Origin of the sequence: Chitinophaga jiangningensis (assembly GCF_900142605.1) — a bacterium.
Lineage (GTDB): Bacteria > Bacteroidota > Bacteroidia > Chitinophagales > Chitinophagaceae > Chitinophaga > Chitinophaga jiangningensis.
Genome location: NZ_FRBL01000006.1, coordinates 517,934 through 625,654, shown reverse-complemented (window position 1 = coordinate 625,654; position 107,721 = coordinate 517,934). Strand labels below are relative to the sequence as shown.

At 47.2% G+C, this 107,721-nt stretch carries 85 protein-coding genes (1 of these 85 running past the window's edge); 20 read left to right on the top strand and 65 right to left on the bottom strand.

Translation table 11 applies throughout. From position 1 onward, the window contains the following. Positions 1-172 precede the first annotated feature (172 nt). Positions 173-1,816 (bottom strand): ABC-F family ATP-binding cassette domain-containing protein, encoded by a 1,644-nt coding sequence (locus BUB18_RS18160; RefSeq protein ID WP_073083804.1) that lies wholly within the window; start codon positions 1,814-1,816, stop codon positions 173-175. 157 nt (positions 1,817-1,973) lie between these two features. On the opposite strand from BUB18_RS18160, the gene BUB18_RS18155 reads away from it, so the two are divergent. The 3 genes from BUB18_RS18155 to murI all read left to right on the top strand — a co-directional run bounded on the left by BUB18_RS18155 (position 1,974) and on the right by murI (position 4,403). Then, on the top strand, positions 1,974-2,396 hold the full coding sequence (locus tag BUB18_RS18155; protein ID WP_143159989.1) for a hypothetical protein: 423 nt from the start codon (positions 1,974-1,976) through the stop codon (positions 2,394-2,396). Between the two features lie 502 nt (positions 2,397-2,898). Continuing rightward, entirely contained in the window at positions 2,899-3,555 is a 657-nt protein-coding gene (locus BUB18_RS18150; RefSeq protein WP_073083800.1) for a carbonic anhydrase, read from the top strand. Between the two features lie 20 nt (positions 3,556-3,575). Beyond that, positions 3,576-4,403: a glutamate racemase gene (murI, locus tag BUB18_RS18145; RefSeq protein ID WP_073083798.1), complete on the top strand. Its 828-nt coding sequence runs from the start codon at positions 3,576-3,578 to the stop codon at positions 4,401-4,403. A 538-nt stretch (positions 4,404-4,941) separates the two neighbouring features. Here murI and BUB18_RS18140 read toward each other — a convergent pair. From BUB18_RS18140 to BUB18_RS18105, 8 genes are all read right to left on the bottom strand, one after another. Then, positions 4,942-6,999: a S9 family peptidase gene (locus tag BUB18_RS18140; RefSeq protein ID WP_073083796.1), complete on the bottom strand. Its 2,058-nt coding sequence runs from the start codon at positions 6,997-6,999 to the stop codon at positions 4,942-4,944. A gap of 41 nt (positions 7,000-7,040) precedes the next feature. Continuing rightward, on the bottom strand, positions 7,041-8,423 hold the full coding sequence (locus BUB18_RS18135) for a Gfo/Idh/MocA family protein (protein WP_073083795.1): 1,383 nt from the start codon (positions 8,421-8,423) through the stop codon (positions 7,041-7,043). 213 nt (positions 8,424-8,636) lie between these two features. Further along, a complete protein-coding gene (locus BUB18_RS18130) occupies positions 8,637-9,401 on the bottom strand; it encodes a succinate dehydrogenase/fumarate reductase iron-sulfur subunit (RefSeq protein WP_073083793.1) in 765 nt (254 codons plus the stop codon). Between the two features lie 50 nt (positions 9,402-9,451). After that, positions 9,452-11,425, bottom strand: a complete 1,974-nt coding sequence (locus tag BUB18_RS18125; protein ID WP_073083791.1) for a fumarate reductase/succinate dehydrogenase flavoprotein subunit — start codon at positions 11,423-11,425, stop codon at positions 9,452-9,454. Between the two features lie 19 nt (positions 11,426-11,444). Next, entirely contained in the window at positions 11,445-12,131 is a 687-nt protein-coding gene (locus tag BUB18_RS18120; RefSeq protein ID WP_073083789.1) for a succinate dehydrogenase cytochrome b subunit, read from the bottom strand. Positions 12,132-12,234: 103 nt separating this feature from the next. After that, entirely contained in the window at positions 12,235-12,798 is a 564-nt protein-coding gene (locus tag BUB18_RS18115; protein ID WP_073083787.1) for a hypothetical protein, read from the bottom strand. A gap of 30 nt (positions 12,799-12,828) precedes the next feature. After that, positions 12,829-13,647 carry an N-acetylmuramic acid 6-phosphate etherase gene (murQ, locus tag BUB18_RS18110; RefSeq protein ID WP_073083786.1) on the bottom strand — a complete coding sequence of 273 codons (819 nt, stop codon included), beginning with the start codon at positions 13,645-13,647 and terminating at the stop codon, positions 12,829-12,831. A 20-nt stretch (positions 13,648-13,667) separates the two neighbouring features. Continuing rightward, positions 13,668-14,516 carry an N-acetylglucosamine kinase gene (locus BUB18_RS18105; protein WP_073083784.1) on the bottom strand — a complete coding sequence of 283 codons (849 nt, stop codon included), beginning with the start codon at positions 14,514-14,516 and terminating at the stop codon, positions 13,668-13,670. 158 nt (positions 14,517-14,674) lie between these two features. On the opposite strand from BUB18_RS18105, the gene BUB18_RS18100 reads away from it, so the two are divergent. Continuing rightward, the gene (locus BUB18_RS18100; protein WP_073083782.1) at positions 14,675-16,279 is read left to right on the top strand and encodes a S41 family peptidase; all 1,605 of its coding nucleotides are present in this window, start codon (positions 14,675-14,677) and stop codon (positions 16,277-16,279) included. Positions 16,280-16,613: 334 nt separating this feature from the next. Here the strand turns inward: BUB18_RS18100 and BUB18_RS18090 are convergent, their stop codons facing one another. Further along, complete coding sequence (locus tag BUB18_RS18090) at positions 16,614-18,731, bottom strand: carboxy terminal-processing peptidase (RefSeq protein ID WP_073083778.1); 2,118 nt, start codon at positions 18,729-18,731, stop codon at positions 16,614-16,616. Positions 18,732-18,903: 172 nt separating this feature from the next. Beyond that, positions 18,904-20,124, bottom strand: a complete 1,221-nt coding sequence (locus BUB18_RS18085; RefSeq protein WP_073083776.1) for a PQQ-dependent sugar dehydrogenase — start codon at positions 20,122-20,124, stop codon at positions 18,904-18,906. 121 nt (positions 20,125-20,245) lie between these two features. Between BUB18_RS18085 and BUB18_RS18080 the strand changes: the two genes are divergently transcribed. Beyond that, the gene (locus tag BUB18_RS18080) at positions 20,246-21,499 is read left to right on the top strand and encodes an MFS transporter (RefSeq protein ID WP_073083775.1); all 1,254 of its coding nucleotides are present in this window, start codon (positions 20,246-20,248) and stop codon (positions 21,497-21,499) included. Positions 21,500-21,614: 115 nt separating this feature from the next. Here BUB18_RS18080 and BUB18_RS18075 read toward each other — a convergent pair whose 3' ends face one another. Then, positions 21,615-22,109, bottom strand: a complete 495-nt coding sequence (locus BUB18_RS18075) for a YkgJ family cysteine cluster protein (protein WP_073083773.1) — start codon at positions 22,107-22,109, stop codon at positions 21,615-21,617. 131 nt (positions 22,110-22,240) lie between these two features. Here BUB18_RS18075 and gcvP point away from each other — a divergent pair, with 131 nt between their 5' ends. Beyond that, on the top strand, positions 22,241-25,135 hold the full coding sequence (gene gcvP / locus BUB18_RS18070; protein WP_245805694.1) for an aminomethyl-transferring glycine dehydrogenase: 2,895 nt from the start codon (positions 22,241-22,243) through the stop codon (positions 25,133-25,135). A gap of 70 nt (positions 25,136-25,205) precedes the next feature. Here the strand turns inward: gcvP and BUB18_RS18065 are convergent, their stop codons facing one another. After that, complete coding sequence (locus BUB18_RS18065; protein WP_073083772.1) at positions 25,206-26,435, bottom strand: MFS transporter; 1,230 nt, start codon at positions 26,433-26,435, stop codon at positions 25,206-25,208. A 92-nt stretch (positions 26,436-26,527) separates the two neighbouring features. Between BUB18_RS18065 and BUB18_RS18060 the strand changes: the two genes are divergently transcribed. Next, on the top strand, positions 26,528-27,373 hold the full coding sequence (locus BUB18_RS18060) for an AraC family transcriptional regulator (protein ID WP_073083770.1): 846 nt from the start codon (positions 26,528-26,530) through the stop codon (positions 27,371-27,373). Positions 27,374-27,506: 133 nt separating this feature from the next. Here BUB18_RS18060 and BUB18_RS18055 read toward each other — a convergent pair whose 3' ends face one another. Both BUB18_RS18055 and BUB18_RS18050 read right to left on the bottom strand, forming a co-directional pair. Beyond that, positions 27,507-30,215 carry a hypothetical protein gene (locus BUB18_RS18055; RefSeq protein ID WP_073083768.1) on the bottom strand — a complete coding sequence of 903 codons (2,709 nt, stop codon included), beginning with the start codon at positions 30,213-30,215 and terminating at the stop codon, positions 27,507-27,509. 159 nt (positions 30,216-30,374) lie between these two features. Continuing rightward, a complete protein-coding gene (locus BUB18_RS18050; RefSeq protein ID WP_073083766.1) occupies positions 30,375-31,628 on the bottom strand; it encodes an alkaline phosphatase family protein in 1,254 nt (417 codons plus the stop codon). Between the two features lie 195 nt (positions 31,629-31,823). Between BUB18_RS18050 and BUB18_RS18045 the strand changes: the two genes are divergently transcribed. The 4 genes from BUB18_RS18045 (at position 31,824) to BUB18_RS18030 (ending at position 35,672) form a co-directional block, all read left to right on the top strand. After that, entirely contained in the window at positions 31,824-32,336 is a 513-nt protein-coding gene (locus BUB18_RS18045; protein WP_073083764.1) for a hypothetical protein, read from the top strand. 54 nt (positions 32,337-32,390) lie between these two features. Further along, entirely contained in the window at positions 32,391-33,281 is an 891-nt protein-coding gene (locus tag BUB18_RS18040; RefSeq protein ID WP_073083762.1) for a hypothetical protein, read from the top strand. A gap of 69 nt (positions 33,282-33,350) precedes the next feature. Beyond that, the gene (locus tag BUB18_RS18035; RefSeq protein WP_073083760.1) at positions 33,351-33,698 is read left to right on the top strand and encodes an MmcQ/YjbR family DNA-binding protein; all 348 of its coding nucleotides are present in this window, start codon (positions 33,351-33,353) and stop codon (positions 33,696-33,698) included. A gap of 87 nt (positions 33,699-33,785) precedes the next feature. Continuing rightward, on the top strand, positions 33,786-35,672 hold the full coding sequence (locus BUB18_RS18030; RefSeq protein WP_143159987.1) for a CocE/NonD family hydrolase: 1,887 nt from the start codon (positions 33,786-33,788) through the stop codon (positions 35,670-35,672). A 105-nt stretch (positions 35,673-35,777) separates the two neighbouring features. On the opposite strand, the gene BUB18_RS18025 is transcribed toward BUB18_RS18030, so the two are convergent. Continuing rightward, positions 35,778-36,974: an acyloxyacyl hydrolase gene (locus BUB18_RS18025; protein ID WP_073083757.1), complete on the bottom strand. Its 1,197-nt coding sequence runs from the start codon at positions 36,972-36,974 to the stop codon at positions 35,778-35,780. 104 nt (positions 36,975-37,078) lie between these two features. Here BUB18_RS18025 and BUB18_RS18020 point away from each other — a divergent pair, with 104 nt between their 5' ends. Further along, positions 37,079-37,801, top strand: a complete 723-nt coding sequence (locus BUB18_RS18020; RefSeq protein ID WP_073083755.1) for a BamJ family beta-barrel-assembly machinery protein — start codon at positions 37,079-37,081, stop codon at positions 37,799-37,801. 195 nt (positions 37,802-37,996) lie between these two features. Here the strand turns inward: BUB18_RS18020 and hmpA are convergent, their stop codons facing one another. The 12 genes from hmpA to BUB18_RS17955 form a co-directional block, all read right to left on the bottom strand. Next, entirely contained in the window at positions 37,997-39,196 is a 1,200-nt protein-coding gene (gene hmpA / locus BUB18_RS18015) for an NO-inducible flavohemoprotein (RefSeq protein ID WP_073083753.1), read from the bottom strand. A gap of 62 nt (positions 39,197-39,258) precedes the next feature. Further along, complete coding sequence (locus tag BUB18_RS18010; protein WP_073083871.1) at positions 39,259-39,696, bottom strand: RrF2 family transcriptional regulator; 438 nt, start codon at positions 39,694-39,696, stop codon at positions 39,259-39,261. Positions 39,697-40,833: 1,137 nt separating this feature from the next. Further along, a complete protein-coding gene (locus tag BUB18_RS18005; protein ID WP_073083752.1) occupies positions 40,834-41,541 on the bottom strand; it encodes a hypothetical protein in 708 nt (235 codons plus the stop codon). A gap of 591 nt (positions 41,542-42,132) precedes the next feature. Further along, on the bottom strand, positions 42,133-43,560 hold the full coding sequence (locus BUB18_RS17995; RefSeq protein WP_073083748.1) for a Gfo/Idh/MocA family protein: 1,428 nt from the start codon (positions 43,558-43,560) through the stop codon (positions 42,133-42,135). A 650-nt stretch (positions 43,561-44,210) separates the two neighbouring features. Further along, the gene (locus tag BUB18_RS17990) at positions 44,211-45,212 is read right to left on the bottom strand and encodes a chorismate synthase (protein ID WP_073083746.1); all 1,002 of its coding nucleotides are present in this window, start codon (positions 45,210-45,212) and stop codon (positions 44,211-44,213) included. A 37-nt stretch (positions 45,213-45,249) separates the two neighbouring features. After that, positions 45,250-46,518 (bottom strand): 3-phosphoshikimate 1-carboxyvinyltransferase, encoded by a 1,269-nt coding sequence (gene aroA, locus BUB18_RS17985; protein WP_073083744.1) that lies wholly within the window; start codon positions 46,516-46,518, stop codon positions 45,250-45,252. Between the two features lie 36 nt (positions 46,519-46,554). Further along, entirely contained in the window at positions 46,555-47,580 is a 1,026-nt protein-coding gene (gene aroB / locus BUB18_RS17980) for a 3-dehydroquinate synthase (protein WP_073083743.1), read from the bottom strand. 6 nt (positions 47,581-47,586) lie between these two features. Continuing rightward, on the bottom strand, positions 47,587-48,696 hold the full coding sequence (locus BUB18_RS17975; RefSeq protein WP_245805692.1) for a chorismate mutase: 1,110 nt from the start codon (positions 48,694-48,696) through the stop codon (positions 47,587-47,589). 34 nt (positions 48,697-48,730) lie between these two features. Continuing rightward, a complete protein-coding gene (locus BUB18_RS17970) occupies positions 48,731-49,573 on the bottom strand; it encodes a prephenate dehydrogenase (RefSeq protein ID WP_073083741.1) in 843 nt (280 codons plus the stop codon). 4 nt (positions 49,574-49,577) lie between these two features. Next, the gene (locus tag BUB18_RS17965; RefSeq protein WP_073083740.1) at positions 49,578-50,744 is read right to left on the bottom strand and encodes a pyridoxal phosphate-dependent aminotransferase; all 1,167 of its coding nucleotides are present in this window, start codon (positions 50,742-50,744) and stop codon (positions 49,578-49,580) included. A gap of 9 nt (positions 50,745-50,753) precedes the next feature. Further along, complete coding sequence (locus BUB18_RS17960; RefSeq protein WP_073083738.1) at positions 50,754-51,578, bottom strand: prephenate dehydratase; 825 nt, start codon at positions 51,576-51,578, stop codon at positions 50,754-50,756. Positions 51,579-52,572: 994 nt separating this feature from the next. Beyond that, a complete protein-coding gene (locus tag BUB18_RS17955) occupies positions 52,573-52,806 on the bottom strand; it encodes a hypothetical protein (RefSeq protein WP_073083736.1) in 234 nt (77 codons plus the stop codon). A 132-nt stretch (positions 52,807-52,938) separates the two neighbouring features. Between BUB18_RS17955 and BUB18_RS17950 the strand changes: the two genes are divergently transcribed. Next, a complete protein-coding gene (locus BUB18_RS17950; protein WP_073083735.1) occupies positions 52,939-53,514 on the top strand; it encodes an RNA polymerase sigma factor in 576 nt (191 codons plus the stop codon). A 9-nt stretch (positions 53,515-53,523) separates the two neighbouring features. Next, positions 53,524-54,618: a S1C family serine protease gene (locus tag BUB18_RS17945; protein WP_073083733.1), complete on the top strand. Its 1,095-nt coding sequence runs from the start codon at positions 53,524-53,526 to the stop codon at positions 54,616-54,618. 308 nt (positions 54,619-54,926) lie between these two features. On the opposite strand, the gene BUB18_RS17940 is transcribed toward BUB18_RS17945, so the two are convergent. The 23 genes from BUB18_RS17940 to BUB18_RS17830 all read right to left on the bottom strand — a co-directional run bounded on the left by BUB18_RS17940 (position 54,927) and on the right by BUB18_RS17830 (position 84,869). Then, positions 54,927-55,469, bottom strand: coding sequence for a hypothetical protein (locus BUB18_RS17940; RefSeq protein ID WP_143159986.1), 543 nt, complete (start codon positions 55,467-55,469; stop codon positions 54,927-54,929). 24 nt (positions 55,470-55,493) lie between these two features. Then, positions 55,494-56,006 carry a hypothetical protein gene (locus tag BUB18_RS17935; protein ID WP_073083730.1) on the bottom strand — a complete coding sequence of 171 codons (513 nt, stop codon included), beginning with the start codon at positions 56,004-56,006 and terminating at the stop codon, positions 55,494-55,496. Between the two features lie 77 nt (positions 56,007-56,083). Beyond that, positions 56,084-58,729, bottom strand: a complete 2,646-nt coding sequence (locus BUB18_RS17930; RefSeq protein ID WP_073083729.1) for a CHAT domain-containing protein — start codon at positions 58,727-58,729, stop codon at positions 56,084-56,086. Between the two features lie 125 nt (positions 58,730-58,854). Continuing rightward, a complete protein-coding gene (locus BUB18_RS17925; protein ID WP_073083727.1) occupies positions 58,855-60,270 on the bottom strand; it encodes a S8 family serine peptidase in 1,416 nt (471 codons plus the stop codon). A gap of 2 nt (positions 60,271-60,272) precedes the next feature. Then, positions 60,273-60,989 carry a hypothetical protein gene (locus tag BUB18_RS17920; protein WP_073083725.1) on the bottom strand — a complete coding sequence of 239 codons (717 nt, stop codon included), beginning with the start codon at positions 60,987-60,989 and terminating at the stop codon, positions 60,273-60,275. Then, positions 60,982-61,575 (bottom strand): RNA polymerase sigma factor, encoded by a 594-nt coding sequence (locus tag BUB18_RS17915; protein ID WP_073083723.1) that lies wholly within the window; start codon positions 61,573-61,575, stop codon positions 60,982-60,984. Before BUB18_RS17915 ends, BUB18_RS17920 begins: the two co-directional genes overlap by 8 nt. A 206-nt stretch (positions 61,576-61,781) precedes the next feature. Further along, positions 61,782-62,498: a carboxypeptidase-like regulatory domain-containing protein gene (locus BUB18_RS17910; protein WP_073083721.1), complete on the bottom strand. Its 717-nt coding sequence runs from the start codon at positions 62,496-62,498 to the stop codon at positions 61,782-61,784. Between the two features lie 517 nt (positions 62,499-63,015). Beyond that, positions 63,016-63,969, bottom strand: coding sequence for an aldose 1-epimerase (locus BUB18_RS17905; protein WP_083550213.1), 954 nt, complete (start codon positions 63,967-63,969; stop codon positions 63,016-63,018). Positions 63,970-64,007: 38 nt separating this feature from the next. After that, entirely contained in the window at positions 64,008-65,336 is a 1,329-nt protein-coding gene (gene xylA / locus BUB18_RS17900) for a xylose isomerase (protein ID WP_073083718.1), read from the bottom strand. Between the two features lie 20 nt (positions 65,337-65,356). Then, positions 65,357-66,859 carry a xylulokinase gene (locus BUB18_RS17895; RefSeq protein ID WP_073083716.1) on the bottom strand — a complete coding sequence of 501 codons (1,503 nt, stop codon included), beginning with the start codon at positions 66,857-66,859 and terminating at the stop codon, positions 65,357-65,359. A gap of 145 nt (positions 66,860-67,004) precedes the next feature. Next, positions 67,005-68,681, bottom strand: coding sequence for a sodium/sugar symporter (locus BUB18_RS17890; protein ID WP_073083714.1), 1,677 nt, complete (start codon positions 68,679-68,681; stop codon positions 67,005-67,007). Between the two features lie 198 nt (positions 68,682-68,879). Then, positions 68,880-71,258, bottom strand: coding sequence for a glycoside hydrolase family 95 protein (locus tag BUB18_RS17885; protein ID WP_073083712.1), 2,379 nt, complete (start codon positions 71,256-71,258; stop codon positions 68,880-68,882). Between the two features lie 130 nt (positions 71,259-71,388). Then, positions 71,389-72,093, bottom strand: coding sequence for a hypothetical protein (locus BUB18_RS17880; RefSeq protein WP_143159985.1), 705 nt, complete (start codon positions 72,091-72,093; stop codon positions 71,389-71,391). 69 nt (positions 72,094-72,162) lie between these two features. Continuing rightward, complete coding sequence (locus BUB18_RS17875; protein ID WP_073083708.1) at positions 72,163-73,302, bottom strand: NAD(P)/FAD-dependent oxidoreductase; 1,140 nt, start codon at positions 73,300-73,302, stop codon at positions 72,163-72,165. 10 nt (positions 73,303-73,312) lie between these two features. Next, positions 73,313-74,113 (bottom strand): SDR family NAD(P)-dependent oxidoreductase, encoded by an 801-nt coding sequence (locus BUB18_RS17870; RefSeq protein WP_073083707.1) that lies wholly within the window; start codon positions 74,111-74,113, stop codon positions 73,313-73,315. A 529-nt stretch (positions 74,114-74,642) separates the two neighbouring features. After that, entirely contained in the window at positions 74,643-75,902 is a 1,260-nt protein-coding gene (ilvA, locus tag BUB18_RS17865) for a threonine ammonia-lyase IlvA (protein WP_073083705.1), read from the bottom strand. A 57-nt stretch (positions 75,903-75,959) separates the two neighbouring features. Next, complete coding sequence (gene ilvC / locus BUB18_RS17860) at positions 75,960-77,006, bottom strand: ketol-acid reductoisomerase (protein ID WP_073083703.1); 1,047 nt, start codon at positions 77,004-77,006, stop codon at positions 75,960-75,962. Positions 77,007-77,087: 81 nt separating this feature from the next. Further along, entirely contained in the window at positions 77,088-77,624 is a 537-nt protein-coding gene (gene ilvN / locus BUB18_RS17855; protein ID WP_073083701.1) for an acetolactate synthase small subunit, read from the bottom strand. Between the two features lie 48 nt (positions 77,625-77,672). After that, positions 77,673-79,424 carry a biosynthetic-type acetolactate synthase large subunit gene (ilvB, locus tag BUB18_RS17850; RefSeq protein ID WP_083550210.1) on the bottom strand — a complete coding sequence of 584 codons (1,752 nt, stop codon included), beginning with the start codon at positions 79,422-79,424 and terminating at the stop codon, positions 77,673-77,675. Next, positions 79,390-81,069 (bottom strand): dihydroxy-acid dehydratase, encoded by a 1,680-nt coding sequence (ilvD, locus tag BUB18_RS17845; RefSeq protein WP_073083699.1) that lies wholly within the window; start codon positions 81,067-81,069, stop codon positions 79,390-79,392. Before ilvD ends, ilvB begins: the two co-directional genes overlap by 35 nt. A gap of 313 nt (positions 81,070-81,382) precedes the next feature. After that, positions 81,383-82,285, bottom strand: a complete 903-nt coding sequence (locus tag BUB18_RS17840) for a branched-chain amino acid transaminase (protein WP_073083697.1) — start codon at positions 82,283-82,285, stop codon at positions 81,383-81,385. Positions 82,286-82,884: 599 nt separating this feature from the next. After that, positions 82,885-83,967: a phosphotransferase enzyme family protein gene (locus BUB18_RS17835; protein ID WP_073083695.1), complete on the bottom strand. Its 1,083-nt coding sequence runs from the start codon at positions 83,965-83,967 to the stop codon at positions 82,885-82,887. Then, positions 83,967-84,869 carry a nucleotidyltransferase family protein gene (locus BUB18_RS17830; RefSeq protein ID WP_073083693.1) on the bottom strand — a complete coding sequence of 301 codons (903 nt, stop codon included), beginning with the start codon at positions 84,867-84,869 and terminating at the stop codon, positions 83,967-83,969. Before BUB18_RS17830 ends, BUB18_RS17835 begins: the two co-directional genes overlap by 1 nt. 133 nt (positions 84,870-85,002) lie before the next feature. On the opposite strand from BUB18_RS17830, the gene BUB18_RS17825 reads away from it, so the two are divergent. From BUB18_RS17825 to BUB18_RS17815, 3 genes are all read left to right on the top strand, one after another. After that, positions 85,003-86,343: an alpha-L-fucosidase gene (locus BUB18_RS17825; protein WP_073083692.1), complete on the top strand. Its 1,341-nt coding sequence runs from the start codon at positions 85,003-85,005 to the stop codon at positions 86,341-86,343. Positions 86,344-86,486: 143 nt separating this feature from the next. Next, entirely contained in the window at positions 86,487-87,386 is a 900-nt protein-coding gene (locus BUB18_RS17820) for a 1-aminocyclopropane-1-carboxylate deaminase/D-cysteine desulfhydrase (RefSeq protein WP_073083690.1), read from the top strand. 111 nt (positions 87,387-87,497) lie between these two features. Continuing rightward, the gene (locus BUB18_RS17815) at positions 87,498-88,181 is read left to right on the top strand and encodes a hypothetical protein (RefSeq protein WP_143159984.1); all 684 of its coding nucleotides are present in this window, start codon (positions 87,498-87,500) and stop codon (positions 88,179-88,181) included. A 61-nt stretch (positions 88,182-88,242) separates the two neighbouring features. Here the strand turns inward: BUB18_RS17815 and BUB18_RS17810 are convergent, their stop codons facing one another. The 3 genes from BUB18_RS17810 to lipB form a co-directional block, all read right to left on the bottom strand. After that, positions 88,243-88,812, bottom strand: coding sequence for a DUF6169 family protein (locus BUB18_RS17810; RefSeq protein ID WP_073083686.1), 570 nt, complete (start codon positions 88,810-88,812; stop codon positions 88,243-88,245). Next, positions 88,772-88,999 (bottom strand): hypothetical protein, encoded by a 228-nt coding sequence (locus BUB18_RS29415; RefSeq protein ID WP_143159983.1) that lies wholly within the window; start codon positions 88,997-88,999, stop codon positions 88,772-88,774. The genes BUB18_RS17810 and BUB18_RS29415 overlap by 41 nt, the downstream gene beginning before the upstream one ends. 845 nt (positions 89,000-89,844) lie before the next feature. Next, positions 89,845-90,543: a lipoyl(octanoyl) transferase LipB gene (lipB, locus tag BUB18_RS17800; RefSeq protein WP_073083683.1), complete on the bottom strand. Its 699-nt coding sequence runs from the start codon at positions 90,541-90,543 to the stop codon at positions 89,845-89,847. 66 nt (positions 90,544-90,609) lie between these two features. Between lipB and BUB18_RS17795 the strand changes: the two genes are divergently transcribed. Together BUB18_RS17795 and BUB18_RS17790 are read left to right on the top strand one after the other, a co-directional pair. After that, positions 90,610-91,704: an RluA family pseudouridine synthase gene (locus BUB18_RS17795; RefSeq protein WP_073083681.1), complete on the top strand. Its 1,095-nt coding sequence runs from the start codon at positions 90,610-90,612 to the stop codon at positions 91,702-91,704. A 152-nt stretch (positions 91,705-91,856) separates the two neighbouring features. After that, a complete protein-coding gene (locus BUB18_RS17790; protein WP_073083680.1) occupies positions 91,857-93,527 on the top strand; it encodes a T9SS type B sorting domain-containing protein in 1,671 nt (556 codons plus the stop codon). Here BUB18_RS17790 and BUB18_RS17785 read toward each other — a convergent pair. From BUB18_RS17785 to BUB18_RS17745, 9 genes are all read right to left on the bottom strand, one after another. Beyond that, positions 93,524-94,471: a hypothetical protein gene (locus BUB18_RS17785; RefSeq protein ID WP_073083678.1), complete on the bottom strand. Its 948-nt coding sequence runs from the start codon at positions 94,469-94,471 to the stop codon at positions 93,524-93,526. The genes BUB18_RS17790 and BUB18_RS17785 overlap by 4 nt on opposite strands. Positions 94,472-94,590: 119 nt before the next feature. Next, positions 94,591-95,454, bottom strand: a complete 864-nt coding sequence (locus BUB18_RS17780) for an anti-sigma factor (RefSeq protein ID WP_073083676.1) — start codon at positions 95,452-95,454, stop codon at positions 94,591-94,593. A 17-nt stretch (positions 95,455-95,471) separates the two neighbouring features. After that, the gene (locus tag BUB18_RS17775) at positions 95,472-96,029 is read right to left on the bottom strand and encodes an RNA polymerase sigma factor (RefSeq protein WP_073083674.1); all 558 of its coding nucleotides are present in this window, start codon (positions 96,027-96,029) and stop codon (positions 95,472-95,474) included. A 173-nt stretch (positions 96,030-96,202) separates the two neighbouring features. Next, on the bottom strand, positions 96,203-97,093 hold the full coding sequence (locus BUB18_RS17770) for an anti-sigma factor (RefSeq protein WP_073083673.1): 891 nt from the start codon (positions 97,091-97,093) through the stop codon (positions 96,203-96,205). A 5-nt stretch (positions 97,094-97,098) separates the two neighbouring features. Then, on the bottom strand, positions 97,099-97,653 hold the full coding sequence (locus BUB18_RS17765; protein WP_073083671.1) for an RNA polymerase sigma factor: 555 nt from the start codon (positions 97,651-97,653) through the stop codon (positions 97,099-97,101). Between the two features lie 81 nt (positions 97,654-97,734). Further along, complete coding sequence (def, locus tag BUB18_RS17760; protein ID WP_073083669.1) at positions 97,735-98,313, bottom strand: peptide deformylase; 579 nt, start codon at positions 98,311-98,313, stop codon at positions 97,735-97,737. A gap of 312 nt (positions 98,314-98,625) precedes the next feature. Then, a complete protein-coding gene (ruvX, locus tag BUB18_RS17755) occupies positions 98,626-99,036 on the bottom strand; it encodes a Holliday junction resolvase RuvX (RefSeq protein ID WP_073083667.1) in 411 nt (136 codons plus the stop codon). 17 nt (positions 99,037-99,053) lie between these two features. Then, positions 99,054-99,920 (bottom strand): UbiA-like polyprenyltransferase, encoded by an 867-nt coding sequence (locus BUB18_RS17750; RefSeq protein ID WP_073083665.1) that lies wholly within the window; start codon positions 99,918-99,920, stop codon positions 99,054-99,056. 16 nt (positions 99,921-99,936) lie between these two features. Beyond that, the gene (locus BUB18_RS17745) at positions 99,937-100,473 is read right to left on the bottom strand and encodes an RNA methyltransferase (protein ID WP_073083866.1); all 537 of its coding nucleotides are present in this window, start codon (positions 100,471-100,473) and stop codon (positions 99,937-99,939) included. A gap of 46 nt (positions 100,474-100,519) precedes the next feature. Between BUB18_RS17745 and mutS the strand changes: the two genes are divergently transcribed. Then, complete coding sequence (gene mutS, locus BUB18_RS17740; RefSeq protein WP_073083664.1) at positions 100,520-103,126, top strand: DNA mismatch repair protein MutS; 2,607 nt, start codon at positions 100,520-100,522, stop codon at positions 103,124-103,126. A gap of 168 nt (positions 103,127-103,294) precedes the next feature. On the opposite strand, the gene BUB18_RS17735 is transcribed toward mutS, so the two are convergent. Together BUB18_RS17735 and BUB18_RS17730 are read right to left on the bottom strand one after the other, a co-directional pair. Further along, positions 103,295-105,019: a SusD/RagB family nutrient-binding outer membrane lipoprotein gene (locus tag BUB18_RS17735; RefSeq protein ID WP_178372152.1), complete on the bottom strand. Its 1,725-nt coding sequence runs from the start codon at positions 105,017-105,019 to the stop codon at positions 103,295-103,297. A gap of 29 nt (positions 105,020-105,048) precedes the next feature. Beyond that, on the bottom strand, positions 105,049-107,721 hold the 3' portion of the coding sequence (locus BUB18_RS17730; protein ID WP_073083661.1) for a SusC/RagA family TonB-linked outer membrane protein. The gene runs 588 nt beyond the window's last position; the window shows 2,673 of its 3,261 coding nt (coding positions 589-3,261); its start codon lies off the right edge, out of view; the stop codon is at positions 105,049-105,051.

Sequence of the window (107,721 nt, the reverse complement as noted above, 5' to 3'; positions counted from 1 at the left end):
TCCAATAAATCAAAATGAGAGAAAAACTCTCATAATGTGAGATATATACTTAAAAAGGAAAGAGGGCGTCTCAGGTATTTTTGAGACGCCCTCTTCTCTTTTTTTAGCTTTTTGCTGCAAAACCCCGGGTTTTGCATATGTTGGGCCATATGCACTGCATATGGCGGCATTATTATGCTAATACAGGCATATCGTACATTTCAGCACGGAGTGCTTTCACGCGATCATCTGCCAGGTATTCGTCGAATGACATCATTCTGTCGATAATACCTTTAGGCGTCAGTTCAATGATTCGGTTAGCTACGGACTGCATGAAGGCATGGTCATGCGTGGTAAACAGCACAATGCCTTTATAGTTCATCATGCTTTCGTTGAATGACTGGATAGATTCCAGGTCCAGGTGGTTGGTAGGCTCATCGAGAATTACAACGTTAGGGTCCTGGAGCATCATACGGCTGATCATGCAACGTACTTTTTCACCACCGGAGAGTACGGAGGTTTTCTTCATAATTTCATCACCGCCAAACAGCATTTTACCAAGAAATCCGCGCAGGAAAGGCTCATCTACATCTGTTACATGCGCAGGCACGTATTGACGCAGCCAATCCATCAGATTCACTTCTTTATTGGTAAAGTATTCAGCATTATCGTTTGGCAGGTAAGCAGTGGTAACGGTAGTACCCCATTCAAATTTACCGCCATCGGCTGGCAGTTCGTTGTTAATCACCTGGAAGAAGGTGGTGAGCGCCGTATGGTCCTTAGACATGAAGGCGATTTTATCTCCTTTATTAACAGAGAAAGTAACATCAGTAAACAGTTTACGGCCATCTACGGACTTATCGAGTTTCTCTACATTAAGGATCTGGTTACCAACTTCGCGCTGTTGTTTGAAGATGATACCTGGATATTTACGGTTCGAAGGCTGGATATCTTCAATCACCAGTTTTTCGAGTGCTTTCTTACGTGAAGTAGCCTGTTTGGACTTTGAAGCGTTCGCAGAGAATCGGGCGATGAAGTCCATGAGGTCTTTACGCTTATCTTCCATCTTCTTGTTCTTATCTGCAATCTGGCGGGCCATCAGCTGGGATGATTCGTACCAGAAGGAGTAGTTACCGGAGAAGATCTGGATTTTCGCGCGGTCTACGTCGGCTACGTGGGTACAAACGGCATCGAGGAAGTGACGGTCGTGGGATACTACGATCACGATGTTTTCGTAGTCGGCCAGGAAGTTTTCCAGCCATCCGATTGTTTCCACGTCGAGGTCATTCGTAGGCTCATCGAGCAGGAGAATGTCCGGATTACCGAACAGTGCCTGTGCGATGAGGACACGTACTTTGATATTACCGGCCACATCCTTCATGAGGACGTTGTGAAGGTCTTCTTTCACGCCGAGGTCGCCCAGCAGTACGCCGGCATCGCTCTCTGCGGTATAGCCGCCCATTTCACCATATTCACCTTCGAGTTCACCTGCACGGATACCATCCTCTTCGGTGAAGTCTTCTTTGGCATATATTTCATCACGCTCTTTGGCAATTTCCCAGAGCTTCTTGTTGCCCATTAATACTGCATTCAGTACCGTAACTTCATCGAATTCAAAGTGGTTCTGCTTCAGTACGCTCATGCGCTCGCCGGGAGTAATCTCCACGGTGCCTTTGTTCGGCTCGATCTCTCCGGACAGGATTTTCAGGAAAGTAGACTTTCCTGCTCCGTTAGCCCCAATAACACCATAGCAGTTCCCTTTCGTGAAATTGAGGTTTACTTCGTCAAACAATACTCTCTTACCGAAAGAGAGCGTTACGTTTTTAACACTGATCATGCTAGCTTAGTAAATTTTGAAGCCGCAAAGTTACGAATATATACCGGGGATTCCAAGTTAACGGTGTATTAGTAATATAGGTGCCCGGCAAGCATATACCTATATGTTAATTAATTTTTTATATATTAGAATAAATAAAATAAAGCCTATTTACCCTATGAATTATTTATCATTTGTACAGGATATCAGTTTATTGCTTTCAAAGGGAGAAACTCCCGAGAGCATAATTGAAAAGAAGCTTGTTCCTGGAATATCCCCGGAAATCATCAGATTCATTGCTGAAGATGTTAAGTCCATTGAAAAACCTGGATTTTTCCATTTTTACACAACAGAGATTATTATATTTTTACTGATGTGTCTGCTGATTACTTTTTTTTATGTGTTTGATTTAACGACTTGGCTGTCGGTTAAGACAGGTATTGGAATAATATGCAGTTATACCGTATGGAGAATCTTTTTAGGCAGCGGAAATAGAAAGAAGATAAAACAAGCATACATACAGGCACAAGCAGAGGAAATGAAGCTTATTGCAGCCAAGGCAGTACTGCTTGCGAGGAAGATGGAAAGAAATCAATTGTAAACACTGATAAGACCTTTCTATGCCATACAGCACGACATCACTTAATTACTTTACTGAAGATCATGGCATCAACTAGCAGTTAGCAGCCGGACAACCACAGGTAACAATCATTCAGCAATCTGCACTGTCCGCGGATGATGCGGCAATAGTAATCCAAAGGATTATTTCATACAACGCGTCCCATCCGAATGAAGTCCATACAACCACCCCTGTTAAACACCAGCGTATCCGTTATTATGCCCAGCTCTTACAAAGCATCATAATCATGGGGGCTATTCTTGCATGGCATCACATAGCTTATTTACTGTGTTGTTTGATGGGGTATGGCATAATTGAGCTGGCCATTAAATATATTTATGGAGATGAACAGGTACTTAGTCCCAAGAGCCTGTTCCTGGATCAATTGGCCGAAGAAATAGAATTAAAGAACTGTTAGTTAAAGGAATTTTTGCTCACTGAAAGCCATTCCTGCTGTATCTTTAGCGCATAAAATACTAGCGCTATGACTGATTACAATCAGGTTTTTGAGAACAACAGAAAATGGGTAGCTTCTAAAACTGCTACTGAAAGCGATTTCTTCGAAAAAATGGCTGACTCCCAATCTCCGAAGTACCTCTATATTGGTTGTAGCGACAGCCGTGTACCTACCAATGAGATTATGGGTCTGGAAGCAGGTGAAGTATTTGTACATCGCAACATTGCTAACCTGGTACCCAATACCGACCTCAACGTTATGGCTGTTATTAACTACGCCGTAGTACACCTGGAAGTGAAGCATATTGTGGTGTGCGGCCATTACAACTGCGGAGGTGTGAAAGCTGCCATGCAGCCTAAAGACCTGGGTATCCTTAATCCATGGTTGCGCAATATCAGGGACGTATACCGCCTGCATATGGATGAACTCAACGCCATCCCAGATGAACATGATCGCTACAACCGCCTCGTAGAACTCAATGTACAGGAGCAATGTATTAACATCATCAAGACTGCCGCCGTACAGAAAATGTATACTGCCAAAGGTTATCCAACCGTACATGGCTGGGTATATGATTTAAAAAATGGTATGCTGAAAGATCTGCAAATCGACTTTGAAGGAGTACTTCACGAAATTCAGAAAATTTATGATCTGACCGGATCAGGCCTGATGCAAAAAGACTAATAGCAAAAAAATTACTCATTATGGGGCCTATCGGAGTTTTTGATTCCGGCTATGGCGGACTCACCGTACTTAAAGAAATTGTAACGGAGCTGCCGCAGTACGATTATATCTATCTTGGTGATAATGCGCGCGCACCTTATGGCAACCGCGGCTTTGATACCATTCACACCTACACGCTGCAATGTGTACAGCGATTGTTCGACATGGGATGTCCGCTGGTGGTACTGGCCTGCAATACAGCTTCTGCAAAGGCATTACGTACCATTCAACAAAAGGATCTTCCCCGCATTGCACCTGACAACAGGGTGTTGGGTGTTATACGGCCTACAACGGAAATGGTTGGTTCCATTACCCAGTCGGGAGAAGTAGGTATATTAGCCACTAACGGTACCGTATCATCGCAGTCGTACCCAATAGAAATAGCGAAGTTTTTTCCGGCCGTAAAAGTATTTCAGCAGGCTTGCCCGATGTGGGTGCCGCTGATAGAAAACAATGAGCACGAAGCTGACGGGGCGGACTATTTTGTAAAAGAATACCTCGACAAAATCCTCTCGCAATCCACCAATATTGATACGCTGGTATTAGCCTGTACCCACTACCCTTTGCTGCTGCGTAAGATCAGGCAACATGTGCCGTCTGGCATTACGGTGCTTGGCCAGGGCAAGCTGGTGGCACGTAGTCTTAAAGACTACTTACACCGGCATCCGGAGATGGAACAGCGCCTGAGTAAAAACGGGCAACAAACGTTTTATACAACTGATGATCCAGGCATATTTGATCAGATGGCGGAGATTTTTTTCGGGAAGACGGTAACGTCAGCAAAGATTGATGCGGAGAAACTGAAGTAGCGAATGCTGAAGTATATCATCAATGGACGTGCCTGAATCAAGTCTTTTGAAAATGATTCCCAGGAACGGTTGCATCTTAATGGTGCAACCGTTTTTATACCCAGCAGGAGGCATTCCAAAAAGTAATTTTTATCCAATCATATTTGGAGCACTGATGGGAAGAACTTACACCGCGAATCTTTCGATAGGGCGTAAATACCCAGCCATTGATACAATTGAATTTGCAGACTTTCATATAAAAAGATAAATTTAAACACTACCAATTAATCACCCTGGTAGTTGTGGGTGATTTTACCTGAGGGTAAAATGAAGTCTTAGAGTGGAGAGAAAAATAACCTGGATGTTAAGCCGCATCCAGGTTGGAATTTTAGCACTTAGAAAAATGCAGTTTTAATCTTTTTATATGATACAGCTAAGTTAGGTTACCTAATTTTGTTTACCAAAAAATTTAGCCGAAATATTTTAAAACAAAACCCTTAACAGTACTGGATCACACAGCATTGATAAGGGATTTATCAAAATGAAAATACTAATAAAGTTAGCCCAGCTTTTCCTTCCCACTTATCTTCAGTAAAAACGCATATTCCATCGCTTTTTCCTTTAATGCTTCAAACCTTCCACTAGCACCCCCATGCCCTGTTTCCATATCGGTATGCAGCAGCAACAGATTGTTATCCGTTTTTAGCTCGCGTAACTTAGCCACCCACTTGGCCGGCTCCCAATATTGCACTTGTGAGTCATGCAAACCCGTTGTTACCAGCAGGTTGGGATAACCCTTTGCCTCCACATTATCATATGGTGAATAGGATAACATATAGTCATACGATTCCTTGTTCTTAGGATTACCCCACTCATCAAATTCGCCGGTAGTTAACGGTATCGTTTCATCCAACATGGTAGTCACCACATCTACAAACGGCACCTGCGCCACCACCCCGTTCCAGAGGTCAGGTCGCATATTGATAATAGCCCCCATTAACAGGCCGCCAGCGCTGCCTCCCATGGCATATAGTTGCTTAGCGGAAGTATATCTCTCCCTAACCAAATACTCCCCGCAATCAATAAAATCGGTGAAAGTATTTTTCTTCTTAAACATCTTGCCATCTTCATACCACTGCCGTCCCATGTCCTCTCCGCCGCGGATATGTGCAATGGCATAAGCAAAGCCACGATTCAGCAACGTTAACATGGTAGAGCTGAAATGCACGTCCATGCTATGTCCATATGAGCCATATGCGTACAGCAACAATGGTTGTGTACCATCTTTCACAAAATCTTTACGATATACCAGCGATACAGGCACCAGTGTACCGTCTGTAACCGGCACCATTAGTCGCTCCGACGTATACTCATCAGCGTTATATCCACCCAGCACTTCCTGCTGACGCATTAACTGCTGCTCACCGGTAAGCATATCATAATCATATACAGACGAAGGTGTAACCATGGATACATATCCGTAACGCAATACATGACTATCCATTTCCGGATTAGCGCCGGTATAAACGGTATAGGCAGGCTCCGTAAACTGCAGGTACTCATCCTTTCCACCTGCGCGGTGAATAACACGGATGCGGTTAAGTCCGTTGGAACGCTCATTTAAAACCATGAAGTCGTTGAACAGCTCCAACTCTTCCAGCAATACATCTGCGCGGTGTGGTATCAGCTCCTCCCACTCTTCCCTGGATGAGCTTTCCAGACTGGCAGTCATAAGCCGGAAATTGAGTGCCTTCCAGTTAGTGATGATATAAAATTTATCATCGCGGTGATCAATACTATACAGCATATCTCTGGTGCGGGGATGAAAAACCCGGAAGGTGCCATTAGGATCATCGGCAGCTAAAATCCTGCATTCGCCGGTTTGTGTGCTGTCACTATCTATGACGATGTATTTGCCCGATTTCGTTTTACTTACGCCTACGTTGAAGGTTTCATCTCCCTCATAAAAAACCATTACATCCTCCGCAACGCCCAGGGTATGACGCATTACTTTATCGGAACGCAATGTTTCGGGATCCTTTCTTGTATAGAATAACGTTAGATTGTCCGCAGCCCAGGTATATGAGGCATCAGTATCTTTGATTTCATCCGGTAGCAATTCGCCGGTAGAGAGGTCCTTGATTCGCAGGGTATACTTTCTCCGACTAACCGTATCAATGCCGTAGGCCAGCAGTCGCGCATCCGGACTGATAGCCAGGCCGCTCACCTGGCAATAGTTATGTCCTGCTGCGAGGATGTTCACATCCAGTACTATCTCTTCCGGATTGTCCAGACTGCCCTTTTTACGACAGTAGATCGGGTATTCCTTGCCTTGTTCGAACCGGGAATAATAGTAGTAGCCGTTTTTACGATAGGGCACCCCCATATCGGTTTCTTTGATACGGCCTTTCATTTCAGCAAAAAGCTGTTCCCGCAACTCCTTTTCAGGTGCGAGAACAGCTTCGAGATAGTTATTTTCCGCTTTGAGGTAATCAATTACTTTTTGATCCTCGCGGTTATTGAGCCAGTAATAATGATCTGTACGGGTATGGCCGTGGATAGAGAGTTCTTTGGCAATTTTCTCTACCGACGGTGGGGTAAGTATTTCCTGTGACATGCTGCTAATTTTTCGATGCAGCTAAAATTAAGGAAATACTCCTATACAATTTTCATTGCTACCGGATCCCAGTGAATAAGTTTTTTACCGAAATAGCTTTCGTTGGAAAGCAAGGCTGGGCCTGCGGCACGGAGGCCAAAGGAAGCATCTTCCACCACCGGTTTACCGGTACGCACACTGTCAAAGAAGTTAATGAAGTGATCCAGTCTTTCATCATAGCCCGCCGGAGCAGCGTAGGAAGTTGCACTTCTTTGTGCCTGCGCAGCGGCAGTGCCGTATTTTTTCTGGTATTCCTGTACATAAGCTTTCTGGGTGACTTCTGAGAAGGTATTAAAAGTATCCCAACCACCATAGCCTGGTGCTTCCGGTAATTTGTGTTTCTTGATTTTAAAGGAGTTTCCTTCCAGCTCCATCACTCCGTCGGTACCAATCAGGCGGGTGTATTCACTTCCGCCGCCACCATCCGCGAAGTTGACACGGAGCGTCATCTGGAACGCAGCTGTGGTAGCGGTAGCCGGATAATCAAAAATAGCCACTACTACGTCTGGCACATCTCTGCCATCTTTCCACTGCACCAGGTTACCGGTAGCGTATACACGCTCAGGACCGAGAGAGCCGGTAATAAAGTGCATACCTGAAATCAGGTGTACGAATAAATCGCCTGGAATACCGGTACCATAAGCCTGATAATTGCGCCAGCGCCAGAATCTGTTGGCGTCATACGGCATCTTAGCGGTATCTTTTAAATAGCGGTCGAAGTCAACCGTTTTAGGGGACGCATCCGGCGGAATGGAATACTGCCAGGCGCCGAGTGCGCTATGGCGGTCCATTACAGCTTCAACGATATTCAACTGGCCTATTTCGCCTGCTTCGTAGCGTTTTTTAGCCTCTTTCAGCGCGATACTGCTTACACGCTGGCTTCCCACCTGGAATACCGCATTTGTGCGTTTTTGGGCAGCTATTACCTGATGGCCTTCATCGATGTGTTGTACCATTGGTTTTTCGCAATACACGGCTTTTCCTGCCTGCATAGCATCGATCGAAATGGTGTCGTGCCAGAAGTCGGGCGTAGCTACAATCACCGCATCCACATCTTTGCGCTGCAGGATTTCGCGGTAATCGCGTGTGGTGAACACCTGGTTTCCGAACACTTCTTTTACCCGGGTAAGGTGGCCATCATAGAGATCGGCGGCAGCTACGAACTCCACGCCGGGCGCTTTAAGGGCGCACTTAACATCTCCAAAACCCATGATTCCCATACCAATGCAAGCCACGCGGATTTTATCATTGGCGGATATACGTTTTTCCGGCTCTAATAAAGTTACTTTTTCCTGTTCACTGGCGAGGGCTGCCAATGGTGCTACACCCAGCAGTGCCGCGGTACTCCCCAGGTGTTTGATAAATTTTCTGCGAGATTCAGACATAAGGTTTCATTTCATTTCGTGGAACACATGATAGTAAATTTTTGGGGGATAATTGGTATTTGCTGTATGAGTGGTAGTAGGGATGACACCTTCGGTGTCATCCGGGGAGGAGCCGCGCTGCGCGCGGCGGGTGCTTATGTAAGTCTGTCGGCTATAAAAAAAGTCCTCCCCACGAAAGTGGAGAGGACATATATTGCATCAGTCAAGTTAATATTACTTCTCAGTAGTAAAGCCGGCGTTGATGAACTCGCGGTTCAGGCGGGCGATGTTAGTGAGAGAGATTTCTTTAGGACATTCAGCTTCGCAGGCACCAGTGTTGGTACAGCTACCGAAACCTTCTTTATCCATCTGCGCCACCATGTTGAGTGCACGGGTTCTTTTTTCAGGCTGGCCTTGTGGTAACAGTGCGAGCTGAGAAACTTTTGCAGATACAAACAGCATTGCAGAAGAGTTTTTGCAGGCAGCTACGCAGGCACCGCAACCAATACAGGCAGCAGCAGCGAAAGCCAGGTCTGCTTTATGCTTTTCAACCGGAATGTTGTTGGCGTCCTGGGCGTTACCGGTGTTTACGGAAACATATCCACCTGCTTCGATGATACGATCGAAAGCGCTACGGTCGACAGTCAGGTCTTTCAGTACAGGGAATGCACCGGCTCTCCATGGTTCAACAGTGATGGTATCACCGTCTTTGAAGGCGCGCATGTGCAGCTGGCAGGTAGTAGTACCATCCCAGGGACCGTGAGCGCGACCATTGATATGCATAGAGCACATACCGCAGATACCTTCGCGGCAGTCGTGATCGAAAGCGATTGGTTCTTTTCCTTCGTTGATCAGTTCTTCATTCACTACGTCGAACATTTCCAGGAAAGACATTTCAGAAGAAATGTTTTTAGCCTGCAGTGTTTCAAATCTACCCTGATCGTTTTTGTTTTTCTGCCTCCACACTTTAAGTGTGAGGTTCATGTTATAATGTTCCATATGCTTGGACAATTATTTGATTATTAAACCTGGCCTTGCGGCCAATACCCTTATTTGTAGCTACGTTGAGTCGGTTTCACTTCTTCGAACACCAGTTCTTCTTTATGCAATACGTAATCGCTTGGGCCTTTGTATTCCCACGCTGCTACGTAGCTGAAGTTTTCGTCGTCACGTTTAGCTTCCCCTTCCTCTGTTTGTGATTCTTCACGGAAGTGGCCACCACATGATTCGCGACGGTTCAGTGCATCGATACACATGAGTTCACCCAGTTCGAGGAAGTCGGCCACGCGGCCAGCTTTTTCCAGTTCAGGGTTGAATTCATTTTCATCACCAGGGATACGAACGTCTTTATAGAATTCAGCGCGTAAAGCTTTGATTTCTTCGATGGCTTCTTTCAGACCTTGTTCGTTACGGGCCATACCGCATTTATCCCACATGATTTTACCGAGCTTTTTGTGGAAGAAGTCAACAGACTTAGTTCCTTTAATGCTCATCAGTTTGGCGATTCTGTCGCGCACTTTGCTTTCTGCTTCTGCGAAGGCAGGGTGATCGGTAGGGATTGCCTTTACGCGGATTTCGTCTGCCAGGTAGTTACCGATGGTATAAGGGAGTACGAAGTAACCATCTGCGAGGCCCTGCATGAGTGCGGAGGCGCCGAGGCGGTTAGCACCGTGGTCGGAGAAGTTGGCTTCACCGAGGGAGTACAGACCAGGAACGGTAGTTTGCAGTTCATAGTCTACCCAGAGGCCACCCATGGTATAGTGAACAGCAGGGTAGATACGCATTGGCGTTTCGTAAGGATTTTCGCCGGTGATTTTTGCGTACATATCGAAGAGGTTACCATATTTTTCGGCAACTACTTCTTTACCCAGTTTAATGATTTCTTCTTTGGATACACCGTGCATCTGGCGTTTGTTGGCTTCGATGCTGCCGTAACGTTCGATGGCTGCGGCGAAATCGAGGTATACTGCCTGTTTGGAAGTACCCACACCGTAACCGGCGTCGCATCTTTCCTTAGCAGCGCGGGAGGCCACGTCGCGTGGTACGAGGTTACCGAATGCAGGGTAACGGCGTTCCAGGTAGTAATCTCTTTCCTCTTCAGGGATATCGCTTGCTTTGCGGTTATCGTCTTTTTTCTTTGGTACCCAGATACGACCGTCGTTACGCAGTGATTCTGACATGAGGGTCAGTTTTGACTGGTGATCGCCGGAAACCGGGATACAGGTAGGGTGAATTTGTGTGAAGCAAGGGTTAGCGAAGTAAGCGCCGTTCTGGGTTGCTTTCCAGGCAGCGGTTACGTTGGAACCCATCGCGTTGGTAGAGAGGAAGAATACGTTACCGTAACCACCGGAGCAGATCAGTACTGCATGTCCGAAGTGGCGTTCCAGCTGGCCTGTAATGAGGTTACGGGCGATGATACCACGTGCTTTGCCGTCGATTTTAACGATGTCGAGCATTTCGTGGCGGGAGTACATGGTAACGTTACCCAGCGCTACCTGGCGCTCCAGTGCAGAGTAAGCACCGAGGAGCAGCTGCTGACCGGTTTGACCCGCAGCATAGAAAGTACGTTGTACCTGCGTACCACCGAAAGAACGGTTGGAGAGCAGACCACCGTATTCGCGGGCGAAAGGAACACCTTGTGCCACGCATTGGTCGATGATGTTACCACTCACTTCTGCCAGACGGTGTACGTTGGCTTCGCGGGCACGGTAGTCACCACCCTTTACAGTATCATAAAACAGACGGTAAACGGAGTCACCATCATTTTGGTAGTTTTTAGCAGCATTGATACCACCCTGCGCAGCAATACTGTGTGCACGGCGTGGGCTATCCTGAAAGCAGAATGCTTTAACCTTGTATCCCAATTCACCTAATGAAGCCGCTGCTGAAGCACCAGCCAAACCAGTTCCAATAACTATAATTTCAAGATTACGTTTATTGGCAGGGTTTACCAGCTTACAATGTCCTTTATAATCTTCCCATTTTGTATTTAATGGGCCTGCAGGAATTTTTGCGTTCAACATATATCCTAACTTTTCAGAATTATTTGTTTAAATAAATTACAACGGGAATAGCAGCGAATGCTACCGGGATGGCGATACCGAAGAGCCACAGACCAATGAAATTGATCAATCCGTTGTATTTGGAATGGTTTAAGCCGAAAGTCTGGAAGGCACTTTTAAAACCATGGATCAGGTGGAAGGACAATGCAGCCATACCAACTACGTAAAGTACTACCCACAGCGGATTTTGAAAGAGTGCGTAAGTTACGCTGTACAGATCTTTAATCGGCTCGGAAACGCCTTCATAGGATTGAGTAGGCATGTCGGAATAGTGGAATGGAGCCCACAACTGTGCGAGGTGCACAACGATGAAGATTAAGAGGATGCTTCCCATGATCGCCATCTGGCGGCTGAACCAGGAGGAAGTCTGGTTACCAGGATTAACCTGATATTTAACCGGGCGGGCAGCGCGGTTGCTGATAGTGAGCTGCAGTGCAACAAATGCATGCAATACGATCACAATTTTCAAGCCCCATGCGAGGAACTGAATCAGGCTGTTGTGACCCATAAACTGAGCGTAAGTGTTAAAAGCCTTACCTCCGTCTTTGTACAACAGCTGCAGGTTTCCGGCTAAGTGCACGAGTACGAAACTGCAAAGAAAAAAGCCGGTAGCGCCTACCAATAACTTTTTACCGATAGAGGTATTAAAGAACTGTGACCACTTCATAAGTAAAAAAATCTAAGCTTCCTAGTATTAAAATAAGTTGTTGAAATGTCGGGCAAATTTAACGCAGGAAAAATTAAAACCAAATGATATTTATCAGTAAACGTTATTCCAGCCGTTTCAGCATGACGTTATCGATCATATTAAACAAGTGAACTGGTTGGTATGTTCGCCACTTTTCATCCTCCAATAAATGCACATAATTGTAAAGGCGTGCTTTCTCGAATTCCTGCCTGGTCTGCACCGGCATATTGAGGGCTACAATCCAACCTCCGTCGTCTTTTATGTCGTCCCACCACTCTTCGTAATAGCAGTCATCGGAGGAATGAAAGTTCATTACATTTTCGGCGATCAGTATAAATTTCCGGATTCCTTCGGCAATCATGAGATCGATTACCTCCCGCTTAAGGGTCATAATATCATTATCCAGGGTATCATTCCACTCTCCCAGCAACTCTATGATGGCAAAGCCGAACTGATAGTCGGCATACAATACCTTCATATAGAGGTTCCGGGACCCAAACTCGTCCCATTGCGGATGTACGTAATAGTTATATACGGTATTAGAATACTCGAACTCGCTGTATTCCCGGCCATAGAAGGGAGAGAGTTCATCCTCTTCCGCCGCATACAGGTGGCGCCAGTTATAGTAAGGTTCGATGTCGTGCATAGCAGGTTATTGAAACAAATCTCAGAATAATCAGGCCTTTTCGTAGGCTTCCACGGCTTTTTTGACGCTGCCGGCCTTCAGCAGTAACCGTTGAGCCTCATCATAATCGGTGAGTGACAGCTGCTGCATGAGCATTTTCACGCCACGGTCCACCAGCTTTTCATTGCTGAGCTGCATATTCACCATTTTATTATCTTCTACCCTTCCGAGCTGTATCATCACGGAAGTGGAGATCATATTGAGTACCAGTTTTTGTGCGGTACCGCTTTTCATGCGGGTGCTGCCGGTCACAAACTCGGGCCCTACCACTACTTCCACGGGGAAGTCGGCCGCAGCGGAGATCGGTGTTTCCGGATTGCAGCTGATGCTGCCCGTAGTAATACCATGTTTGCGGCATTGTTCCAGGGCCCCGATTACGTATGGCGTGGTACCGCTGGCGGCGATGCCAATGACTACATCTTTATCTGTTACCCCAAATTCCTGGAGGTCTTTCCAGCCCTGTTCCTTATTATCTTCGGCAAACTCCACTGCCTTACGGATGGCGGCATCGCCCCCGGCGATAATGCCGATTACCAGCCCATGTGGTACTCCGAAGGTGGGCGGACATTCAGAAGCGTCGACGATGCCGAGGCGGCCGCTGGTGCCGGCACCCATATAAAACAGGCGGCCACCGGCCAGCATTCTGTCTGCAATCACGGCTACCAGCTTCTCGATTTGCGGAATGGCCTTTGCCACTGCCAGGGGAACTGTCTGATCCTCTTTATTAATATTAATCAGCAACTCCTGTATGCTCATTTTTTCCAGGTGATGGTAGTGAGATTCCTGTTCAGTAACTTTTTCGAATGCCATATATGTTGTTTGAGATATAATTAATGATGAAATTCAATCAACCCTTCCATAGGGGTGCGCATGACCCTGCCCATGGGCAGCTCATACAGTTCGCATAATTCCTTGAGTATGTCCCGGAAGTTCCAGGCTACCCCACCAACAAAGTGCAGGGAGGTGGTCCAGCTCTCGCGGTACTTATATATATGATTAAAGAAGAAGTCGTTGAGCCCATCCTCCAGGATATTTTCTACCATGTAATGCTGGCGGTTTTCCGACAGGAAGGACGCAAACCCTGCCAGGTATCGGTTAGCCAGGGGCTTACGGTATACATTCTCCAGGATTTCATCCTTATTGGTATTGTATTTCTCGTCGAAACGCATGCGCAGCTCTTCATCAAAGGTGTTATACAGGTAGTACTGCAGCACCTTTCTGCCAAGATAAGCACCACTCCCTTCATCTCCAAGTACATATCCGAGGCCCGGATTGTTCTTTACAATCCCATTTCCATCATAATAACAGCTGTTGGAGCCGGTACCGAGGATACTGGCAATGCCTGATCCACGGCCACATAAGGCCCTGGCAGCGCCCATCAGGTCATGATCTACCTCTATATGACTATCGGGCCAAACGATACGGAGGGCTTCTGTTACCCCCGCGATATTTTTAGGCTGTGATAACCCTGTACCATAGAAATAAATTTCATCTATATGTATACCGGCAGGTAATTGCGGGATGAGTTCCTGTCGGAAGATCTGTACAATTTGTTCAACTGTTTGAAAGTAAGGACTAATGCCCTGTGTTTTATAAGGTCCCGGGGCAGCTGCACCCAGGAGACCCCATTCAGCCTTTGTAGATCCGCTGTCAGCTATCAGCTTTATTTTTCCAGGCATGTCCGTTTATTTATCAATTTAAAGAATCGTAAAAGTTTGCACCCGAATTATGCTATTTTTGTCACAATTTAAACAAAAGCGTTCCATAAAAACAAATAGGGCGCTGGAAGTTTAGGTTGTAAGATTGGTCATAAATTTAGCGGGATAATTATCAAAATATGTCTAACAGGAAGCTGAATGTTTTTTTACCCATTATGATGGCAGTGGTGCTGGCGCTGGGAATGTTTCTGGGCCACAAAATGCCAGGTTCCAACACGGGTAGTAATACGATTTTCTTTGCCAAAGCCAACAGAGGTCCTCTCCAGGAAGTACTGGATCTCATTAAAATGAAATATGTAGACACCATTAATACCGATGATCTTCAGCAGGAAGCTATTGAAGGCATGCTGCTGCACCTGGATCCACACTCCGTTTACATTCCGCCATCGCAGCTGCAGCAGGTAAACGAAGACCTGGAAGGCAACTTTGAAGGTATTGGGGTGGAGTTTAACATCACGGCAGATACGGTTAATGTGGTAGCCGTAATTAGTGGCGGGCCTTCCGAAACAGCTGGTTTACAAACGGGAGATAAAATCCTGAAGGTGGGCGATAGCACCGTTGCCGGCAACGGTATCACTACAGAAAAAATCCGCAAACTGCTCCGCGGGCCGAAAGATTCGGAAGTTACCACCACCCTGCTGCGTAACGGCAAACAAATCACTGCCAAAATTAAACGCGGTATCATTCCAATATATAGTGTAGATGCCAGCTACATGATAGCTCCGGCAATAGGTTATATCAAAATCAGCAAATTTTCTGCTACCACCTACGATGAGTTTATGGCTGCCATGCGGAAATTACAGCGTGCCGGCATGCAAAAACTCATCATCGACGTACGCCAGAACCCAGGCGGATTCATGGACGCAGCCACCCGCATCCTGGATGAGCTGCTGGATGAACCTAAACTGCTGGTGTATACGAAAGGAAAAGATTTCCCGAAAGCGGAATTCAAGACCAAACGCCCGGGCATGTTTGAAAAAGGTGCTCTCGCCATCCTTACGGATGAAGGCTCCGCTTCTGCCAGTGAGATCGTTGCAGGTGCCATCCAGGACTGGGACCGCGGTACCATTATCGGTCGCCGTACGTTTGGTAAAGGCCTGGTACAGGAACAATATGACCTCGATAACGGCGGTGCCTTACGCCTCACCGTAGCTCGGTATTACATTCCATCTAACCGCAGTATCCAGAAACCATACGGTAACGGCCACGCCGCTTACGACGATGACATCAGCGAACGCTTTACCCACGGCGAACTGGTGAATAAAGACAGTATTCGTATAACCGACACCGTGCCTTACAAAACTGCCAGTGGCCGTCGTGTATACGGTGGCGGTGGTATTACGCCGGACATCTTTGTGCCATTTGACACCTCCCGCTTCTCTACCACCCTGATGGCGATCTATACCCGGAATACCTTCAGCAACTTTGCTTACCAGTATTTCACCAGCCACAAGGAAGAGTTTAAGCAATACAAGGACGCACAGGACTTCACGAATAAATTCCAGACTACACCGGCTATTTATAATGACTTCAAAACGTTTGCTAAAACGGATAGCATTCCTGGGCTGGATAGGATCAGTGCCAAGGATGAAGCGGAGATCAAGTCGAGGATTAAAGCCTTGATGGCGCGACAGCTGTACAGAACGGAAGGGTTCTATGAAACTATTAATACTACGGATCCGGTGGTGAAGAAAGCGCTGGAAACGTTGGAGAAGGAGAAATAACCAGGTACACTATATTTTTTAAACCCCGGGACTTGTTGTTCCGGGGTTTTGTTTTTTGCGGAGATGTTTTTGCGGAGATATTAGCGGAGTTTTTAACCGGGACCTTCGGTCCCGGTTGGGCGGAGGGCCTGCGGCCCTGGACCCGCTGTTGTTTACTTGGTGGTCGTGCTGTGGGAACACTTCTACCTTCAGCCCGGCGGCCTCACAACTGATCCCCATAAGCCACAGGCTGCGCGCAGCGCAGCCCTACCCACATGACACCGAAGGTGCCATGCAAAAAAGAGAGGATGCCGAAGGCATCCTCTCAACAAAAAATATAATCAGTTAAAAGCTTTTACTGTTGCTTACGCTGCATTTTAGGTAACGTCTGCGCAATCAGGTCGTTCATGACATTTACCGCTTCATCCAGGTAGATATCTTTAGTTCTGGCTTTCAGCCAGTCTTTGTTACGAGCGATTTTGGTAGTATCGGAACCGATTTTATCCAGGTCCACTTTCATGGAGGTAATGTTCAGTTCTTTCACCTTATCGTTTACCGCATCGTATCTCTTCAGGGCGGCAGTATTCACTTTCTGCTCGGCCTTATAGGTAGCCAGGTTGAGCGAGTAGCTTTCCTGTTTTTCCAGTTTTTTCAGGGTAGCGAGGTTTTCATTCAGCAGTTTGAATGCCGCGCTGTTAGCCATTCTCTTTTCGCTGTTCTTTTTCAGGTTGTCAGTATTAACCGGGTTAGACCAGATTTCGTAGTTGGATTTAGGAATCTCATCCCAGGCCAGTGCATCGCTGTCTTTACGTTCAGAAACTTCGTAGTAAGGATCAGGCAGCACGATATCGGAGGAAACGCCTTTCAGCTGGGTAGAACCACCGTTAGCACGGTAGAATTTCTGCTGGGTGAGTTTCAGGGCGCCGAGGCTCTGACCATCTTTCACCGGATAGAAGTCATCCAGTGAGAAGAGGCGCTGCACGGTACCTTTACCAAATGTTTGCTGGCTACCGATGATTACTGCACGTTTGTAGTCCTGCATAGCAGCGGCCAGGATTTCGGAAGCTGAGGCACTGTATTCATTCACCATGATGGCGAGTGGTCCGTCGTACTGAACGCTTTTATCGCGGTCGCGCAGCACGATGGCATCACCACCTCTGGAACGAACCTGTACTACCGGGCCTTCCGGAATAAAGAGGCCAGCCATTTCCACTACTTCCGGGAGCGAACCACCACCGTTGAAGCGGAGGTCGAGGATGATACCTTCTACTTTTTCTGCTTTCAGCTTGGCTACTTCTTTCGCTACGTCGGCGGCGCAACGGGCACCATTACGGTCGTTGAAGTCGGAGTAAAACTCCGGCAGGTAGATGTAACCAATTTTATGAGTACCGTTGATAACGGCTGATTTAGCAAATGTTTCTTCCTGAATAATTTCGTCACGTACGATAGAAATCACTTTCACGGTACCGTCTACACTTTTTACAGTCAGCTTAACGGTAGTTCCTTTATTACCGCGGATCAGCTTCACCGCATCTTCAACAGGATAACCGGTGATGTCTACGGCTTCCTTATCGCCCTGTGCTACTTTCTGGATTACATCATTGACTTTGAGGTGGCCTTCTTTCCAGCTTGGGCTACCGGTGATGATGCTAAGGACTTTTATTTTACCATCTTCTTCTTTGAGTCCTGCACCGATACCAAAGAATTTACCTGCCATCTGCTCTTCAAACTGACGTTTTTCATCAGGTGGGAAGTAGTCGGTATGCGGATCCATGGTGGTGGTGATTGCGTTTACGTACAGGCTGAAACGATCGTTGTCATCCTGGCGGTTTTTGATTCTTTCGAAGTAGCGATCGTACACCTTTTTCACTTTATCACGTGCTTCGGCTTCCAGCTGCTGATCGGTTTTATTCTTAACGCTGTCTTCCCTGGATTTGTCGCGAGTTTCCTGGAGGTCAGTCAACTTCTCCAGGGTGCGGTATTTCAGCATTTTTCTCCATGCTTCATATCTGGCTACGGAGTCGGCCGGAAATTCCACTTTATCCACATCCAGCACTACACTTTCTTCTTTTGTAAAATCAAAAGGCTGTGAGAGGATGGCCGGATAGATGGCGGAGGCTTCTGCCACTCTTTGCTTGATGATGGTGTTGATATTGCGGAAGCAATCCAGTTGTGCGCCTTTCAGCTCATCATCGATGTGAGTGGAGAGGGGGGCCAGCCTGTCGATATCGCTTTTCAGGAAGAATTTCTTCTCTACGTCCAGGCTACGGAGGTATTTATTGAAAGCTTCTTTGGAGAAAGCATCGTCTATTGGTTTGGGTTGGTAGTGGCCTTCTTTCAGCATTTGCCCTACCAGGTTCATGATCACTTCATACCGACCAGGAGGATCGTCTGAAAGACCAAGCTTGGTAAAGGCGAGTACGCCAGCGGAAAGGCTGATCAACACTACCGGGATTATCACTTTCAGTCTCATATGTAACACTATTGAACAAAAATATTGTCAAATCAAATATAAAGTAAATTCATCCGCTACCAGCTGAATTCTCTACCTTTTTAACAAAAATTTGGCCGGGCTGAAATGCCCGTCCTCCTTAAGTTGATAACGATTAAGGCAGTAGTTATGTTTGGTTATCGGGCCGGAATAATTAATCTTTTACCAATTTATAAACAGCTCCTTTAAAACCGTTGCTGGTGGAGGCGCTGGTGAGCATATACAGTTCTCCGTGTTCATCCTGCCCCCAGCTGAGAATCTGCAGGTTATCTGCCGGACGGTTAGTAAACTGTAAATCAGCGCGTTCCCATTTACTACCATGCTGTATTAAGACAAAAGCCTTGCCATTATAGTCTCCAAAAACGTATAGGCCTTTCAGTGATGGTATGGCAGAACCGCGATATACATAACCACCTGTGATACTGATACCGAGGTCGTGGTTGTATTCATGAATGGGGGCAATCAGTTTTGATTTATCGGTACCGGCGGGTACGTTGAAGTCGTGGTAGCCTTCCATAATACGCCAGCCGTAGTTACCACCTTTACGGATGATATCTACTTCTTCGTAGAGGTTTTGCCCTACGTCGCCGGCGAAGAGGCGGCCATTGGCCTTATCGAAAGAGAAGCGCCATGGGTTGCGCAGGCCATAGGCCCATATTTCAGGTTTAGCTCCCGGTGTTTTTACGAAAGGATTGTCGGCCGGCACTTTATAAGGTGTACCGTTTACATCGATGCGGATTATTTTCCCCAGGATGGTGCCGAGGTCCTGACCATTGCCGATGGTGCCGTGTTTATCTCCTCCCCCGCCGCCATCGCCGAGGCCTACGTAGAGGTAGCCATCAGTGCCGAATTCCAGCTGACCGCCATTGTGGTTGGATTCCGGCTGGTTGAGTTCCAGCAATACCCTTTCAGATTTGGGATCTACCACATTGGGATTGGAGGCAGAAACGGTGTATTCCACCAGTTTGCTTTTATGATTCAATCCTTTTACCGGGTTGGCAACAGGTGCACTATAGTAGAGGTATACCTTACGGTTTTGTTTAAACTTAGGATGAAACGCCATGCCGAGGAGGCCGCGTTCATCGTAGGCGGCGTTAACTTTCACCATTTGGTCAGCCACATCGGCGAAGGGTGTGGTGAAGAGCTTACCGTTTTGAACGATCCATACTTTTCCTTCTTTCTGGCAAAAGAAGAGGCGTCCGCTACCATCATTGGGTACAGCCATGTTTACGGGAGAGATGAATTTGTCGGTCACCAATTCCAGCTTGACTTTACGTGCGGGCGGTTCGGCATCCGGTGTGCCGGGTCCTGCTTTTACTACAAGCGCATTTAGTACAGTTAATAAGGCCAGGCCGATAAAACGATGATTTTTCATATTTAGTGCAGGAATTTAGCAGGATAAAAGTAATCATCTCCCTGAAAAATAGTGAAACAATTGATAAGCGGAATTACACAATTTTCTGTTTTATTTTACCTTCGTTTTAAATTTCATCAGATTGGACACGACATCTAACAGGGCGGACGCATATGCTTCACTACGTTACCCGGAATTCAACTATTACCTTGTGATACGCTTTGCTATTGTATTTGCACTTGCAATGCAATTTGCAATCATTGAGTGGAAAGTGAATGAGTTGGCGAGAGATCCGTTTGCGCTGGGCCTGATTGGATTAGCAGAGGTAATTCCAGCGGTGCTGCTGGCTCCCTTTGCCGGTCATATTGTGGATAAGCGGGAAAAGCGGGGGTTGCTGCTGAAATGTATCATTGCCTACCTGATTATTTCTACCGGGCTGTTTTTACTTACCTGGGATAAGGCGGTACAGGGCATTCCCACTCACCGTGTACTGATGATGATTTACGCCCTGGTATTCCTTGGAGGCGTGGTCAGGGCCTTTACCAGTCCATCTACCTTTACTTTATTATCGTTACTGGTACCCAAGCAGCTGTATGCCAATGCTTCTACCTGGAGCAGTTCTGCCTGGCAGATAGGCGGTGTGCTGGGGCCGGCTTTGGGTGGATTTCTGATATACCTGTTTGGTGTGCACTGGTCCATGTTGCTGGTAGTTTTCATTTTACTGGCGCCGCTTTACAGTCTCCTTAAAATACAACCCAAACCTATTTACTATAAAAACCAGGGAGAGGGCTTTATAGAAGGGCTCACCAAGGGTATGAAGTTCGTGTGGAATACCAAGGTGGTATTGAATGCGATGGCCCTGGATATGTTTGCAGTACTTTTTGGCGGCGCGATTGCCATGCTGCCGGTATTTGCGACTGACGTGCTGCATGTTGGTTCCCTGGAATATGGCATCCTGAGATCTGCGCCTGCCGTGGGTTCCCTGATTACCATGTTCATCCTGGCGCACAAGCCGCTCAATAAAAAACCCGGCATTAAGCTGCTGGCTGCCGTTTTCGGGTTTGGCATTACCATCATTGTGTTTGGCTTGTCCACTACTTTCCTGTTGTCGCTGGCGGCGCTGCTGTTCAGCGGGGTATTTGACGGGGTGAGTGTGGTGATCCGCCAGACTATCCTGCAATTGAAAACACCGGACGACATGCGTGGCCGGGTAGCTTCCGTGAGCTCTATGTTTGTGGGAAGCTCCAATGAGCTGGGGGCGTTTGAGAGTGGATTTATGGCAAGGGCTTTAGGGCTGGTGCCATCGGTGGTGTTTGGCGGATGTGTAACGCTGGGCGTGGTGATCACCACTTACGTTATTTCACCGGCTATGAGGAAGCTGGATTTGAAGGCATAATTAATCCACCTGCGGCTGACCGGTTCGTTTTCACCTGGTCAGCAAATAATACGGGGAGATATTAGCGAGGAGCTGAGCGAGGAGCCGCCATGCCTGGCGGCTCTACGAGCGATTATCAGAGCTTCATCTCGTCTTTTAATCTTTCCAGTACATAATACACTGCCGGGCAGGTAGTACTGTTCATATAGGTGATGTTAGGTCTTTTGAAGAAGTCGTAGCTATCTGTGTAAGGATAGTTATGGCAATCACCGGGTCTAACATCATAGATGCTGCAGTAGTTGTCGTCCCCAAGAAACGGGCAGGGACTGAACTTCACGACATAATCCTCGTCTTTATCGATTTTGAGATAGGTATCCATGAAGGCGGCTTCCTTCATGCCCAGGTGTTTGGAAATCCTTTTTATATCGGGTGCTTTGAAGCGTGGGCTGATGGTTTTGCAGCAACCGGCGCACTCCAGGCAGTCGATTTTACTGAAAGCTTCGTCATGAAGCTTCGGAAGAAGTTTCTCTACGCCTTTACCACGGCGGGAATTGAGTTTTTCCAGGAACTGTTTGTTGGCTTTTTGTTTATCCTTCGCTTTCTGTTCCCAGTTTTCTAAAATATTGCTCATTTGCTGCAAAGATAGGCATTTCGGCAATGGACAATACTGTGACATTCCTTTATATAGGAAATAGCCCATTTATCACTGTTTTAACCAGCCTGGTGGCGGAGGTTTGGCGATTGCTAAAAATCGTCATAGCTTTGCGCATTCTATTCATATTACCTGCTTACATCATGAATCTTTTTGATATTCAACAAAATGAATTCGTGCACCGTCACATTGGGCCGAATGAAGCTGAAAAGAGCCAGATGCTGGAAACCATCGGAACCGGCAGCCTGGATGAGCTGATCAACAAAACTGTACCTGGCGCCATCCGTATGCAGACGCCACTGGCAATTCCTGCCGCCATGAGTGAGAGCGATTATCTGCGCCATCTCAAAGAAGTATCACTGAAAAACCAGGTTTACCGCAGTTATATCGGTCAGGGTTATTTCGACACGATCACGCCAAGTGTGATCCTCCGTAATGTGTTCGAAAATCCAGGATGGTATACCCAGTACACCCCGTACCAGGCAGAAATTTCTCAGGGTCGCCTGGAAAGTCTGCTCAACTACCAGACCATGGTAAGTGACCTGACTGGTTTACCAATTGCCAATGCTTCCCTGCTGGATGAAGCCACTGCAGCGGCTGAAGCCATGACCATGTTCTTCAACGCCCTGAACAGGGATCATGCAAACCTTAGCAGGCCTAAGTTTTTCGTGGATGAACATGTGTATCCACAGACCTTGGACGTTATCCACACCCGCGCTACCCCGCTGAACATCGAGGTGGTGATCGGTGACTATAAAACTGCCCAGATCGATGAAGCTTACTTCGGTGCGCTGGTGCAGTATCCTAACAACGTAGGTGCTGTTGAAAATTACCAGGACTTCATTGCGAAAGTACAAGGTGCAGGCGCTTATGTAGCCATGGCTACAGACCTGCTGGCACTGACCCTGCTGACCTCTCCGGGTGAGCTGGGTGCTGATGCCGCTTTGGGTTCCGCACAGCGCTTTGGTGTTCCTTTGGGCTTTGGTGGTCCTCACGCTGCATTCTTTGCAGTAAAAGATGAATTCAAACGTACTATTCCTGGCCGTATCATTGGTGTGAGCATCGATGCACAGGGTGGCCGCGCACTGCGCATGGCACTGCAAACCCGCGAGCAGCACATCAAACGTGAGAAAGCTACTTCCAATATTTGTACTGCACAGGCATTGCTGGCCAACATGGCTGCCATGTACGCGGTATATCACGGTCCGCAGGGCCTCAAAAACATCGCTACCCGCGTAGCTAAACTGACCAAAACGCTGGCTGGCAAACTGGCTGCGAAAGGTCTGAAACTGGCGTCGGATAACTTCTTCGATACCATCGTGGTAAGCGGTGCTGATGTGAAAGCTAAAGCCACCGGTGCTGGTATCAACTTCCGTTACTTCGCTAACGGCAGCGTTGGTATCTCCCTGGATGAAACAACTACTATTGGTGATATCAACGATATCCTGGGTGTATTTGGCGCCGGTAATACCGATGCCAACGAAGTAAACGGCAGTACCGTTGCTATCCAGGCCGAGCTGGTACGTACCTCTCCTTACCTGACTCACCCGCATTTCAACAGCTATCACAGTGAATCACTGATGATGCGCTACCTGAAACTGTTGGAAAATAAAGACCTGTCCCTGAACACTTCCATGATCTCTCTCGGCTCCTGCACCATGAAACTGAATGCAGCTTCCGAAATGATTCCATTGAGCTGGTCACACTGGAGCAGAATGCATCCTTTTGCTCCTAAAGATCAAACCGGCGGTTATCAGCAGATGATCACCGAACTGGGACAATACCTGAGCACAATCACCGGATTTGACTCCTGCAGCCTGCAACCAAACAGCGGTGCACAGGGTGAATATGCTGGTTTACTCGTGATCCGCGACTTCCATGAGAGCCGTGGTGAAGGTCACCGTAACGTAATGCTGATTCCTATCTCTGCTCACGGTACCAACCCTGCATCCGCAGTAATGGCTGGTTTCAAGGTAGTAGTAGTGAAAGCCCTGGAGAACGGTTACATCGATGTAGCTGACCTGAAAGCAAAAGCGGAAGCTCATGCTGCTGACCTCGCAGGTATCATGATCACCTATCCTTCTACCTATGGTATTTACGAGGAAAGTGTGAAAGAAATTTGCGATACAGTTCACCAGTACGGCGGACAAGTATACATGGATGGTGCAAACATGAACGCCCAGGTAGGACTCACTGCTCCCGGCCTGATCGGTGCGGACGTTTGCCACCTGAACCTGCATAAAACCTTCGCTATCCCTCACGGTGGTGGTGGCCCTGGCATGGGACCAATCTGTGTTGCGAAACACCTGACTCCATTCCTGCCAGGTCACGTAGAGCTGAACAACGGTGCTGCCAGCAACGCTGTATCTGCTGCACCTTATGGTTCTGCAAGCATCCTGCTGATCTCTTACGCTTACATCCGCATGCTCGGATTTGAAGGTGTGAAAGCAGCTTCTATGTATGCCATCCTCAATGCCAACTACATGAAGGCAAGACTGGAAAAAGCATATGATATCCTGTACAGTGGCAGCAACGGCACCTGCGCACACGAGTTCATCGTGGACCTGCGTCCGTTCAAAGCTTCTGCCGGTATCGAAGCGGAAGATGTGGCAAAACGCCTGATGGATTATGGCTTCCACGCTCCTACCATGAGCTTCCCGGTGGCTGGTACTATCATGATTGAGCCTACTGAAAGTGAAGATAAAGGCGAGCTGGATCGCTTCTGCGATGCCATGCTGTCTATCCGCGAAGAAATCCGCGCGGTAGAAGAAGGAAGATCAGACAAACAGGATAACGTACTTAAAAATGCACCACATACACAGTTTGTAATCACTGCGGACGAATGGAATCATCCATATAGCCGTCAGCAGGCTGCTTACCCGCTGGAATATGTGAAGCTGAATAAATTCTGGCCTTCTGTAAGCCGTGTGAATAACACGCATGGCGACAGAAACCTCATCTGTACCTGCGAACCAGTAAGTGCTTATGAGGAGGTGAACGCATAAGTTTTACCAAGGAAAGCAAAAAAAGGCCGTCTCATTCGTTTGAGACGGCCTTTTGTATATACGGGCTGGTTTATAATTGCATTTGCGGAATCGCCGGTGTATGCTTTTTAGGCCCCCTTGTGGTTAACAGCTTAATGACCATCAGCCATACCCCTATCACACCCAGCAGGATAAGGTAAGAACCTGACAGCGTTTGCTGGTTACTGATGTTGAGCGTATTGGCAATAGCGTAACTGGTCACTGAAATGATGAGGTAAGTACCACCACTGGCCAAACCACTCGCAGTAGCCGCATGATCCGGAAACCTGGTGAGGGAGTAGGTAAATTGGGTGTTGAAAGTGAAGCCCTGCCCAAAGTGCAACAGCATCACAAATACCACGATCGGCACCAGGGAATTGAAAAAGCTACCTGTCAGCAACATAATGGCCGCAACAGCCAATTGTGCATAATTGGCCATCTGTAATTTCTTCATCATCGGTTTATCAATCATATACTTACTCAGCATACCGCCTAACATAATCGCCACCCCTGATGCGAGGGCACAATAACCAGATACCACCGCTGAATAGTGAAAATGCTGTTCTACCACAAATGGAATGCTCATCCCGAATACCATCACCATGCTATAACTCAGTCCCAGGATGATGATACCCATGCTGAACTGCTTGGTGGCCAGCAACTCTGAATATACGTTGAGTATATTCTTAAGCTGGAACCGGTGGCGGGTATGAATAGTTTCGCCGCTGTACCTGAGTTCGAGCAGCAGCATGACCAGGCCGTAAAGCGCCAGGAAATAGAAGTTGGATCTCCAGCCGAAGGAGTTTTGTAAGTATCCACCCAGGAAAGGCGCTACTATGGGGCCTATGGACCATATAACCGTTAGCAGACTGGTATAATACTTACGTTTTTCACCGGTATACACATCTACCAAAAACGCCCGCTTGCTAAGTACTATGAATGATATCGCGATACCCTGGATGAACCGGAGCAGGAATATGAAATGAATATCTTTTGTAAGTACAATGCCAATGCTGCTTAGCGTGAATGCCAGCAAGGAAATCAGGTTGATCTTATATCGTCCGAAACTATCGAGGATACTACCCACGAATAGTTGTGAGATGCCATAACTGATCAGGAAGATCGTCATGGTGAGCTTGATATTGGAGGCGGAAGTGTGGAGGGCTGTTGCCATTTCAGGAAACGACGGGATGTATACGTCCATCGCAAATCCGGAAATAGGCACTAATGCAAAAGCCAGGATGGTACTAATTCTTTCATTCTCTTTTTTGAGCTGTTTCATTTCTACCTGTGATTTAGTAAGGCAAAATTCTACATAAAAACCTAGTTAAATTGGTATATATTTGCTATAAATCGGTAAATTTATACCCAGGTATGAAAAGAGAACATTTATACGAGCCGTTTGAAATTGTTTATAAAACCTCCGATGAATGCCCTAAACTGGCGCATCAGCATTCATTTTTTGAGTTGATTTACATTCATGCCGGAACAGGCATTCAGTATATTAACGGGCATAAGCTGGATTACAAAGCGGGGCAATTGTTTTTGATAACGCCACAGGACTCTCACTCGTTTGAGATTACTACCACCTCTTCTTTTTTCTTTTTGCGGTTTAATGATATCTATATTAAATCCAACGCACTGCAATCGGAGAACATCCAGCGGCTGGAATACATCCTGCACAATGCCAATCACAAGCCGGGCTGTATTATGAAAAACATCACGGACAAAAGCCTGGTGCGTGCTATCATTGAGTCGCTGATCGCGGAGGTTTCCAATAAGGATTTATATGAGAAGGAGATGACGCAGCAATTGGTGAACACTTTAATTGTAGTTGTTGCAAGAAATATAGCTAAACGGCTGCCTGAGAGAATCAATGAAAACACCGATGAAAAGATAGTTTCCATTCTCCAATATATCCAGGCGAATATTTATGAACCCGACAAAGTGCGGACAGAAACTATCTGCAACATTTTCGGGATTTCAGAAAATTACCTGGGCCGGTACTTTAAGAAACACACCGGCCATACGTTGCAGTCCTACATAAGTAATTACAAGCTCTCTTTAGTAACACACCGCCTGAAGCACAGCAACATGCGGATAAATGAAATTGTTGCAGAGCTGGGCTTTACAGATGAAAGCCACTTGAATAAATTTTTCAGACAGCAAACTGGCGTGAGCCCGAAAGCGTATCGGAAAAGCCTGGTGGCTGTAGAGTAATGGATTTGTGTTTTGTCTTTTTTTCTCGCAAAGGCGCCTTCGGCGCCAGAGAGCGATCTTTTTTGCACGCAAAGCAGCAAAGCAGGTAAGCAGCAAAGATTTGTGTTTTGTTGTTTGTGTTTTGTTGTTTAATTTATTTTCGGGAGATACCACAGGCCGTTGTGCGCGCAGTATCGGCCATGAGCACACATTCGTTGTTTAGCAGGAAGAATTGATTAAGGTCGTTAACCATACGGTTCTTCCATTTCTCCTCTATATCACTTTGCAGGTTCTGTATGCTGGTGCCGGAGAGTACCCAGTTGAGCGGTACCTGGCTCCCGGTTTTATCGAGCGACAATGCGATGAATCTGCCTTTCAAATCCCGTTCGGTGTAACGCGCCAGCTGTGTCAAAGCCATGGTAGACCGGCCACTGCGAGCGTTATTAATACCCAGTAACACTTCCATTACTTCATTACCCAGGTTAATATTTTCGAAATCATCATCTTTTTCATCGCTGAACTTTAAGACAATTACGAATGGTACTACCTCGTCGCGTTTAAAGTAGGTGGACTTTCGCTTCAATGCCTGGAGTACTTCGAGCATGGTACCGGAACCTGTGTTTTCTGCGTATCCGCCATCTACATAATGTAATTTCATATTTGAATTTTGCCGGAGGTTGGCGGCTGGTGAAAACAACGGAAAGCGCGAGCTGAAATTAACCATGGTACTGTAGTTGATACCTCCTTTAATTTTCTTTGCCAGCAGATCCCGGCGCTGCCACAGGGCCATACTGCTATCCGGCCGCACATTGGTGAGCCAGCAAGGCAGGCCTGATTCCACCTCGGTAGTATTGATGAACATAGCCGGGTATTTATGTGACTGGGGATAGAGCGACAGGAAGTCTTCCGAAAATATATCCGTGGAGCTGCTGGTCACCGTTTCCATGAAACCATGTTCCCAGCTTTCTTCCAATGCGATGGCGCGATCGAAATACTGGATATGAAATGGTATAAAGAGATTCATGAAATCTCCATAAAACATTTTTCCGATAACCGGCGACAGGTAGTCCTGTGTAAAAAAGGTGCGGGTGAGGATACTCAGGGAGTCTTCCCGGCGCTTGAACCCCGGCGTCATATATGCGATAGCGTTAAAAAAGGAAAGACCCAGGGCTCCGCCTGAAACTCCCGAGTACGCATATACGGCTTTTTTGAAATCCTTGCCTACCTCTTCCCTTTCTACTTTACGCTGAAAGTAACGGGCAAGGTTATCTGCCGGTAGTCCTTTTTTACGGGCCGAATCATCCATTTCCATAGCCTTGCGGTAGATGAATGAATCCTTTTCTCTCACAAAATTATCCTGCAGGAAACTGAGCGTTTGAGCGGCGAAGGCGGCAGTACGCAAAGCTCCCCCTTCCGCACATACAAAAATGACCGGATACCTGAATCTGGCCACCGGCGTATCCTGTATCCATCTGAAGTAATAGCGGGTATGCAGGGAGTCTTTTTTATAATCTTCGAACCAACGGTCGAAGTGTGTAGCCAGCGAGGGGCGGTTATCTATTCTGCCGGTATCGTTATAGCGTACCTGGTGGTCGTTGTTGATATAGGAGCTAACTACCAGTAGCACAAACAGGAGAAAGCGCAGCGAGAATTGCTTCTCACGCAGTTGGGCATAGTCGAGATACAGCAGGCCGAGATAGATGCCCAGCCAGCAGGTGATAGCGATGATGACCAGGCCGGGTGAGCCAATTACTGAATACATGTTTAGTGGCAGAAAGCAGACCACGAGAAATACCGACAGGCAGGTGATGGTAACCCATTTGATTTGCCGGTGGAGGTCGGCATAAAAATCCAGTGGAATTTTAAATACCCAGCGAAACTGGCCATCGGGTTTTTCCGGGTCCTGCGTGAATTTCATGGGGATAAAATCTGCCGGGATGCGGGTATTATCCGGCATATGATCTTCCCGTTGTAAAAAATGCAGTTGTTCGTTATAGCTGTCCAGTTTAGAAAACTGATCTGTGAATTTCTCCAGAGGTTCGTTGATGGCGGGCTGGAAGTTAGAAGGTTTTCGGATGGCGAATACATAAATGTTGTAAATGCCTATCAGCTTACTGCACCAGGTTTGTTCCTGTTCATTGAGCTGGAAGAATGAGAAGATGCCGCTGGGCTTTTGCGGACGTGCGATGGTTTTGGCCAGTTTGGCGTCTGCGGCCTTATTGGCTTCTCTGTTTAATTTCTTGCTGGTGGCTTTGTGCCGGTCTATTTTCTGTTCTACTTCGGTATCGCTAAAATAGGAGCGCACCACCAGGTTCATCACCAGGTACAGGCAGGCTACGGGTATGCCGAAGCCCCAGTTTTTCTGACTGGTGGTGAGGGTGGTGTCCTGCAGATAGTTGCGGAGGAAGCCGAGGAATACGATGAAAAAAGGCAGGAGCAGGAACAGTTGCGCCACTGTTTCCTGGACTACTTTGCGCCATTCCACCCGTTCTTCCGGGAGGCTTCTGCCGGAGTTGTCTGTTACATAAATGCTGTAGCGCGTACCAAATTCAGACACCACGCTCCAGGCGGTAACGCCGCCCAGTAGCCAGAACAAGCTGCCTACGCGGTGTTGCACGGCGATTTCTTCCACAATGATCAGCAGTACGTCTCTGCCTTGTGGAAGTACATTAAAAATGAAAAAAGCGAGCAGGGTAAGAACGGTAAACATCGCGCAGCTATGCAGCACGCCGATGAAGTCGGAAGCCAGGTACCGGAGCGGAATACCGTCCTTGGCGCGATTCAGCTTTTTGAAGACTGCCCGGAAATGCAGAAATAGTAAGACGAGCAGGTCTTTTACGATGTCGAGAGCCTTAGTCAACATGGTTTTGACTTTTTGGGGAACAATAATTTGGGGTCACTGTTAAGTTACGACATTTTGCGGATTTTGTTGGGTTTTATCCGGCACCTTCGGTGCCGGATAAAACCCAACAGGGCGGCGGCTGGTAGCCGCCGCCCTGTTGGGTAAAGTATGATTGTTATTTTATTGGAGAATGTTTTCCAGCACTTCGAGCTTACCGTCGATAGGTTGGGTAATATTGAGTCCTAACAAATATGCTACCAGAGGATAAACGTTTACATTTTCAAAGGTAGCGATGCGGTAATTGGTTTTAAATGCCGGCCCCCAGGCCATGAAGATAGCATTCATGTTGGTAAGGTTATTATCGAAACCGTGGTGGCCGGGATGCATTTTTTTGGATCCGCCTTTAAATGCGAAGCCGGGTTCCGCGAGGAGGATGATGTCACCGATGCGGCCGTAAATATCTTCCTGACCATAATGCCAGCGGAGGGGAGTTTCCTGTTTACGATAAGCAGTATAATGATTTTCGTGACGTTTGAGGAAGTTGAAGGCGTTGGTGATCTCCTCTTCAGTATTGCCGTAGTACATAATTTTTTCGCCGCCTGGCATGGCTTTCAGATTGGCCAGGGAAGTGTCCGCCGGGATGGTAATGGTGTGAACCGTATCTACTGCGGTCATCCCGTGATCCGATACGATGATGAAGTTTACCGGCAGGTTGAGTTTTGCTACTTCAGCAGTCATGCGACCGATAGCTTCATCTACGAATTTAACGGCGGCGCGCACGCTGTCTGAATCCGGACCGTAGCTATGCCCCATGTGATCTACTTCCGGGAAATAGAAGGTGATCAGGTGTGGGCGTTGTTCTTCCGGCAGTTTGAGCCAGTTTACCACCTGTGCGATGCGACTGTCGATACCGGTTTTTTCGTGGTATTTGAAGTAATAGGTAGGGCGGATTCCCTGGATATCAGCTTCGGAGCCTACCCAGAAATAGCTGGCGCTTACCATCTTTTGTTTTTCAGCGAGTACCCACAAGGGAGAGCCGCCGTACCAGCTACCGTCTGCCACACTAACGGTGTCGCCCACACGATATTTTTCCTTTCTTTTTCTATCCCAGAAGAGATTATCTACCAGGCCATGGTGTGCCGGGTATAACCCTGTGATAATGGAATAGTGATTTGGAAAGGTCAGTGACGGAAAGGATGGCTGCATGGCAGTAGCGCGCACGCCTTGCTGGGAGAGACGCAGGAGGTTTTGTGCCTGATACTTTTCAGCATAATCATAGCGAAAACCATCCACTGATATCATGATTACATAAGGCCTTGTTTGATTGGAGGCGCTGTTTACGCGACCTGCTACAATTTGTTGGGTGGTGTCCTGCGCAATTAATTCCAGGCTTGAGATAAATACCGCTGCAAAAACTAAAAGTAACCGTTTCAAAATGTTTGTTTTAATGAATTAACTATCCGGGTATTAACAAGATGAATGGGTTAATGGAAGTGCAAGTTAGGCAAATAATGGCTACCTGCCTGCCTGTGAATGTTAACATCTAACCAATTGATTAGGACAAACATATGTAAATTTCTTTAATTGATAATTTTTACATATATTAGCGAGCTGAAAAACCATATCTCTATGTCCGACTACACCTTTATGACAACGGAGGAGAATTTCCTATTACAGGAAGCCCTCAGGCAGAACAAGCGCCAGTTAACCAAGTTTTTCCTTATCGGCGTCAGTTTACTAGTGATCGCAGCTGTCATTCCGCAGATTTATCTCTATACGCACAACACGTTAGGAGATGCTGACCAGTCTTTATTTTCCTATACTAACATCTGGTTCTGGGTTTGGCTGATCTGCTTTGTGATTGCACTGGTATTTGCGCTGATTAAGGTCACCGACATTCGTTACTGGGCCATCAAGCGCGACCTCTCCACCTTACAAAAAGGGCACATTGAGGCGCCACTGGAAGCGGTATACCAGGAAAATAATGACACACAAACGAACTTTTCCGTGAAAGTGGATACTAACCGCAAGCGACTGTTTTACTGGATGCGTGGTACGCTCGACGGGTTCAGGGCGGGGCAGGAAGTGGAAATTTCTTACGCCCGTTATTCGAGGGTTATTATATCTATCAACAAAAAATAATTACCGGCACAAGAATTTTACTAGAATTTTACTCAAGCTATTGCAACTATTCCTATGAAAACGATCCACTACAAGTACCTGCTCTTTGCTGCCGCTGTACTGTGTATGCTGCTACTATCGGCCAGATTGATTCGTGAGGATAAAGAATTGGTAAAAAAGCCTTTGCTGCTGCTGAAAAAAATCTCTGTAAACGGGCAACCCACCGACAGCATTATTTACAATGAGCGGGGACGGCTGGCTGAAATATGGTTTTACGACGATATTACCCACCGCTGGGATGCCCATAACAAATACATTTACGGCGCGCAGGACAAGGTGATGAAAGTGATGGAATACTGGGGGGATGAGTTGATGGAAATTGACTCTGTATATTATCGCTCCACCGGCTTTACGAGGTATAGTATTTCCGTGCGTTCTGCCAATGTGATGGCTGACACACTGTTGGTACAAACCAACACCGCCGGGCAGCCGATTCGTATAGGCGACGACGATACGGTACTGTCTGAAAACCTGCCCTATGTATCCTATAACAATATTGAGTATTACGGCAGTAATCCGGGGCGCCTGATTGCCTTCAACTATTTCCAGCAGGATACCCTGCGGGGGCAGTATCTGCAACACGAAGTAATTACTGACCAGGAATACGACGGCAACCCAAATCCGTTTACACCGCTGTGTCAGGATTATCCGGCCATTGCGATGGAAACATTTGATCGCAATATTCTTTTTGCGGACGCCTCCAACAATCTGGTAAAGCAAACGACCCTGCATAAATACAGCGGTCAGAAAAATGCTACCGATCAACAAACGGTTTATTGCAGTTATCAGTATGATCCGGTTACACGGCTGCCGATAGAGCAATCCTACGTTAAGTATGAGCTGGATGAACGGGATAAGCCGGTAAGAAAAAAATATAGTATCCGGTTTTATTATCAGCAGCCATAGTTGTTGATTACTAACCATTTCATTGCTGAAATTTCGTTACATTGTAATGGAATTTCAGCAATGTAGTTTATGAACATAGAACAATTCAGAGAATACTGCCTTTCACTCCCCGGCGTTACAGAAGAATTTCCTTTTGGAGAACAAACCCTTGTGTATAAAGTAAAAGGAAAAATGTTTGCCCTCACTGATATTGAACTGTTTGAATCCATCAATCTCAAATGTGACCCTGACGAGGCAGTAGAGCTGCGGGAACGCTATGAAGGCGTTACCCCGGGGTATCACATGAACAAAAAACACTGGAATACAGTTGATACGCACTCCAATATCTCCAATAAACTGATACTGGAATGGACCAAAAACTCCTATGACCTGGTGGTAAAAGGGCTGCCTAAAAAAGACCGGGAATCCCTCGGCTGATCCCCCCTGTTTTACCGCACATACTTTTCAGGTACTTATTAATCCGGGTTTTTGTTATTTTACGTCCTTCTTAAAAAATAACTGTTTATGAGATCATGGCTGCTGCTGGCCTGTGCCACACTGTTATTCCCCTTAGTAACAAAAGCCATCAACCAGGATTCACTCTGGATGTATGAGCACTACACCAAGAAGGAAATTTATATTCCCATGCGCGACGGGGTGAAGCTTTTCACTTCCATTTACATTCCGAAGGATCAGTCGGAAAAACATCCGATCCTGATGACCCGCACCCCATACAGCTGTGCGCCTTACGGAGAAACTACCTTCCGTCCGTTTTACCGCAACCACTACAACCAGTACCTGAAGGAAGGCTACATCATGGTTATCCAGGATGTGCGCGGTACCTGGATGAGTGAAGGCAAATTTGTGAACGTGCGTCCTTACAATCCGAAGAAGGGCAAAAAAGATATTGATGAAGCCAGCGATACTTACGACACCATTGACTGGCTCACCAAAAACGTAGCCGGCAACAACGGTAATGTGGGTATCTTCGGCATCTCCTACCCCGGTTTCTACAGCACCATGGCTTCGCTCAGCGGTCATCCTGCATTGAAAGCGGTAAGTCCGCAGGCGCCTGTTACCGACTGGTTCCTCGGCGATGACTTCCATCACAACGGAGCCTTCTTTATTTCCGATGCATTTTCTTTCTACACCGTATTTGACCATCCGCATCCAAAGCCTACCACACAAGGCCCTAAAGGCTTTGACTGGCCTAACCGCGACAACTACAAATTTTACCTGGAAACAGGACCGCTGAAAAACTTCGCTAAAATTATCGGCGACAGCGTTCCCTTCTGGCATGAAATGTATGAGCACCCTAACTATGACGACTACTGGAAAGCGCGCAACGTGCGTCCTTACCTGACTGACGTAAAGCCGGCCATGCTGGAAGTAGGTGGGGTATTTGACGCGGAGGACTGCTTTGGTGCATGGAATACTTACCAGGCGATCGAAAAGCAGAGTAAAGGCGCTAATAACCGCATTGTGATGGGGCCGTGGTATCATGGACAGTGGGCTTCCAACGATGGGACTCATTTAGGGAACGTTCGTTTTGGCAGCAATACATCCGAGTACTATGCCAACAACATTGAAATTCCTTTCTTCAACTACTACCTGAAAGGTAAAGGACAGGCACCCGATATTGCAGAAGCTACCATCTTTTTTACCGGTGAAAACAACTGGAAAAAATTACCGGTATGGCCTCCGGCGGATATGCAGGAAAAACCGATGTACCTGCAGCCTGATGGCGGCCTGGCCTTCAGCAAACCTGCTACCGGCAATAGCTTCAGCGAATATGTAAGCGACCCGAATAAGCCGGTGCCTTATACAGAAGATGTGCATTTTAGTCGCACCATCAACTACATGACGGACGATCAGCGCTTTGCCAGTCGCCGCCCTGATGTAGCCGTATTTCAGTCAGGCATACTCGATCAGGACGTAACCCTGGCGGGTCCGGTAATTGCAGATCTGATTGCCAGCACCAGCGGCACCGACGCCGACTTTGTAGTGAAACTGATTGACGTGTTCCCTGATGATTTTAAATATGAAGAAGATGCGCCTACAGAGCATCGCCGTGTGCCTTCTGCCACCTACCCGATGGGAGGTTACCAGATGCTGGTGCGTGGGGAGATCATGCGCGGTAAGTTCCGCAACAGCTTTGAAAAGCCGGAAGCCTTTGTGCCTGATCAGCCGTCAGCAGTGAAATTCACGATGCCTGATGTAGCGCATACCTTTAAGAAAGGCCATCGTATTATGATCCAGGTGCAGAGCAGCTGGTTCCCGCTGGTAGATCGTAACCCGCAACAGTTTATGGATATCTATAAAGCCGATGCGAAGGACTTTAAGAAAGCGAATATCAGGATATATCATGATGCGGCGCATCCGAGTAGTGTGGTGTTGCCGGTGGTGAAATAAAATTTGCTGTCAAAATTTTTATTGGGGAGAGAAAAGAGCCTGCGGCTCCTTTCTCTCCCCAATAATTTTTACTCCCACCTCTGGTGGGAGTAAAAATTATTGGGGTCAAGGCCTGAGGCCAAACTGATACTTCCCTCCCCCGCCCCATTCGATCCAGTCCGCGGCGCCACCGTTGAGGGTTTTAAGTCCTACCTGGAGGAATCCGCGTTTATTGATATTATACCGGAGGCCTACACGCAGAAACCATTTCCCTTTCTGATCATCCCGTTGTGCGAGGTAGGCGCCTGCCTGCGTAATGATTTCAAAGCGGCTGATGTGAAGCATATGGCTGCCGTGGATGGCGAAGAGCATTTTATCTGTGGTGGAAGCCGTGCCGTAGCGGTCTGTATACACATATCCCAGGCTCGCATCATAAAAGCCATCCAGGCCTGCCCCAAAGCTGCCGAAGTTGCTGTAGCGGTAGCTGTAGTCCAGCACCAATGAGGCGGTGGTATAGGTGGCTTTAATACCGTAATCACTACTCAGCTGCACAAATCCCAAGGCCCCATACAAGGCTAACTGGTGGTAATGTTTTACCGGGTAGACAGGTTTAAGGATGTAGGTGGGGCGGCGCGGGGCGGTGTAGTTACTGTCGATCTGCTGACGGAATACTTTGGCGATGGAGTTGTAGTTATAACGGAGGCCGATGTTGGCGCCGACCATGTTGAGGCCCATATTGGGCGTGTGGGTGCGGCCGTTGGAGAAGTGAGTGATATCGAGTCCGTATACGATATCGAATATATTGGATATCTTCCAGACGCCGCCCACGTCGAGGTTGAAGTATACATCTACTTTAGAGCCGATAGCATCATTGCTGGGGTTCTTAACAGAATCGTACGGGGCGAGGTCGTAGGTAACGCCAAGGGATAAACCGGCTACGAAGTGGTGTTTAGGACGACGGTGGATGGGTGCATAGAAGAAGCCATAGAGGCCGGAGGGGTTTCCGAGCTCCCGTGGGTCGCCGATGTTGCCGGTGTAAAAGCCGAGGCCATAGCTGGGGCAGTTGAAAACGCGCTGCCAGTTTTGGCGTCCTGCCGACTGCCAGCCGAGGCGGAGCTCAAAAGAGTGGTAGCCACCGTCCAGGGCGGACTTCAGCTCATCGCCTTCATAGATATGCACGCCGGTATGGTACTTTAGTTCCAGGAATTTGTGACTGCCCAGGTTGGGGTCTTGTTTGGCTTTCAGCCATAGGTCCGTAGTATCCTGCGCAAAGAGAAAAGCTGGCAGGAGCAGCAGGTAACAAAGTACTGATAATTGCTTCATAAGGCCGTTGATCTTCCACCCACAACAAATGGCAGATTGTTTTTGTTGGATTTACTTAACTTGCGTCCGGAACCCTTCTATAACAAAGGCTATCAAAAAAATTTATGTTAAAGAAATACATCCTCCTTGGAGCACTGGGATTATTATCTGTAAAAGGTTTCAGCCAAACTAAACCTGCTGCAAAACCAGCAGCCAAACCGGCTGCCAAGCCTGCGGCAAAAGCAGTATTAAAAACACGTATCGATAGCGTGAGCTATGGTATTGGATTGAGTATTGCGGAAAACATCAAAGCACAGGATATGAGCAACGTAAATGTGGCGATGCTCAGCAGGGCGATCAGCGATGTGCTCAAAAAGAATCCTCAATTATTAACTAAAGAACAAGCAGATATGAGTATCAGTAATTATTTACAGCAACTGAAAGCAGAGAAATTTGCCAAGAACAGAGAAGCTGGTGAAAAATTCCTGGCTGAAAATAAAACCAAACCAGGTGTGGTAACGCTGCCTAGCGGCCTGCAATACCAGATTATCAAGGAAGGTGATGGTGCTAAGCCAACCCTGAATGATAAAGTGAAGACACACTACCATGGTACTTTGATTGACGGTACTGTGTTTGACAGCTCTGTAGAAAGAGGTGAGCCGATTTCCTTCCCGGTGAGCGGTGTGATCAAGGGTTGGACAGAAGCGCTGCAGCTGATGCCGGTAGGATCTAAATGGAAGCTGTTTATTCCTGCGGATCTGGCTTATGGCGATCGTCAGGCGGGTCCGAAAATTGGTCCGGGTAGTGCGCTGGTGTTTGATGTAGAGCTGCTGGAGATTGTGAAGTAAGCTTCCGTAGTTACTTTTTGTTTCACGCAGGATATTGTTTTGTCTTTTTTGCTCGCAAAGCAGTCAAGCAGGTAAGCAGCAAAGACTTGTGTTTTGCTGTTTGAAGCAACAAAAATTCTCCCGCCGTTGGCGGGAGAATTTTTGTTTTTAGGAGAAACCGACGGTTTCTCCTAAAAACAAATTCAGGTTTTGGATTTAGTTGTTCAGTTGTAATGATGCAGGACCAAATTCTTCAAAGTGGATGGAGGCGGTGTCCACCCCGTTTTCCACGAGGAAGCCGTAGTGTTTGGCGATGAATGGTGCGGGGCCGCAGATGTAGTAATCCGCATCTGCCTGGAGTACCTCTTGCTTGATGGTGGAGAGTTCGACCCAGCCGGTGTATTGCGCTTTCACTTCAGGTTGGTCGTAGAAGATATGTGGATTGAAGTTTTGATGGTTATCAGCGATGGTTGCCAGTTGCTCTTTGAATGCGTGTACGGATTCGTTGCGGCAGCCGTGTACCCAGGTGATGGCGGTATCCGGTTGTTTTGCGGAGAGCGTTTCCAGCATCGCCATGAGTGGTGTTTGCCCTACGCCGCCGCTGATGAATACTTTAGGTCGTTCGTTGCCAGGATCGAGGGTGAATGTACCGGCAGGTGCGGATAATTCTACTATATCACCTTCGCCGATGTGATCGTGGAGGCGATTACTGATCATGCCATCCGGGTGGGATGCGCCGGCTTCTCTTTTCACGGAGATGCGGTAGTACTGGCCGTTAGGTGCGCAGGAAATGCTGTATTGGCGAGGTTGCAGCAGGTTGAGTTCCGGCAGAAAGAGGCGCAGGCTGATGTACTGGCCTGGCTGGAAATCGGCAACTGGTCCTTTATCTACCGGGTGGAGGTAGAAAGATGTTATTTCCGCTGATTCCTGTACTTTCTGTTTTACCATGAAAGGTTTCCAACCCGTCCAGCCGCCATTTTTTTCCAGTTGTTTATTATAGAGAGATTGTTCATGGCCGCTCATAATACCTGCCAGTTGTTGGTAGGCTATTGCCCAGGCATCGAGGAGGGCCGGTGTGGCGGCATCTCCCAGTACTTCCGCGATAGATGCCAACAGGTGTTTACCAACGATGGCGTAGTGTTCAGCGCGGATGCTGAGGCTGGTGTGTTTATGTCCGATGCTGTCGATAACGGGCATGAGTACTGCCGGGTTATCGATATGCTCCGCATAGGCCAGTACGGCCATGGCGAGGGCGGTTTGTTGTTTGCCGTTTACCTGGTTACCCATATTGAACAGGTGTTTGAGTTCCGGGTTGTGGGTAAACATACGGTTATAGAAGTGAGTGGTAAGTAATACGCCGTGTTCTTTGAGTACTGGCACGGTTGCTTTTACGAGTTGTTGCTGATCCGCTGTCATTTTCTATCTGTTTAAAAATATTAAAAGACTTTTTTGTCCTTTATTTTCACAAAAAAAGGTCCTTATTTATTGAGGGTAAATTTCCCTTTAATCAGTCCCAGGTTGAATTTACCGATGGTGGTATTATTCAGCATGTGAGTGATTTGGTTTCTGATTTTTTTAAATTCTTCGTGGAGCGGGCAGGGATTGCTTTCCGAGCAATAGGTTAAACCAAGGCCGCAACCGGTAAAAATTTCGTTGCCATCAACGGCGGAAACGATATCGGCGAGCGGTCGGTTGAGAGACACTGCGTCGAAGTAGAATCCACCGTTAGGTCCTTTTACGGATTGGATTAACCGCTCCCGGCTGAGTTTCTGCAGAATCTTTGCCAGAAAGGCTTCCGGCGAATTGATCTGCTCTGCAATTTCTTTAATGCCTACCTTTTGGCCTTCATGTGACTTTTGTGCCACATAAAAAACTGCACGCATAGCGTACTCGCATGTTTTGGAAAAGATAGCCATGTAATCGTTTGTAAAAGAATTCACAACAAAGGTAAAGGCTGGAGGAATAAAAGACAAAAATATCTTTTATTGTTTTTTCTGAAATAATAAAATGATCCCGTATCTCAAGCTACTATTAACCACTACGAGATGCTTATTGATTATTACTAAGATTATTACTTCTCAACGGTTTAACTAATAAAGAGGTCAATAATACGCTGAATATGGATATTAGGTGAATTATTAAATTATTGATATTCAAATCTTCTCCATTTCTCAGCCCCCTGATCAACTCTAACGTCAATAATTTATGATCAGATAATGAGGAGATCAGGTTAATTAAAAAAAAGCATATCAACCCATTGATAATAATTCTCCAGGTTAAATTAACTGATAATTTTCCGAGAATTAAGTTTCCTAGTGGAAATAGTATCAGGCCGAAAATTAAACTTTCAAGGTAAAACCACAATAGATAGGAAAATATCTCCATTGAATAATGCATAAAGAAATACCTAATGCCTAATAAGGATAAGAGGCAGAAAATATGATATAGTAGGATAAAAGAAAAAGTTTTTTTCATTCTGTTTCTTCTTTTGTATTTACCTCATAGCATGTTGGAAAGTACACAGGCGCTGAAATTTTGCTTGATTATAGGAGTAAATTTCACTTATGTTTCATTTACTTTCACTGTTTTCATTATGGTCTTTAATAGTTTGATGGTAGTTGATTTTTCTTCCGGCTGAAAATACTTATTAACAAATGCCCCAGTATTTATTGCAAGAAAAAACCGATCAAACTTAAAATAAAAAAGTAAAGGATATAAATTATTAGAGGAATCGCACGTAGTAAGGTAAAATCAATATTCAGCTTACGTTTCTTCATCCAGCAGCTATAATAGTATAAAATCACCTTCAACGATAAAACTATTCCGAGAATTACAATGGGTAAAATAAGAAAGTAAGTTATCAGTCTATTAGCCGGACTCCGCTCTGGAATAATATGACAGCCACTTATTAAACAATCCTTGATTAAAACAATAATAAAAATCAAAAACGACCACCATGAATAACGGGGCAAATTGCTATATTTCATAAATCGGGACTGCATCGATAATCCAAACGGGGAATTCCTTTCTTTTCTACTAAAAAACTGATTTCTTTATTCATTAATTATTTTATAGCAATGGGGAAGAAATTGTTCCGAATTAACATCATAGACCACGCTATATAATGTATGTTTTGCATTTCTAACCTTAAAATCAAGTTCTATCAGATCTTTTCTTATCGACAAATTACTGAAATCCCAAAGAACTACTTCACTTCTATCAATATTAAACATCAAGCTTGGCCGGCCTTGGTTAGCGGAGGTTGGTGTTAGATATCTGAATGATGCTAAAATACAATCCCCGTAATCTGCCACCCTTACTGAATCAAATCTTACAAAACGGAGCTGTTCAAATTGATAAAAATCATCAGCGGCATTCATGACCTTCTTATAAAAATCTGTCACAAAGCTAGCATCACCAAACCATTCCTTAATACTTCCTTTATACTTATAATAATAAACCTGGTTCTTGAATAATTTCATTTCATCTTCAAATTCATTGGCTTCTATAGCATTAAAATTGGTCGGACAACCTGTATTTTTAATTCTTGAATTCAAATTATGAATGTTTCTTTTATACAGTCTAACAAATTCGACAGAGTCTATAATAAAAATATCCAAATTATCTAAAGCTATACTGTCACTTTCTTTTGCATCATTTTTAATAAGGTCGGGCTTAATAGTACTAATACTATTTCTATTTTTGCATCCCACCAATGCAAATATTGTAAGGAGCAAATAAAAGGGCAAATGATTTCTCATAAATTAAAAATTTTGCGGAGTAGATTTCTTTGCATTTGCCTGCATTTCAAGTACCTTCTCTTTGTAATTGCTTACTCCACCACTATTATATCGGTAAAATTAAATACAATCGTCCTTTGGGCTTAAGCATCTGCTGGCCAGGCCTTAACAGGGTAAGCATCCCCAAAAACCATGTAAGGGCGCTCATCTACATGTGCCCCCATACGCGTCCTGTTAATACTGCCGCCTGCACTAAGATTCCCATATCTCCTACCATAATGCCTCCTGCGTGATAAGACAAAGTAATGGGTATTTTTTTTATACCTGATTTTATTGCAAAAAGAGAAATGGAAATCTGTGATGTACCTGTAGAATAATTTGACTGGCCAGTTCTCAACCTTATTGAATCTTGCTGCCTCTGCAGAAGGTTGGGTAACTTTGTCCATTCACAATACAAACGCTAAACATTCGCAATACATTTCATTAAGAGTTCGGAAGATACTTTAATTAGATCAACACCAAATTATCAAGTATCAGTAAGAAGCAGTGTTGGTCTGCATGCTAGCTCGGGTAGCCGTCTAATAAAAAAGGGCTGTTACCAGCCCTCTTCTCTTATACTTTATAATACTGCTCCCAGCCTTTTCTCGGCGGAGGTCCTACTAACAATTCATTTGCACGTTTACTACTTGTAATCACTTTCTTCTCACGATCAAACTTGATTTTTTCACCAGTCCACTGTGCGAGCACTCCCAAGCAGAACACCTGACTGAGCGGCCCTGCAATCGCAAATGGAGAACGGGTTTGTTCTTCGCCTTTACAAGCCTTCAGGAAGTTCTCAAAGTGGTTGGAAGGACTCTTAGGTACTTCCGGTAATTTGCCCGCCATTTCCTTCGCTTTTTCCTCCGGAATAATGGACAGGGTACTACCGTGTGAGCCACCTTTGAAGGTGAGTTCTTTACTATAAATGATCTTACCAGGATTCAGTTTTGCCGGCTTAATAGGACCATTGCTTGGCGGCGGAATATTTGGATCCAATCCCTGTACACCGTACCCTTCAGGAATAGGTGGCAGGTTATCCACACCATCGTACCAGGTGATGTCCAGTGCCGGCATATTTCCTCTCTTAGGGAATTTGAATGCCAGGGTGGTGCTCATCGGGTAGAAGAAATTATTATGTCCGCTGAGTTTAATCGGATCTACTTCATAAGGCAGGCCCAGGTCGAGGAACTGGTGGGCGGTATCGATAATGTGTGCGCCCCAGTCGCCCAGTGCGCCCATACCGAAGTCGAACCAGCAGCGCCACTGGCCGTTTACAAAGTCATGGTTATAATCGTGCCCTTGTGTGGTCATCTGCCAGATGTTCCAGTCGAGCGTATCAGGCGCCTTTTCAGCAGCGGGGAACGACTTAATATTCGGATCCCAGCCATGCCAGCGGCGTGGAGAGTTCATGTGAGCGGTGATCGCAGTAACATCTTTGATGATACCGGCATCTTTCCAGGCTTTGAACTGGAAATAGTTGGCTTCTGAGTGGCCCTGGTTACCCATCTGGGTCACCACTTTCGGATTTTTACGGGCGGCTTTCATCATCAGCTCCACCTCATTAAAGGTACGTGCCATTGGTTTTTCCACATACACGTGTTTGCCCAGTCCGATTGCCATCATGGTGATTGGGAAATGGGAGAAGTCAGGGACGCCAACGGAAACAGCATCGATCTGGTTACCCATCTTATCGAACATCTGCCGGAAGTCCTGGAAACGAGGCACGTTAGGGAACATCTTCATCACTTCCAGGGTGTGCGGTGCGCCCATATCCACATCGCAGAGTGCTACGACGTTTGCCAGCCCGGTTTTGTAGAGCGCCTGGGCGATCTCTCCTCCCCTGTTGCCAATGCCAATAAAAGCGATGTTTACCTTTTCATTAGGCCCGATTTTGCGGGTGTACGGCTTTGCCGCAGCCATCAGCAGTCCTGGGGTGGCTGTAGCCAGCGTTGCCAGCGCAGCCTGCTTCAGAAAGCTCCTTCTTGAATCGTTATAGTTCATAGCGTGGTTTTATGATTGCTAGCTCCAAATTATAAAAAAGGCTTTGCAATCGAAAGCATAAATGAAAAAAAGGGTAAAAACTTTACATGGACGGTTAAGGGAACATCTAACCATGGTAAGATGGGAAGGTAAATAAAGTTATCATGATAAGGATTATATTATCGCAACCACAGTAGGAGACCAGGCTTAAATTTGAGTATTATTAGTAAAACAATGTGCGGAGCCAGAACAAATGACCAACATTTAGCAATAATAATAGGCGTATTCCAGTGCAAATGCTGATATCTGGCCAGTATCTTTGGTGATTGGCGTTTATGGTAAACCAGGTATACAGCCATCAATATGATTATTATGCAGAACGCGAAGTACCATCTGTTACTTCGGGAATATTCTGTAAAAGCAAGTGCATGCCAGCCGGTCAATCCTCGTAAACCCACCAGGCTTAAATAGAGATAAGACAACACCGTTAGTGATACAAAAAATGATGGCTGAATAACTGTTTTGTAACTATCATTTCTCTCGAAATGCCTGTATAAAAACCAAAAAAGAAAATCTAACATTTCAGCAACTTACAATTACAAAGATATTCTTTCTAATAAAAAAAAACCGGCTATTCAGCCGGTCTCTTTCCTAATAACTTCATGCTATACTTACGCCTGTTTAAACACACGCGGCCTCCGTTGTTCCAGCAGCATAAAATCTGCCAGCACCATCGCAGTTACCGCTTCCAGCACTACCGGCACACGCAGTGCAATACACAAATCATGACGACCTTTTACACTAAACGTTTCCACCTCACCGCTCTTTATATTGAGGGTTTGTTGCTCCTTAGGAGTACTGGAAGTAGGTTTTACAGCGATACGAAAAACCAGCTGGTTTCCATTGCTGATGCCGCCTACCACACCACCGGCGTGATTGGTAGCTGTTTTACCTGCTTTATCCAGAATAGGGTCATTATGCTCCAGGCCTTTCATCTTTGCGGCAGCAAAGCCGGCACCGAATTCAATACCCTTGATGGCAGGGATGGCAAATACCGCATGAGCCAGACTCGATTCCAAAGAATCAAAGAAAGGCTCGCCCAGGCCGATAGGTAAACCATCTACCGTACATTCTACTATCCCTCCTACGGAATCCTTTGCCGCAATAGCTGCTTCCAGGCCCGCTTCCGGGTCCGGATTACCGCCCACTTCTGTAATGTAGGCATTCACTTTTACGCTTTCTCCCAGGATCTTTTTGGCAATCACTCCAGCCGCTACCAGGTTCAGGGTAAGGCGACCGCTAAAATGACCACCACCGCGGTAATCTTCAAAACCACCATATTTTTCAGTGGCTACAAAGTCGGCATGGCCCGGGCGCGGAAACTCCCGCAGCTTCTCATAATCCGTGCTACGGGTATTGTTGTTTTCAAACATAATTGTCACCGGCGCACCAGTGGTATGATCATTGAAAACACCTGATTTCAGAAAAGGAAGATCTTCTTCCTTACGGGGAGTAGTGCCTCTTGAGCCACCTTTGCGCCTTTCCAGGTCTGCCAGGAAATCTTCCTGCTTCAGGGGAACACCGGCCGGCACACCGTCGATATTTACACCAACGCTGGCACCGTGGGATTCTCCGAATACATTAACCCTGAATAATCTGCCAAAACTGTTCACACACTAATATTTTAAGATGAAATATTGTTATAATCCCTTAGGCATTTACTGCCACGTCTACCTTACCGCCGATCGTTTGCAGGTGATCGTAGAACTCAGGATATGACTTATTGATTGCTTCTGCATTTTCAATGACAACCGGAGCATCTGCCGTTAATGCTGCTACAGCACAAGCCATGGCAATACGGTGATCGTTGTGTGAACTTACTGTGGCACCTTTTATACCAGTTCCGCCATGGACCAGCATTTCGTCGCCATTAAGCTCAATCACAATGCCCATCTTCCCAAATTCCTGCTGCAGGGTAATACCACGATCACTCTCTTTGTGTGCCAGGCGGCTCACGCCAAGAATTTTCGTAGTGCCTTTACAGTTAGCAGCCAGTGCTACCAGCGGCGGAAACAGATCCGGACAATCAGTAGCATCAAACTCAAAAGCTTTCAACCCATCTTTTTCAATGTTGATGGTAAACATGCCCGGCATCAGGTAAGCACCTGCGCTGCGTAATGCGTCCAGAATAGCTTTATCGGATTGAGCAGATTCGGTATTGAGATGATGTACTTCCGCTTTTCCTGCTACCGCAGCGGCTACCAGCAAAAAGGCAGCACCACTCCAGTCACCCTCCACGGTATAATCCTTTGCCTGATATTGTTGTTTTTTACCGAAATGGAAGGTTTCAAAATTTTGTTGCTGAACGTTCACACCAAAGTGCGACATCAGTTGTAAGGTTAACGCAATGTAAGGTTTGCTTTTCAGGTCCTGTACGGTGATGGTTACCTCTTCGGCATTTGCACCATATGCCATCAGCAGGCCGGTCAGAAACTGTGAGCTCAGGCTGCCGTCAATAGTAATATCCTTTGGTTGCAGTGGCCCCTGTATATGCAATGGCAGCTTACCTTCACGGGAAGTGATTTTCACATCCAGCTGGGGCAGCACTTCCTCAAAAAAGTTCATCGGACGGGTAGTCAAACTACCATGACCGTTAATAGTTATCGGCTGAGATGCCAGTGCTGCAATAGGCGTAAACATGCGGATACCCAGTCCGGACTCGCCGCAGTTGATTTCATCAAAACGTGGCTGTATGCCATTGCTGCTGATCTCAATCAGTTCAGGCTTACGGTTTACCGTGGCGCCGAGTTTTTCGGCCACATCCAGCGCTGCCAGGCAATCGTTGCTCAGGCCAGGATTGCGGATAATGCTTTTTCCATTTGCCAGCAGTGCCGCTGCTACCGCACGCTGCATGGCGCTTTTAGATGGATTGGCCGTAACCGTTCCGGAAATGCCGGCGGGTGATACAGTAACTTGCATATAATTCGTATAGCCGTTTTAGTTAGTTAAAAAATTTTACAACTGCTCCATCATTGATTTCAACTCCTTAATAGGCACTGCTCTGGTAGTAGCCTTGCCTATCGTTTCCAGCAACACAAAATGAATATCATTCTTTTCCCGCTTTTTATCCAGCTTAAAGATGTCGTATACGGCATCTTTATCCGAAGTAAACGCAACAGGCAGTTGGTAATCTGTAATCAGTTTAATCAGTCGTGCAGTTTGCTCCTTCGGGAAACCCATCAGCTGCTCGGAGAAGCGCGCTGCGGCCACCATTCCTATTGCCACAGCGTTGCCATGTGCAATATGTTCCAGCTTTTCCACCGCATGGCCAAGCGTATGCCCGAAGTTGAGCCAGCGGCGTGGCCCCGTTTCAAATTCATCTTCCAGTACTACTTTTGTTTTCGCCTCCACAGATTTCTCTACCAGGTACTGTAGTACTTCCACATCACGGGCCAGGGCTTTCTCTTTATTTTGTTCGAGGTAGTCAAATAACTCCGCATCCATGATACAGGCGTACTTAATTATCTCTGCAAAACCATTATGCCATTCTTCATCCGGCATGGATAACGGTAAGGTATAATCGAAGAGAATAAATTCAGGCTGGGTAATAGTGCCCAGTAAGTTCTTTTGCTTACCGTGGCTTACGCCGTTCTTACCGCCGATACTGGCATCTACCTGTGCCAGCAGCGTAGTTGGAACAAAGCCGAAAGGAATACCACGCATGTAAATGCTGGCGGCAAAGCCGGCTACGTCAGTCATCATGCCACCACCTATTCCTACCAGGGTAGTTTTACGGTCGGCCTCAAAGCTGATGAGTCCATCGATAATTTTTTCCACAGTGCTCATGTTTTTCACATCTTCTCCTGCGGAAACAACGATCTTTTTCCAGTCGTGCAATTGATCCCCGTGATGCCGTTCTACGTTTTCGTCGATGACGAGCACCGAACGGTTTTTATCCACGTGGTTGCCCAGTTGCAGCAGACGCTCGCCAAGGAAATAGCGGGAAGTCTGCTGCTTAAATTGGTGCGTTTGTATTTTCATACCTGCTTACTTGTCTTCGTTCATGATCCTGTTCTGGCGATTGATTGATTCCAGGTGAACAGCATCGAAGTATTTGGTAATGAATTCTTTTGTGAGACCCAGCTTTTCGCCTTTAGCGATGTTGCGCTCCAGGATTTCATTCCAACGGTTAGTTTGCAGGATGGTGATGTTATTTTCTTTTTTGTACTGACCGATTTTCTCAGCAATTTTCATACGGTTGCCCAGCAGCAGCATGATTTCATCATCTACCTGGTTGATTTGCGCACGCAGTTTTTCCAGGGCAGAGTTGAAGTCTTTCTTATCGGTATGCTCACGGCGCCATACGATACCATCGAGGATTTCAGCCAGTCTTTCAGGCGTAACCTGTTGTTTGGCATCGCTCCATGCGTTATCCGGATCGATATGTGTTTCCAGCATCAGACCATCGTAATCAAGGTCGATCGCTTCCTGGGAAACTTCCTGCAGGATATCGCGGCGGCCGGAGATGTGGCTTGGATCGCAGATCATTGGCAGTTCAGGCATACGGCGTTTCAGTTCGATAGCCAGGTGCCACATTGGAGCATTGCGGTAGGTAGTGTTACCGTAGCTGGAGAAGCCGCGATGGATCAGACCTACTTTGTTGATACCGGCTTTCTGAATTCTTTCCACAGCGCCGAGCCAGAGTTCCAGATCAGGGTTGATCGGGTTTTTGATCAGCACAGTAGTATCCACACCTTTCAGCGCGTCTGCCACTTCCTGTACAGAGAAAGGATTCACGGTAGTACGGGCTCCTACCCACAGGATATCCACACCGAAGTGCAGCGCATCTTCCACCTGTTTAGCAGTTGCTACTTCCACAGCCACTGGTAAGCCAGTCAGTTCTTTCGCTTTCTGTAACCAAGGGAGGCCTTTGGTACCGATACCTTCGAAGGAACCCGGGCGGGTACGTGGTTTCCAGATACCGGCGCGTAAAACGTCTACCTTACCTGTTTTCTGTAATCTCAGTGCGGTAGCGAGCACCTGCTCTTCTGTTTCTGCACTGCAAGGGCCGGAAATGATCAACGGCTTTTTATCCGATGAAGGATCGGAGAATTTGGTGTTAGCAAGAATTTGCTCCATTGTGGTATGCTGTTCCATAGTATTAAGTTACTGCGTTTAAGTAGATTTTATGTTATTTCAGGATTTTCCTGATTTTATTAGATTTCTGAATGAGTTTGTAGATGGTATCGTAATCTTCTTCTTCGAGCAATGTTTTCATCTGTTCCAGCTGGTGAATATGTTCTTCCAGCACGTCCAGCACATTATTGCGGTTATGTTTGAAGATAGGCACCCACATATCCGGAGAGCTTTTCGCCAGGCGCACGGTAGATTCAAAACCACCGCTTGCCAGTTCAAAAATGCGACCCTGTTCCTTTTCCTTCTTTAGTACTGTCAGTGCCAGTGCAAAAGAGGTAATGTGGGAGATGTGTGAGATATAGGCTGTGTGCAAGTCGTGCTCTTCCGCATTCATATATACGGTGCGCATTTGCAACTGGTCAACCATATTTTCGATCATCTCCAGGGCATCGTCGTCACTGTTTTTAACATCGCAGAGCACGATGGTTTTGTTGGTGAAGAGGTTCTTCACGGCAGCTTCGGGCCCGGAATACTCCGTGCCGGCCATCGGGTGGGCGGCTACAAAGCGACCTCTGTTAGGATGACCGGCAACGAGTTGCAGAATGATGTTTTTAGTGGATCCAACATCCATGATTACCTGTCCTGGCTTTACTTTATCCATGATCTGCGGTAACAGTTTCAGCAAGCCGTCTACCGGAATGGCCAGTACAATCAGGTCCGTACGTTCGAGTGCTGCTTCCAGCGTAGCGTCCTCGTCGATGATGCCCAGCTCTTTGGCGCGCGCTAAGTGTGCGGCTGACTGATCTACACCGATGACGTGCTGCGCCACTCCCTTTTCTTTGAGGGAGATGGCCAGTGAGCCACCGATAAGACCTGTTCCTATTACTGTTGCTATCATCGTTTTATTTATTGAGTGCTGTTTGAATTCTTGAAATGGCTTCGTCAAATACTTTTACATCCTGGCAAAGACTCACCCTGATATAGCCGTTACCGTTACTACCGAAGATGCCACCTGGTGTAATGAATACGCGGGCATCGTAGAGTACTTTGTCGCTCAGCTCATACCCGGATTGTGATGTGGCCGGGATTTTTGCCCATACGAACATACCTACCTGGTTTTTATCGTATTCGCAGTGCAGCATATCGAGCAGCTGGAATACTTTTTCTCTGCGGGCGCGGTAGATGGCGTTGAGTGAATCATACCAGTCTTTTCCCAGTTCCAGTGCTTTTACAGCGGCCATTTGCAGTGGCTGGAACATACCGGAGTCCATGTTGCTTTTGAATCGCAGCACTTCGTTAAGGAATTCCGCTTTTCCCACCAGCATGCCTACACGCCATCCGGCCATGTTGGATGATTTGCTTAAGGAGTTTAATTCCAGTACTACATCCATGGCACCTTCTTCCTGGAGGAGACTCACTGGCTCATCGTTGAGGATAAAGCTGTATGGATTATCATGGCAGATGAGGATGTTATGTGCTTTACCGAAGGCGATCAGCTTTTTAGCGAATTCGCGGGTAGCTTTTGCGCCGGTAGGCATATTCGGGTAGTTTACCCACATCAGTTTCACTTTGCTCAGGTCAGTGTTGGCCAGCGCATCGAGATCAGGCAGCCAGTTATTTTCTGCGGTGAGGTCATAATCCCTTACAGTGGCGCCACTGAGATTAACGGCAGAGCGGTAGGTTGGATAGCCCGGATTGGGTACCAGTGCTTCATCGCCGGCCTGGAGGTAGGTCATGCAAATATGCATGATACCTTCTTTGGAGCCGATGAGCGGCAGTACTTCCGTATCAGGGCTGAGCGTAACATGGTAGAAGCGGTGGTACCAGTCGGCCATTGCTTTACGAAGTGCCGGAATACCTTTATACCCCTGGTAAGCGTGCGTGTTAGGAAGTGCTGCGTTGGTGTGCAGTGCTTCTACTACGGATGGATGTGGAGGGAGATCGGGGCTACCGATACCGAGGTTAATCACCCTGGTTCCATCCTGGTTCATCTGATCTATTTCGCGCAGCTTCTTAGAGAAGTAGTATTCTTCCGTGCCCTGTAATCTTTTAGCTACCTGTATCTGCATATAATCGGCTTAATGAGTTTTACCTTTTTTATAGATACCTAACACTTTGAGGTGTTCGGTATGTTGTTCAATTTCTTTGAGTGCGAGCTGGAAATTTTCCAGGTTTTCGAATTCCATATCGGCGTGGAAGTAATAGTTCCATACTTTGGCCGGGATGGGGAAAGACTGCAGTTTTGATAAGTTGATACCTGCGTTGGCAATTCTGGTAAGTACTTCTGCGAGACTGCCTCTTTCGTGGCTTGTTTGAAAATACACGGATGCTTTATTAGCGTCTGGTGCGGTTTCTACCGGGTTCTTTGAGATGGCAAGGAACCTGGTATAGTTGTTTTTGTTGGTGTGAATATTTGGAGCGATGATATCGAGTTCAAATATTTCGGCTGCCAGTTTTCCGGCGATGGCCGCGGTAGATTTTAATTTTTTGCTTCGAACATGTTTAGCGCTGAGGGCGGTATCTTCTGTTTCTACCAGTTTGATGTGGGGATATTTTTCGAGGAAGTCCATGCATTGCAAAAGTGCCATTGGGTGTGAGTGAACTTCCCTGATATCTTCCATGGTTTGTCCTGGTAAAACCATCAGGTGTTGATTGATTTGCAGGTAGATTTCTCCGGTTACGTGCAGTCCTGAGTTTTTGATAAGGCTGTAGTTCGGAAGGATGCTACCGGCGATGGAGTTTTCGATGGCCATGATGCCTGCATCAACGTCAGGCTGAGATTTAACTTTTCTGACCAGTTCAGCGAAGGACGCGCAACATTCTATTTCGGTATTTTTTCCGAAATAAGACTGAGCAGCCACCTGGTGGAAACATCCTTCAAACCCCTGTATCGCTATTTTCATGTTTAATGAATTGATTTTTATATTTTTTTAGTTGTTGTAGCAACTAGTTACCTGAAACAGAAAGGGCCCCGACAACGGGACCCTTTGCTTTAAACTTGTTATATGTAAGTTCGATTATTGCAAACGAGTCCCCGGCTTCTTCGCATAAAAGAAGTAAGAGAAATAATAAAAAAAGTACGTTGTGAATTTTGACATAAAATCTTTATTGCTAAAATTAAAAAGGCCCCCCGTTTCGCGGGAGGCCTTTTTTGTAGTTTCTTTTATCTTAGTTTACAAACGACCTCCCTATTCCTGGTACCAGAAATAATAAAAGCCAAAAAAACCGAAAGTCGTCTGTGAAGTCATTTCTTTTTGAATTGTGAAACAAAAATACAACTGGATTTTAATTATCCAATACCTTTAAGCGAAAAATACAATTATTTCAACAACAAGCATTATTTATTGAATAAAATCTAATAAATAGAAAACCGGAGGGGGTTGGAAAGGGTAAAGTAGGGGATAAATTAAATAGTCCGGGTATTTGTTTGAGCAGTATGGCTACCGAAAATGCCAACAACATACTTACTAATGTACATGCCTGCATTGAGCAAGCCACCGGATGGATTTGGTGTTGCGGTAGATTGATCCAACAATTGGTTCGCCCATTTCCTCGTTGCCTGGCCAACTACTATTGAAGACGGGAATGTGAGGAAATAAATTGCTGCACCCAAAATCCAGTATTGACTCGAGTGATAAAAATTTGAGTGTGCATTCAAGGGAGGAAATTTTTCAAAAACCACACTCCAACAAAGCATTATTACTGACAAATGGGCTATTGGGTAAATGATAAAAGCAAATTAATGACAATTGCATAAAATTATACAACTATTGAAAAATTGCATAAAATATAGCAATTGAAAACAAAAATAGCTCCGGAGATAAATTCAGTTTTACCCATAAAAAAACCGCCCCGGTATCCCGGAGCGGTTCATTATAATATGCGTTGTGTTGCAAATTAGTGTTTTGCAGCAGTATCAACTGCAGCAGCAGCAGCTGAATCTACAGCAGCTTTAGCAGAATCAGCAGTAGCGTTAACAGCAGCGTTTGCAGCGTTAGCAGCAGAGTCGATAGCTTGAGTAGCTTCAGTAGCAGTAGAATCTACAGCTTTCTGCTCAGCGTTACCACCACAAGCAACTGCGAAAATACCGAAAGCGGCAACCAGGAAACCAAATTTGATTACGTTCTTCATCGTACAATAATTTAGGATGTTTTTTGAATGATTTAACCTTTATACCGGGATCACCCAAAAGGTAACCCAATGTTTTAAAAAATTTTTTTTTCGGTACTTTGGGTTACCAAACGCCTTTTAATTGTATTAAGAGTGAAGCAAATTCAAGACATAGCAAAAGACAGGGATTTATTGCTGGGATTGGCAAGAAGTGATGGTAAGTCATTGGAAATCATCTATTCAGATAATTTTCCGGTTGTTTTACGCATGATTTTACAGCATAATGGGACCGAAGACGACGCCAAAGATGTATTCCAGGAAGCCATCATTATATTATATGAGAAGGCTTGTAAAGGAGACTTTACACTCACCAGCCGCCTAAAAACTTTCCTGTACTCTGTTTGCCGCCACCTCTGGCTCAAAAAACTGCAAAGTAATCACGGTATGTACGCCCTCCCCACGGAATTGGAGGAAATCATACCCGCCGAAGAGATTGTAGACGACCACGAGGCCAAAGACGAACAGTTCCGGATTATGGAAAAAGCTATGGACAGCCTGGGGCAACCATGCAAAACAATTTTGGAAGATTATTACCTGCACAAACATTCCATGCAGGAAATAGCAGAAAAATTTGGCTATACCAGCTCGGAAAACGCCAAAAACCAAAAGTACAAGTGCCTCATGCGACTCAAAAAAATGTTTTTCGATAAATACAATACATCATTATAAGCAGCAGCCATGAAAGAAGATATGTTTCTCATCAGTGAAATAGAGCGTTACCTGGAAGGGGAGATGACGGTGCAGGAGAAGGCTGCCTTTGATGAATTGCGTAGATCCAATCCACAAATCAACCGCCAGGTGGAAGAACACCAGCTCCTTGTACAGGAACTTGACCACCTCGGCAAACGTAAAGATCTCCAGGCACAGATGGACCGCATTCACCAGCAACTGGACATGCCAGCCATCCGTACCACCGTGCAGGAAGCTACCCAGGCCGAAAAACGTGCCCGGATACGCCGCCGCACCATCGCCAACCTGGCAGCCGCCGCCTGTATTGCATTGGTGACCTCACTGTCTACCATCGCCATCATTCAAAACAGCAGCCGCAACAAATCCACCGCACAGTATGAAGACGTTAGACGTGTGCTGAACAATATCCAGCGCTCGCAAAATGCCCTCATCAACGATATTAAAGACAAGAATAAAGCACCGCTCAACCCAGGTACTTACGGAGGTACAGGTTTCGCCGTTTCCGGCAACGGTTACATCGTTACCAATCTCCACGTAGTGGCAGGTGCTGACTCTATCTACGTTCAAAATACCAAAGGCGACGCCTATAAGGCTGTTAGCGTATTTGAAGACATCTCCAGCGATCTGGCCGTTCTCAAAATTGCCGACAGCACCTTTAAAAGCCAGCCATTGCCATACGCACTCAAACCACAAAGTATCACCCTCGGCGAAGAAGTATTTACCATGGGATACCCAAGAGATGAAATCGTTTACGGTAAAGGCTATATTTCCGCTAAAACCGGCTTCAACGGCGACACCACCGCCTACCAGGTATCCATCCCGGTTAATCCTGGCAACAGCGGCGGACCATTACTGGATACCAAAGGGGATATCGTAGGTATCATCACCGGCAAACAAACCACCTCCGACGGTATCGCCTTCGCCGTGAAATCAGCTCACCTGAAACGCCTCCTGGATGAAATGCCGAAAGACAAACAATCCAAAAAAGAATGGGCGCATAAGAGCAAACTCGAAGGAATGAACCGCGTAGACCAGATCAAAAAAGTACAGGAATTTGTATACCTGGTAAAGGTCTACAACTAACAAACGCATAACTGAGAAATGAAAAATAACGGAAAGGTCCTGCAACGGTGCAGGACCTTTCCGTTATTACACAGGGAAGTTTTTCTTTAAAGCAACATTGTTACACAGTTGAATTTTAGCTAAGTGCATTACAATCCCTGCACGTGATGTACGGTTACAGCAGGTGCTCCGTATATCCTGCCTCACTATAACAGTTGCGGCCTGGCCTCCGTTTAAACGGATACGGCTGCAAATGATTAAGCTAATAGCTTTTTTACTATAAGCAGGTGAAATATCCCCTGCTCAATAGCCGCTGATTAAAGCATACATTACGGCTGCAAATGATATAGCCGGCATATCTCTTCATAACTCATCCGGCTGTAATCTGGTGCCACCGCCCTGGCCGTGGCATTTACATTTACACCACCGGGAATAATAACATACCTTACTTTGTTGGTAGTAGCCGGAATCCCGTTTGGAATTACATCACATATAATCCGGATCTTACCCGGAAATATGCCATGCTGAAAACGATACTGCGTTGAAGCACTCCCAATATTGTAATAGATGCTGGGCAATTGCTTTATAATGCCAGCACTGTCAGGATCTGCCACAAACTGCATAAATACCAACACGGAGCCCTTATCAACAATTTCCTGCGTTACCCTGGCTTCCGCGATATCAAAATAAAAAGTGTTTTTACCAGCCCCGGTAGAGGACGAAGATCCCGTCCATTTGGTAGTATTCTGCCAATCGGAATACTGCACATTGGCTGTACCCGGAGGGCCTGCAGGACCCGTATCGCCATCCTTACAGGCGGCAAACATGATTATCGCTGCCAATAATATGGCCATGCTCAAAAGCTTTTTCATGAGGATTAAATTTAGGTGTGAACCTTAGCCAACAGCAGTGGCTGTGTCAAAAAATCGTTGTGCTGCGGCATCCAGGGAGGATTTCAACTCACTCTTGGCCATGCCCGCTGCTGCAACTTTTAACTCCCTGCCCATTACAAACAGCACCGTTTCATCAAAGGGGCCTTTAGGCTTAGGCGGAATTTTTGGGGTCACCTTACGGGGACAAAGTTCATCTGTGAACTCAGTCATAAACTTAGCATCGGCACCTGTTCCCAGCGCTTTCGCATGGGCAACAGCTTCCGTAGCCATGGCCTTTGCAAACAATTCTTTGGAAGCACCAGCCTGCTGCACCGGACCATGAGGGATAATCACATCCCATATCGCGGGGTTATGCAGCGCCGCAAGGCCCAGCGTTCCATATTTGCGTATCACATATTCGATGGTCCAGGGAGTAGGCTCCGGATCCATACGCATAGCAGTAAATCCACCATTAACGAAGTTGTGAGCTACTGTTTCCAGTATGGCAGATTTAGGGGAGAAATCTTGATTTGCCATTGTAGTATAATTTGGGGTGTTGAAATAAATTCACCACCTTATTGGTCGGCATTAACATCTCCCGGGGAAACAAAATTTTAAAAATATCTTCGCAGCAGCACCACCACCAGCACCGCGAAAAACAAGCCAATCAGGACATAGCCATAGGGAAAACCTTTATCAGCCTGCGGCTTCACAGCCGCTGTATCCCCTATCAACACACTGGATGCCCAGTAATAAGGCAGCTGCCGGTCCCGCCCCTGCGCATCCAGATAATGGAGCTTTGCCTGCTGCAAAGCCACATCCTTGGGCACTCCACGGGCAAGCGCCTCGTGCAGTTTTTCAGTCAGTTCATAAGTAGCTTTGTTATCAATTTTCCACAGCGCGGTAATCACCGCCGGAATGCCTGCCATACTAAACCCTCTGCCCAGGCTCAGCACACCTTCTCCCCTGGCCAGCTTCCCCCTGCCTGACTCGCAGGACGAGAGGATGATCAGCGCGGTCACCGTATCTTCCAACAACCCTATTTCCGGCAAACGCAGGCTGGTATCCGCCAGGAAAAGCACCGGCTCCATGCCCGCCGCACTGGCATGGGTGTATAACTGCACCACACTGCTACGGGGCAACTGCTCCAGAAAATTATTCCTGTCCGCATTTTCGCCTGTTAGCACCCTCCCCTTCCTGTAATCCTTTCTGATCCTGCCAACAGAAGCAGCTGCCCCGGGCAAGGGCTGCAATTCCATATTTGCAGCGTACTCCTCCGGCGCAATACCAAGGAATGGATAAACTGCCCGTTCCGTTGGAGGCTTCTGCTTCAACAATGAGCCAGCAGCATAAGTATAGCTGAATGCATGCTTCCGCAATAAATAACTGTTGTGTACATCCCGGTCCGTGAGCAAAGCATCAAAGGGGATAAAATACTCATCGCCGGAAATAATGACCCTGCTGCTATGGGGTTGAATGGGCGCAAACAACTGCTTATAGATACTATACGATAAATCACGGTAACGGTTATACGCCTGCGTGGTAAACACAGGCTGGTCCAACGCTTCCAGCAATGCCTCTACCTCCTGTTTCACATAAGGTAATCTATGCAGACGTGCCCCCCGCGCTGTTACCTGCAACACATAGGCAAAACTATCGGCCATAAAATAGCTGATCAGCTCCTGATCCGCGGCCAGTACGCGTTTACGGATCAACGCAGGCGTAGCGGCACTGGTGTCATACTTATACCTGTAGTAACCGGGATGCTGCCGCTCCAGGCCGGCAATAAAACGTTCCAGACTCTTTTGTTCCTGAAACAACCTGCGCGACGCCTGTTCATAGGCAGCCGTATCTGCCGGCTCGCGCTCCAATTGCTGCTGCACAGCGTTTATCCGTATACGTAACTGCTGCTCTTCTGCTGCGGCGGCCGCCGGCAACAACCTGCGGGCACCTAACTCATTCAGTTTATCGTTCAGCAATACGGCGCGACTCTTCTCAAAAAAATGGCAGGCAGCGTTGGGATCGTGCAGCAGGTAACTGGTTTCTATCGCCTGGGCGTACATCTTACGGGTACGGTTACGCCAGTACAGTTGGGTAGGTTCTCCATACTGCTTCCAACGCATGAGGTCCACCGCCAAATCAGCAATCATATAAGTTTGCAACGCCACTTTTCCCCAGTGTTGTTCACCTGTTTTACGGTAAATTTCCAGTAATGATTCCGCCTTATTGCTCAACAGCGTATATACGAAATAGTTATTATTAACATGCCGCAACAGTTCATAGCCAGGATTTGCCGTAATAGCTGAATCTTTAAAATTGATCGGCAGTGTGGTAAGTCCCTTCTGGTAATTGGCCAGGGCTTCGTGGTATTTTTTAAGGTTCCAGCATGCGGAACCAATATTATTGTACACACCTGCGAGTACATAGGGGTCGGCCGATTTCAGGGCAAACTGAATGCCCTGCCGGTAGCATTGCATGGCTAGCGCAGGCTGGTGTATATCCAGGTAGAAGTTACCCAGGTCAAGGGTATTTCTCGCGCAATCGCTCCAGCGCTCCGATGCTTCATTCCATCGCATCACCTGCCGGTACCATTTCACGGCCTCCTGTTCCTTCCTGAGTTTTCCACATACCGCTGCATATACGGTGTAACAAACTATTTTATAAACCTCCGCCGTATTAGGGGACAACATCCCGATGGCCTGACGAATTACGCCTGCGGCTGCCGTATCATCCAGCGCCACCATAGCCTGTGCCTTTTGTGCCAGGAGCGCAATTTCTGACAACGTATCCCGGATACTGTGCGCCACCCTGAAACCCAGCTCGGAAATATTTTTTGCCTGTTGGTACTGCCCGCTGTTGTACAGTGAAAAAGCCGATCGCTCAAACGCCAGCAGGGCGATAGCGGTCTTCTCCGGAAAGCGGATACCTAATAAAATACAGCTATCAAAATAATGATAAGACTCCTCATGGAGATACAGCTTATCATAAAATAATCCCAGGTTAAAGTAGCTGTTTACCAGAAATGGCTCCTGCCGGTCTTTGGCGGAAGTATTCACAGCGATGGCATCCTTCGTGTAGGCGATGGCGTTATCCCAGGATTGTTCCAGGTGATAAATATTCCCCATCCGGTGAACGATACGGGCATACACACTATCCTTTGCTTTATAGCAACGTTTTTGTATTGTCAGAAGTGAGTCGAGCTGGTGCAGCTTACTATTGTTATCCACCGTGCTTTGCTCCACGGCTATTACTGCCTGCATAATCGTTTGCCGGTCGGGGCACTGCGCAGCGGCATGAAAATAACAGGCCAGGCAGCTGCATAAAATCAGCTGCCTGAGTAAAGTACATATGGTATGTAAGCGCTTTTTACTTATAAGCTATTAATTTAGTTATGCGTGATATATCTGCCTCCTGCCACCTGTTTTTTTCCACCGATCACAGGATTATATTGTGCATTTATACCCGGGTTGTTCAGGAAATCTTCCTTTTTAGCGGTCGTACCATTCCTGGGAACCGGGCACATTGCTGCAATCCGACCCGTGACAATGGCTGTGGCAAAAGAGGATCCGGTTATGTATCTGTTTTCCAGGACCAGTGGTACTCTGAACAGTTGCACCCCATTTTCAATACTATCTGCCTTTACACCGATATCCACATAGCGGTCTGAAAAGTTTTGCGTAGGGCTTACCGCTGTGTCGTTGATCGTAGTAGCTACTATGATGTTAGATGCCGGGTTGTTAAAACAGGCCGGATACATCTGATGTTTGGTCAGGTCGCGCAATTCTGCTTCGGTGAGGCCGCGCTTGCGTGCGCTATCATCCGCGGCGGGCATCCTGTTGCCGGCGGAGGTAACAAAGAGAATTCCTTTTTCGGCGAGTACCCGTGTGATCATGGAATCCAGCGGCCGGTACGGAGAGGATTTGTAACCGGTATAATATCCCCATGAGGCATTGATAATCCTGGCATCGTGACTGGCAGCATAAGCGATAGCACACATAGCATTGAACAAATCGCCCTGTGCCTTCTGGTCATGCGTTTTGAGGATCATCAGTTGCAGGGCATTGGCGCTGTCGCGCTGGAATTCATTCATGATAAACAATGCAATATTGCTGCCATGGCGGCCGGGATGGTCGTCCCGGATATCGGAATTATTACCAACAAAGTTCCAGCCAACCACATCATCTTTCAGGCAGTTGGCATCATCATCATTTTGGTTACCGGGTTTTTCGGCGGGATTTTTCCATGTATAACCTGTATTCAGCAGTGCTTCATCGAGTCCGGTATCCAGTATGGCTACTCTGATAACTTTGCCGTTATTTACAAATCTCCGGGATACCAGTTTAGAAATACCGGCAGGTGTTCTATTATCCAGATCAGGAGGCGCGTTTAGGATAAAATTCCGTGAATAATATGAAGTGGAGTCCTCTCCCTGTCCTTGTGTACCACTGCCTGTGGTAGTACCACCACGAACAGGGTCGGCAAAAACATAGGTGTCGATACCGGGTGCATTCCAGAGTTCGACAGGCATATCTTTACAGTTTGGGCATGCCTGCACAGTAATCTTCACAGTATCAATACCATATACCCGCATACTATCCTTTATGCGGGTGCGCTCCTCAGTGGTGGGAGTATGTTTGAAGATGAGTACTAATTGATCTTTATGGTACTGTGGTGAGGCGTAAGCGCTATCCGTACGGGTAATCTTTTTAACCGGTTCCGGGCCTTTACAGCGCCGCAGCAAAAACAATACAATGATAATCGCAATTATCAGCAATAGTAACAGCAGATTTCGAGGTTTCATGTTTACAGTTTATTCAGCCACTCAACAGCATATTTGCTGCCTGGCAGCTGGTTGTTTTTTACTTCCAGTAATAACTTTTTGGCGAGCTGTAAGTCTTCAGGGGTGCCGCGTTGTAACAATGCCAGTGCTTTATAGAATGGTCCGGGGTTGGCATACAGCGGAATCTGTGAGAGCAGATCAAACTGCGTTATTGCCATATCATAACGTTTGGTAACAAGGTATACGATTCCAAGATATTTAATGGCGTCTGTTTTCACAGATGCAGTGTTGGAAAGTATGGTAAATATTTTTTCGGCAGCAGCATAATCTCCTTTATTATACGCTGCAATACCCGTTTGTAAACTATCACTTTCACTACTCATAGTAACACTTAGCTGGCTAAGGTTTTCTTTGATATAGCTATCAGCGAGCTTTGATGGAGCGGGTGAGCCTTTGTAATACAGCCAGCCGGCAATTACCAGCAGCAGCAACGTGGCTGCCACCGCGAGGTAACGCCCAACGGGACGTTTAGCCACGGCCATGCTCACCGGCATTTTTTTAAAAGCAGCCGCTTTATTTTCATGCACTGCTTCCTTTATCACACTTCTGGCAGTCAGGTAGAAAGCAACTGCGCGGGCAAACTCCTGGTCGGAAGTACAGCGTTGTTCAAACGCCGCTTTTTCTTCCGGCCGTAATGCCCCTGTAAAATAATCATCGATGTAATGTAGTTGCTCATTCATAACCAGGCATTTTTTCCCTTAATTTATCAAGGCACCGTCTTCTGCTCACTTTCACTACCTCAGCGGAGTTATAATGCAGCATGGTAGCTATTTCGCGATCGGGGTATCCATCTTCAAACAATAACAACAGCTCTTTACATTTTTCGCCGATTTCTGACAGCTTTTGCCGCAGCAGTATACGGTTATTATTGTCTATCAGCTGCTGCACTGCATTCCTGGCATTATCGGGGAGCATCATCATCATGGTGTCCAGGTCTGAAGTATGGTGAACCCGCTCTTTATTAGTCGCGCTTTTTCGCTTCAGGTCAACACATTTATTGTAAAAAATCTGGGAAATGTAAGTTTTAAGCGATGCCCGGTGCTCAAACCTGCCTGCAACCACATTGTCTATCACGGATATCACCGCGTCAGAATAGGCGCTGGCACTATCATCAGTGGTCAGACTATACTTGCGTTCACCCTCCCTGGTGAGGTAGAAAAAGGAGGTGTAGAGCAGTTCTTCAAAAGAACGTCTTGCGGGGCCGCCCAACTGTAAGCCTGCAAGGATTTCTGCGTCCCTGCTACTATTTACTGATATGGGTATCATACAGGTTAATAAATAAAGAATTGGGGAAAACTAATATACGTAAAAAAAATTCACCAATGTTGTTTACCTCTGGTTTTATCTCCCGACTAATACTTATAGTTAACACAGTTTGTTACCCCCAAAAAAACCTCCTTGTAGGTATAACCCCCAAAAAGAAAAGGGTGATCAATCTTCATTGATCACCCTTCCTGTTTAGGCCGGTGGCCTTATTTCTTTATCCAGCTTTTATATTTATCTGTTATCCAGTACAGCAAGTCGTTGTTTTCCAGGCTGCGCATGGTTTCATATGAAGGATAGTTATCACGCATAAAATGCTGTAAGGAATCACCTGACAAACCAGTTACCCGGCTAACCAATGCGGGTGTATAACGGGAATCGATATACTTTTCCTTTTCCATGGCTTCGTAATTCTCTTTAAACTGGCGTTTTTGTTTTTCTTTTTTAGAGAATCGGGTAATCGGGCTGAACACTATTCCCGCCCCTTCTGGCGTATTTCCCCCGGCAAGCGGCTTATTGGGCAAGTCCAGCAGGTAGCCATATTGCTCCCGGCGAGCCATAGAATCCAGCTGGTACGGGGAGTACTTGGCACTGATATCTACTCCTTTCAGGAACTTGCTGGTCACTGTCATGCGGATGTTGATGGTTTGACTGCCTGAGGTGGCCGTTACCTGAACGGTATCCGAAATATATCCTACAAAAGTAACGGATAACCGGTCGCCACGGGAAGCATTAATACGGTAAAAGCCACCCTGATCGGTAACGGAGTGCTTACCGGTGGTGAGATTGGTAACAGTAGCGTATGGTAATACCAGCCTGTTTGTATCGGACACCACACCGGTTACTACCACCTGCGCCTGCACGAATTGCATAGTTAATAATAGCATACAGCCTAAGGCTAAAATGCGGGCAATTTGCTTCATCATCTAATTAGGTTTTAAATCCTGACGGTTATCTATTCCCATTCAACAGATCAGTCACTCCTTATGTTCAGGTATATCTCTCTACAATATTACAGTTTTATAAAAAACAAAAATCCTTCCAGTCTGAGACTGGAAGGATTTTTTATACCTGTAAATTTCATTTGATTTTTTACCAATGACCTTCGGTCATTGGTGGAGGGGGCCGCGCTGCGCGCGGTGGTGCTGATTAACTGTTTCTCCCAATGACATGCAGTCGGTGAAGACCAGATGCCACAATTTGCGCGGCGGGGCTGATTGCTTGTTGCTCCCAATGGCGCTCAGTCGGTGAAGACCGAAGCCCGCATTTTGCGTGGCGGGTGCTGATTGCCTGTTGCTCCCAATGATGCTCAGTCGGTGAAGACCGGAGCCCGCATTTTGCGCGGCGGGGCTGATTGCTTGTTGCTCCCAATGGCACTCAGTCGGTGAAGACCGAAGCCCGCATTTTGCGTGGCGGGTGCTGATTATTTAGATTTACCTCCCTTTATCCTGCAGTCACCTTAACGCGTGTATCAAACTGCTGTGATGCACCAGGAGCCAGTTCTACCAATCCTAATCCATTATTAAAAGCATTGGGAGCACCACTCAGGTTTTCGATCGCGATACTTTTGCGATGCGGCGGTATATAGACCTGCAAAATCGGATACTGTGGTGAAGGGTGGAAGCTGATGCTGATATTCTTTACCGGATCGCGCAATACAGCCAGTGGCTGAGATGCGCTGAAATCCAGTACAAAGGAATTGTCCAGCTCCACACCTTGCAGTCCCTTACCGGTTCTGAACTCAGTAAATGGCAGTACTTTACCTGTAGGAATCAGCTTCTCATCAAATTCTACAATTTGTTTGGAAGCAAAGGTCAGCACCAGCTGATCCACCGGCGTACCGGTAGAAAAGTAGGGATGCCATCCATCCATCAGGGGCATTACTGCATCACTCTTACTGGTAACAGTAGTGGTGATCTGCAGTTCATTATCCGGGTGCAGGGTATAAGTGGCCGTGCAGTCGTATGCAAACGGGAAACCTGCATCTTCCTGATTATAACTATATGCAAGGGTAACAGTAGCCCTGGTGTCATCAGCTTCCTGTGATACCACCTTAAAAGGGGCATTGTACAGTAAGCCATGGATGGCATTACCCGGAGCAATCGTTTTTTCCAGCGTATAGTCTTTACCGTTAAAGCTATAACTGGCATCCTTGATCCGGCAGGCGTACGGACTTAGTTTTACATTCTTGAAGCTGTTTTTCAGATCCTGCTGCATATCCGCCAGGTCTTTATAGCTATCGATCAAGTTAAGGGTGTTATTCCCCTGTTTCACCTTAAACGCGTGCAATAAAGCGCCGTGTGCCGGAATTATTTCTACGGTTGTCCCGTTTTTTCCGTCTGTCAATGCCACAATATCAAAACCACCTTCCTGGAATGAAAGCATACTAAATCTCATTGTTCCTGTTTTATTTGCATACAAAATAGTCAAAAAAATCAGATGGCGTTATTGATAATATTCTCGAGCCATTCCTGACGGCCGCTGGTCAGTTTAGGCTCACCGTTAGCCGCTGCGATGTTGCGCAGATCTTCCAGGGTGAGTTTACCGGTTTCGAACTCCTGGCCTTTACCGCTGTCGAATGATGCGTAACGGTCTTTACGGAATTGTTTATATGGAGAATTTGCCAGCACTTTTTCAGCGATGATCGCGGCTCTTGCGAACGTATCGATACCACCGATGTGTGCGTGGAAAATATCTTCAAGGTCAGTAGAGTTACGACGGGTTTTAGCATCGAAGTTTACGCCACCACCTGCAAAGCCACCGGCCTCGAGGATGATCAGCATACTTTCGATCAGCTCATTGAGGTTCATCGGGAACTGATCGGTATCCCAGCCGTTCTGTGCATCACCGCGGTTAGCGTCGATGCTACCCAGCATACCTGCGTCGGCAGCTACCTGCAGCTCATGCTGGAAGGTATGACCAGCGAGGGTTGCGTGGTTTACTTCGATATTGAGTTTGAAATCTTTATCCAGTCCATACTGACGCAGGAAACCGATTACAGTGGCACTGTCGAAGTCGTACTGGTGTTTGGTAGGTTCGGCTGGTTTAGGCTCGATAAAGAAGGTACCTTTAAAGCCTTGTTTACGTGCGTAGTCGCGCGCCATACCGAGGAAGCGTGCCAGGTGTTCCTGTTCACGTTTCATGTTGGTGTTCAGCAGGGTCATATAACCTTCACGGCCACCCCAGAACACGTAGTTTTCACCACCCAGTGCGATGGTTGCATCCAGTGAGTTTTTCACCTGTGCACCCGCATAAGCTACCACTGCGAAGTCAGGGTTGGTAGCGGCACCGTTCATATAGCGTGGGTTGCTAAAAACATTGGCAGTACCCCACAGCAGTTTCACCCCGCTGGCGGCCTGTTTTTCTTTTGCGTAAGCAACGATTTGCTGCATGCGGCTTTCATATTCAGCTACGTTAGCACCTTCGTCTACCAGGTCCACATCGTGGAAGCAGTAGTAAGGTAAACCCATTTTGGTAATGAATTCAAACGCGGCATCCATTTTATCTTTTGCGCTTTGTACAGCGTCAGTGGCTACCAGCCATGGGAAGTTTTTAGTACCAGGACCAAACGGATCTCCACCAGTGCCGCAGAAGGTATGCCAGTAAGAAACGGCAAAGCGAAATAACTCCTTCATGGATTTACCGGCAATGATTCTGTTTTCATCGTAAAAACGGTAAGCCAGCGGGTTGTCTGATTGAGGTCCTTCAAACTTGATCTTACCGATCCCTTTGAAGTATTCCTGGTTTCCAAGTGTAATGTTCATAACTATGTTAAATTTAAAATTTACTTATTATCTGCCAGTTCTCCGAGTGAGAGACGCTGTTTAAGAGCGTAGAGCCACTGGCCATATGCTTCGCGGTATTGTGATTGCAGTTTCGCCTGAGGCTCAATAACGGCCAGGCATTCCATTCCGTGGAAGGCATTTTGCAGCGTGAAATGCCCTGCTCCTACGGCTGCACCGCGGGCGGCGCCCTGGGCGCCATCTGTGTTGTATAATTCTATTACTACGTTGGCCGTGTTGGCGAAAGCTTCGCGGAAGAGCGGACTCAGGAACATGTTTGCCTGTCCTGCACGCACGCGGTGGATTGCAGAACCCATTTCTGCCATGATATCCATGCCATAGTTCAGGCCGAAAACAATACCTTCCTGAACGGCGCGCAGCATATGCTCCCTGCTGTGCAGGTTAAAATCAAGCTGGTTCACGGTAGCGCCTACACGCATATTGCTGAGGATTCTTTCGGCACCATTGCCGAAAGGAAATACCTGTAACCCTGCGGCGCCTATTGGCGCGGTTGCCGCCAGCTCATTCATTTCGGGATAGCTAAGCTCCCCTACTACTGATTTCAGCCAGCTGTTGGCAATACCGGTACCGTTGAGGCACATCAGTACACCATTGCGTACACCGCCAGCCTGATTGTTTACATGTACAAAGGTATTGACCCTGCTCTGGTGATCGTAGGCATGCTGGTCGGTTACGGCATATACCACGCCGGAAGTACCCGCGGTGGTAGCTGCTTCACCCGGTTGCAGTACATTCAGGGAAAACGCGTTATTAGGCTGATCGCCGGCTCTGTAAGTAACCGGTGTACCTGCCGCCAGTCCCAGTGTAGCCGCTGCCGTAGCAGTCAGGCTTCCCTGATCCCCAAACGTAGGTACGATCTCCGACAGCAGTGATGCATCAATATCATAGTGGTTCAGCAGGTCCACCGCAATACCCTGGGCAGTAAAATCCCAGAAGGTACCTTCCGACAAACCGGAGGCGGTAGTGCAGGCTTTACCGGTGAGTTTCATACCGATGAAATCACCGGGCAGCATCACTTTATGAATACGTTCGAATACATGTGGCTCGTTTTCCTTTACCCAGCGGAGTTTGGAAGCAGTGAAGTTGCCCGGGGAGTTGAGCAGGTGGGAAAGACAGTATTGCTCTCCCAGCTTGTTAAACGCCTGGCGGCCAATTTCCACGGCGCGACTATCACACCAGATAATAGCAGGACGTAATACTTCCTGGTTTTTATCCACACATACCAGGCCGTGCATCTGGTAGGCGATGCCGATACCTTTAACGGTAGCGGGTTCAAATGCAACTTGTTGTTGAAGGATTTTGGTGGCGTTGATTACTTCCTGCCACCAGCTTTCGGGGTCCTGTTCCGCCCAGCCGGCATGAAGCACCTGCATAGGCATTTCACGGGAAGGACTGATGGCGCTGGCCAGGCATTTACCACTTTCAGCATCCAGCAATGCTGCCTTTATTGATGAAGAGCCAATATCGTAGCCTATAAAGTACATATCTTATTTTTTACAATGGGCAACAGGTTCCATACCGGGGAGTACGGATATCGTTGGAGAATTTATGGACAACACCTTCGGTGTCATCAGGTGTCAGAAGGCGCAAAAGCACCTCCTGACACTAACTTATTATCATCTGAATCTACTACCAGTAAACAGTGTAGAGTGCCATCAGGATACCGCAGATGAGTACAGCTCCTACGGTAAAACCAACAGATGGCTTGAACATGGTGGCATCAATGGCCAGTCCTTTAGGATTGTTTGCACTTTTAGGATCTGCGAGGGTAATGATGATCATACCGATTACGCAGATAACAAACACCAGACCCATACGGTCGAGGAACGCCATTTCGTATACGCCTGAATCAGGATTTAAGATTGCCCAGCCGCTGTTGTAGAGGAAGCTGAGGTCCGTAAAGCCAGGCAGGAACTTGAAGAAGAAGGAAAGCAACAGACCGCCGATCATTGCAAACAAGGCAGCGCTGCTCGTGGTGCGTTTCCAGAAGAAACCAAGCGCAAACATGGCGAATACACCCGGAGACACGAAACCGGTATATTCCTGAATAAACTGGAAGCCTCCTTTTTTATCGATGCCAAGGAAGTTGGAAATTACAATCGCAATCAGCATGGTAACTACCACGGCTGCACGACCTACATTCACAATCTTCTTCTCGTCCGCTTCTTTATTGAAGATTTTCTTATAAATATCCAGTGTGAAGATGGTAGAGATACTGTTGGCTTTACCTGCCAGTGAAGCAACTACTGCTGCTGTAAGCGCGGCGAAGGACAAGCCTTTCAGACCGGTAGGCAGCAGGTTTAACAGCACCGGATAAGCGTTATCCGCGTTCAGGGAGCCATCTTTCAGCATCTCCGTCTGGAACTGACCTTCTTTCCACAGCACGTAGGCAGCGATACCTGGCAACACCACGATGATAGGCATCAGGAGTTTCAGGAAACCTGCAAACAGCAGACCGTTACGGGCTGTTTTGAGGTCCGCACCCAGGGCACGCTGTGTAATGTACTGGTTACAACCCCAATAGTTCAGGTTTACGATCCACATACCTCCAACGAGTACACTGAGGCCTGGCAGGTCGAGGTACTTCGGATTTTCCTTGTGGATGATCATGTGGAAGTGGTCGTTGGCATGTTGGGTCATCAGTTTGAAACCGTTGAGCACGCCTTCGCTGCCGAATTGCCTGGAAACCAGTTGCAGGGCCAGGTAAGTAGTTGCCAAACCACCCAGGATAAGGAAGAACACCTGGATAACATCTGTATACCCGATTACCTTCATACCTCCCAGCGTAATGATGATGGCGAATACCGCAAGGCCCACCATACACACATAGAAGTTGATACCGGAGATGGTAGTAATAGCCAGGGCTCCCAGGTAAAGGATAGACGTGAGGTTTACCACCACATACAGCAATAGCCAGAACACGGCCATGATGGTGGCCACAGTTTGGTTATACCGCTTCTCCAGGAACTGGGGCATGGTGTAAATCTTGTTCTTGAGATAGATTGGCAGGAAGAATACAGCCACCACTATCAGGGTTGCTGCTGCCATCCACTCGTAGGTAGAAATTGCGAGCCCGATATTAAACCCGTTGCCGGACATACCGATAAATTGCTCAGCAGAAATGTTAGACGCAATCAGCGAGGCGCCAATTGCCCACCAGGTAAGAGATCCTTCCGCCAGGAAAAAGTCTTTTGAGTCTGTAGTGGCTTTCTTTTTCTTTTTGTAGATGTAATACCCATAGCCTGCTACAATGATAAAGTAGATCAGGAAAACAAGGTAGTCCATACCGCGAAGAGTGTGATTCATAACGTTCAAACGTGGTTGTTAAAATAAATAGCGGAACAATTTAGCAATTTAAATGTAATTTTTACCCTTACCTACGTGTTAAAAAAGTAAAAACCGCAGTAAATATTCCTGCGGTTTTTTTGCGGCTTCAAAACTATCATTTTCCACCACATATCAAAGGTCATTAACAAAAAATGCAACATTTGATACCCATATCATTTACTGAATGATACCCTTGAGCGCCACTGTCTGGCCTTTTGCCGGATTTACCGTAACGGATTTTCCATTATACATCACCGTTACCTTACCACCGTTGGTGCTCTTAAGGCTCGCTGCTTTCAACTGATGGTTTTGCCAGGCCATGGTAATTTCATAACCTCCGCGGGCCTTTATACCACTTATGTTACCACTGGCCCAGGCCGCCGGCAATGCTGGCAGTAGTTCGATGGTGCCGGCTTCACTTTGCATGAGGGCTTCGGTCATGCCGGCGGCACTACCGAAGTTACCGTCGATCTGGAACGGCGGATGATCATCGAACAGGTTACTGTAAATAGATTTTTTGAACAGGGCCTGGATGTTTTCGTATACTTTTTCCCCATCCCGGAGGCGGGCGTAGAAATTTATGATCCATGCGCGCGACCAGCCCGTGTGTCCGCCACCGTGAGCCAGGCGGTAATCCAGGGTTTTACGGGCGCCGGCAAACAGGTCCGGCGTTTGTGGGTTGATCTGATTGCCCGGATAGAGGCTGAACAGGTGGGAAATATGCCTGTGGCCGGGTTCGGCTTCTTCATAATCTTTCACCCATTCCATAATGCGACCGTCTTTGCCGAGGCGGGTAGGAGGCAGCTGGTTGATTACCTGCTGCATGCTGTCGGCAAATAACAGGTCTCTTCCCAGTATATGCGCTGCGGTTATATAGCGGGTCAGGAACTCCCGGATAATCTGGTTATCCATAGTGGGTCCATAGGTGAGTGACTGGCCTTTGCCGGTATTTGGGTCGATAAAAGAGTTCTCGGGGGAATAGGCCGGCACGGATACCAGGTATCCTTCGGGGCTCTTCACCAGGAAATCCTTAATGAACCGGGCATGGGATACCATTGCCGGATAGGCTGTATCGGCAAGAAACTTTCGGTTACGGTTGTAGTCATAATGGTCCCAGAAGTGCATCAGCGTCCAGGTGGTACCCATGGGAAAGGTGCCATAATGCAATTCATTTTGCAGGCCGGTTTTTCCGAAGGCATCCGTAGCGTGGTGGAGGGTCCACCCGCGGGCGCCATACATTTTGGCAGCGGTAATTTCCCCTTCCGGAATTATGTTATTGATGAAGTTCACCAGGGGAGATACCGTTTCCGGCAGGTTACCGGTTTCAGCCTGCCAGTAGTTCATTTGCAGGTTGATGTTGGTATGAAAATCCGACTGCCATGGCGCGTTGATATGATTGTTCCAGATGCCCTGGAGGTTAGCCGGCAGCCTGCCCGGCGCGCGCGAGGAGCCGATCAGCAGGTAACGACCGTACTGGAATAACAAGGTAGTCAGGTACGGATCATAGGCACCTGCCTGTACTTTTTTCAGTCGTTCGTCCGTTGGCAGGTTTTCGGTATTGCCTGCCAGGTTGAACTGCACGCGGTTCATCAGCGCGGCATGGTCTTTTTCCTGGTCCGCTAACAGTGTGGCATAGGCGGGCAGTGGTTTTGCTGCGGCCTTGTCCAGCAGCACCTTCGGATCAACGTTATCATCAAAGCTAAGATGAGCAAAATCATAGTTGGTGGCAGCATCAATCACCAGTACTACCGTGGTGGCGTTGCTGATTTTGAGGCTGTCGCCCACCGCGTTGATTTGCCCACCCTGGTTATTGGCAGTTACTGAACCGGCAAACTTCATATGCTTCCCTTCCGGCCCCTGGTTCGGGTCTTTATCTTCAATCTGGCCGGTGAGGAGAATCCTGTTGGTACCGTCGGTACGGGTGGTACAGTCTTTATACTGGTTGCTGGCTCCTTTCGAATCGTCCGGCCTGGTCAGAAACACTATGGTATTAATAGCGCCTGCTTTGCTGGCATTCAGCCTTATCACTATTTTATTGGCAGGGGCAGATGCAAACACCTGCTGCGTATAGGTGACACCGTTACTGCTATAACTGCTCGTGATAACACCGGTGGTGAGGTTAAGCTCCCGGTTATAGTTGCTATACTCCTGTACGTGATTCAGCAGGTTAACGTTCATGAATGTTTGGTACGACCTGAAATTGCGCAACAGCGTAGGAGAGTTCTCTGCTGCTACGGCCAGCATGTTAGGTCTGGCGAGCTTTACGGCTTCCGCGTTTTTTCCGGCAAAGAGGAGCTGCCTTACGGAGTCGAGTACACGAAGGCTGTTAGGATTTGCGTCATTATAGTGCACACCGGCCCACAGGCTTTCTTCGTTTACCTGGATTGTTTCCGTTTGCGGATGACTGTACACCATAGCGCCGAGGCGGCCATTACCTACTGGCAGGGCTTCCATCCATTTGGTGGCGGGCTGTTTGTACCAGAGCTTTAAGGGAAGTTTTTGTTGCGCATACGTGGAACTGCTTGCCAACAGGGCAATAAATAGAATCTTTTTCATTAGTGGCTAATAATATCTTGCTAACAAAATAGGCAAAATAAAAAGCCATTGCAATAGCGGGTGAAAAGGGTATCAGGATGAGGGAGGATAGGATCAGAGGCTGACCAGGAATCAGCCAGCCTCCGGTTTATTATTGTTTGTCCAGCTTGTGCTGCATGTTTTTCATGGTTGCTTTCAACTCGTTAATTTCTTTTTGTTGCTGGATGATATAGAGCGTAAGCTCTTCTATCTTCTGCATTTGCAGTTTAGCCATTTCTGAAAGGTCCAGTCCTTCACGACTGATCGTTTGCTCGGAGGGTATTTCAGGGAGATGTTTGTGCACCTTTATGTAGGCCTCCAGGGAACCGAGGGAAGGTAAGGTATAGGTGGGGTCGAATACGAAATCGGCCCAGTCATTAAGGGTTACTTTTACTTTTTGCGTAGTGATGGTGCCGGCAACAGCGAGTTCGGACTTAGGGCGCATGGTACCAATTCCAACAAATCCGTTGTCCTGAATAGTGAGTCGTGCATGACATAAACCACCGTTACAACCTTGTTGATCATAAGCCCAGAACTGAAGGCTGTTACCATAGGTAGGTTCGGTCATGTTATAAATTGTCCATTGCTTAGCTTCACCAGGATTGGTCTTCAGCGTATTCACCAGAGAAATTCCTGGAGAGCCTGCACGCTGTACCAAAATATCCGACTCTTCCACATGAAGCCGACCCATTACAGTCAGTTTTGCCATTGGTGTGACATCGCCAATGGTAACATCGCCATTAGGCGATGTGTTTATCTGTGCTAACAAAGAAAGTGGGAGAATAATACAACTAAATAATAAAATGCGTTTGATCATAAGTAAGGTTAATTTTCGTAAAGGTAGTAACCAATACCAATATTGCCAGCTCTAATAAATACTTGATAATTATCTTACAAACGCCATCTCCGCCAACATCTCACCTACCTTCGATCCAATAGCCACGCCCATTCCACCCATTCTTACCCCTAAAATTACGTTTGGTGAATGGTGTTGAATAATTGGCTGTTTGGTTTTACCAAATGCCATGATGCCCGTCCAGCGGTCAGCTATAGTGAATGGTGTATCCGGCAAAATAACAGTGCGCAGCAATTCTTCTAATTGATGTTGAATACGGTTGTTGTATTGAAACTCCGTGGTGGATTCGCCGGAGAAGTCCAGCTGGCGGCCACCGCCGAAAAGTATGCGCCCTTCCAGCTCCCGGAAATAATAGTATCCTTCTTCAAAATGGAAAATTCCTTTGAATCGGAGGTTGGCGATGGGATTGGTGATGAGCACTTGTCCGCGGCCGGGCATTACATCTGCTGTAGCGGGCAAGAGTTGTTTGGTGAAAGCGTTGGTGCAGATGATCAGTTTGCGTGCAGAGAAAATCAATTCTTCTTTTAGCAGTGCATGCGGAACTACTACGTTTACACTGGTTCCCAGGTCTTCTACCCTGGCTACTGCTGCGCCTGTTTTCACTTCTACGCCTACACGCAGGCAAAGGTCGATGAGGCTGCGCATCATTTTCCCGGTATGCAGTTCGCCTTCGTAGGTATTGCTGACAACAGCTTTTACCACGTTGGTATTGAATCCGAAAGCTGGCAGCTTATTGTTTGCCAGTGTAAATGCTTTTTGGGGGAAGAAGTTACCCAGCAGGTTATTGACAGTGTCCAGTTGTCCGAGTGCCCATTCGTCGTGGGAGGTGATGAGTTCATAGCTGCCGTTTTCCGTGTAGCCGATGGCGTTATCCCCCAGTCGCTGGCGCAGCAGTTGCAGGCCTTCGTAGCGGAGCTTTACAAGTTGCAGCACTTCCTGTTCCGGCATGGTTTGCAGGTCGGCCAGTATTTCGGTGAGGCTGCCGATACAGGCAAAGCCCGCATTTTTAGTACTGGCGCCGGTGGGCAGGATGGCCCTTTCCAGTACCAGCACCCGGGCATTTTCGTCTGCCTCTTTCAGGCTGATGGCAGTGGACAGCCCTACTATGCCACTACCCACTATAATGTAATCGTATTGTAACAGGCTTTGCTTCTCCCAATAGCTCAACATAATATCAGATTTATACAGTACCTACTGAGCCGCCATCCACGCGGAAAACAGCACCAGTAATAAACGAGGCCTGATCGGAGGCCAGGAAAGCCACGATACCGGCCGTTTCTTCCATGGTACCGGCGCGGCCCAGCGATTGATATGGCCGGTTTTCCTTCAGGAATTTACGGGCCGCTTCTTCGCGGGTAGAGCCTGCATCTGCCGCCATTTTATCCAGCATATTATCCAGCAGCGGTGTGCGGATGAAGGCGGGTGAAACAGTGTTTACCAGGATATTATCCTTCCCATAGTTCATGGACAAGGTTTTGGAATAGTTATTCAGGGCAGCTTTGGTAGCGTTATAGTGTCCCATCATCGGATCAGGCTGCACGGCATTTTCCGAAGAGATGTTAATGATACGTCCGCCTTTTTCCTTCAGCATCACCGGGATTACGAGGTTGGTGAGTTCCACTACCCCGAAGAAATTCACTTCGAAGATGTAGCGCCACTGGTCGAGCGTGATATCAGCGATGGGAGCAAAAGTATCGATGGTACCAGCGTTATTCACGAGGATATCGATACGGCCGTAGCGGTGCAGCGCAGCGGCCACCAGCTGTTCCAGGTCTGCTTTTTTAGCCATGTCGGCTGGTACGGCGGTAACGTCGTAGCCGGCCAGGCGTAAGGTGGCGGCAGTGTCTTCTACTTCGTCCGCGTTGCGGGCACTGATTACCACTTTAGCGCCTTCTTTGAGCAGTGCTTCTGCAATGGCTTTGCCTATTCCTTTGCTGCCACCGGTAACGATGGCTACTTTTCCGTTTAACTTCAGATCCATTTTTTTCTTTTGTGAGATGATATTCTAAGCTACTGAAATTTTCGCTTTTGGCCCCCCCGTTGTACGTTTGCCTTCGGCAAACGTACAACGGGGGAAGCAGGGCGGGTGCCCTGCTCCCCCCTATAGAGGATAAGACTGCCGATTGTTGTGAGCTGGCGGGTGCCCTACTCCCACTATATAGGATTAGATTGCCGATTGGGGAGAGCAGCCCGGTGCCCTGCTGCCCCTATAGAGATTAGATTGTATTCGCAGATTGGAGAGAGCAGCCCGGTGCCCTGCTGCCCCTATAGAGATTAGATTGTATTCGCAGATTGGTGGGAGCAGCCCGGTGCCCTGCTGCCACTTGATATATAGAAGATTGGATTCGCTGGTTGTCATAAACTCCGTTGATTTCCATCGCCGAAGGCGATGAAAATCAACCGTAAGAGCAGGGCCGCAGGCCCTGCTCTTACGGTTGATAAAAGCCAAAAGGGATTGCCACACTAAAGCGGCAATCCCTTTTGATCAATCAGCAGTAAAAAAAATCGTCTTACACGAGATAACCGAACAGGTTATCATCTTTATTGAGTTCAGTGAAGTTCAGGTTATACTTGCGGAAGTTGGCGATGAGTAAATCGTAATCTTCCTTTTTACCCAGCTCGATACCGATCAGCGCAGGACCAGCTTCTTTGTTATGCTTCTGGATATATTCGAAGCGGGTGATATCATCGTTTGGACCCAGGACGTGATTCAGGAAGTCCTTCAGTGCACCCGGGCGCTGCGCGAAGCGTACAATAAAGTAGTGTTTCAGGCCTTCGTAGAGCAGGGATCTTTCTTTGATTTCCTGCATACGGTCAATATCGTTGTTGCTGCCGCTGATCACGCATACCACTTTTTTGCCGCGGATTTCATCGGCAAAGTCGTCGAGCGCTGCGATGGACAATGCACCTGCCGGTTCTACTACGATGGCGTCTTCGTTATATAATTTGAGGATGGTGGAGCAAACTTTACCTTCATTTACGAGGTGCATTTTTTCCAGCACTTCCTTACATATTTCATAGTTGAGTGTGCCTACACGCTTTACTGCTGCACCGTCCACGAATCTTTCAATATCGCCGAGGGTAACAGGGCTACCGTTTTCCAGGGCGCGCAACATGGAGGGCGCGCCTTCCGGCTCTACGCCGATGATGCGTGTTTGCGGGCTGTAGGTCTGGAAATAGGTACCAACGCCGGCAGCGAGGCCGCCACCGCCAACCGGTACAAACAGGAAGTCAATATTATTTTGGTCTTCCAGTATTTCCACCGCTACAGTTCCCTGACCTTCAATAATTTTTGGGTTATCGAAAGGGGGAATAAAGGTCATACCTTCTGCTTTGGTGAAAGTCTGTGCTTCTGCGGAGCAATCGTCGAAGGTATCTCCTACCAGGCGTATTTCGATGTTATCGCCACCGAACATACGTACCTGTGTAACTTTTTGTTTAGGTGTAATGATAGGCATGAATACCACGCCTTTAATATTCATTGCTTTACATGCATAGGCAAAGCCCTGTGCATGGTTACCGGCGCTGGCGCAGGTAACGCCTTTTGCCAGCAATTCGGCAGGAAGGCTGCTAATCAGGTTATATGCCCCACGCAATTTATAAGAACGTACAATTTGCATATCCTCTCTTTTCAGGTAAACATCGCAGTTGTAGCGGCGGGAGAGGGTTGCAGAATAAGTGAGCGGAGTGCGGTTAACAACCGGCTTCAGTTTCACAGCCGCATCCAGTATATTAAGCGGGCTGACGCCCAGTGAAGTATTGGTGGACATAAAATAGAAAAGATTTGAAAACAGGTTGCGGAATGATCCGCAACCTGTTATATGATATTAGGCATTGTTAGGGCGCAGTTTGCGTACTGCTGCACCAGCCTGCCACATTTCGCTTTCGCGGAGTTCTCTCAGTTCTTCGTTCAGTTTCTCGCGGTAGTCAGCGGTACTGTTGGAAGCGATAGAACGTGCTGCTTCTTTACCTTCAGCAACTGATTTGTACAGTTCATCGAACACCGGCTGAGTAGCTTCTTTGAACTTCTTCCACCAGTCGAGCGCACCGCGCTGAGCAGTAGTAGAGCAGTTAGCATACATCCAGTCCATACCGTTTTCTGCTACCAGCGGCATCAGGGACTGAGTCAATTCTTCCACTGTTTCGTTGAACGCTTCAGAAGGAGAGTGACCGTTTTTACGCAGTGTTTCGTATTGAGCAGCGAAGATACCCTGGATACAACCCATCAGGGAACCGCGTTCGCCGGTGAGGTCAGAGAATACTTCTTTTTTGAAATCTGTTTCGAACAGGTAGCCAGAACCAACGCCGATACCCAGCGCTACAACGCGTTCTTTAGCGCGGCCAGTTGCATCCTGGAAGATGGCGTAGCTGGAGTTCAGACCCTGACCAGCCAGGAACAGGCGGCGCAGGGAAGTACCGGAACCTTTAGGAGCTACGAGGATCACATCTACATCAGCAGGAGGAACAATGCCAGTCTGCTCTTTGTAAGTGATACCAAAACCGTGAGAGAAGTACAGTGCTTTACCTGGAGTCAGGTGTTTTTTCAGCGTAGGCCACAGGGTGATCTGACCAGCATCAGACAGGAGGAACTGAATGATAGTACCTTTCGCAGCTGCTTCTTCAATGTCAAACAGTGTTTCGCCTGGTACCCAGCCGTCAGCAACAGCTTTATCCCAGGTTGCAGAGTTTTTACGTTGACCAACGATAACGTTAAAGCCGTTATCTTTCAGGTTCAGTGCCTGGCCTGGGCCTTGAACACCGTAACCGATAACTGCAATCACTTCGTTTTTCAGCACTTCCCTAGCTTTTTCCATAGGGAATTCTTCTCTGGTTACTACTTCTTCGAGTACGCCGCCAAAATTGATGGTTGCCATGTTGTGTTTTTTTTTGCATTGGCCTTCAGTTAATGCGAGAGGCCAGGTGTGAAATTGTGAATGAATATTATTTTTTTCCGATTAATAGCTGGCTACTGATTTATCCAGTTCTTTGAGATGTTCATGGAAACGACGGCTCCACTTGACAATCGCTACGCGCCCGCTCTTAGTATATTCTATCAGTCCATACGGCTCCAGCTTCTTGATGAAATCTGTCAGCTCCTGCTGATGTCCTGTTTTTTCGATTACGAAATAGTCGGCAGTGATAGTGAGGATACGCGCGTTATTTTCGCGGATCAGCTTCTCTACATCCCCCGCTGTATGCAGCGCTTTGGTGGAGATTTTATAGAGTGCCAGCTCCTGGTATACCACCTCATCTTCTTCGTGTACAAAGGCACGGTGAATCTCAATCAGTCGCTCAATCTGGCCAACTACCTTGTCCAGTTTTTCGCGCGTAGACATTACCGTTATAACGAATTTGTATACGCCCGGGATTTCTGTTTCAGCAGTGGTGAGACTGGTGATGTTGATTCCGCGACGGGTGAATATGATGGTGATACGGTTGGTGATACCAATACGATCCTCTGTATATACCGTAACTGTATATTCCTTTTGCATAATGTTGTTGTGAATTTCTGATAAACAATACGGGTGTTACTGCGGGTACTACTCCAGGCGAATAGTGGAGACCGGTGCGCCTGCAGGTACCATAGGGAATACGTTGTCCTCTTTTTCCACCACCACTTCCAGGAGATAGGCACCATTGTGTGCGAGCATCTCATCAATTGCGGCAGCGAGATCTTCCCTTGCTGTAACTTTTTTGCCCGGGATAAAGAATCCTTTAGCAATCTGTATGAAATCAGGATTCACCATTTCGGTGGAAGAATATCTTTTGTCGAAGAACAGCTGTTGCCACTGTCTAACCATTCCGAGGAAGTTGTTATTCAGGATTACCATTTTCACACCAATCTGTGACTGGTAGATGGTACCCAGTTCCTGTAAGGTCATCTGGAAGCAGCCATCCCCTACTACGGCAATTACTTCTTTTTCAGGAGCGCCCATTTTTGCGCCCATGGCGGCAGGAATGGAGAAGCCCATGGTACCCATACCACCGGAAGTGATATTGGTATTTGGATTTTTGAAGCGGTAGTAGCGGGAAGCGATCATCTGGTGCTGTCCTACATCCGTTACGAGTATGGCTTCACCATTTGTTTTTTCGGAGATGAGACGAACAGTTTCTGCCATCTTGATTTCTCCGGCTTCCGGATAAAGTTCGCGGTGCTGTACTTTATCATATTCTTTCTTATGGCCGAAGCGAAACTCTTCCAGCCATGCGTCGTGCTTGGCTGGCATTACCAGCTGTGAAAGAGCGCTGAGTGCTTCTTTTGCATCTGCATGGATGGCTACATCCGCAGGGATGATTTTATTGATTTCTGCCGCATCGATTTCGATGTGGATTACTTTCGCCTGCTTAACGAACGTACTAACGTCGCCGGTTACACGATCATCGAAGCGCATACCTACGGCAATGATGAGGTCGGCTTCGCAGGTAAGCATGTTAGGGGCGTAGTTACCGTGCATTCCTAACATTCCACCATACAGCGGGTGATCGACAGGAACGGCGGAGAGGCCCAGCAGTGTGGAAGCAACAGGTATCTGTGCTTTTTCGGCCAGTGATAATAATTCATTTTCTGCACCGGAAAGTAATACCCCGTGGCCACAGAAGATGTAAGGTTTTTTAGCGCTGTTAATCAGTGCTGCCGCAGCGGTAACTGCTTCGTTATCCAGTTCAGGTACCGGCTGGTAGCTGCGGATAAATTCGCATTTATTGTATTCGTATTCGAAGGTACCTACCTGTGCGTTCTTGGTGATATCTACCAGTACAGGGCCTGGGCGGCCGCTGCGGGCGATATAGAAAGCTTTGGCGATGGCGCCGGGAATATCTTCCTGGCGGGTGACCTGTATATTCCATTTAGTGATAGGCATGGTGATGCCGATCACGTCAGTTTCCTGAAAAGCGTCAGTACCGAGTAATGCTGCTGCCACCTGACCGGTGATGCAGACCATCGGGGTACTGTCCATATAAGCATCTGCCAAACCTGTTACCAGGTTGGTGGCGCCAGGGCCGGAGGTAGCAAAAGCCACACCCACTTTGCCGGAAGCGCGGGAATACCCTTGTGCGGCGTGCGTCGCACCTTGTTCGTGCCTCACCAGGATATGATGCACCTGATCCTGAAAATCGTACAGGGCGTCATAGATTGGCATGATTGCACCACCAGGATAACCGAAGATGGTTTCTACCCCTTCAGCTATCAGTGAGCGGATAACCGCTTCTGAACCGGTGATTACAGGTTTAACGGCTGACCGCTTATCGGCTTCTGTCTCAGCCTTCATCGGTAACACATCCTTCTGTTGCATTTTTTACAAGTTTTGCGTACTTAAATAAGATTCCGTTGGATGCTTTCAATGCAGGCTGTACCCAGCTGGCGCGGCGTGCTGCCAGTTCTTCATCGCTCACTTCTACATTGATGGTGTTGTTCACTGCATCTATTTCAATGATATCGTTGTCCTGAACAAGTGCGATGGTACCACCTTCGAAAGCTTCAGGCGTGATATGCCCTACTACGAAGCCATGGGTACCTCCGGAGAAGCGGCCATCGGTGATCAGTGCCACGCTTTTACCCAGGCCTACGCCCATGATAGCGGAGGTTGGTTTCAGCATTTCAGGCATCCCTGGTGCACCTTTAGGACCTACCTGGCGGATCACGACTACATCGCCGGATTTAACGCGGCCTGACTGAATACCGGCGATGAGTTCGAACTCACCATCGAATACGCGGGCAGGGCCTTTGAATTTCTCACCTTCTTTACCGGTGATTTTGGCAACAGAGCCCTGAGTGGCGAGGTTACCGTATAAGATCTGGATATGACCGGTTGCTTTGAGTGGTTTCTCCAGTGGAACAATGATGTCTTGTGAACTGAAATCAATGTCGGCGATTGATTCCAGGTTTTCCGCGATGGTTTTACCTGTAACGGTGAGGCAGTGGCCGTGGAGGCGACCGGCTTTCAGCAGGTATTTCATCACTAATGGTACACCACCGATATTGTGAAGATCTTCCATGAGGTATTTACCACTTGGTTTCAGATCTGCGATCAGTGGGGTATTGTCGCTGAGGCGTTGGAAATCTTCCAGTGTAACGCTTACACCTACAGATTTAGCCACGGCGATGAGGTGGATGACTGCGTTAGTACTTCCACCTAATGCGATAACGACGGTGATAGCATTTTCGAATGCTTCTTTGGTCATGATATCGCGTGGTTTAATATCTTTTTCGAGGAGCAGGCGGATGTATTTACCAGCGGCCTGGCATTCATCCTTTTTTTCCTGGCTCAGTGCGGGGTTGGATGAGCTGTAAGGCAGGCTCATACCGAGTGCTTCCGCGGCGGAAGACATGGTATTAGCGGTGTACATACCGCCACAGGCGCCGGCGCCGGGGCAGGCATTGTGTACGATGCCTTTAAAATCTTCTTCAGCGATGGTACCAGCCATTTTTTGGCCCAATGCTTCGAAGGCGGAGATGATGTTGAGGTCCTGACCTTTCCATTTGCCTGGAGCGGTAGTACCACCGTAGATCATGATACCGGGGCGGTTGAGGCGGCCCATAGCCATGAGGGAGCCTGGCATGTTTTTATCACAGCCCGGAACGGTGATTACAGCATCATAGTATTGTGCACCAACAACGGTTTCAATAGAGTCAGCAATCAGATCGCGGCTAACGAGGGAGTAACGCATACCTGCGGTACCGTTGCTAATACCGTCGCTCACGCCAATGGTGTGGAAGTTGAGTCCGACGAGGTCATTTGCCCACACGGCAGCTTTGACGACTTTAGCGAGGTCATTCAGGTGCATATTACAGGGATTGCCATCATAGCCCATACTCACCACGCCTACCTGAGCTTTTTTCAGATCTTCGTCTGTCAGCCCGATAGCGTGCAGCTGTGCCTGAGCAGCTGGTTGCGTAGGATCCTGGGTGATCGTTTTGCTGTACTTGTTCAATTCCATTGCTGTTGTTTTGTTAGTGTAGATTACCAACGGTTTATAGTAATCCTATTTTAAAAGTTGGTTTAAAATTAGAAGGTGAATGTGTGATAGTCAAACTAAGAATTCATCTAATACCGGTCTTCAAATTTGGCCTTCTTGCCCGCAAACCCTTATTGGACAGGGATTTTCACTTTTCGGTTTTACGGTCTTCAAAAAAAACAGAAGGCATTCAGTACGAATTATAAAGCTAATTACATTGACTGAAGTACAGTTAACAGTATGGTGCCCGTTAAAACTCCGGTGTGTTCATACTCAATGCCTTCTGTAGAGAAATTTATGCTAATTGTTCTGCGCGTTCGAACTCTTTTTCCAGCACTTTTGCTTTATAAGCCTGCTGGAGTACTTTACCGAGGGATTGCGCCCATGGTTTGCCGAAAGGCTGGCCATCGAGGGAATCCAGGCCTACTACTTCTGCAGCGGTACCGCAGAACCATGCAGCGTCAGCTGTTTTAAGTTCATCGATGGTAAAGAGTTTTTCTTCGAGCGGGATGTTCAGTTCGTGGCAGAGTTCAATTACGGTAGCGCGGGTGATACCTGGGAGGATGGAGCCTAAAGGTGGGGTAAATACTTTACCGTCTTTTTCAAAGAAGACGTTGGCACCAGGGCCTTCCGCTACATATCCTGCCTGATCCAGTAACAGTCCTTCGTCGTAGCCTTTGTCTTTCGCTTCCTGTGAGGCGAGTATCGAGTTAACGTACAGGCCTGCTGATTTGGATTCGATTTTGAAAGCTTTAGGATTTGGACGCTCAAAGGAGGAGGTCATGATTTTGAGCAGTTTTTCACCGAGGTAAGCACCCCATTCCCATGCGCAGATCAGGATATGTGCTTCCGATGCGGCTTTCAGCGTCATGTTTGGCGGACAGAAAACCAGCGGTCGGATGTAGGCTTCCTGCATGTTATTCAGCTCCAACACCTTATAAGTTGCTTCGATCAGCTCTTCATTCGTCCATTTGAACGGGATGTGGATTAATTCGCAGGAGCGACGGAGACGGTCGTAGTGTTCTTTGGCCTTGAAGATCTTCACTTCACCGCTGGCAGTTTTGTAGGCGCGGATGCCTTCAAATACTGCGTATCCATAGTGGAGAGATTGGCCGTACAGGTCTGTGGTAGATTCGGCTGCTTTACGGTATTCACCGTTGATGTAAAGAATGGTGTTGTCGTTGTAATAGCTATACATAAAATTGAAATTATTAGCGTCGTCAAATATGATCCCAAAAAAAAAGCCTTCCTCTTTGCGGAGGAAGGCGTATTTAAGTGTGTTATATGCACGTGGACCTATCCTCCATACTGGTGGCTAATAATGACAACGACAATAATCACGACCTTCGTGATAGCCCAGTTCAACTGTGCAACGATGTGATTAAGTTTTATATTGTCTTTATATACCCACATGGAGGCTGGTGATATTTTTTTCTATCGATACAAAAGTATGGGTGGTTAAAATAAAAAACAACAAAGGGCCAAATATTTCGTCAAAAATTAATTGCTATAAGGGTTTTTGAAAATATTCAAAAAAGAAGTCGATTTGTTAGGCACAATCTAAACAAATCACAAAATCGGTAGACATATAGCAGTGATGTTTTTGTGTAAAACGGACTATAATAGATCATTTTTCATCCCGATTTGGGTGACGGACCTGCGGTCCGTCACCCAAATCGGGATTTACCCCGCACCAAAGGCGTGGGGTAAATCCCGATCGACAACTAATAAAAACAGGAAAGCCGTTCCCGGAGCGGAAACGGCTTTAAAATAGCTTCATTTCTTTTGTTCACTTTTCTAAACCTGTTCACTGACGTGCAGGCATTTGTTGATGATAGCCTGCAATACATCTTGTTTTTCGATCAACCGCTGTAATAGTATCAGCTGGTTTTTTGCGCGATCAAAATTGTTAGTCGGATACTTGATTGGGTAGTAGATATCACCATTGAGATAGTCGGTGAGGAATCTTATACCCTGCATGTAGATCATGAACTTTCCTGCGAAGAACAATTGCTCTTTTTCCACCGTTGTTAAGGTGCCGCCTATTTCTCCAAGGTATCCCTGCATAAGTGCTTCGAAATACGCTTCGCGGATCACGATCTGGCTGAAATCTCTTTCCTCTTCTGAAACAGGGCAAACATAAGTTCTGATCATGTCGCCAAGGTCGGAGATAATTTTTCCGGGCATCAGTGTATCCAAGTCGCAAACACATATACCTTCGAATGTATCCTTGTTGAGTAATACGTTGTTGATCTTGGTATCGTGGTGCATCAGATGGTCCCTGAATTCCGGATTTGTTTTCAGCTGCTCGTAGGTCACTGCGATGTCGGAGTAGCGGAGGAATTCTTCAATCATCTCTTCTGCTGCTGCTTTCCTGTCTTCTGCGGCGTTGCGGATGGCTTCCTGAAAAGCGGCATAACGCAGCGTAAGATTGTGAAAGTTTGGAATAGAAGCTTTAAACGGTTTCAGGTCGATGCCCGTAAGGTAATTAGCCAGGCGTCCAAATTGTTTGGCTGCCTCATAAGCCTGCTTCGGGTTGTCTGCCTGATCCACCGTCACAGAATCGGCAATAAAGGGAATCATTCGCCAGTATTCGTTGTCCATCACATACAGCTCATCGCCATTTACGGTGGGGATAGGCGTGATGAACAGATACCCCGGATGATGAATTGCCAGATAATCAGCTGCCATTCTTTGGTTTGCGGCGATAATTCCTGGTTCCCTGAATACGTTCACGTTGATTTTTTGTAGAACGTACCTACTGCCATCCTCTTTCTTTTCGAGCAGAAAAGTGTTGTTGATGTGTCCTGATCCAAATCGTCGGACATTTAATCCTTCAGGCTCAAGTCCGAAAGCCTGAAGGATTAGCTTGTTGGGCATTATTTCCATAAATTGTTGGGATATGCTCCTTTGGCAACCAGCTCATTGAGTGAAGCCTGTACGCCTGGTGCATCCTCTTTGTAGGTTACACCAAACCACTGAGCACTGGTTGGCAGCACTTTCACCTTACCCTTGCCACGTTTGATAAACTCGTCGGCAACGATAGGAATGAAGAATTCTGCTTTTGGATTGCTCCGACTGTTCTCCAGGAACTCATAAAACAGGTCCTGGCTTAAGTCGAATACGCTGGGATCAAAGCCCCAGAAATTCATTGACACCGGCGTTTCAGCGGAAAGCTCATGTTTGCTGCCATCGGCATCTTCATAAACAATCACTCCGTTGTCGGAATAGATTTTAGTACGCTCGTTGATGGCCGACAGGAAACCTGCTCCATCTACTGCGCAAACGCCGCGGGATACTGAACCGTGCTCACTGATAGTTTTACCCAGTTCATACCCTACTACGCTGTATATGTCGGCTTTTGCCTCCCCTTTCAGGAAATCAGCCATTTTCACAAATGCATCTGCACCATAGAAGTCATCTGCGTTAATTACCGCAAATGGCTCGTTGATCGCATTTTTTGCACACAAAATCGCATGTGCAGTGCCCCAAGGCTTGGTTCTGTCGGCAGGTACTTCATATTTACCAATGAAAGAATCCATATCCTGGAACACGTAATCTGTGGCCACGCGCCCTTTCAGCTTAGGCTCAAATATCTCTTTGAATTCCTTTTCAAAGCTCTCGCGGATGATAAATACTATTTTACCAAATCCTGCGCGTATTGCATCATAAATAGAGTAATCAATGATAGTTTCACCGCTGGGGCCAAATTGCTGGATTTGCTTCAAACTGCCATAACGACTGGCCATACCGGCCGCCAAAATCAATAAAGTCGGTTGCATTTGTTTGTTTTAGATTTATAGTTTTCAATTATTTACCTGAAATAATCGGCGCTAAATTTAATCAATACTTCCTATTTTCACAGTTTCTTTTTGTGTTTAACACATATTTCAAAGACTAATTTAATAAGGAACAATGAAGAGACTGATCCTGCTCGGTGCCTGTGCCATGCAGCTTTGCCTGAACGCAAACGCACAACAGAAAACGAATCCGGCCGACATTCAAGAAAAAATGCAGTGGTTTGCCGACGCTAAACTCGGCATCTTTATCCACTGGGGTATTTATTCCGTTAAAGGCGTTGACGAATCCTGGTCGTTCCACAATAAGAAAATTTCCTATCCTGATTATATGGCTCAGCTAAAAGGATTTACTGCTGAGAAATATAATCCCCGCGAATGGGCCGACCTGATCAAGGAATCCGGCGCCAGATATGCAGTGATGACTACCAAACACCATGATGGCGTGGCGCTATGGGATAGTAAATTAAGCAAACTGGATGTGGTAAACAGTACACCGGCAAAAAGAGATGTGCTCACGCCCCTCTACGCCGAATTGCGCCGCGATAGCATCAAATGTGGTGCCTATTTTTCGCTGATCGACTGGTCGCACCCCAATTATCCGGGCTTTTTGAAAGACAGCAGCCGCTATGACGCGAAGAAAGATCCGGCCAGATGGCAGAAATTCCTATCGTTCTACGAAGGCCAGATGGCAGAAGTTATGAATAACTTCAACCCCGACCTGTGGTGGTTCGATGGCGACTGGGAACATTCCGCCGAAGAATGGGAAGCACAGAAAATGCGCACCATGCTTACCACCCACAACCCTAAAACCATCATCAATGGCCGCCTTCAGGGCTATGGTGACTATGATACCCCTGAACAGAACTTCCCCGTGAGCCGCCCTGCCTACCACTGGTGGGAGCTTTGCATGACCATCAACAACAACTGGGGATGGCAGCCACAGGATACCAACTGGAAAACGCCTTTTGAGATCATCACCATCTTCGTGGATGCAGTGAGCAATGGCGGGAACCTCCTGCTGGACATCGGTCCGAAAGCGGATGGCACCATCCCGGCAGAACAGGTGCATGTGCTGAAAGAACTGGGTGCCTGGAACAGAAAGAATGGCGAAGCAGTATTCAATACCATCGGAGGACTGCCACTGGGGCACTTCTACGGCCCTACTACCCTCTCCAAAGATTCTTCCACCCTCTACCTGTTCCTCCCTGGTAAAACCAGTGGCCAGGTGGTGATCAAAGGGCTGGACAATAAAATCCAGGATATTTCTGTAGTTGGGAACGGTACCAAACTGCAACATAAAGTGGTGGGTAAAATCTCCTGGAGCCCCGTACCCGGACTGGTTTACATCGATGTACCAGAAAATGTACAAGATAAGTATGTAACCGTCCTGAAAGTGAAACTGGATAAACCAGTAAAGCTGTACAGAGGTAAAGGCGGATTCCTTTCCGGAGAATAAGACCATCTAATTGTTACTATTGCTGTCAACTGCAAGGTTGCCGCGCTGTACGCGGGCTACCTGCCTCAGGCAGCGGGGGACAACCGATAAGAGAAAAGGCGCAAGGGATAAGTACCTTGCGCCTTTTCTGTATTTTCGCCATTATGCCTGATTATAGTAAGATAACACTGGATACCATTCGTACATCCGCCATGCCGGCGGTTATCAGTGCTGCCATGCTGCGGTTGGATCAATTACATCCGGAAATATCAGGTAATAAGTGGTTTAAGTTAAAATATAATCTGGAAGATACCAGGGCTGCGGGGAAGGCCACCATCGTAACCTTTGGAGGGGCTTACTCCAACCATATTGCAGCCACGGCGGCTGCCTGTCGCGACGCTGGCATGCACGCCATTGGCATCATCCGGGGTGAAGAAATACGGGCAGACAGTAATGCCACCCTTCAGCTGGCCGCCGCTAACGGCATGGAACTACGCTTTGTATCGCGGGAAACATACAAAGCCGTACAACAGCCTTCCAACCCGCTGTACCAGGCCCTGGCGGAGGAAGCATATATCATTCCGGAGGGTGGTCACAATGCCGCAGGGGCCAGGGGCTGCGAAGATATTCTCCGGATACATCCCACCTCTTCCTATACCCATATACTCTGTGCCGTAGGCACAGGAACCACACTGGCAGGTATTATTAACAGTGCTGCTCCACATCAGCAGGTGCTGGGCATAAGCGTACTCAAAGGTGCCGCTTACCTGCAACAGGAAATAGCTGCTCTCCTGCTGCCGGCGCATACCGCCTCCTGGGAACTGCTAACGGAACACCATGGTGGCGGCTATGGCAAGTATAGCGCCGAACAGGTAAATTCCATGAACGAATTCTATCAGCAAACGCACATTCCCACAGACATCATCTACACTGGAAAACTCATCCAGGCATTTAATACTTTGTTAAAAACGAATTATTTCCCGGATGGCAGTAATGTGCTATTGATCCACACTGGCGGCCTTCAGGGCAATAGTTCGGTGGTGCCGGGCACGCTCACATTTTAAAAAGTGTTCGTTATATTTGACGGGTAGTGTATTTTTGCCAACTTTAAGAGATAGGGTTATTCAAGTATGAAGCAGATCGTGCAATTTTCAATTGCTTTTGGAATATTTATTTTGACGACCATTAGGGTGAGTGCGCAGAGCCAGGAAGAAATTATGCCGCCGGTATTACCGGAGTTCTCTGCCATCATCAAAACCGGTAAAATATCCCTGGACTGGATTTCAGGATTTCGTGATATCAAGGAAATTGGCGTACAGCGCTCGCTGGACAGCGTCATTAACTTCAGTACCATCGGATATGCCAATAAAGATACCCGCGGTACCTACCAGGATAACAAGCCACTGCCTGGTACCAACTACTACCGACTGCTGGTAGTATTCAACAACGGCCGTTTCTTCTATAGTAAAACAATACTGGCCCAAACCGACAGCTCCTTTAGAGCCGATATGAAGCTCCAGTATGCCGATATCAAAGATGCTGCCAGAGGTCTCCGCAGTAAAGAACAGGAAAACAGAGAGCCGGACAGAGTGGTTTGGCACCCTTCCAACTATATTTATACCACCGCAGATGGGAATGTGAATATCCGCCTGCCAGAAGCGCCAAAGAAGCATTATAATATTAAGTTTTATGAAACCAACGGGGCTTTCATTTTCGATATTGAAAAGGTAAAATCATCTTTCCTCATCCTGGAAAAAGCAATTTTTCTGCATGCAGGCTGGTTTAATTTTGAGCTGTTTGAAGACGGGAAGCTGAAGGAGAAATGGAACTTCTTTATTCCGTTGAATTATAAGATGTAAGTTTATTTTTATAGAGATGGAAAAGCCGGCTGGAGCCGGCTTTTTTTTGTAGGTGGATGTTTTAGTTAAGATGGAACATACCGTCGAACCCTTCCTCATTTTTTAAGCGCCATTCCGCTTCTGGCATTGGATAGCGGTCATCATCAGGAAAATACCTTTTTAGAGTCTGTTTAAAGGCATCCTGTAGATATAAGCCAGTTGGATTACTCCTTCGCATAACGATGGATGAATAAAAATCATGCTGATGTTCGTTATCATTGGTATCGTATTTAGCAAGCAACTGCTTTTCTGATCTATACCATCTGTCAAACAATCTGTGCCTTGCTTTTCCTAGTTTATCATTGTCATGGCATACATATAACAAAGCTGCATTAGGATAGATATCCAAATATTTAAGAATAATTGATGCTATTGTTGGATGAACATATCCATCTTTATGATTACATCCTTTACCTCTTATATTTGGAGGAACTCTGGTCAGGCACATAGATTTTACTACTACTTCCTTTTCAAAATAATCATGTAGATAATAGTCTCCAAAACTGAGCTCATATACAGCGCCTTTGGAAGTTTCAAAATAAAATGAATTATTATCTGAGGAGGTTACGGCGTAATTCATCCATGCTTTCATATCCGGACAAGTTAAAGGAAGGTTTTACCAATGGAATATCTGCTAATTGGGAGAATGGTATGCCATTTTCAGCCGCATGCTGCATCCTTCTTTGGTCCCAAAGAATCTGATCGAATACATGCATTTCGTTCCTTGGCCGTGGCAATGGCATTGGCTCGGCCGGTTTTGTAGGTTTAATACTTTTCATAATTTAGTTATTACGGTTGAAAAATAAATACATATAATTTGTTCGTCAGCGCATACTTCTACATATATCGTCTATGCATTCATGCCCTGATAAGGTAATTTGAAGGTTGAAAAAATTAATGTCCGATAATTCTGACAATGGAATCCCATTCTCAATTGCATGTCTAATACGCCTTTGATCCCAGATAATCTGATCAAATACATGCATCTCCTCGCGCGGGCGCGGCAAAGGCATGGGGGTTGGTTTCCCGTTGGGTTTCACGTTTTTCATAAACAATGTTTTTACAGATAAATAAATGTTCTGATCTCGAATTGATTCAGCTGCGCATGTGCTAACGGGTATCAAATAATCGCTGCCAGCAGGGCGGCGAACACGCATAATAGCAGTTTTCTTCCGGGTTGTGCAGCAGATAAGGCGATCGTGTTGGGTGTAACGTAATACATAAACAATGTTATTTTTTCATACCCCGAAATAACAAAAAATGTTTAACAGGAAATGTTAATAACTGGTTAATTAATAATGTTTATTTAATTGATTTCAAATTGATTATACGATTATCAAGGCGATATCTTGCGCGTTATTTTTAGAATAATTTTAGTGTAGATAAAAGCTGCGGGATGCTCATGAATACAGTGTTTACGCCGACACCTTCGGTGTCGGCGGGTTGGTGCCGCGCGCAGCGCGGCGGCTAGCAGTATAGCAAGAAGGACAATAGCTGAGATCAGCGGCAGTAGCAGCTTTCAGCGTAGCATCTTCCGGGAAAATATAGCAGAAAAAAAATTAAAGCAGTGCCTGGACAGTGCCGCCCCTAAGCATTAACATCTCCCTAAATAAAAATAAAAAAACTACACCATTTCGGCATTGAACACTTCCGCGAAATGCTTTACCAGTCGCGCTTTCACCTCTTCCACATCCACCTCTCTGCCCAGTTCCTGGTTTAAAGTGGCCACCTGTTTATCCTGTATGCCACAAGGAATAATATTGCCGAAATAAGAAAGCGGGGTATTTACATTCAATGCAAAGCCATGCATGGTAACCCAGCGGCTGCAACGCACGCCCATGGCACATATCTTACGCGCCCTGCCCTTCACGTCAGGGTCCAGCCACACGCCGGTTTCACCTGGTGAACGGTCGCCCGTAACGCCGTAATCGCCGATGGTGCGGATAATAACTTCTTCCAGTAAACGAAGATACTTACCGATATCAGTGAAGAAATTTTCGAGGTCGATAATGGGATAACCTACAATCTGGCCGGGACCATGGAAAGTGATATCTCCGCCACGATTGGTACTTACAAAGCCAATCCCCTTTTCTTCCAGCTGTGCTTCGGTGAGCAACAGGTTTTCGAGGTGACCGCTTTTACCCAGGGTATAAACCGGCGGATGCTCGCAAAAAAGCAGGTAATTGGTGGTAGGCTTAGGGCTCACATCGCCTGCTTTCGACTTCAATTCCACATTGGCCTTCAGCAGCTGCTCCTGGTAGTCCCAAGCCTGCTGATAATCAATCCTACCAAGATCCTTTACTACAATCTGTTGCTTACTCATAGCTTTTGCCTTTATCCCCTGGTTTTTAGCCCGCAAAGATACGTACCTTTGCAAAAATTTGAATCAATGGCTGAAGAATTGCTGGAACTGGAAGATGAGCTGGAAAACGGTGATGGCAGCGAGGAACTATACGAAAAAATCAATATGGTAGTGGATAAAGGCCAGGAGCCTGTCCGTATTGATAAGTTCCTTACCGCCCGTATCGAAGGCGCCACCCGCAATAAAATCCAACAGGCCCTGGACGGGGAAATGGTACTGGTGAATGATAAACCGGTAAAATCAAACTATAAAATCCGCCCGCTGGACCGTATTGTCGTGTTCTCCAACAAGAGCCCGGAAAGCACGGAAGTGGTTCCGGAAGATATGCCGTTGAATATCGTGTATGAAGATGACGATGTAATGGTGATCGATAAGCCCGCAGGCATGGTGGTACACCCCGGCTGTGGTAACTACACCGGTACACTGGTAAACGGCCTGTCGTATTACCTGGGCGATAAAACCCAGGCCACCGAGCCCGCCCTGCCACGCTTCGGACTCGTACACCGCATCGATAAAAATACTACCGGACTGCTCGTTGTTGCAAAATCCGACAAAGCCATGAACGACCTGGCCAAACAGTTTTTTGACCACACCGTGCACCGCCGCTATATTGCCCTCGTATGGGGCGACCTGAAAGAAGACGAAGGTACCATTGTGGCTCACGTAGGCCGCCACCAGCGCTTCCGCAAGATCATGGACGCCTACCCGGACGGAGAATACGGAAAAGAAGCGATCACCCACTACCGCGTACTGGAACGCTTTAACTACGTAACCCTGGTGGAATGCCGCCTGGAAACCGGTCGCACCCACCAGATCAGGGTACATATGCAACACATCGGCCACTCCCTGTTCAATGATGATACCTATGGGGGCGACCGCATCGTAAAAGGGACCATCTTCGCCAAATACAAACAGTTTGTGGAAAACTGCTTCGAGATAATGCCACGCCATGCCCTCCACGCACAGCAATTAGGCTTTATCCACCCACGCACCCGCAAACAGATGTACTTCGAAAGTCAGCTCCCGGCCGACTTCACCTCCGTGCTGGAAAAATGGAAACGTTACACCACCGCACGGCCACTGGAAGAAAAAGAGCAACCCGGCCAAAAATGGGAAGATTAAACACAATAAAATAATCAGTCGCCCCGATTCCCCGCGGGGCGACGTTTCTAAGCTATCCTACCTATAAATACCGTTTTCTTAATATTATTTCCTCCAATCACATAATTTTTTTTCATAATTTAGACGCCGGAATATTATCCCATGTCCCAAACATGAAGAACCTATACGCTTCCAATCGTCCAGACTATTTCAAACTACTGCCCCGCCTGGTGGTAATGCTGTTCATTTTTCTTCCCGGAATAAGCCATGCACAAGTATTCACCGCAAGTTCTACCTGTGTAAACGACAGTGTTTATTTCTCCATGACCAACGGCACCGGCGTAGATTCCGTGAAATGGTACTTCGGCGATCCCGGCAGTGGTAATATGGACTCCTCAGCGTATAGAAGGGCCTGGCATATTTATCGCGCCACAGGCACCTACAACGTTACCCTCGTGGCCTACTGTGCAGGCGTGCCCACCACCACCCAGCAACCTATTACCATCGTAACACCGGTGATATACGACTTCGGACCGCAGGACGTCACCCTTTGTGAAGGCGGAAGTATGCTGATAGCTGGGCCGGTGATTCCCGGTGCTAACTATCTGTGGCAGGATAGTTCCACACAATCCTCCATAGTGGCAGATACCAGTGCTACCTATAAACTGAAGATAGACGGGTGCCTCATCCCCGACTCAGTCAATATCTTTTTTACACCGATACCCGAAATAGACCTGGGCCCCGACCTGGTGTTATGCACGAATGAAAATATCCAGCTGGATGCCACCGCACAAAACTGCACCTATGTTTGGAGTACAGGCAGTACAGAACCCACACTGGATGTGCGTACCAGCGGCACCTACTCCGTAACGGTATTTCCGGAAGGATGCCCATCGATGTTCTTCCAGAAAACCGTCACTTTCACGGGACCTGAATATCCCTTTTCCCTGGGGGCTGATACGTTATTATGTCCGGGAGAATCAGTGACGCTCGCGCCTAATGTGCCCGAGGCCACCAGCTGGCTCTGGAGCAATGGCGCCACCACCCCATCCGTTACCGTTCAGGGAGAAGGACCGGTATGGGCACTCGTTGAAATTAATCATACCTGTAGCGTTGTGGACACCATATTACTGGATTACAACCGCTTACGTCAGATTAACCTGGGGAACGACACTACCATCTGCAAAGGAAATTTCCTGGTGCTCACCGCCGATTTTGGCAATGGCGTTTATACCTGGCAGGATAATTCAGACCAGGCCACCTATTATGTGACCAAACCCGGCAGCTACTATGTACATGCTAAAATTGGCCGCTGCGAATCCTGGGATACAATTTCAGTAACCTTTACGGATACACTACGGGCTAACCTGGGTATGGATACGATTTTATGCCGGGGCGAAGCCTATACCCTCTATCCTCGCGGTGCAGGGGCTAATTATAAGTGGCAGGACAGTACCAGCGTTCCTTTCTATACTGTTACCAGGGCAGGTTTGTACAGCGTATCCGGCTATAACGAATGTGGCCGGACGGTGGATTCCGTGGTGGTAAACTATAAAGAATGCAGCTGTACCATGTATTTCCCCAATGCGTTTACCCCCAATGGCGATGGGCGCAATGATTATTTCAGGCCGGTGTACAAGTGCCCGGTGAACCAGTTCCAGATGAGTATTTATAATCGCTGGGGAGAAAGGATATTTTATACCACTGATCCGCAAGTGGGCTGGAGAGGGACTTTCCAGGGGGAACCCGTGCAGATGGCCACCTATGTATATATCGTAGATTATGTGGATGGCAACTCCCTGACGCCGGTACATATGACCGGCGCCGTTAGTGTGGTATATTAATTTCCGCTGTGAAAATTGTGGAATTTCGCAATAAAAGCCGCAGTTTCTCTCTTTTTGAAGGCCACATCCCATGAGCCGGCATAGGTTACCAGCGCCGGAATCAGGAGGTCGTTTACCTTCGTCATCTGCACATTCATTTGTACGTTGAAGTCGAACAGCATGGTTTTATACGACAATGCGTACTTCCTTCCCACGATCTCAAAATTGTCTTTATTAAACCAGGTAATCAGTTCATCGATCACGATTTCCGCTTTATCGAGGCGGCTGAGCCCAGGTTTTGCTTTGGCCGTGAAAACGTAGCAGGGAATGCCGTTTACATAGTTTTCTGATTTTATGGAGAAGTCGTAGTAGCGCATTACGTCGCTACTAAAGATGGCTACTTTGTTACCTACGACAGGTACGCCGCGAACGGGTTTTCCGGGGTTGAATATCAGTTGTTTAAGCTGTGCCTTATGCTTGGCCAGTGAGCCATTGGAGCGCTCCGGCGCATTCCCGTTTTCATCCACGCATACGGTACCGGTGGTAAAAAACAGGTTAGCATAAAGTTCTGCGGTGTAGTATTTATAGTTCCCTTTGCGGTCGTAGAAGTCGCCCGTTACTTTTTCCTCCTCCACTTTCATGCTGCGGCAGCGGCCTTTCATTTCCTGCGTGGTAGTACTTTTGAGGGATGCCTGTACCTGTCCTTTTTTATCGTATATGCGGATATCGTTATCGCCGTTGAAGCCAACGATACGGAGGTTTTTGAAGGCTCTGTAGAAGGTGGTATCGTCTTCTACCCGTTTGATAAAGCTGTTGACATCGAAGCCGATTTTTTGTGCGGCCACGGTTACTTCGTCCAGGTTGATGGTCATGCCACGGTAGTGGGCGGTGTCCTGGGCTTTGAGGGTAAGCATGCAGTTGCATGCTATAACGGTGACGGCTATACTTTTCAGATATTTGGACATGCTGCAATTTAAGGAAATGCAGCAAGTAACAAAGAGAAAGCTGGCAAAAGCGCTTTACGGGCGCTTTTACCAGCTTTTGTTTTCAGGCATTGGGGAGATGTTAGTGCCTGTTATTAATATCAGCCAGGTAATTTACCGGCAACATACATTTGTTCAAGCGTTGGCTGAGCAGCGCCACCTTTGTTTTCGAGGGTGACTGCGAACATCTGTACTTTGTCGGTTACCTTCATTTTCTGCAGCAGCTTGGCGGTATCGCCCATTTCAAACACGCCCATATCTACTGGCTTACCATCTACGATAGCCCAGAGTTGGTATTGTTTGTCGGCCGCAGGTTCAGGCAGGTTATTTACCTTCAGGTATACCTGTTTGTTTTGTGTGTTCCAGAATACGGTAGCTACCGCATCAGGTTTGAGTTTGGTGCCTGGCATGTTCACTTTGAGCACGGCAGGATCTTCCATTACATTGAGAGTTTGTTCCAGTTCATCGAGTCGGGCTCTGTACTTGTCGTTGGTAGACTGGATGGAATTCTGGGAGAGCACGAGTGCCTGGTATTTGTCTTTGTATTCACGGAAGTCTTTCCACTTTTTATAGTAGAAAAAGTTCATGATGACACTGCCGATGAGCAGCACAAAAGCTGCTGCGGCAACGACTTTCCAGGAGAGGCGTTTTTCTTGGATCAGTGTTTCTTCCATTAGGGTCGCTTTGGGACGCTCCGGCATGTTGGAGGACAGAACAGTTTGCTCCGTGTCGGTAGCTTCGAGGTTATTGATTTGGTTTAGTAAGCTGGCTTTGATGGCATTATCAGGTGGGAGGACCTGTGCCGCGACATAGTATTCGAGGGATTTCCTGTACTCTTCCACAGCGGCCAATACTTCCGGGTACTGTATTATGGCGGCTTCTACCTCCCGAACTTCCGGTTCGGTGGCCATACCTGCAACATACAGTTCAATGATGCCGGACGATATGACTTTTTGTGCGTCCACTAATGTTTCTTTTTAGATTACTTGTCGATATTTTTTACAATTTGTTTCAGCTGGTTGAGGGCTGTGCGCATACGTGTTTTGACTGTGCCGAGCGGAATATCCAGCACGCGGGCAATTTCTTCCTGGGTACAGCCTTTATAGTACGCTAAATCAATCAGGTTTCGTTGGTCTTTGCTCAGGTGTTCGAGCATTTTGGAGAAGCCGAGGTGGTCTACCTGCATGTGCACCACCAGGGGCTCGTTTTTAACATGTACGTCGTCCGTGATATTCTGGATTTTCTGGTCCAGCTTATGTGATTTAGAGCGGAGTACATCGATGGCGGTATTGCGGCAGATGTTCAGCATCCAGGTGAAGAGGCGACCTCGTTCTTCATCGTACTGGTCAATATTTTTCCAGATTTTGAGGAATACATCCTGGAGTACATCACCGGCGGATGCGCGGTCGTTCAGCACTTTGACCACTACGCCATATAAAGTGGCCGAGTACTGGTCATAGAGATAGCTGAATATTTTCTGGTTACGGCTACGTAAGCCATCGACCAGTTCCTGCTCGGTATATGTTGAAGGCGAGTCCAAAAAAATGGATATAGTTATTACTGTGAATAAAAATGAAATAATGCACACGCACGTAGATCAGGTCCTGATCAGTCAACTGGGTTGTGAATAACAAAAGTGAAGTATCTTATAATGGTGTAACGCGGGGTTGTATTATTAAAGCAATATACGCATTTCTTTGAACTTTCAAAATCTTAGGGATTCAATTCTGCCACCTGGTATATTTCGGCCTGGCCTGGAGCGCCAGTGGAGCCGGTGGGTTCCAGGGTTACTACCAATGTTTGGGGGGCGGTGGATGGTTTCAGGTGTTGTATTTTGCCATTGGAAGCGGGTGTGATCGTGAGGATCCCTGCATCTGCTGGCTTGCCACCGGTGATGGTCCGGAGATGATACTGTTTACCTTCCGGCGGTATGGGGAGTCGCCAGTTGATGAGGTATACTTCGTGGGATACGGTGTTCCAGCCGATGGTAACGGCACCGTCCGGGTGGGTATTGTAGCCGCTTGCCTTTACCCAGATGACGTTGGGATCTTTAATCAGCTTTTTGTCTTCTTCGCTTTCCTGGAGGCTGGCGGTTTGATTGGATTCCAGCTCTTTGTCGTCCGTGATTTGCTTTTGTGCCGCAATGAGTTTTTCGTAGCGGGCTTTATAATCATTGGTGTCGGTGGCAAAAAAGAAGTTAACGCCTACGCTGATGGCGAAGACAATAATAGCAGCTGCCGCGATGAACTTCCATCGGCGCTCTTTCTTTTTAGCGGCCGTGGGTGTCATTTTCACCACTGGTGTGGAGGCGGGTGATTGGGGTACCGGATTGTTTAGTCTGAGTTCCTGGGGAAGAATCAGTTCACCTTCGGGTGTACTTTCATTGCGGATGATGAGCATCAGCCTTGCTTTGATTTCCGGTGGCGGTGTAACTGCATAACATTTCACAAATTCTTCTTTCTGAAACTGCAGGTCTTCTACAATTTCTTTTACTTCAGGGTATTGCAGGGCGATTGCTTCCACTTCCGCGACTTCATCTTCCGGAAGCAGGCCATATACGTAACTTTCCAGGACACCTGATGATATGTAATGGTTTATGTCCACGTAGATTACAATTGTTGTTTTAAAAGACCTCTTAATTGCATTATAGCGTTGCGCATCCGGGTTTTCACGGTGCCAAGCGGTATATCAAGTGCTTTGGATATTTCCTCCTGTGTGCAGCCTTTGTAGTATGCCAGATCAATAATGGTACGTTGTTCCTTCTGTAGTCGTTCAACTGCTTTGCTAAGGCCCAGGTGATCTACCTGCAGATAAACGGCGAGCTGTGGTTCATTGAGGAGCGCGAGGTTATCTACATCGGTGATTTTCTGGTCGAGTTTATAGGCTTTGGATCTGAGGCTGTCGATAGCTGTATTCCTGGCGATGTTTAACATCCAGGTAAAGAGGCGGCCCTTAGTAGCGTCGTATTTATCGATACTTCGCCAGATCTTCACAAATACTTCCTGCAGCACATCGCCGGCAGTAGTTTCATCTGCAATGACCTTAAGGGCCACACCATATAATGCGGGGGAGTAATGGTCGTACAAATAACTGAAAATCTTTTCGTTCCTCGCTTGGAGGCCCTGAACGAGTTCAGCTTCCGTGTATGTAGATGCAGCGGCCAAAAGGATATGGATGTTAAACTTTGATGGATGTGGATGTTATGTCCAAAATAACGGCTTTATTTTACATTACAAAATAATTTCCTATTTAGGAAATGACATTCTGTAATCTACTCTCACCTTTCCTTTGGTAATATCATCCAGTTTGCTTTTTAACATTCTGCGTTTCAATGGTTTCAGGTGATCGATGAACAGGATACCATCAATATGGTCGTATTCGTGCTGGATCACGCGGGCGGTAACGCCGGTGAATGTTTTTTCCTGTGGCTGGAAGTTTTCGTCTACATAGCGGAGGGTAACAGTGGTAGGTCTGTCCACATCTTCCCTTACTTTAGGGATGCTGAGGCAACCTTCGTTATAAGGCCATTCTTTACCACCAGTTTCCACGATATGTGCGTTGATAAATACTTCTTTGATTCCCTCATCGCCCGGATAGTCGTTCTTTTCATCGTCTTCCAGATTATCGATAATCTGTTTGCTGTCCACCACAAAGAGGCGGATGGATTTATTAATCTGAGGGGCGGCAATACCAACGCCATTGGAAGCGTACATGGTTTGCCACATGTTAGCGATCAATTCCTTTAACTCGGGATAATCCGGGGTAATATCTTCCGCAACCTTTCTCAGTACCGGATGTCCGTAAGCTACTATTGGCAATATCATGATTGTTGTGACTTGGTTTAAAATGCGAATTTAATTGTTTTTTCGGGGAAACCTTCCTGTACCAGTGGGTTTGCATCCATTCAGCTGCCACCTTCGGTGTCAGGGAGGCCGCGCGGCGAATTCTTTCGCGCAGAGCCTTATTTACTTTAAGGCGCCTTCGGCGCCGGTAGAGCGACCTGTTTTCACGCAAAGCAGCAAAGCAGGTAAGCAGCAAAGGCTTGTGTTTTGTTGTTTGGCTTCTGTTTTATTGTTTGTGCAAACATAGAAGCAGCAAAGGCCCACCTTTTGTTGTTTGGTGTGGAGATGTAAAGGCTACAGTCGCTGCAGGTACTCCTGCAGGATGATTGTAGCGCTGATTTCGTCCACCAGGGCTTTATTCTGACGGTCCTTTTTCTTCAGACCGCTGTCGATCATACTTTGGAAGGCCATTTTGGAAGTAAAGCGCTCATCTATTTTCACGATAGGGAGATCCGGGAAATTTTTTTGAAGAATGCGGATGCACTCTGTAACCAGTGCGGTGGCATCGGTTGCATTACCATCCAGATTCTTTGGCTCTCCGATTACGATCTGCTCTACCTGCTCTGTGGCAAAATATTTTTTCAGGAATGGGATCAGCTCATGGGTCCCCACCGTGGTGAGGCCACTGGCAATCAGTTTCAGCGGATCTGTAACGGCTAAACCTGTACGCTTTTTCCCATAGTCTATGGCCATTATACGCGGCATATTCTCTTATCTTTTAATTAAGCCAGCACGAGCATATCGGCAATGGCGAAAACGGCAAATACCACGCTGGCAATACCGTTAGTGGTCATAAACATAATATTGATGCGGCTGAGGTCATGTGGTTTTACCAGCATATGCTGTGAAACCAGCATAATCATGAACACGGCTGCACCGATCCAGTACAGCCAGTGAAAATGGCCGTAAATGCCGATGGTGATCACCAGTCCTGCTGCAATTACATGCAATACCTCGGAAAAATGCAGGGCTCCGCGGAGGCCCAGCCAGGCCGGGATGGAGTTCAGGTGCTGACTTTTATCAAAATCCTCATCCTGCAGGGAGTAGATAATATCGAAACCGGATACCCAGCAGAGCACGAGGCAGGAAACCAGTACCGGCAATAAGGCAAACTGGCCTGTTACAGCCAGGTAGGCGCCGATTGGCGCGAGGGACAGCCCCACACCCAAAACCATATGGCATAATGCCGTGAAACGCTTGGTATAGCTATAGCCCAATACTACCAGCAATGCTACCGGCGACAGGAAAAAGCAGATGGGATTGATAAACCAGGTAGTAGCCACAAATAATACGCAATTGGCGATGATAAAGGCCATTGCATTCTTTTTGGAGATGATCCCGGCAGGGATTTCCCTTTTGGCAGTGCGCGGGTTTAGTTTGTCGATATCTACATCCAGCCAGCGGTTAAACGCCATGGCTGCGCTGCGGGCAAACACCATACAAAGGATCACCAAGCCGAAGGTAAGCCAGTTAAAAGCCCCTCCGCCGATGGTTACCGCCATACAATACCCGATCAGTGCAAAGGGCATGGCAAAGATGGTGTGCGCAAACTTTACCAGCGACAGATATTTATTAATAGTCGTATACATATACAAATAAAATAATTTAATGGTTATTTCTGAGCTTCACAAAGATATCCCAAACAACAATACCGGTAGTCACGGAAATGTTGAGGGAGTGTTTCATGCCCAGCTGGGGAATTTCGATGCAGCCGTCCACCACCTTCATCACCTCCCCGTCTACCCCGCTTACTTCATTCCCAAAAACCAGTGCCAGTGGTTGACCTGTGGGAGGAGTAAATTTATCAAGTGCCAAGCTGTTGACTGCCTGTTCGATAGCCATCACTTGGTAGCCCGCGTCCCGGAGGCTGATAACAGCTTCCATGGTAGTGGAGGCATATTGCCATTCCACGGTTTCGGTGGCCCCCAGGGCTGTTTTATGAATATCCCGGTGCGGGGGAACCGGTGTATAGCCGCAAAGGATAATCCCCTGGATCAGAAATGCGTCGGCTGTACGAAAAACGGAGCCTACATTGTGCATACTCCGGATGTTATCCAGCACCAATACGATGGGCGTTTTATCGGCGGCTTTAAATTCCTCCACCGTTTTGCGGCCCAGTTCATCCATACTTAGTTTTCTCATTACCTGCAAAGATAACATGATGGGTTGAGTTTTATATATTTGCGCCATGGCAAAAAGCAAATCGGCAGAAACCCCGCTTATGCAACAGCACAATGCCATCAAGGAAAAATACCCTGATGCTGTGCTCCTGTTCCGCGTGGGTGACTTTTACGAAACATTCAACGAAGACGCGGTGATAGCCGCACAAGTGCTTGGCATTGTATTGACCAAAAGGGCAAACGGCTCTTCCAATGGCGACCTTGCAGGGTTCCCGCACCATGCGCTGGACACCTACCTTCATAAACTGGTAAAAGCCGGCTACCGTGTAGCCGTGTGCGACCAGCTGGAAGACCCTAAAACTGCTAAAGGCATTGTAAAACGTGGCGTAACCGAATTGGTAACACCCGGTGTAGCCGTGAACGATAAAATACTGGAAAACTCCAGCAACAACTTCCTGGCAGCCGTACACTTCGGCGGCGACGTTACCGGGGTATCCTTTCTGGATATCTCTACCGGGGAGTTTTTTGTGGCAGAAGGCAGTATCGAATATGTGGATAAACTCCTCCAGAGCTTCCGCCCTGCAGAAGTACTCTTTGCCCGCCAGCAACAAAAAAACTTTAAAGCCACCTTCGGTACCCGGTTTTATACCTATACGCTGGAAGAATGGATTTTTACCACTACCTACGCAGAAGAAATCCTGCTAAAGCAATTCCAGACGCATTCCCTGAAAGGTTTTGGCGTGGAAAGCATGCCTGCGGCCATTGTGGCTGCCGGTGCCACCCTGCACTACCTGAAAGATACCGAGCACCCAAACCTTCAGCATATTACCCGCATGCAGCGCATCAACCAGGAGGACTTCCTGTGGATGGACCGCTTTACCGTGCGTAACCTGGAACTGCTCAACAGCAGTGTGGAAAACGGTCATACCCTGCTTAAAACGCTGGACAACACCGTAACCCCAATGGGTGCCCGCCTGCTCAAACGCTGGCTCGTATTCCCGCTCCGGCATAAGGACCGGATTAATGAGCGACTGGATACGGTGGAATACCTCATCAAAGAAACCGACCTGGCCAATGGCTTGCGGCAGCACCTGCAACAAACCGGCGACCTGGAGCGGCTGGTATCTAAAATACCCCTGAAGAAAATCAATCCCAGGGAAGTAATGCAGCTGGCGAGAGCGCTGCAACAGGTAGAGGCGGTTAAAGCGGTATTAGGCAGCAACACCAACGACTACCTCCAACGCCTCAACGAAAAGCTGGATGTATGTGCCCCAATCATGAACCGCATCCTCAACGAGATGATGGAAACCCCACCGGTGCTCGTCAACAAGGGCGGCGTGATCAAAGATGGTGTAAATGCTGAACTGGATGAACTGCGTGGCATTGCTACCAAGGGCAAAGATTACCTGTTGCAGATTCAGCAGAAAGAATCCGAAGCAACGGGTATACCGAGCTTAAAGATTGCATTCAACAACGTTTTCGGTTACTATCTCGAAGTAACTAACACGCATAAAAATAAAGTACCCGCTACCTGGATACGGAAGCAAACACTCGCCAATGCAGAGCGATACATTACACCGGAGCTGAAGGAATATGAAGAAAAGATTGTAGGTGCGGAAGATAAAATTCTGGCGCTGGAAACCCGCCTGTTTGATGAGCTGCTGGCAGCACTGCAACCTTTTATAGAGCCTATTCAGCAGGATGCGCACATTTTTGCGCGGCTCGACTGCCTGCTATGCTTTGCGCACAATGCCGTACAATATAAATACCGCCGCCCGGAAATCAATGATGGCTTTGACCTCAGGATTACAGAAGGGCGCCATCCGGTGATAGAACGGGGCCTCCCTCCGGGCGAATCTTACGTCTCCAATGATATTACCCTGGATAAAGAAGCGCAGCAGATTATCATTCTTACGGGACCGAACATGAGCGGTAAATCCGCGCTGCTCCGGCAAACAGCGCTGATCACCCTGATGGCGCACATGGGTAGCTTTGTGCCGGCCACCCGTGCAGAAATTGGTTTGACAGATAAAATCTTTACCCGTGTAGGCGCATCTGATAACCTCAGTGGAGGTGAATCAACCTTCATGGTGGAGATGAATGAAACGGCGAGCATCATCAACAGCATTACGCCAAGAAGCCTGGTGATACTGGATGAGATTGGTCGTGGTACCAGCACCTACGATGGTATTTCCATTGCCTGGAGCATTGTGGAATACCTGCATGATATGAGTGGGCACCAGCCTAAAACGCTGTTTGCGACGCACTATCATGAACTGAATGAGCTGGAAAACAAGCATGCCCGTGTAAAGAATTTCCATATTACGAATATGGAAAGCGGCAACAAGATTATTTTCCTGCGCAAGCTGGCACCGGGAGGAAGCAGGCATAGCTTTGGTATCCACGTGGCTAAGATGGCCGGGATGCCGCCGGAACTGATTAACCGTGCCAACGAAGTGCTGGCACAGCTGGAGGAAAAGCATATCGATGGCGCGTTGCAGCAGCAGGTAAAAAATCTCTCCACCCCAACACAAAAACTGCAGTTAAATATTTTTGACGCGCATAGTGATACGTTTCAGGGGATACGGGAGAAGCTGGAGCGGGTGGATATTAACCGGCTTACGCCGGTAGAGGCTTTGCTGAAGCTGAGTGAGATCAAAGAAATGATTGGATAATTATAAATCCGGTTTTTAGGGGATGCCTTCGGCATCCCCTAAAAACCGGCGTAAGCGGTGCCGCCGGCACCGCTTACGCCGGATAAAATAAAAAAGAAAGCCTCCGCAATGCGGAGGCTTTTCTTTTTTCACTCTTTACTGTACTATCTAATCATCACAAATGATTACTTATTGCATATCCCACCATACGCGGCCGGTGTACTGATTTACGTCTGTACCGTATTCACCGGTTTTCTGCATTTCAGTAATTGCGTCACGCCAGTTCTGGGTTTGCTCAACCACAGTAGGCTGAGGCAGTGCCCAACGGCGAGGGATGGTGGCAGTAGAACCGTTGGAAACCATTGGTTCGAAGGCCAGCAGGCTGCTGCCTACTTTAGGCACACCGGTACGTTTCCATGAACCCCATGCTTCCCAAGGAGATTTGAAGTGGTTCAGGTACATCTGGATCTGGATTTTCTCCAGGTCAGTAGCCTGATCACCGGTCAGCTGAATTTTTGGATTATTTACATACGCATTAACTGCGTCCTGATTCAGTTCAGCGTAGTTCTGTATAAAACAGATACGACCCATATCATCATAAGCAGCGATGGAAGCTTTGATACCGTTGTTATACCAGGTAGCCGCATCCTGTCCGGTGATGATACCGCGTACAGCCAGTTCCGCAATCATGAAGCATTGCTCCGCATAAGTGAGGATTGGCTGGGTATATTGACCGGGAGAAGCGATACTTTCAGCACCAGTTGCGAACATACGGCGTTGCAGTGATGAGATGGTATCGATTCTTCTTTTGATGATGGTGTCTTTGCCATTTACGGTAAACTTCATTTCGTAGTTACGAACGGTGAAGTAGTTGGCATAGCTAGCATCGTTACGTTTATCAGGAGAGGCAGGTAAACCTACATAACGTACATCATTATACGTAGCAGAAGGAGAAAATACGCCACCTGCTTTCAGACTGTCGAATGCTTCTTTGGTATAACCATTTTTCTCGAAGAACAGATTCAGACGAGGGTCTCCATTGCTCTGCATGAAGTCCAGGATATTTTTGGAAGCCACCAGTGATACGCTACCGGTCATTTCCCAGTTACCAGCCTGTGCAAATGCATTGGCACCGGAAACAAATTTCCATTCCTCGGCATTGCTGGCGAATAAGCCAGCCGGGCTGGACATTACTTCCTGGATAATAGCAGTTGCTTTTGATGCATTTCTTTTCATCAGGCGCATTGCTAATTTCATACGCAATACGTTTGCAGCTTTTGCCCAATTGGCCACTGCACCTTTATAGAAAATATCGAAAGACTGTGCACCCTGCTGATTAGGCAGTTTGCTGTTGAATGCGGTAATAGCAGCTTTCAACTCTCCGTCCCAGATATCAAACAGTTGTTCCTGTGTATCATAAGTTGGAGTGAAGGTACCGCCGTAGCGTGCACCGAATGCCTTCGTATAAGGAATGCTGCCATTGGCATCGGATACTCTCCAGGCGGCATATACTTTCATTACGCGGGCAATAGCACCTACTTCAGCGAAGTTGGCTCTGGTTGCTTCCGGCATTCTGGCGATTACGGTGTCGATATCTACCAGGTTCGGACCAATATTTTTGTAGAAAGCCGAGTAGAAGTCGTTGGTATTGGAAGGATTGAACAGACGGCCTACAGTGGAACCAGGAGCTGGCACACCAAATTGCAGCCACTGCATCTGGTACTGATAGCAGTCGTAGAACCAGTCGAAGTCGCGATCTACAATGCTTTTACCTGGCAAGGTGAGCAGCAGCTCAGGAGAAGTGGTTGGACTCACCTGAGGGTTTTGGTTAATATCCTCAAATCCTTTTGTACAGGAAGCCAGAGACAGGCCTAACATTGCCGCTCCAAGTCCCAGTTTATATATTGATTTCATAATGATCATGTTTGTTATTTACTTCAAAATTAGAATCCGATCTGAATGGTAGCGCCGAAGTTGCGAATGAACGGAACGGCACCGTATTCAGAGAAGGCATAGGTAGCGTTGTTACGTACTGCTTCCGGATTGATGTGAAGTGGCAGATTATTGAACAGGTAACCCAGGTTGCGGCCTACGAGGGAGATGCGGAGGCTCTGCATTTTCCAGCGGTTTACCAGTTCAGTAGGCAGAGAGTAACCGATGTTAACCTCGCGGAGCGCTACATAGGAAGCATCAAAAACAGATGCCTCACGGATACCGACACCCCAGTCACCGATCATGCCATAATACTGGAATGGGCTGAGTGGTTGTACATAACCTTTATTATATGCTTCCTGGTAGCTCATACCACCGATATTCAGTTCCTGACCATTTACATTCACGGTAGTACCATCAGCCAGCACGCCATTTGGAATCATACCGTCGTTTCTCTTAGCGCCGGTGTTATCTGTCCATTCAAGGCCACCATGTGCAGCATCACGACCAGCTTCAGTATTAGCAGTAGTACCACGGCCAGTACCGTATTGGTGAGAAGCAGAGAAGAAGTCGCCACCGATACGTGCCTGAACGAGGATACCGAGTGACCAGTTTTTGTAAGTAAAGTTATTGGAGAGACCCAGATTCCAGTCAGGCTGGATGTTACCGATTACTGCATAACCACGTTGGTATTGTGCAGGGAAGTCGGCACCGGCAGGGTTCAGGTTGATGATTGGCTGACCAGCGCCGTTACGGGTATAACCGTAGTTGGTTACCAGGTCACCGTAAGAACCGCCTACATTAGCTACTGCATTCACACCCTGATCTTCACCGAGGGTAAAAGTAGAAACGCCTTCTACCAGTTCCAGGATTTTGTTTTTGTTACGGCTGGCGTTCAGGGTTACATCCCAGGTGAAGTTGGTTTTCTGGATTGGCGTACCGTTGATGGCCAATTCCAGACCACGGTTCAGCATTCTGCCGGCGTTCACGAAACGGCTGGAAACACCACTTTCGTTAGTGGTTGCCAGCGGAATGATCTGGTTATTAACCACGGTACGGTACCAGGCAGCATCGATTCCCAGTCTGTTGTTCAGGAAGCGAACATTCGCACCAAACTCCCAGCTTTTGGAAATAGAAGGTTTCAGTGCCATGTTTGGCAACTGGCCATTAGGATAGAAAGTGATCAGTGGTAAAGAAGAACCACTGTTCATACCAGACCAGTTGGAAGAGTTATAGTAACCGGAGTTAATAGTGTATGGATCGGTATCACTACCTACCATTGCGAATGACCCGCGAAGTTTACCATAGGTAATCCAGGAAGGCATTACGTCTTTCAGTGTTTGGGTGAATTCCCAGGCGGTACTTACAGATGGGTAGAAGTAGCTGTTGGAAGTGTTACCCAGACTACCCTTAGGGTAGGTCAGTGCCGATGACCAGTCGTTACGGCCGGTTACATCAAGGAACAATTCGTTGTTGTAGCTGAAGCTGGCAGCGAAGAACGCAGAGTTGATACGTTTACGCAGCAGCGGAGCGTTGTTAAATTGTACTACACCGATGCTGTTGGTCAGGTCGTACATAAAAGGAATACGCAGACCATTGCTGGAGTAGTTGTTGTATTGTTTACCGATACCACTGTTCCAGGTTTCAGTTCCTAAAGTGAGGACAGAACCGTCGAAGCGTTTGCCGAGTTTAGGAGTGATCTGAGCGAGACCTGTGAAAGTGTACTGGGTTTTGTTAACACCTGCTTCACCATAGTAACCATCGGAACCGGTGAAGTTTGCGGATGTACCTACTTCTTTACGTTCATCAGCAGATGTTTCGTTGGAGAAGTTAGATTTCAGGATGAACTTCAGCCAGTCGGTAGCAGTAACGTTTACGGCTACGTTACCCATGAAGAGGTTTTCTCTGCGGGTCCAGCTGTTGTATGCCTGTTGGTACCAGTAGTCAGCACCGAGGTTGGTAGACAGGTTGGCACGGCCACCGTTAGGTCCGAGGTAGTTAGCTGGCTGGTTCCAGTAACCAGGATTGTAGTTACGTGGGAACACATACACCCATTTACGACCGATGTTGTAGCTGGTGTAGTCACCACCCTGACGATCCGGGTTCAGTGTTTTTGAGTTGGCATAGGTTACGCCCAGATCAGCGCTGATTACTTTAGAGATGGTCTGGGAACCTTTGAAGGAGATACTGTTTCTGCCGAAGCTATTGTTAGGAGAAACAGAGTTATTATCGAGGTGGGAGTAAGAGAGACGGAAAGTTCCTTTCTCGTTACCGCCTTCCATTGCAACGTTTGTGTTGAAATATTTACCGGTTTGGTAAAGGTCAGTTACGTTATCCGGCTGAGGAACGAATTTAGCGGTGGTACCGTTTTGCAGTAATACATCGCGGCCATCCATTACAGGACCGAAAGAATAGCCACCCATGGTATTGTCGTACACGCCGTCCATACCCTGACCGTAAGTATTCTGCAGGTCGATAGGACCACGGTATACTTTTTCCATCTGGGCAGTCTGGCTAACGTTAACGCCTATACCTTTTCTTGCAATACCTTTTTTGGTAGTAATGAGAATGGCACCGTTGATAGCGCGGGAACCGTAAAGGGCTGTAGCAGCAGCGCCTTTCAGCACGGATACTGACTCATAGTCATCCGGGTTGAGGTTTTTGAGCACATTACCAAAGTTCAC

Bases quoted from the DNA above. Each gene is read 5' to 3' on its own strand.
- lipB (WP_073083683.1), bottom strand. From the start codon at position 90,543: ATGAGTAAGCAACAGATTGTAGTAAAGGATCTTGGTAGGATTGATTAT.
- BUB18_RS17935 (WP_073083730.1), bottom strand. From the start codon at position 56,006: ATGGCAAATCAAGATTTCTCCCCTAAATCTGCCATACTGGAAACAGTA.
- BUB18_RS17940 (WP_143159986.1), bottom strand. From the start codon at position 55,469: ATGAAAAAGCTTTTGAGCATGGCCATATTATTGGCAGCGATAATCATG.
- def (WP_073083669.1), bottom strand. From the start codon at position 98,313: ATGATATTGCCAATAGTAGCTTACGGACATCCGGTACTGAGAAAGGTT.
- BUB18_RS17910 (WP_073083721.1), bottom strand. From the start codon at position 62,498: ATGATGAAGCAAATTGCCCGCATTTTAGCCTTAGGCTGTATGCTATTA.
- BUB18_RS18140 (WP_073083796.1), bottom strand. From the start codon at position 6,999: ATGTCACAGGAAATACTTACCCCACCGTCGGTAGAGAAAATTGCCAAA.
- BUB18_RS18005 (WP_073083752.1), bottom strand. From the start codon at position 41,541: ATGAGAAATCATTTGCCCTTTTATTTGCTCCTTACAATATTTGCATTG.
- BUB18_RS18120 (WP_073083789.1), bottom strand. From the start codon at position 12,131: ATGAAGTGGTCACAGTTCTTTAATACCTCTATCGGTAAAAAGTTATTG.
- BUB18_RS17945 (WP_073083733.1), top strand. From the start codon at position 53,524: ATGAAAGAAGATATGTTTCTCATCAGTGAAATAGAGCGTTACCTGGAA.
- BUB18_RS17835 (WP_073083695.1), bottom strand. From the start codon at position 83,967: ATGCCCAACAAGCTAATCCTTCAGGCTTTCGGACTTGAGCCTGAAGGA.
- BUB18_RS17890 (WP_073083714.1), bottom strand. From the start codon at position 68,681: ATGAATCACACTCTTCGCGGTATGGACTACCTTGTTTTCCTGATCTAC.
- BUB18_RS17880 (WP_143159985.1), bottom strand. From the start codon at position 72,093: ATGATCAAACGCATTTTATTATTTAGTTGTATTATTCTCCCACTTTCT.
- BUB18_RS17965 (WP_073083740.1), bottom strand. From the start codon at position 50,744: ATGCAGATACAGGTAGCTAAAAGATTACAGGGCACGGAAGAATACTAC.
- BUB18_RS18020 (WP_073083755.1), top strand. From the start codon at position 37,079: ATGTTAAAGAAATACATCCTCCTTGGAGCACTGGGATTATTATCTGTA.
- hmpA (WP_073083753.1), bottom strand. From the start codon at position 39,196: ATGACAGCGGATCAGCAACAACTCGTAAAAGCAACCGTGCCAGTACTC.
- BUB18_RS17750 (WP_073083665.1), bottom strand. From the start codon at position 99,920: ATGTATACGACTATTAATAAATATCTGTCGCTGGTAAAGTTTGCGCAC.
- BUB18_RS18030 (WP_143159987.1), top strand. From the start codon at position 33,786: ATGAGATCATGGCTGCTGCTGGCCTGTGCCACACTGTTATTCCCCTTA.
- BUB18_RS17915 (WP_073083723.1), bottom strand. From the start codon at position 61,575: ATGATACCCATATCAGTAAATAGTAGCAGGGACGCAGAAATCCTTGCA.
- BUB18_RS18035 (WP_073083760.1), top strand. From the start codon at position 33,351: ATGAACATAGAACAATTCAGAGAATACTGCCTTTCACTCCCCGGCGTT.
- BUB18_RS17930 (WP_073083729.1), bottom strand. From the start codon at position 58,729: ATGCAGGCAGTAATAGCCGTGGAGCAAAGCACGGTGGATAACAATAGT.
- BUB18_RS18160 (WP_073083804.1), bottom strand. From the start codon at position 1,816: ATGATCAGTGTTAAAAACGTAACGCTCTCTTTCGGTAAGAGAGTATTG.
- BUB18_RS29415 (WP_143159983.1), bottom strand. From the start codon at position 88,999: ATGAAAAGTATTAAACCTACAAAACCGGCCGAGCCAATGCCATTGCCA.
- BUB18_RS17840 (WP_073083697.1), bottom strand. From the start codon at position 82,285: ATGTATAGCTATTACAACGACAACACCATTCTTTACATCAACGGTGAA.
- ilvN (WP_073083701.1), bottom strand. From the start codon at position 77,624: ATGCAAAAGGAATATACAGTTACGGTATATACAGAGGATCGTATTGGT.
- BUB18_RS17970 (WP_073083741.1), bottom strand. From the start codon at position 49,573: ATGATAGCAACAGTAATAGGAACAGGTCTTATCGGTGGCTCACTGGCC.
- BUB18_RS17885 (WP_073083712.1), bottom strand. From the start codon at position 71,258: ATGAAAAAGATTCTATTTATTGCCCTGTTGGCAAGCAGTTCCACGTAT.
- BUB18_RS17870 (WP_073083707.1), bottom strand. From the start codon at position 74,113: ATGGATCTGAAGTTAAACGGAAAAGTAGCCATCGTTACCGGTGGCAGC.
- ruvX (WP_073083667.1), bottom strand. From the start codon at position 99,036: ATGCCGCGTATAATGGCCATAGACTATGGGAAAAAGCGTACAGGTTTA.
- BUB18_RS18040 (WP_073083762.1), top strand. From the start codon at position 32,391: ATGAAAACGATCCACTACAAGTACCTGCTCTTTGCTGCCGCTGTACTG.
- BUB18_RS18105 (WP_073083784.1), bottom strand. From the start codon at position 14,516: ATGCCTGGAAAAATAAAGCTGATAGCTGACAGCGGATCTACAAAGGCT.
- aroA (WP_073083744.1), bottom strand. From the start codon at position 46,518: ATGCAAGTTACTGTATCACCCGCCGGCATTTCCGGAACGGTTACGGCC.
- ilvC (WP_073083703.1), bottom strand. From the start codon at position 77,006: ATGGCAACCATCAATTTTGGCGGCGTACTCGAAGAAGTAGTAACCAGA.
- BUB18_RS18090 (WP_073083778.1), bottom strand. From the start codon at position 18,731: ATGAGACTGAAAGTGATAATCCCGGTAGTGTTGATCAGCCTTTCCGCT.
- BUB18_RS18135 (WP_073083795.1), bottom strand. From the start codon at position 8,423: ATGTCTGAATCTCGCAGAAAATTTATCAAACACCTGGGGAGTACCGCG.
- ilvD (WP_073083699.1), bottom strand. From the start codon at position 81,069: ATGGAATTGAACAAGTACAGCAAAACGATCACCCAGGATCCTACGCAA.
- BUB18_RS17920 (WP_073083725.1), bottom strand. From the start codon at position 60,989: ATGAATGAGCAACTACATTACATCGATGATTATTTTACAGGGGCATTA.
- BUB18_RS18085 (WP_073083776.1), bottom strand. From the start codon at position 20,124: ATGAAAAATCATCGTTTTATCGGCCTGGCCTTATTAACTGTACTAAAT.
- BUB18_RS18045 (WP_073083764.1), top strand. From the start codon at position 31,824: ATGTCCGACTACACCTTTATGACAACGGAGGAGAATTTCCTATTACAG.
- BUB18_RS18150 (WP_073083800.1), top strand. From the start codon at position 2,899: ATGACTGATTACAATCAGGTTTTTGAGAACAACAGAAAATGGGTAGCT.
- BUB18_RS17795 (WP_073083681.1), top strand. From the start codon at position 90,610: ATGGCTGAAGAATTGCTGGAACTGGAAGATGAGCTGGAAAACGGTGAT.
- BUB18_RS18125 (WP_073083791.1), bottom strand. From the start codon at position 11,425: ATGTTGAACGCAAAAATTCCTGCAGGCCCATTAAATACAAAATGGGAA.
- BUB18_RS18100 (WP_073083782.1), top strand. From the start codon at position 14,675: ATGTCTAACAGGAAGCTGAATGTTTTTTTACCCATTATGATGGCAGTG.
- BUB18_RS17785 (WP_073083678.1), bottom strand. From the start codon at position 94,471: ATGTCCAAATATCTGAAAAGTATAGCCGTCACCGTTATAGCATGCAAC.
- BUB18_RS17955 (WP_073083736.1), bottom strand. From the start codon at position 52,806: ATGAAGAACGTAATCAAATTTGGTTTCCTGGTTGCCGCTTTCGGTATT.
- BUB18_RS18055 (WP_073083768.1), bottom strand. From the start codon at position 30,215: ATGTTGACTAAGGCTCTCGACATCGTAAAAGACCTGCTCGTCTTACTA.
- BUB18_RS17820 (WP_073083690.1), top strand. From the start codon at position 86,487: ATGCCTGATTATAGTAAGATAACACTGGATACCATTCGTACATCCGCC.
- BUB18_RS18115 (WP_073083787.1), bottom strand. From the start codon at position 12,798: ATGCACGACATCGAACCTTACTATAACTGGCGCCACCTGTATGCGGCG.
- BUB18_RS17975 (WP_245805692.1), bottom strand. From the start codon at position 48,696: ATGGAACAGCATACCACAATGGAGCAAATTCTTGCTAACACCAAATTC.
- murQ (WP_073083786.1), bottom strand. From the start codon at position 13,647: ATGGCATTCGAAAAAGTTACTGAACAGGAATCTCACTACCATCACCTG.
- murI (WP_073083798.1), top strand. From the start codon at position 3,576: ATGGGGCCTATCGGAGTTTTTGATTCCGGCTATGGCGGACTCACCGTA.
- BUB18_RS17735 (WP_178372152.1), bottom strand. From the start codon at position 105,019: ATGAAATCAATATATAAACTGGGACTTGGAGCGGCAATGTTAGGCCTG.
- BUB18_RS17745 (WP_073083866.1), bottom strand. From the start codon at position 100,473: ATGAGAAAACTAAGTATGGATGAACTGGGCCGCAAAACGGTGGAGGAA.
- BUB18_RS17825 (WP_073083692.1), top strand. From the start codon at position 85,003: ATGAAGAGACTGATCCTGCTCGGTGCCTGTGCCATGCAGCTTTGCCTG.
- BUB18_RS17895 (WP_073083716.1), bottom strand. From the start codon at position 66,859: ATGTACTTTATAGGCTACGATATTGGCTCTTCATCAATAAAGGCAGCA.
- BUB18_RS18130 (WP_073083793.1), bottom strand. From the start codon at position 9,401: ATGGAACATTATAACATGAACCTCACACTTAAAGTGTGGAGGCAGAAA.
- BUB18_RS17995 (WP_073083748.1), bottom strand. From the start codon at position 43,560: ATGAACTATAACGATTCAAGAAGGAGCTTTCTGAAGCAGGCTGCGCTG.
- BUB18_RS17790 (WP_073083680.1), top strand. From the start codon at position 91,857: ATGAAGAACCTATACGCTTCCAATCGTCCAGACTATTTCAAACTACTG.
- BUB18_RS17905 (WP_083550213.1), bottom strand. From the start codon at position 63,969: ATGAGATTTAGTATGCTTTCATTCCAGGAAGGTGGTTTTGATATTGTG.
- BUB18_RS18060 (WP_073083770.1), top strand. From the start codon at position 26,528: ATGAAAAGAGAACATTTATACGAGCCGTTTGAAATTGTTTATAAAACC.
- BUB18_RS17810 (WP_073083686.1), bottom strand. From the start codon at position 88,812: ATGAAAGCATGGATGAATTACGCCGTAACCTCCTCAGATAATAATTCA.
- BUB18_RS18075 (WP_073083773.1), bottom strand. From the start codon at position 22,109: ATGAGCAATATTTTAGAAAACTGGGAACAGAAAGCGAAGGATAAACAA.
- BUB18_RS18155 (WP_143159989.1), top strand. From the start codon at position 1,974: ATGAATTATTTATCATTTGTACAGGATATCAGTTTATTGCTTTCAAAG.
- mutS (WP_073083664.1), top strand. From the start codon at position 100,520: ATGGCAAAAAGCAAATCGGCAGAAACCCCGCTTATGCAACAGCACAAT.
- BUB18_RS18010 (WP_073083871.1), bottom strand. From the start codon at position 39,696: ATGGCTATCTTTTCCAAAACATGCGAGTACGCTATGCGTGCAGTTTTT.
- ilvA (WP_073083705.1), bottom strand. From the start codon at position 75,902: ATGTCCACCAATACTTCACTGGGCGTCAGCCCGCTTAATATACTGGAT.
- aroB (WP_073083743.1), bottom strand. From the start codon at position 47,580: ATGAAAATACAAACGCACCAATTTAAGCAGCAGACTTCCCGCTATTTC.
- ilvB (WP_083550210.1), bottom strand. From the start codon at position 79,424: ATGCAACAGAAGGATGTGTTACCGATGAAGGCTGAGACAGAAGCCGAT.
- BUB18_RS17960 (WP_073083738.1), bottom strand. From the start codon at position 51,578: ATGAAAATAGCGATACAGGGGTTTGAAGGATGTTTCCACCAGGTGGCT.
- BUB18_RS17925 (WP_073083727.1), bottom strand. From the start codon at position 60,270: ATGAAACCTCGAAATCTGCTGTTACTATTGCTGATAATTGCGATTATC.
- BUB18_RS17875 (WP_073083708.1), bottom strand. From the start codon at position 73,302: ATGTTGAGCTATTGGGAGAAGCAAAGCCTGTTACAATACGATTACATT.
- BUB18_RS18025 (WP_073083757.1), bottom strand. From the start codon at position 36,974: ATGAAGCAATTATCAGTACTTTGTTACCTGCTGCTCCTGCCAGCTTTT.
- BUB18_RS17830 (WP_073083693.1), bottom strand. From the start codon at position 84,869: ATGCAACCGACTTTATTGATTTTGGCGGCCGGTATGGCCAGTCGTTAT.
- xylA (WP_073083718.1), bottom strand. From the start codon at position 65,336: ATGAACATTACACTTGGAAACCAGGAATACTTCAAAGGGATCGGTAAG.
- BUB18_RS18065 (WP_073083772.1), bottom strand. From the start codon at position 26,435: ATGAAACAGCTCAAAAAAGAGAATGAAAGAATTAGTACCATCCTGGCT.